Raw genomic sequence first — 110,791 nt, 5'->3', positions numbered from 1 at the left:
TCTTCTATCTGCTGCCGCCCGTGTATGCCGTCTTGGGCCGGTTGCATCTGCCGTCGCTGCCGGCCGGGGTGCGGTCCGACACGATCGTCCTGCAACTGCCTGCGCGGGTGGTGGATGGCATCGGTGGGGACGTGCTGACGGCGATGTTGGCGGGTGGGGCGTTTGCGGCCCTGTTGTCGACGGCGTCGGGGTTGGCGATGTCGGTGACGGGGGTGCTGCACCAGGAGTTCCTGAGGCCGCGACTGTCGCGGCTCACGGGTGGGGATGCGTTCGGCTTTGGTGGTTTCCGGGTGGCGGCGGTCGCGGCGGTGACGGTTCCGTTCATCGCGGCGCGGTTCGTCGAGCAGATCGGCATCGCGACGACTGTGGGATTCGCCTTCTCACTGGCGGCGGCAACGTTCGCGCCGCTGCTGATCCTCGGTGTCTGGTGGAAGGGGCTGAGTCGGGCCGGGGCGGTGGCCGGGCTGGTGGTCGGAGCACTGGCGGCGACGTCGGCTGCGGTGACGACCTATGCGGCTGGGCCTCTGGACGGTTGGGTCGGGGCGCTGCTGGCGAACCCCGCGGCCTGGTGCACCCCATTGGCCTTCGCGACAGCGATCCTCGTGTCGCTCGCCACGCCGTCCACGATCCCCCGCGACACAGCAAGGCTCATGGTCCGCCTCCACACCCCCGAGAAGGTCCACCTGGCCAGAAGCCGCCTCACCGACTAATACCCGTCGCTAGGGACGCGGACCTTGGCGAGTGGCACGTTGAAGGCCCTCGCCCGCGGGCCTTTGCTGTGCCGCACTCACCCGGCGACGATGACTCGGCCCGGCCGCCGGACGACCAACTTCTCGTCGAGGTTCCATTCGTCGGCACCACTCCGGCAAACGATGCTAACCCAGAAGGTCGGCAACGCGTGTGCTGAGCCCACGCTCAAGATGAAGCGGCCGCGATGCCCCAACGGGACAGCGCCCAGGTCGGCTGAGTCTGACCAGTCGGTGCCGACAAGGGCCACCGGGTACTTGATGCCGTCCTCCGTGACAGGGCGGTGGACGATAACAGAGTCAAGATCTTCAGGCGCCGTACACCTCAGAGAGAAGATCACCGCCGTTTCGCCGTTGCTGGCACGGCCTTCTCGCATGACGGTCAGTTGCGGCGTTCGAGCCCGGCGGTCCTCTGCTGCGCCGCAACTGCAGAGGTCTCCGAAGCTGCGGCCGATCGCGCGGAGACCTCTGCCGATTTGTCTGCGGCATCGGCTGAACGCTTGGCGTACCAAGCTGACAGACGACACCAGTAGGGCCAGGCTGGCGATGGCGGCGGCCATGACTTCAAGCATGCGGACACGCTATGGCCTGTCGACAACCATCGCTTCAGTTTCGACTACTCCGGGGTGGGCCATGATGACCTCCGACAGGTCCTGACCGATGCGATGAAAAACGAATCGATGGGCGCCCGCGATCTGCGACCTATTTAACGTAGCGACAGCTTCCCGGTTGGCCCTCGCGTATCCAGTCTTCGGTCCCATTGAAATCAATAGATCGGGTGCGAGGGGAAAGACAATGCTGTGTGCATCATCGATCGCCATTCGATCTCTTGCCGCGCGTCGGTCGTCCCCTGACCGTGCGAGCACGACGGGATTGTCAGTGATCACGAGGTCATTGCTGGGCGCCCGGATGATCTCGACACCCCAGGATTCAAATCTCTCCAGTGCCTGGTCGTAGAACTGCTCGATACGAATGCGGGCGTATGCGCCGCTCCCTGTGAGGACGTCAACGCCGGTTGCGGCAGCATGCTCAACCAATTCGAGCCGCTCCTCCCTCGACGGGGATCGACCCAGCCGTGGCCGTAGTTCGGCTGAGATGCGTGACGATTCCCGCTCGGCAAGTTGCTGGACGACACGGTCGCGAATGCGTGGCCAGGTCTGTTCCACGACGTTGCGCGTACTGATGGAGCGAGCGAAGTGCAGGGCTACAACTCGCCGGAGAACCTGGATCTGGTCGGGCTGAGTCAGGATCCTCTCGCTGCGGGCAGCTTCCAATGCGGAAGGAATCAGCGTTTCCGTGAGGCCCCAGATTTGCTCAGTCTTAAGGCTGTCGACACGAATGAAGTTCTTCTCAATCGCGGCGTCTGCAGTGCCAACCTTGCGCGCCGTCCCGGTCAGGAGGTCCACCATGGTGACCTGCGGAGCATGCGACTTTCCCGTTGTGAAGTTGCCGAGCACTGCCCGGCTTACGACGTGCTGCCGTTTTACCCGTGGCCCTGCGTTCTCATAGACAGCCTCAGCTCGCTCGAAAGTGTCTTCCGCGCTTCGGTGTGCCGGTCGGCTCTTAGGGGGGTTCAACTCTGTCAATGTAAGACCTCCAGCCTTCTCGCGTGAGCCTAGCGGCACCACGCCCGAGCCAACGCTGAGTTGCAAGTGCGCAGTCACCGCGACGCCGTGGTTCGGCTCAATACCTCTGCAAAGTCAGCCGGCCCGAAGCCACCTCAGCGACTCCGGCTGACTAGTTGCCGGACCAAGCTGGTTCGCGCTTCTCGATGAAGGCGCGGGCGCCTTCGGCTGCATCGCTCGAGGTGCGTATCGGGGCTACGTGGTCCTGCTGTCTTGCGAACTTCTCTTCCACGGTCCAGTCGACCGAGTTGACCATGACCTTCTTCGACACGGCCAACGCGAGCGGGGCGTTCTTGGCGATCGCCTCGGCGAGTTCCAGGGCCACTTCGAGCGTGCGACCCGCCGCTGCCACGCGGTTGACTAGGTGGAGCTCAGTAGCCTCAGCAGCCGGAAGCATTCGGCCGGTAAGCACCAGTTCCATGGTAAAGGAGTACAGGACGCGATTCTGCAGCCGCAACAAGCCGCCGCCGTTCGCGGTTAGCCCACGCTTGACCTCGGGTAGGCCGAACGTCGCATTCTCGGCCGCCACGATGAGGTCGCAGGCGAACGCGATCTCGAACCCGCCACCTAGGGCGAACCCCTCGACCGCAGCGATGACCGACTTGACCGGCGGGCGCGCCACGATCCCGGCGAAGCCCCAACCCGGAACGGTGGGGATCTTCCCACGAGCGAACCCCTTGAGGTCCATGCCGGCACAGAACGTACCGCCAGCGCCTCTGATGACGCAGACGCTCATCGACGGTGTGGCATCGAACCCGTCGAGGGCCCCAGCGAGCGCCTCCGCCAACTGCAGTATCATCGCGTTCTTCGACTGAGGACGGTTCAGAGTCAGCACAAGCACCCGGCCTCGCTCCTCAACGAGTAGGGGCGCTTCCTCCACATGCGTCATGACCCGAGTCGCAGGTTCTCGTAGATCGTCGCGTTCGCTATGCCGCTGCCCTCGCACATGGTGTGCAGGCCGTACCGGATCTCGTCGCGGACCATGCGATGAATCAGGGTGTCGCAAGGCGAGCACCCGACCCGCCGAGCGGGTGACCCAGGGCGATGGCGCCGCCATCGGGGTTCACGAGGGAACGGTCTGCGCCGGCTTCCTTTAGTCAGGCTGCGACGACACTGGCGAAGGCCTCCTTCATCTCGAAAGTGCCGATGTCCGCCAGCGACACCCCAGCCTGCTTCAGCGCCTTCGCGGTCGCCGGAGCAGGCGCCCCGAGCATCGCCACGGGGTCGTCTCCAACCACCGTCGCCGCATGGCCCCGAACCAGCGGAGTCAGCCCGGCTCAGCGCAGCCCGCTCACTCGTCGTCACAAAGACAGCGCTGGAGCCGTCAGAGATCTGCGACGCGTTGCCGGCCGTGACGACACCGTCCTCACGGAACACCGGGTCGAGGTCGCCGAGCTTCTCCATCGTGGACTCGTGACGGATGCCCTTATCCGAACCGAACACCCCAGCCGCAATGGCGATCGGCGCGATCTCGGCATCGAAGTGCCCTGCACCCTGCGCAGCCGCAGCCGCAGCACGAGCGTGCGACTCAAGAGACAACTCGTCCAACCACTGGCGCAACAACTCATAGCGCGACGCGAAGATCTCCGCACCCAACCCTTGGTTGAGCTCGACTCCCCCATAGCGCGACAGCAACTGCTCAGAGAACGGGTCGCCAGGACCGCTGCGACGAGCCGTTCCCAGCGGGATGCGCTTTATGTTCTCGACACCACCTGCGACGACGACGTCGCTCTGCCCGAAGATGACCGTGGCGGCGGCGAAGTGGATGGCCTTCTGGCTCGACCCGCACTGGTGCTCGATGGTCGTGCCGGGGCACGGACTCGGGCAAGCCTGCCGACAACACGGCGTTGCGGCCGATATTGCTGGCCTGCTCGGCGGCGGCGCCGAGACCAACGTTCCTCCTACGTACTAATCCCTCTTGGATACACTCGCGCGAAGTCGGTTAGCCTCAAGGATCCCGCGTGTCAATTCTGGCGTGGTTACCAACTTGCCGTGCACCATTCGATTCCGGAGGTCAACAATGGAGCGGAGCGTCTCGCGATCTTCGTCACCCAGGACATCCGATCGTCTGGCGACGAGCACTGGGTTTGTCGCGGCGGCCGCTGTTTCCCCGAGGTGGCGAGCGTTGAAGTCGCGCAGCGACAGTTCGAGGGCGACATACGAAGCGAGGAAGTGACTTTGAATATCGCGGGCCTCACCGCCGCTGCCTCCACCTCGAGATGATGATCGGCGACGACGGATCAGGTCTCCATAGAACCAACTCAGTGCAGCACCCAGCAAACCAGTGATGGCCGTAGCGACTCCGACGAGTTGCTGTGTTTGGAGGTTTTCCAAATTTGGGGCAAACCAAAGCGCGATCCCTATTAGAGCCGCCACGCCGAACACGACCGAGTAGATGCGCAGCAGGAGCCCGAGGCGGTCCCCTCCCTGCAGGTGTTGCCAGGCGTATTCAGGCATTTCAGCGGCGGACATTACATCTCGAACTGTGATTTCGCGTGCCAGACCACCTTGCGACTCCTCGGCTGACTGGCGGGCGCGCCTGAGCAGATCGGAGCGAACATCGGCTACCAACTCCTCCATCGCCTGAGCAGCAGCTGCGGTCAGAGGGACACGTTCGTCCAGGTGGCTCATGTTCGCTCACCTCCGACTAGATCCCAGATGGTTCCGCCCAAAGCAATGGCGACGGCGACAACGAACAGGATGATCCCCCACGTCTCCTTGAGGTTGTTTGTGGCGACGCCCACGAGGATCAGGGCGACCGCCACCACGATGCGCCAGATGATTTCACCGGGTTTCCGCTTTCGCTGGGTGCGGTAAGCACGCCGGAGCAGACGATCTGCATCGGTCACCATCGAACTGGTGTACTCGGCGTCATCTCCACCACCAGTTCGCTGCGCTGCCTCAAGCCTCTCTACTTCTTCAAGGAGATCGTTTGCGTACCGCTCCGCACACCTATGAAACTCGTCGGATGGGGGGCTTCCGGAATCAAGCCCGGGTATCTGCGTTCTATCGATCGCGACGCGGGGGGCTTTCGCCATGGTCCGCCACCTCCCGTGCTTCTTCGTGTGGGAGTCACTGTGCCATGGGAAACGCCTGCAATGTGAGCGAATCTGGGGGACAAGCACATGGGGTGAGCAGTGGCCTGACGGAGCCACGCGCCGACTCGCGCCTCGACACCACTGGCCTCGCCAGGCGACTTGACACACAATCGTGGCGGAACACAAGGACGCTGACCTAGCGACCCACGAGCAGAGGCGGACCAGCATGGCAGCACCGGACTCTTGGCCAACTCTGGAACAACTGCTTCAGGAGGAGTCAGAGATCGTCCTTCCGACCCTGTCGGAAAACTTTGCGTACAACCTTGGCAGACGGGCGACGGACGCCGCTTGGAACGAGGGGCTCACAGTGGTGGTCGGCATATGGAGAGGCGAGCACCAGCTGTTCCATGCTGCCCTCCCGGGCTCGACCCAAGACAACGACGAATGGTTGCGGCGAAAGGGCCGAGTCGTCCAGCGCTTCGAACACTCGTCTCTCTATATGGGTCAACTTTGTAGGGACTATGGCACCAATATGTCCGAAAAGTTCATGCTTCCGAGCTCGCAGTACGCGATGCACGGAGGTGCCATCCCGCTTCGTGTTCACGATGCTGGTGTCGTCGGCTGGATGGGCGTCTCCGGACTACCTCAACTAGACGACCATACGTTCGCGGTGCGCATCCTCCGGGCGGAGCTTGGCGAAACGATCACGGAATAGGTGCACAGCGAGGTTAGAACTCAACGAAGTAGGGGCATGGTCCCGATCACCTGAATTGCGCTTCAATGTAGCCAAGCGAGCATGGGCCATTCTCTGCCTACTCGGCTCGACCACTTAATGGCGCACTGGGCCGCCCTGTGCTATCCACCGGTGACGGGAAGGGCATTCGCGCGCAGGATCTGCATGTACGTACGGTCGCCATGCCGAGCTTCCCAGGCTCCCTGAATGTGAGCCGTAAGCACCGGAAGGTCAGTCATGACCGTGCTGGGCCACAGGTTCGGGTTGTAGGTCACAACACGAAGCAGGTGGTCGACGTCGAAGATGGGATTCGTCCCTATGGCCTTGACCAACACTGTGGGCTTCTGCTCAGCGATTCGGATGCCGAGCTCGAACAGAACGTTCGGGTTGTGTTCTGTGAGATCGACAAGCACGAGGTCCGCGTCAAGCAAATCATTGACAATGGTCGCTTGGATCACATCCGATCCCTGCCGTCGAGCCGTCGTGGCCCTGAGACCGGCCGCCTCGATTGCCGGTACGAAGAGTGAGGCGTAGACCTCGCTAAAGAACCCAGTCGCATAGTCATCGCTTTTCTCGCTGAAAGGCATTGCAACGAAGCAGGTAGGCCTTACATCTGCTCCGCTTTGACCACTCTCCTTTTCATGTGCAACTAGGGCACCGACTCCATTCATCGGGTCGCCTACAATCGCGGACACTCTGGGGCCGGGCCCGACAACACTCCGCCGCGCGACTTTCCCATCCCAGTTCGCACCGATTCCAACGTACCTGCAGTTCTTCTTGAAGAATTCAAGAAACTCTTCATGAACACGGGGATCCAGCGCGAACTGAGTTTGGAGCGTATTTTTAACGAATTCTTCCTCCGGGAGATTGCTGCCTCCGTAGTGCTCGGCCACTCCCTTGAACTTGTCCACACTGAGGAAGGCCTCGAGCTTCGCATCATCAGCATCCTGCGGTGTGTTGGGAAACACAGCCTTGCGCCCGAGGTCAGTCAACGAGATGAACTGAGCGTCACGCGTGCCTTCTGTAAGGCCGAAGTCGCGAGCAGCCTGAGTTAGGTAGAAGAACGAACTCCCTGTGCCCATGCCGAGAGCCTTGGCTACTTGATCGGGGGGCCATGGCTTCCCGTTGTTCCCTGTCTTGATCGCAACGGCGACCTTCATACCGTCCTCGAGTGTTCGTCGGGGGTACGGTCGGGTCACAGCAGGTGCTTTCCTCCGCCCCGATCCCGACGGCTGCACGTCCGTCGCGTCGGGTAGGTCGAGTGGGTCAGTGACCGCTTCGCCGTTCGGAAGTTCATCCATACCGCTCTCGGACTCAGGCAGATTAGCCATGTTCCCCCCTTGAACCAGATAGTAGGTAGGAAATACCGTACGCCGCGTTGTCGTGCCCCGTGTGGAATCGTATTATCCGCGAATTACCCCGAGACCTCGGCGACTTCTGAGCACGGCAAGGGCGCAGCCCATCCGGGGGTGGCCAGACCGAGCGCGTGCTATCTGTGGCTAGATGATCTTCTGTTCGTATGACCCTTGGTCAACCCAGTTTGAAGCGGTCCAACGCCGCTCGGGCGTCTTCACGAACGGTTGGGTCATCGCTGTCGGCGAGCTCCGTCAGGGCAGCGACGGCCGCCTCCATCGCGCCTGTTTCCAGGATCAGTTGACGCACTTGCTCAGCAGGCAGGTCATCCAAAACACGCTTGGCGTCCTCAAGGGCCTGCTCTTCCTCGGACATTTCGCCGTGATCGTCCATGCTTCAGCGTACTCAGAACACGTCCCAACGTGGCCACGAAGTGACTCGAAGGCCCACGCCAGCAGATTCGAGGGCCACCGATCTACGAAACTGGAACCGCCACGGCCGAATCGCCCCGCCTGAGGCGAATCAACTATTCATGATGCGCAGCCAAGGACTCTTCGCTGTGCATAACTGACTACGACATCCCAACAAAGACAACTCCGCCGTTCCGCACGCCACGGTCGAAGATCTGGTCAGCGCGTCGATCACGACATATCGAGATGAGCCCGGCGTCTTCCACCAGCTACACGCGGCGCCGTACCTCGCTTGCTGTTACGAACGCGTCGACGCAGCGACGCACGTCTTCCTCAGAGTGCGCAGCGCTGAGCTGCACCCGGATCCGCGCCTTGCCGCGCGGCACCACCGGGAACGAGAACGGGATGACATAGACCCCGTCAGCCAGCATCCGGTCAGCCACCTCAGCCGCCAGCCGCGCACCGTCCTCACCCGGGAACATCACCGGCGTGATCGGGTGCGACCCCGGTAGCAGCTCAAACCCAGCCGCCGTCATCAGCTCACGGAACAGCGTCGTGTTCGCCACCAACTGCTCCCGTGCCTCTGACGACGAGTCCACCAGTTCCAGCGCCTTCAACGACCCCGCGACAACACCAGGCGCCACCGAGTTCGAGAACAGGTACGGCCGCGAGCGCTGACGCAGCAGATCCACGATCTCTTGGTGCGCCGCGACATAGCCACCACTAGCCCCACCCAGTGCCTTGCCCAGCGTCCCCGTCACGATGTCGACGCGGTCCTGCACGCCGAACAGCTCAGGCGTACCCCGCCCGTTCGGCCCGACGAACCCCACTGCGTGCGAGTCATCAACGAGCACCATGGCCTCGAACTCATCCGCCAGATCGCAGATCTCATCGAGCGGCGCAAAGAACCCGTCCATCGAGAACACGCCATCCGTCACGATGACCTTGCGCCGAGCCCCAGCCGCGACCGCCGCCTCGAGCTGAATCCGCAGATCCGCCATGTTGGCGTTTTTGTAGCGATACCGAGCAGCCTTCGACAGCCGCACCCCATCGATGATCGACGCGTGGTTCAGCTCGTCACTGATGATCGCGTCCTCCGCGCCGAACAGCACCTCGAACACTCCCCCATTGGCGTCGAAGCACGACGAATACAGGATCGTCGCCTCCGTCCCGAGGAACGTGCTCAGCGCCCGCTCGAGCACCGAGTGCTGCGTCTGCGTGCCACAGATGAACCGCACCGACGCCATCCCGAAGCCCCACTCGTCGAGCGCCTTCTTCGACGCCTCGACGACCTCCGGGTGGTCCGCGAACCCCAGGTAGTTGTTCGCGCAGAAGTTCAGCGCCTGACCACCGCTCGTCCCCACGTGCGACGACTGCGGCGTGGTCAGCTCACGCTCGCTCTTCCACAACCCCGCGTCCTTGATCTCGACCAACGTCGCAGCCAGCTCGTCCCGCACAGATCCGTACACGGCATACCTCTCGCTTGTTCGTCGAAGACGGAAGCCAGCGTATGCCGTCCGCTCACCTGGCCGAAGGCAGCCTTGGCCTCGATTGGCGCTCGGCCGGGTTGGCACGATGCGGCGATTGCTGGTGGGATCCCCATCGCGCGACCCAAAGTGGTCCGAGACCGAGCAGTAGTCCTATGTGCCCAAATGGGGCATTCATTGGTAGCTCTTTACGGTCCTTGCCGCACTAGTGACCGGGCGAGATGATGCGCAGATCCAATAGGGGTATCTCACGATGAGGAGATTGCAATGGGCGCAATTCGGGAACTGTTCCTCAACGAAGGGCAAGAAGACAACACGGTGGTCACTGCGCCGGCATTCAGCATCACGAAGGTGATGGCGGTCGTCGCGCCACTCGTCACGGCCTTGGTCGCGTGGGCGACGTCCCAACTGAAAAGTGTGAACTTCACCAGCGGAAACGTCACTGCCCTCATCGCCGCACTCGTCGGCTTCCTCGCCCTGACGGGCGCCGCGGATGTCATCGCGCGTGGACTCGCGACGTCGGCAGAGAAGGCGGCCACCGGCAGAGGACGATGGGTGCAATTCAACAAGCCTCTGGCAGGCCGCCTGGAGTTGGCGGGTGCAGACGAATCCGTGTCGGTTGTCGCAGCCTCCGATGCCAAGCCACCAGAGTTCCTTTGTCTGCGTGAAGACAAGACACTGACGTGGGAGCCAGGATCCAAGATTTCGTTCACGTGACGCGGTTCGAGCCGACTGGGTAATCCACGCATGTATGCCGTCCGCTCACCTCCTCCGGTCGCGTGCGACGCCTCCGGTGGCTACCTTCGACGGATGCTGACTTTCCGAAAGCCCGCGACCCTTCTCATCGGTGCCGCCATGGCACTCGCCCTGACCGCCTGTGGCTCCGAGTCCTCCGACGGCGACGCGGGTTCGACGCCCTCGACGACCACCAGCCCCAGCGGTCCGGCGACCTCGACTGGCACGACGCCCGAGCCCGGCAACAGCGGCATCGTCCCCGACGCGACGTGGGCCGGCATCTTCAAGAGGGCCGTCCCGCCGCTCGCCAGCAAGAGCGACAAAGAGGTCGCGACGGCAGCCAGGAAGGTCTGCTCCGACTTCGAGGCCGCGCCCACCAAGGAGACAGCCAAGACGATCCTCCAAGGCGCTCAGTCAGGCCTCGGGCTCGACGCCACCCAGGCCCAGATCTTCGCCACGGGTGCCATCACGCACTTCTGCACGGGCCAGAGCGGCGCCTGGACCACAGCCGCCATTGGCTAGCCCTTTTGGGCCTCGGCGGTGCCCCTGGCCTCCGCCGAAGCCCACAAGGAGTAGGAGGGCCGTCAGTCGAAGATGGCCAAGGTGAGGGTGTGCCACGTGTTCGGGCCGACGATGCCGTCGGACGGCGGGGCGAACATCGTCTGGTAGTTGCGAACAGCCGCATCCGTCGCGGGTCCGAACGACCCGTCGACCGTCAGACCGCCGGGCACCAAGGTCTGGACCGCCTTGACCGCTTCACCCTTGTCGCCGAGCTTGACCGTCACGACCAGGGCCGGCCAGTCGAGCTGGCCCAGGGTCGAGCTGATGAAGGTCGCCCGCAAGGTCTGCTGGAAGGCATTCACCGCCGCGCCACTCGCGGGACCGAAGTTGCCGTCGGCCGCGATCGTCGCGCCCTTCGCGCGCAGCAGGTGCTGGGCCGCGAGCACCCGCCAGTTCGTGGCCTGGGTGGCGCCTTGCTTGACCAGAGGCCACGGGCGCGAGCCCGGCGCAAAGGTGCTGAGGAACGACCACGTCTCTTGGCCCGCATTGCCGTCCATCGTCAGTCCCCATGACCGCTGGACGCTCTTGACCCGGGCCGTCGTGGTCGGTCCGTAGGACCCGTCGACCACAAGCGGATCGTCGCCGGGTGAGGAGAGCAGCCCGAATTGCTGGACAGCACGCACCGCATCACCCGTGGACCCGCCGTGCGTCGGGACGACGAGCTTGGCCCAGGTCACCGGTCCGACGCTGCCGTCAGCAGTCAGACCCGCAGCCGTCTGGAAGGCGATCACCGCGGCCCGCGTCGCAGGCCCGAACGACCCGTCCGTGGCGACAGCATGTCCGCGTGCCTTGAGCAGGTACTGGATCCCCGACACCGCCTGCGACACCGCGCCCAAACTGGCTGTTCTCCACGGATTCACGTTCATGGCACGCTCCTGCCTCATGGACCCGCACAGGCGTGGGGCCTCTACCCACCAAGAGTCCCCAGTCTGCTCCCAGATACCTCGAGCGGTGGCGCGATCAGAAGCACTGCGTCATGCAGAACTCGTGTCACCACACTGCCCAACCCAACCGACTTCGTGCCCCGTACGGACACGATCCGTCGGCCGAAGGCCTCCTTCACGTGTCCGTACGGGGCACGAAGTCGCAAGTGTCACCAGGGGGTCAGGCGACGTCGCGGCGGCTGGTGACGAACGCTGCTGCGACCACCGCCACCACCACGTAGGCGAACACCGTCACCAGCCCACGACTGCCGTCGACGAGCGTGTTCACACCCGGTGCGCCCTCGCCGCCGTTGCTCGGCAGGATCGACCCGAGGAGCGAACCCGAGTTCACCCCGGGCAGCACGTCGCGCAGGCCAGCCAAGGACGTCAGCGTCGAACGCGACACCGCGGTGATGAGGTTCTCGATCGCGAGGATCCACACGACCCCGAGCCCGATCGGCATCGCGACGGCCCGCAGGAACGCACCGAGCGCAGCCCCGATGGCGCCCCACATCGCGACGATGACCCATCCTGCCCCGAGCCCGGAAGCCAGGTCACCGATCGACGGCCAGACGAGCGACTGCCCCTCGGCAAGCCCCACGACGACGGCCGAGGCCGCACCCGTGAGGGTCAACACGACGACACCAACTCCGACCGCCACGACAACCGCCAGCACCTGCCCGATCGCCACCGTGGCATGCCCCGGCCGCTGGGTCAGCAACGTCTTCAACGTCCCGCCCGTGTGCTCCGAACCCGTCACGAGAGCCCCGAGCACCAACGCCAGCGCGCCGACGAACACCGCGAAAGCGCCCACCGTGTTGGCGAGGAGTGCCGACGGCATCATCCCCGCGAGCAACTGCTCCGGCGTCGACCCACCGTCGGCGAAGTCACCGGTCGTGTCGCCCCGATACGCGAAGTAGGGGATGACGTAGGCAAAGATTTGGTTGAGCGTCACAGCGGTGCCGAGCAGTGCCCACGCCGCCGGACGGCGAGCCAGTTTGGACAGCTCCGCACGGGTCACGGCCCCGAGGCCGGCAAGTGTCGTGTTCATGACGTGCTCCTTGAGAGTTCCGGCTCACGGTGCTGGGCACCGGTGAGGTCGAAGAAGATGTCCTCGAGCTCGCGCTCCTTGCGTCGTAGCCCGGTGAGCGAGACGCCCGCGCCAACCAGCGCTGACGCAACCGCCGCTGTATGCCGTGTGGGCACGTCCACGAGCAGCCCACCTCCCGCGTCGCGCACCGACGCCACCTCTGGCAGCGACTCCAACGTGCGCCGGGCTACGTCCTTGGGGTGAGCGATCACCTCGAGGTCGGCCTGGCCCCGAAGCTCCTCGACTGATGCATCCGCCACGACACGTCCTCGGTCGATGACCGCAACGCGCGAGCAGATCGCCTGGACCTCACTCATGAGGTGGCTCGACAGGATGACCGTCCGCCCCTCACGTCCGAGCGACTGCACGAGCGCACGCATGTCGCGCATCCCCTGCGGGTCAAGGCCATTCGTCGGCTCGTCGAGGATCACGAGCTCCGGATCCTTGAGCAGGGCAGCGGCCACACCGAGGCGCTGCTTCATGCCGAGCGAGTACTTCGAGAACTTGTCGCCGGCCCGGTCGGTCAACCCGACCGTCTCGAGAGCCGGGGCGACCGCGGAACGGGAGACACCGGCATACCGGGCAATGATCTCGAGATTCGCGCGGCCGGTGAGATACGGATAGAGACCCGGGCCCTCGACGAGCGCGCCCACCCGAGCCAACGAGTCCGGGTGCCCAGGCGCTCGTCCGAGGACGAGCGCCCGACCGGACGTCGGCGAGACGAGACCGAGCAACATGCGCAGGGTCGTCGTCTTGCCGGCGCCGTTGGGACCAAGGAAGCCGAAGACTTCGCCGGCCCGGACCTCGAGACTCACGTCATCGACTGCGGCCAGGTCGCCGTAGCGCTTCGTGAGTCCGTGGACTTCGACGACGTTGGTCATGACTGCTGCCCGCGGCGGAGGACGGCGCGGCGAGCCTCGTACTCCTGCTCGTCGATCTCTCCAACTGCGAAGCGCTCGGCGAGCTTGGACTCACCGGCGCGCGAACCCTCGGCGGCCTGGAAGCGGCGCCAGCGACGCATGCCTCCGAAGCGGGCCGCCGTGATGAGTCCGGCGATGACGATGAACCAGAAGATCGGGAAGAGGATGAACCACGGACCGGGTCCGCCGTTCCACCGGTCGTCGTGGATGGGGAGGGCTGCAGCGGTGTTGATGAGGGTGTTCATGATCGCTCCTGGATCGAAGGGTTGAGCTGACACCTCGATCCTTCGCGGCGCGCGCCTCCACCGAATCCCCCAGCGGGCGACACCTCACGGCCTCCCGTGGGCGTACGGGTCAACCCTGAGACACACCGACTTCGTGCCCCGCACGGACATGGCGAGCACAGCGAGCGGTGTCCGTGCGCGGCACGAGGTCGGGTCAGTCAGGTCTCTGGCTCCAGCCGGGCTGGACGAGGCCGGACTCGTAGGCGAGCACCACGAGCTGGGCGCGGTCGCGGGCGTGGAGCTTGACCATCGCGCGGCTCACGTGGGTCTTCGCGGTCGCTGGTGACAGAACCAAGCGCGCCGCGATCTCGTCGTTGTTCAATCCTTCGCCGACGAGCCCGACGATCTCACGCTCACGCTCGGTGAGCAGCGCCAGCTCCCGGGACGCGGGCATCGACGTGTCGCGGCTCCGGCTCGCGAACTCGCCAATCAACCGCCGCGTCACCCGCGGACTCAGCAGCGCGTCTCCCCCGGCCACGGCCCTCACCCCGCGCAACAACTCGGTCGGCTCCGTGTCCTTGACGAGGAATCCACTCGCGCCGATCCGCACCGCCTCGAAGACGTACTCATCGAGGTCGAACGTGGTGAGGATGACGACCTTGGTCTCAGCAAGGCTCTCGTCAGCGGCAATTCGTCGCGTCGCCTCCAACCCGTCCGTCCCCGGCATCCGGATGTCCATGAGCACGACGTCGGGCCTGAGCGTGCGCACGAGCTCAACTGCCTCCGCCCCATCGCTCGCCTCGCCCACGACCTCGATGTCGTCCTCGGCGTCGAGCAGCGCCCGCAAACCGGCACGCAGCAGCAGCTGATCGTCGGCCAACACCACGCGGATCATGACGAAACACCCTCTCGCGCAGGCATGCTCGCGCTCACCCGCAGTCCACCGAGCGGCGAGCGATCAAGACGCACAGACCCGCCCAGCGCCCGCGCTCGCTCGGTCATGCCGGAGATCCCGTTGCCGACGACGAGCGTCTCCGGATTGGCGCCGTGCCCGTTGTCCTCGACGGTGACGGTGAGGTCGCTGTCATAGTCGAGCGTGATCGCCGCGCGCGTCGCATAGGCGTGCCGGACGACGTTGGTGATCGCCTCCTGGACGATCCGGTATGCCGCGAGGTCCACGGCCGCGGGCAGCTCACGTTGCGTGCCCGTCCGGGACACCCGCACGTCCAGCCCCGCCGCCTTGCTCCGCTCGACGAGGTCACCCAGAGCCGCCAGGCGCACCGTCGGGGCACGCGGCGCAGGAGCACGGTCCGAGCGCAGGACGTCCACGAGAGAACGCAGTTCGGCGAGCGCCTCACTGCTCGCATCACGGATGGCACGCAGCGCCGGCTCGACGTGTTCGGGCTTCTCGCGCTGCGACAGGTGCAGGGCAACCCCGGCCTGGACGTTGATGAGCGACATGTGGTGGGCGACGACGTCGTGCAGTTCCTGCGCGATGAGCAAACGCTCCTCGCCTTCGCGTCGCGCCACCGACTCACGGTGGGCCGTGCGGGCCGCCGCGAACCGGTCCCGCCGCGCCCGCACCAGCTCCGCCACAGCAAGCGCCACCAGCAACCACGCGACCATCCCACCCGTGCCGGTCCACGACCACTTCGCCTCTGGCGCAACCCATCCACGCGCGATCTGCCCAAGCACCGGTAGCGCAGCCGCACCCCACGCGGCCCAGCGCAAACCGCGAGCGACGCAGATGACGGTGAGGACGGCATACGCGAGAAAGACCGGACCGTAGGGGTAGCCGAGCGCGAGCCACCCGCCGACCGCCGCCCCAGCCGCGATGACGGCGGGCACCGGCCACCGGCGAGCGAGCGCCAGTGACACCGGGCCGACGAGCAACAGCGCGATCCCGAGAGCGTCGATGTCGTGCGTGCCGGCCTGACCGCGGGACGCGCCGAAACTGCCGCCGATCGAGATGATCGCGAGGAAGAGCGGCCCGATGACCCACGCGATCCGCGGCACACGACGCGGCGGACCCCACGTCTGCGCGTCGCGTTCCCAGGGCATGTCGCCAGCGTAGGCACCTCGGGCGCCGCAATGCGGCCTGCGAGAGGAGTGGTTCGAACTACTCCCTGCGGCGTATGCCGTGACTCACCTGCCCCCGTCCCTCCCGGCGCACTCTCGTTGGGTAGCGTCGGCGGCATGTTGACTACGGGGAAGTCCACCACCAAGACCATGTCCATCATCGCTGGCGCTGCGCTGGCTCTCACTCTCACCGCGTGCGGTTCCGACAACGCAGCAGACCCGGGGTCCGGCGACAAGGCATCGTCCACGGGTTCGGCGACCGGGGCGGCCAGCCCCACGACCGGGACCGACACTTCAGGGGACGAGGCGTGGGCCTCGAGGTTCAAGAAGGTCATCCCGCCGCTCGCGGACACCCCTGACGCCCAACTCGTCACGGCCGGCAAGAAGATGTGCGCCGACTTCACGGCCGCGCCCACACCGGTGACGGCCAAGGCGATCATCAAGGACGCCGAGACCACGCTGAAGCTCGACTCCGCACAGGCGAACATGTGGACCGGCGGCGCCGTCGCCCACTTCTGCAACGACCAGGGCACCGCGTTCCTCACCGCCTCGGTCGGCTGACCCCTTTTCGACTTCGTGCCCTTCCCGGACATGGCGAGCCCAGCGTGCCTCGTCCGGGAAGGGCACGAAGTCGGTTCGTCGGGGTTCAGGCCTCGCGCGCCAGCTTGGCGGCGAACCCGACGAGGAACGCCCCACTCACCGCATCGATGACCCGACGGGCCCGGCGGCGCAGCAGCGTCTCGCGCGCTCTGGACGCACCGAGCACGATGAGCGCGAGCCACGCGCAGCCGATGAGCGGGAGCATCATGGCGTGCCCGAGCCAGACCGCCACGGACGCGGTCGGCTCGACGAACTGCGGCAGCAGCGCGAGATAAAACACGAGCATCTTGGGGTTCGTCAGGTTGGTCAGTGCCCCGGTGCGGAAGCCTCGCCCCATCCCGGAGTCAGCGGTGTCGTCGATCTCCGCATAGCGACCCACCACCGCCGAGCGCACGGCACTCACGCCGAGCCACACGAGGTAGGCGACACCTGCCCACTTGATCGCCTGGAACAACGGCTGCACCCGCACGATGAGCGCCCCGACGCCGACCGAAGCCAGCACGCCCTGGACCGCCGAGCCGGCACCCACGCCCAGGACGGTGCCGAGCCCAGCCCGCCTCCCGGCCGCGAGAGTGTTGCGCAGGGTGACGAGCACGTCGACGCCAGGCGTGGCAACAACGGCCAGAACAACGATCAGGTATGCCGCGGTCATGCCTCCCAGCCTCCCACCCCTGACCTGTGCCCGCTTGTTGCGGTTCAGCTCCAGTCGAGGACGACCTTGCCGCACTGGCCCGAGCGCGCGACCTCGAAGGCCTTGGCCCACTCCTCCGCCGGGAAGCGGTGGGTGATGACCGACTGCACGGCCTCGCGCAGTTCGGCGCTCGTGGCGAGCATCGATCCCATGAGATACCAGGTCTCGAACATCTCGCGGCCATAGATCCCGCGGATGGTGATCATGTGGGTGATGACCCGGCCCCAGTCGATCGGGTAGGGGTCCTTGGGCAGGCCGAGCATCGCGACGCGGGCGCCGTGGTTGAGGTTGGCAAGCATGTCCTCGACCGCCTTGGGCGCGCCGGACATCTCGAGGCCGATGTCGAAACCTTCGAGCATCCCGAGCTGCTTCTGGGCCCAGGCGAGGTCCTCGCCGCGACCGACATTGACGCAGAGGTCGGCGCCGGCGCCCTTGGCGAGCGCGAGGCGCTCGTCGCTCATGTCGGTGACGGCGATGCGGCGGGCACCCGCATGCCGCGCGATCGCCACAGCCATGACGCCGATCGGCCCGGCGCCCGTGACGACGACGTCCTCACCGATGACCGGCCACTGCAGGGTCGTGTGGGTCGCGTTGCCGAGCGGGTCGAAGATCGCGCCGAGGTCGGGGTCGAGGTCGGCCGGCTGCACCCAGGCATTCATGGCGGGAATGACGACGTAGTCGGCGAAGGCACCATCCCGATTGACGCCCACCCCAACGGTTTTGATGCAGAGGTGTCGTCGGCCGGCGCGGCAGTTGCGGCAGTTTCCGCAGATGAGGTGACCCTCGCCCGAGACGCGGTCACCGACCTTGATGTGGTCCACGAGCGCGCCGACTTCGGCGACCTCGCCATAGAACTCGTGCCCGATCGTCATCGGCGCCTTCACCACGGAGGCCGCCCAGTCGTCCCACTGTTCGAGGTGGAGATCGGTGCCGCAGAGGCCCGCTCGCAACACGCGGATCTTGACGTCGGCGTCACCACAGGTGGGTTCGGGGACGTCGATGAGCTGGAGGCCTGGACCGGCTTCGGTCTTCACGAGTGCGCGCACGGCACACATCATGCCGCCCCTTGCGCGGCTAACGTTGTTAGCCATACTCTGGAGCTCTCATTGTGGGCTAACAGTGTTAGCCCCAGCAATCCAGGAGACACCCGTGCAGAAGTGGATCATCGCCCTCGCCGCCACCGCCGTCGCTCTCACCGTCGCCGCCTTCGACCTGCACCGTGAAGAGCGCGTCGAGCGGTCCGTCGACATCGCCGCCCCAGCGGACGCGGTGTGGGCAACGCTCACGGACTTCACGGCATACCCGCAATGGAATCCGTTCATGCAGGAACTGAAGGGAACCCCGGAAGTCGGCCAACAGCTGACGGTGCGGATCACCCCGGCCAAGGGAAGCGAGATGACCTTCACGCCGACCGTCCTCGCAGCGACGCCGGGCAGCGAACTGCGCTGGCTCGGCCGGGTCTTCATCCCCGAACTCCTCGACGGCGAGCACGCCTTCACCCTCACGCCCATCCCCGGCGGCGTCCGGCTCACCCAGAGCGAGACGTTCTCGGGCGTGCTCGTGCCGTTCTTCGGCGGCGCCATCGACGTCGGCGATGACTTCGACGCGATGAACCAAGCCCTCCGGGATCGAGTCGAGAGCACCGCTAGCATCGCCCGATGACCTGCCCCGAGGAGTTCGACCCGGCGCGCCTCCTCACGCCGCGAGCACGCGAGGTGCTCGACGCCGCCCGCACCGTGCTCGAGCGGCAGGGCTGGGACACCCTCACCATGCGGGCCCTCGCCGACGAGCTCGGCATCGCGGCGCCCTCGCTCTACAAGCACTTCGCGAGCAAGGACGCACTCAAGACCCAGCTCGTCGCGCTCGCCCTCAAGGAGAACGGCGAGGCCCTGCGCCCCGTCACGACGGTGGCCAGGTTGGTCCGGAGCTATCGCGATCTGGCGAGCGCCAACCCGCAGCTGTATCGCCTCTCGACGTCGGGACCTCTCGACCGAGCCGCCCTCCCACCGGGACTCGAGGAGTGGTCAGGCACACCGTTCTTCGACGCCGCCGGCGACCCTCACCGCGGGCAGGCACTGTGGGCCTCGGCCCACGGCATGGTGATCCTCGAGCTCGACGGACGCTTCCCCACCGGCACGGCTCCCGAGAGCACGTGGAAAGAGCTCGTCCGCCACTTCAGCTGAGTCCGTTGCGCCTCAGGACCGGCGCAGGTCCTTGCCGAAGCAGCGCACGAGCTCGGACTCGGCGTAGTGACCGAACGGCGTCACCCGCTCATAACCCTGCGACTCATAGAGGCCGATCGCATGGGGCTGCATCAGCCCGGTCTCGAGGACCAACCGCTCCACCCCATCGGCGTATGCCGTTGTCTCCAGGAACGCGAGTACCTCACGTGCGTATCCCCGTCCCCTCACCCGCGCTGGCACGAACATGCGCTTGACCTCGGCCACCCGGTCGCCGCCGAAGCGGGCGTCGAGGTCCGGCCGCCAACGCCAACCGCCCATCGCCACCGGCTCATCGGCGCCGTCCACCTCCTCGACTCCGAGGACGAATCGCCCCCGCGGGGAAGCAAACTCTCGCGGATCGACCGGCGACTCGTCGGGAGTGCCGTAGATGACGACATAGTGCGCCTGCACCTCGGCGACCAGCTCCTGGACGCGAGGATCGACGAAGGGCACCTCAACGAGGGTCAGCACCGCGCCATCCTGCCCCAACCGCCCAAGGTGCGGCCACGGCATACCCAAAGTGGTTCGCGAAACGCCTCATGCAGCGAGGTCAGTCCACGACCTCGATGGTGATGTTGGAGCCTTCGAGCCCACTGAGCTCGTCGGCGCTGGCAACGTAGGTCTGGCCCGACCGAAATCGGACAACGGTGTCCTCCACCGCGCCGACGCCATTGGTTTCGGCGGCGCCGGTCGACGAAGCGCTCGGAACAGGTTCCGCACCGGCGGGCGCCGGCTCCCTCGCACACGCGGTGAGGGTGAGCAAGGCGAGCAGGCCACCAGCAATCCCTAGCGCGGTGCGCTTCCCGGGTCGCTCCCACAGTCGTTTCATGGCGGCCTACGGTTTCATGGGGAAGGCCGTGCGACGCCCGACGACCGCGATCGCCAACGCCGCCACGGCGAGGGCGACCATGACGACTGGCAGCACCACCCCATCGAAGATGCTGAGCACGACGGCGCCGAGAATGCCTGCGCCAAAGATCGCGAGGTTGAACGCGACTCCGAGCATCGAGTTCGCGACGTCGGCGTTCGCGCCGCTGGCGATGCTGATGGCGGTCTGCAGCTGAGCCGCCGCGCCACCAAAGGCCAACCCCCACAGGACGATCGCCACGACCACCGTGACGAGCGATCCCTGTCCGACGACGAAGACGACACCAGCGACGATGAACAGGCCAATGCTGGCCAGCACCAACGGGCGTAGCGTGCGATCGATGACGGCGCCGGTGATGCCGATGCCGACCAGCGCCGCAACACCGAAGGTCACGAGTGCGACGTCGACGGAGAGCTGCAGGTCGCTCGAGCGCAGGTAGGCGGAGATGTAGGTGTAGACCGTGTTGTGCGCGAGCATCCAGGCCACGATCACCGCGAGGATCACTGCGACGCCGGGCAGGCGCAGCACGCGCAGCAGGGACATCTGAGAGGTCGCCGCCTGGCCCGGGGCATCGGGGATGAGTGCCAGGGCAAGGACGACCGTGATGAGCGTCAGGATCGTCAGCGCCCCGAAGGACCAGCGCCAGTTCAGCGTCGTCCCGAGCCAGGAGCCGAACGGCGTCCCGACCGCCAGCCCGATCGGGGTGCCGAGCGATGCGATCGCAAGTGCCCTACCGGCATACTCCGGAGCGGTGATGCGGCGGGCGTAGCCCGCGGTGATCCCCCAGATCAGGCCCGAGAAGGCGCCAGCCGCGAAGCGTGCCCCCAGCGACAGTGCGACGTTCCCCGAGAGTGCGGTGATGCCGGTGGCGGCGAGGAACCCCAGCACGGCCACGAGGAACACCGGCTTGCGCCGCATCCCCCGGGTCAGGGCGACAGCGGGAATCGCGGCGATGACCGTGCCCAGTGCGTAGGCGGTGACGAACTGGCCCGCCAGGCCTTCGCTGATGCTCATCCCCGCGGCGATCTGCGGCAGCAGGCCAGCGGGCATGGTTTCGGTGGCGATGAGCAGGAAGCCGACCAGGGCCATGACCAGCAGGGCGGCCCGCGGCAGTCGGGCAGGTTCGGCAACGCCGCCATCGCTGGACTCGATGCCAGGGGCGTGCTGCGCGGCTTGCGTGGACAAGGTGGGAATTCCCTTCGGTCGGTGTCGTCTTCATCCATGACACCGAACTTCCGAGGTCGCAGGAAGTCACCACGAAGAGGTGTACCGGCAGGGCATCCCTCACGCCTGCGCAACGCCTTACGGTGAAACACATGGACAACCGATCCGAGGTCCGCGAGTTCCTCACCACGCGACGCGCCAAGCTCACCCCGCGCGAGGTCGGCCTCCCGGATGTCGGCCAGCGTCGGGTGTCGGGCCTGCGTCGCGGTGAGGTGGCAAACCTCGCCGGCGTGAGCATCGAGTACTACTCCAAGCTCGAGCGCGGTGCCATCGCCGGCGCCAGTCCCTCTGTGCTGGAAGCGATTTCGCGTGCACTGCGGCTCGACGACGCTGAGCGCGAGCACCTCCTCCACCTCGCCCACACCGCGGCGGGGTCCGGCCCGCTGGTCAGCCCCCGACGCCGGGCCCGGGCCGTGTGGACGCCTCCCCCGTCCCTGCAATGGGTTCTCGACAGCATCACCGGCGGCCCAGCCATCGTGCGCAACGGTCGGATGGACCTGCTCGCGACCAACCAGCTCGGTCGGGCAATGCACGCCTCCCTCTACGAACGCGCGAACGGGCCGGTGCCCAACTTCGCCCGCTACACGTTCCTCGATGAGGACTCGCGCATCTTCTACACCGACTGGGAAACCGCCGCCGACACGTGCGTCTCGATCCTTCGCACCGAGGCCGGCCGGGACCCACGGGACAAGCAGATGCACGACCTCGTCGGCGAACTCTCCACCCGAAGCGAGGACTTCCGTCTGCGTTGGGGTCGGCACGACGTGCGCCTGCACGGAGCCGGCACCAAACCCTTCCACCACACCGCAGTTGGCGACCTCGACCTCGCCTACGAAAGCGTCGACATGCTCTCCGAGCCCGGGCTGACGCTCACCATCTACGCCGCCGAACCCGGCTCACGCACCGCCGAGGCTCTGGCCCTCCTGGCTTCGTTGACCGCACCCGCACCAGAGCGGAACGCCCCCAGCCCGCACTGACGCCCGGTCACCCGCGCCTGACCCGACCCACCCAAAAGGCGACTCCGGCGCCGACACAGGCGCCCAGAGAGTTGGCCCAGGTCTCGAAGCCCCACCCGGGGGCCGGTACCGGTGGGATCCGCGGGCACGGCGGGCACGACGGGCGGCAAAGGGCGCGAATCGCCGCTGTTCCACGCTCAGCAGACCTGGGCAGACCGTCGTTTGCCGCCGGCTGTGCTCGGTCGGCCTGGCCCACGAACCCCCATGGCGTATGCCGGCCCACGCGGAGCGTGGGACCCGCGCACAACCGCTCGTCGCACCTCACCTGCCGCTTGGCGCGACGCCCCGGGCCACCGAGCGAAGGTGCGCCCCCATTTGGCGCGAGGGGGTCACGAAGGGGAGCGGACGGCATACCCGAGGATCGACAGTGGGAGTGACCCGGACCCCAACCGGGACCGACCACTGGAGGTGCACCGTGAGCAACGAAGCTCGCACCCACAGCGACGAGGATCCCTACGTCGCGCTGCAAGCCACCGACGAATTCCAGGAACTGCGCCGCAAGTTCCGCGGCTTCGTCTTCCCCATGACGGCGTTCTTCCTCGTCTGGTACTTCGTCTACGTCCTCCTGTCGATCTTCGCGCCCGGCTTCATGGGCACCAAGGTCTTCGGCAACGTCAACATCGGGCTGCTGTTCGGCTTGGGCCAGTTCGTCACGACGTTTGCCATCACCTTCATGTATGCCCGGTGGGCCAACCGCGAACTCGATCCCTTGGCTGATGCGCTGGGTGCTCGACTCGACGGCGAAAAGGAGCACTGAGCCATGACCTCCGTCCTGGGCACCGTCCCCAAGCTCCCCGCCGAGACCGCGGCCGCCGTCGGCTCCCCCGCGCTCAACATCTCGATCTTCATCGGCTTCGTCCTCATCACCCTCGTCATCATCATCAAGCTGGCGTCGGGCAAGAAGTCAGCCGGTGAGTTCTACACCGCGAGCGGCGGCTTCTCCGGTCGTCAGAACGGTGTGGCCATCGCTGGCGACTACCTCTCTGCCGCAAGTTTCCTCGGCATCGCCGGCGCCATCGCCCTGCAGGGTTATGACGGCTTCCTCTACTCGATCGGCTTCCTCGTCGCGTGGCTCGTCGCGCTCCTGCTCGTCGCCGAGCTGATGCGCAACACCGGACGCCTGACGATGGCCGACGTGCTGTCCTACCGCCTCAAGCAGCGCCCGGTCCGCATCGCCACAGCCATCTCGGTGCTGTGTGTGTCGTTCTTCTACCTGCTCGCGCAGATGGCCGGAGCCGGTGGCCTCGTGTCGCTCCTGTTGGGCGTCTCCGGTGAGGCGGCGCAGAACCTCGTCATCGCCCTCGTCGGCTTCGTGATGATCACCTACGTCCTCATCGGCGGCATGCGTGGCACGACCTACGTCCAGATCATCAAGGCGGTGCTGCTCATCGCAGCCACCGCGGTCATGACCGTGTGGGTCCTCGGGAAGTACGGCTTCAACCTGTCGAGCCTGCTCCAGGCCGCGGTCGACAAGAACCCCAAGGTCGGCGAGAACCTCCTCGCTCCCGGCGTGAAGTACGGCGCCTCGACCACGACGAAGATCGACTTCATCTCGTTGTCGCTCGCGTTGGTGCTCGGCACCGCCGGCCTGCCGCACGTGCTGCAGCGCTTCTACACCGTTCCGACCTCGCGGGCGGCACGGAAGTCCGTCGAGTGGGCCATCTGGCTGATCGGTGGCTTCTACCTGTTGACGCTCGTCGTCGGCTACGGCGCTGGCGCCCTCGTCGGTTCCGCCGAGATCAACGCCGCGCCGGGCAAGGCCAACTCGGCCGCGCCCCTGCTCGCGTTCCACCTCGGTGGCTCGCCCCTGCTGGGCATCGTCTCGGGTATCGCGTTCGCCACGATCCTCGCGGTGGTCGCCGGTCTGACGATCACGGCTTCGGCCACCTACGCGCACGACATCTACAAGGAGGTCATCAAGCGCGGCAACTCGACGTCCGACGCGGAGGTCCGGGTCGCTCGCATCTCGGCCGTCGTCATCGGAATCGTCGCGATCCTCGGTGGGATGTTCGCCAAGAGCCAGAACATCGCGTTCCTGGTCGCCCTGGCGTTTGCCGTCGCGGCGTCGGCGAACCTGCCGACGATCCTCTACTCGCTGTTCTGGAAGCGGTTCAACACCCAGGGCGCACTGTGGTCGATCTACGGCGGACTCATCTCGACGATCGGCCTGATCATCTTCAGCCCGGTCGTGTCGGGCAAGGCGCCGCTGGTGCCCGGTGGACCGTCGCCGTCGATGATCACCAACCCGGACACCGACTTCTCGTGGTTCCCGCTCGACAACCCGGGCCTCATCACGATCCCGCTGGCGTTCTTCCTCGGCTGGCTCGGAACGGTCCTGAGCAAGGAGCACAACGCGCAGAAGTACGCCGAGATGGAGGTGCGCAGCCTCACCGGTCATGGCGTGGGCAAGGCCCTCGACCACTGACCCTGGCGCCTCCCGGAGCCCCAACTTTTGCTCCCCATGGTGGTTCCTGAAGGGTCCGGAGGGTTATTCGCCCTCCGGACCCTTCAGTTTTCCTCCGGTCGCCAATTGACGGCGTATGCCGCCCGCGCCCGACCCGCTCCCACCACGCCGGTATCTGCTTGGGCACTTGGGTCTCCTTTTGTGTCAACCGAGGGGGACGGCATACGCGTCTTCTCGGTGTAGGCACACCAACGCAGGAGGACACCATGAACCGCAAGACCATTCGCCGCAGTGCCGCAGCCCTCGCCATCGGCCTCGCTGCCGCCACCGCACCCGCCGCCATCGGCGCCACCACCGCATCAGCCGCTCCGTACTGCGGCATCACCTGGGGATCGCTCGCCAAGACGAACGCCACCATGAACGTCACGTCCGTCGCGGGGCTTCGCGCCGGGCGGCACGACTGCTTCGACCGGCTCGTCATCGACCAGAAGGGCAAGGCCACGGGCTACGACGTCCGCTACGTCTCGGTCGTCACCCAGGACGGCTCGGGCAACCCCGTCCCCGTCGCCGGTGGAGCTGCGCTGCAGGTCATCACCAGGGCCGCGCGCAACACGACCCCGCCGGCCATGCCGAACGTCTCGGGCTTCACGACGTTCCGCCAGGTCAAGTGGGCCGGCTCCTTCGAGGGCCAGTCCACGATCGCCCTCGGAGTGCGGGCTCGGCTGCCGTTCCGGGTCCTCAACTACAACGACACCGCGACCGGCACGAGCCGCCTCGTCATCGACGTCGCCCACAAGTGGTGAACCATTGAGGTGGATCCTGAGCCCCACGCACGAGTCGAGATAGCAAGAAACGCCGGGCGCAGTCAATGCGCCCGGCGTTTCCTCTATCTCGACTTCGCTCTCAGCGAGCGTCGGCCTCGGCACGCAGCTGGGCCGCGAGGTCGTCGTCGACCGCCTCGAAGAACGCACCCACGACGTCCTCGAGCTGGTCAATGCCCTCGGCGCAGAACAGCACCGGCTGATACGCCGTGATGTCGTAGTTGAGCGTGCCCATGTCGACCAGGTCCAGCGCCCGGTGCTCCATGTGCCCGAACTCGTCCATCTCGCCATAGCTCGACAGGATCCCGGCGCCATAGGCCTTGACCTCGCCGTGCTCACGCATGATCCCGAACTCCATCGAGAACCAGAACACGTCGGCGACGAACTTCATCGCGTCATCGGTCTCGAGTCGCAGCGACGCCTTGCCCGCTGCCTCGGTGATGCGCGCGAATCGCGGTGAGGCGAGCTGGTTTCCGTGCCCGATGACCTCGTGGATGATGTCCGGCTCGGGCGTGTAGAGCGGCTGCGATCCGTAGCGGAGGTACTGCGTCGAGTTGAACGTCTTCGCCCCGAGGTCGCCATAGAAGTCGCGCAACGGCACAAGCCCCGGCGCTGCCACGTAGGTCCATCCGGTCAGCGGCTCCAACCGCTCACTCACCTCGTGCAGCTGTGGCACGTGCTCGGTCGGCAGTCCCAAGGCGTGCTTGGCCGTGAGGTACTCACTGTGCGCGTACTTCTCGTGCTTCGGCGCGAGCTCGTGGCTGACGGTCCGCCAGATCTCGTGCTCGGCCTCGGTGTAGGCGATCTCCGGGATCGGCTCACCCCGCGTCCAGGACAGCGCGGCGCCGGCGATCTCACCGCGGCGTGCCATGTAGGCGGCGTCATTGCGCCCCGGGTGGTTGTCACTCAGGTGAACCTCGACAGTGCCGTCGTCGTGCATGGTCACGGGCGAGTACAGCTGGCCTTCTTCGAACATGGCCCACCTCCTTGTGGTCGTGTTGACCTCAGGGAACCATTCGACAGCGCAAAGCGACACCGTTGCCGGACACGCTGGGCACAGAGTGCACGTTCCGACCATCCTGAGGGACGGCATACCTCACATTTTGTCCAACAGCCCAACGACGGCGTATGCCGCCCGCTCGCCCCTGTGGACAACTCAAGTCGCGTGTTGCCCCTCTTTCTTTAGAATGGCCTGAGTCCTTGACACACGACGGGTGGGGAAATCCGTGAACAAGACCTGGGGTCGCACTGCGGCCATGTTGTCCATCACCGCGCTGGCCTTGGCCGGCTGCAGCGACAAGGACGAGCCGAGCACCACGCCAACGCCGACTGCGTCGAGTCCCTCGGCATCGCCGTCAGGTTCTGGTTCGCCGAGTTCGTCGCCGACCACGAGTCCATCTCCCTCGACGAACGCGAGCGTCCCGACAGCAGCCCGGGCCCGCACCGAAGCCGGCGCCGTGGCGTTCCTCAACTTCTTCGTCGCCGAAGTCAACCGCGGTCAGACGGCGCCCGGCACGGTGGACCTGTTCTCGATCAGCGACAAGGCCTGCATCGCCTGCAAGAAGTTGCAGACCAGCCTGCAGGACTACGTCGACAACGGCTGGCTGGTGAAGCAAGCGCCGGTTCAGATCCATGAGCCTGCCCTCGCCAACGCCGCCACGAGTGAGCGCGTGATCATCAACTTCACGTATGAGCAGTTGCCGGTTGACTACTACAAGGATGGCTCCTCGCAAGGCAAGCTCGACGCGGCCAAGACCAAGAATGCCGCCGCGATTCGGTGGATCAGTGGTGCTTGGCAGATGTACGGCATGGAGGAACTGTGAGGCGCGCGGGGTGGATCGCCACCCTCCTGCTGACGTTGTCCCTTTTTGCCTTCGCGCCATCGGCAAACGCAGACAAGAAACCTGGCACCGGAGGAACATTCACTGGTGACGGCACGAAGGTGACACTCACGCTTGAGGAGCTCAGGAAGGCGAGGGACGACGCCGCCCAGGCCGTGGGGAAGCCCGGGCCACGCTGGCAGTACAAGACCCGCATCAACTGCAACCAGGGCGACGCCAACGCGGGGTGCGGCACTGCGGCCGCTGCCTGCACCAACGGCCAGTTCCAGGCCGTGGTGCTGCGTCGTCTGGTGAACCCCGACGGGACGCCTGTCACCCAACCCGAAGGACAGTGGGCCGAGTGGGGCGTCACGTGTTTCCCGGACATGTTGCCCGGCAGCAACCTGCCGACGATGGCTCAGATCATGCAGGCCTTCCGCGACGTGAACTTCACCAAGGGCGACCTCAAGATCCAGCCCGTCGGCAACGTCACCCTCGTCAACCTGCCGACCTACTTCGAGGCCACGTGGCCCGAGGCTGGCGTCGGACCCGATGAGATCGACGCGACTCCGCTGCTCGGCTATCGACTTGAGATCCAGGCCGAGGCCCGCTCGCTCACCTACGTCTACGGCGACGGCAACTCCAGTGAGCCCACGACATCCCTCGGTGGCCCTCACCCGAACGGCGACATCCGCTGGACCTACACCAAGCCCGGTGTCATGCCGACTCGGCTCGACACGACCTATGGTGGCCGGTTCCGCCTCAACGGCGGCCAGTGGATCGCCATCCCCGGCACTGTCGACGTGCAGGGCACACCCGTGAATCTCACTGTTCGTGAGGCAAAGGCCCGCCTCTACAAGTGAGTCGACGAACCATGTTGCCGGGGCACCTGTCGCCGACTGCTCACAGGTAGAGCGCGCGCAACTCCTTGTCGAGGCCGCCGGGCGCGGCTTCAGCCATCTCGTTGAGGATCGACCGGAAGGTGTCACGCGCGTCTGCCCCGTGGCGCCGCGCCACCCCGACCTCGAAGCGTCGATGGAAGGCTCGGGCTGCGGCGATGGCACCACGCCCCCGCTCGCTCAGTTCAACCAGTCGGGCTCGGGCGTCTCCGGGGTCGGGGGTCCTCACGACGTACCCCCGGGACTCCATGTCGGCGATCACCTGCGCCGCCCCCTGCGGGCTGATCTCGAGCAGCATCGCGAGTTCGCTGACCTTGCGCGACCCCTGCGAGAGGACCCGCATCACCACACCATCCGAGCGGCCGAGGTCGTCGAAGCCGTGAGTGGCCATGTCGTCGTGCAGCTGCCGGACGAAGCCTTGGTAGCCGAGCAGCACGAGAATGCCGAGATCGGGAACTGGTTGCGCGGAATCAGTCACTCCTGCATGATAGCCAAGCCCACTTGCACAAGTGGACTTGTCTACTTCGGAGGAACACCATGCAGCTCAACACCGCCGCTGACGCACCGGTCTTCAACCTTCCCGGCGTGCAGTTCACCGCCCTCGCCTCACCCAGCCTGGGCTCACCCCAGACCTGCGTCTGGCAGCTCGACGTCGAGGCGGGGTTGGTCGGCGACCGCTCGCACACGCTGGACCACGACGAAGTGTTCGTCGTGCTCGACGGCCGGGTGCAGATCACCCCCGGAGGCGCCGAGGTCAGTGCCGGTGACACCGCCGTGATTCCGGCCGGTGAGGCCATCGCCCTCAGCAATCCGAGCGACGCACCGGCCCGTCTGATCGTCGCGATCCGCTCAGGGTTCGTCGCCACGATGGCCGACGGCACCTTGGTCGGCACCCCGCCCTGGGCGGCCTGACTCCTTCGACGTACCGACAATCCGGCCGAACGGCATACGGGTATCCAGCCCGCTCGGGTCAGGCGGTCAGCTCGCCTTGGTGCGTTGACGCTTGACGAGTGCGGCGGCCACAACAAAGGCAATCGCCAGCACGACCGCGAGCCAGATCCAGCCTGTATAGGCACGGGCCGACGCCTCGACAATGTCCGACCAGTTCTCGCGCAGGTACTTCACGAACTCGCTCCCGACCACCTTCGCCGCCTCGAGCGGGTCATCGCCGAGCACCCCTGGGCTCAGCTTGAACCAACCGGCGCGCAGCCCTATGGCGATGAGCACCGCACCGAGCCAGGTCACCACGACTCGCACCAGAGCGAGGATCGTGGGGGCCACTCGGTCCTTGCTTGCGATCCAGAACGGCAGCGCGACCGCCACGGCGAGGAGCGGACCTCTCCCCCACGTCGCCGGCGACAATCCAGCCACCATCGCGAGGAACGTCGCCACGGCCACGGGCCCACCGTGAGCGCGGGCTCCGACCCACAGGCCAAGAAGAAGTCCCAACCCGGCCAGTGCCGCGAGGGCCGTCCGCTCTCCCGGAAGTCCCGGGCCCACACCCGTCATCACCCAGCCGAGAGCGGTCAGCCCGAACGCGATGCCGAAGCGCGGCCAGGGGGCCGTCACGAGAGCGGACACGACCGCAGCACCGACGAGGGTGCCGAGGAAGAGGAACGAGCCCTCCTTTGCGCTGACGGGCAGGGTCATCCACTCGCCAGTGCCGGAGAACGCGACAGGCCACCACAGGATGGCGGCCAAGACCATGCCGGCGAACGGCCACATCCGCTTGATGAGCGCCATCCAGTCGCGAGGGACCGAGGTTGTCTCGGTCGCCGCGGCCTCGCTCGTCGCGGCCGGCACGGTGCTCGCGCCGGTCGAGGTGGTGACGGCGTCAGCTCTGACGTCGGCGTGAGTCTCTGCTTCGCCCATGGAAGGTGAGGTTACTGCGGGTCAGCGGTGGATGGTGCGAGCGTGTGCCGCTCGTCGCACCGTCCGTCGCAGGTCACCCGCCTCCGGGCGACGAGGACCGGACCCACTGTTGATGCGCGGGGCCGAACAGGGTTGGCTGAGCACCAAGCAGTGTTGTGCATCACGCATTCCCCAACGACGAGGAGCCCGAAGTGACCGACGAGAACCTCTCCAGCCACCTGGCCGAGCTCGACCTCTCCCCGAGCGACGAGCTCAAGGCGCAGGCCAACGGCACCGAGGCGCTCTATGCCGAGGCCGACGCCGACTACGAGGCCTTCTGGGCACGTCAGGCCCGCGAGCGCATCACGTGGAGCAAGGACTTCGACCAGACCCTCGACTGGGGCGGCGCTCCGTTCGCGAAGTGGTTCGTCGGTGGCGAGCTCAACGTCGCCTACAACTGCGTCGACCGCCACGTCGAGGCCGGCAACGGCGACCGCGTCGCCATCCACTTCGAGGGCGCCGGTGGCGACACCCGGACGATCACGTATGCCGACCTGCTGGCTGACGTGTCCCGCGCAGCGAACGCTCTCATCGAGTTGGGTGTGAAGACCGGCGACCGGGTCGTCATCTATCTCCCGATGATCCCTGAGGCCATCGCCACGATGCTCGCGTGCGCCCGTCTCGGTGCACCGCACTCCGTGATCTTTGGCGGCTTCTCGGCCGAGGCCCTGCGCACCCGCATCAACGATGCCGAGGCCAAGGTCGTCATCACGTCCGACGGTCAGTGGCGACGCGGCAAGCCGGCTCCCCTCAAGGCGGCCGTCGACGAGGCCCTCGCCGGTGGAGACACGCCCGTCGAGAAGGTCCTCGTCGTCAAGCGCACCGACTCCGAGGTCGAGTGGACCGAAGGCCGTGACGTGTGGTGGCACGACCTCGTCGACACGCAGAGCCCCGAGCACACGGCCGAGCCGATGGACGCCGAGCACCCGCTCTTCATCCTCTACACCTCCGGCACCACCGGGAAGCCCAAGGGCATCCTCCACACGACGGGCGGCTACCTGACCCAGACGGCATACACCAATGCCGTTGTTCACGACCTGCACCCGGAGTCGGATGTCTACTGGTGCACCGCCGACATCGGTTGGGTGACGGGTCACTCCTACATCGTCTACGGGCCGCTCGCCAACGGTGCGACACAGGTCCTCTACGAAGGCACGCCGGACACCCCGCACCAAGGCCGCTGGTGGGAGCTCATCGAGAAGTACAAGGTGTCGATCCTCTACACGGCGCCAACCGCGATCCGCACGTTCATGAAGTGGGGCGACGACATCCCCGCGAAGTTCGACCTGTCATCGGTGCGCGTCCTCGGCTCGGTCGGTGAGCCGATCAACCCCGAGGCGTGGCTCTGGTACCGCAAGAACATCGGCGGCGACAAGGCCCCGATCGTCGACACGTGGTGGCAGACCGAGACCGGCGCGATCATGATCAGCCCGCTCCCCGGTGTCACGACGCTCGAGCCCGGTTCGGCGCAGCGTCCGATCCCCGGCGTCAGCGCCGAGATCCTCGACGACGACGGCAAGCCGTTCACCGAAGCCGACAAGGTGGGCTACCTCGTTCTCACCAAGCCGTGGCCGTCGATGCTGCGCGGCATCTGGGGCGACCCGGAGCGCTACAAGGAGACCTACTGGAGCCGCTTCGGCGAGAAGTACTACTTCGCCGGTGACGGTGCGAAGTACGACGCCAAGGGCAACATCTGGCTCCTCGGTCGCGTCGACGACGTCATGAACGTCTCCGGTCACCGCCTCTCGACCGCCGAGATCGAGTCGGCGCTCGTGTCGCACCCGTCCGTGGCCGAGGCCGCCGTCGTCGGTGCATCGGACGAGACGACCGGTCAGGCCGTCGTCGCCTTCGTGATCCTGCGCGGCGGCTCGCAGGACCGCGGTGACGAGACGGTTCAGGAGCTGCGCAACCACGTGGCCAAGGAGATCGGGCCGATCGCCAAGCCGCGTTCGATCATGGTCGTCCCCGAGCTGCCCAAGACCCGCTCGGGCAAGATCATGCGCCGCCTGCTCAAGGACGTCGCCGAGAACCGCGACATCGGCGACGTCACGACCCTGGCCGACTCCTCGGTCATGAACCTCATCCAGCAGGGCCTGTCCAAGGACTCCTCCGACTGACCCGACACACCCTCGACTTTGTGCCCCAAACGGACACGCTGACGGAGCCCTTCGGGCGACGGTGCGTGTCCGTTTGGGGCACAAAGTCGGTCTGGGGTCTGGGTGCCAGGTCAGGCCCAACTGCGACTTCGTGCCCGATACGGACATGCGACGGCAGCGAGCCTGTCCGTATCGGGCACGAAGTCGGTGGTTCAGCGGGCGGTGAGGCCGGTGAGCTCGGGAAGGGCGGCGACGAGGTCGGCGAGTTCCGGCGTCGCCTCGGCCGCGTCCACCGCAGCGGCCAGCGCGCGGTCGTGCGTCGGCCGGGCCTTCCTGAGCAGGGCCCGACCCGGGGCCGTCAGCTCTGTGTAGATCCCACGCCGGTCGTCATCACAGAGGATGCGCGTCAGCAGCCCGCGGTCCTCGAGTCGGTTGACGAGGCGCGTCGACGCGCTCGGTGACAGGGCTGCGGCCCGGGCCAGCTGCGACATGCGCATGTGCCAGCCGTCCTGTCGCGACAGCGAGTCGAGGACGCTGAACTCGACGACCGACAGGGCGTGCTTCTCCTGCAGTGCGCGCTCGAGCTCGGACTCGATCATCTGGTGCAGAGCAGCCAGTCGGCGCCAGCCCTGGGACCGGATCTGCACGGCGTCGTCGGAGATACCCATGGCCCAATAGTAGCGCTTGCAATATCCAGCGCATGCAACTAACGTCACCTCAGTAGTTGCACACGCGCTATATTTCGTCTCGGAAGGAACTGCAGTGGCGTCCATGCTCACACTGCCTGAAGAAGCGACCACGACGCGGCGTATGCCGCTCGGCTTGCTTGCGCTCGCCGTGGGCGGCTTCGGCATCGGGCTCACCGAGTTCGTCATCGCCGGACTGCTCCCCGAGGTGGCCCGTGACTTCGACGTCACCGAGACCGCGGCCGGCTGGCTCATCTCCGGCTACGCCCTCAGCGTCGCCGTCGGCGGTGTCGGCCTCACCCTCGCCGCGGCCCGACTTCCCCGCAAACAGGTCCTCATCGGCCTCATGGTGCTGTTCATCATCGGCAACCTGCTCTCGGCCGTCGGCGCGAACTACACCGTGATGATGATCGGCCGGATCGTCGCCGCCCTCTGTCACGGCGCCTTCTTCGGCATCGGCTCCGTCGTCGCCGCCAGCCTCGTGACCAAGGAGCGCGCGGCCAGCGCCATCGCGCTGATGTTCGCCGGGCTCACCACGGCCAACGTCCTCGGCGTCCCGCTCGGCACCCTCCTCGGCCAGGCCTATGGCTGGCGCTCGACCTTCTGGGCCATCACCGTCATCGGCGCCCTGGCACTCGTCGCCATTGCCGCACTCGTGCCCGCATCGGTCAACAACCGCACAACCGAAGGCGCAGCCGGAGACGCAAGCCAGCCGACCGGCATACGCCATGAGTTGTCTGCCTTTGCGAACCGCCAGGTGTGGTTCTCGCTGCTCGTGACCGTCCTCGGGTTCGGCGGAATGTTCGGCGCGTTCACCTACATCGCTTTCACGCTCACCGAGGTCTCCGGCTTCTCGAGTGGCGCCGTGCCGTGGCTACTGGTCCTCTTTGGCGTCGGCACGACCATCGGCAACATCCTGGGCGGACGCGCGGCCAACCGATCCGTCCCGCGCACCCTCCTCACCGTACTCGCCGTCCTCACTGTCGTCATGATCGGCTTCGCTCTCACCGCCGAATCGCAGTTCGCCACAATGGTTTCGCTCGTCCTCATGGGGGCGTTCGGGTTCGCGACCGTGCCGGGTCTGCAATTGCGGGTCATGACGTATGCCGGTTCCGCGCCGACGCTTGCCAGTGGCGCCAACATCGCGGCGTTCAACGTGGGCAACGCCCTTGGCGCCTGGCTTGGTGGAGTGACGATCGCCGCCGGATTGGGCTACGTCTCGACGATCTGGGCCGGTGCGGCGATGGCTGCGGCCGCCCTCGTCACCCTGCTCGTCGCGGAGCGCGTTCGGTCGTGAACGTCGGGAATGATGGCATTGGCTCCCAGATCCCGCGGCGAATGTACTTCTCCCGCAACAGATCTGGGCGATCCGTGATGATGCCGTCGACGCCAGCGTCGAGGAGGCGGTCCATCAGGAGCGGTTCGTCGACGGTCCAGACAATGACGCGTATGCCGTGTGCGTGCGCCTTGTCGACGAGCCGGTCGACGAACACCGGTACCCGCCCCAGGGACACCGGCACGTGGGCGAACTCGGCGGTGCGCACCCACCGCGGAGCGCTCACGCCGGCCCGGGCGCAGGAGATGAGCGTGGTGAGGGAGCGCCAGCCGAGGGCCGTGTGGGCGTGGGGTGCCAACTCTCGAAGGCGCCGCAACCAGCCGTCCCAAGCGCCGGCGACACAGACACGCTCGCCGACAGATCGGCGCGCGAGCACCCGAGCCATCGGTGCGATCGCGTCGGCTTCCTTGAGGTCCACGGTGAATCTGGAGTGAGGGAAAGCCTCGAGCGCCTCGGACAGGGTGACGATCGGTTCGCCGCCCACGCCGAGCCGGCGCAACTCGGCCATCGAGCGGTGGCGCACGGGACCACGCGCAGTCGTCACTCGGTCGAGGGTCTCGTCGTGGAAGCACGCGAGCTGACCGTCACTCGTGAGGCGGACATCGGTCTCGAGATAGCGGATGCCGAGGGCCGTCGACCGCGCGAACGCGGCCAACGTGTTCTCGGGTGCGAGTCCTGCACCACCGCGGTGGGCGATGGCGAGTGGGCCGACCTGCGAGGGGTACGCCATGCCACCCATGGTCGCGAGGCGAGATGGACCACGGATGACGCGCACACGGCATACCGCCTACTGTTCACCTACAGTTCGGCGGACCGGCGGCGGCGACAGCGCCGGTAGAATGGACGCCAGGTGCGCCGGGAAGTCTGGTCGGCAACGTTGCCACCGACCCCGAAAGGGCCTCATGACCACCCGCAAGGACCAGGACCGTCTCTTCCGTCGACCGACGTGGATCGAGACGCAGGTCGTCACCAAGGCGTTGCGCACCGAGACCGTCGGCGGCGCGATCCTCCTCATCGCCGCCGTCGCCGCTCTCGTCTGGGCCAACTCGCCGTGGCGTGATGCGTATGCCGCGCTGCGCGACTTCCGAGTGGGATTCGAGCCCTGGCACCTGGAGCTGTCGCTCGGGCAATGGGCAGCCGACGGGTTGTTGGCGATCTTCTTCTTCGTGGCCGGGCTCGAGCTGAAGCGTGAGTTCCTCGTCGGCGACCTGCGTTCGCCCTCCAGGGCTGCGGTGCCGGTCATCGCGGCGGCGGCGGGGGTTGCGGTGCCGGCGATCGTCTTCACGGTCGTGGTGCTCGTGGGTGGCGGCGACTCGGAGTCGCTGCGCGGCTGGGCCGTCCCGACCGCGACGGACATCGCCTTCGCCCTCGCGGTGCTCGCCGTCATCGGGTCGCATTTGCCGTCGGGGCTGCGCTCGTTCCTGCTGACGCTTGCCGTGGTCGACGACCTCATCGCCATCACGATCATCGCGATCTTCTACACATCCGGGCTCGACGTGGCTGCCTTGTTGTTGGCGCTCGTGCCGCTGGCGGCGTTCGGGTTCCTCGTCCAACGGCGGATCGCCATCGTGTGGCTGCTCGTCCCCCTGGCGTTCGCAACGTGGGCCCTCGTCCACGCCTCGGGGATCCACGCGACCGTCGCCGGCGTGCTGCTCGGGCTCATCGTCCCGGTCAAGCCGCGGGCGAGTGTGCCGTCCGTGTCGACGTTGTCGGCGGAGACCGATGTGGCGCACCGGTTCGAGCACCGGCTCCGGCCCCTCTCAGCAGGTGTGGCCGTGCCTGTGTTTGCCTTCTTTGCGGCCGGTGTGACCGTCGTCGGTGGAGGCGTCGGCGAGGCCCTGCGTGACCCGGTGGCGATCGGGATCGTCCTCGCCCTCGTCCTGGGCAAGGTCATCGGCGTGCTGGGGAGCACCTTCGTCATGGCCCGCTTCACCCGCGCCGAACTCGACGACGACCTGTCTTGGAGTGATGTCGTCGGACTGTCCCTGCTCACCGGCATCGGCTTCACTGTGTCGTTGCTCGTCGGAGAGCTGGCCTTCGGCCCCGGGTCCGAGAACGACGAACACGCGAAGCTCGCCGTCATCGCCGGCTCCGTGCTCGCCGCCGTCCTCGCCTCCATCGTGCTGCGTCGGCGCAATGCGATCTATCGCCGGATCGAGCAGGAGGACAACGTCGATGACGACGGCGACGGCGTGCCCGATGCCTTCCAGGACCGGCCCGCGGTGGACCCGGAACCGCGATCGGATACCACTCGGTAAGGTCGGGACAGTCGCACCAGCCCGTCACAACCTGCAAAGGTGAGCGCATGACAACCGAAACCGGACCCGAGCGGACCATCGGCCAGCTCGTCGCAGATGCCACCCATGACGTGCAGGGCATCGTCCGCAGCGAGATCGCCCTGGCCAAGGCCGAGGTCTCCTCCGGCGCCAAGGTCATGAGCAAGGGTGTCGGCCTCCTCGCAGGGGCGGCCTTCCTCGGCCTGCTCGGCCTGATCTTCCTGTTCCACACCCTCGCTCGCGTCATCGCCGAGTGGCTGCCCGTGTGGGCCGGCTACGGCATCGTGACGCTGGTGCTCTTCATCGTCGCCGGCGTGCTCGGACTTCTCGGCAAGAACGCCCTGGCCAAGGCGAAGCCGGCGCCGAGCCGCGCCATCGCCGAGGCCCAGCAGACGATCGCCACCCTCAAGTCCTGACCCAAGGCTTGCGTCCGGCAGTGTGGCGGGTATGCCGCTGAGTTGCCGCGCGCTGTCGCCGCACCTTTCGACTTCGTGCCCCGCACGGACACGAGGAGCGCAGCGACGTCGTGTCCGTGCGGGGCACGAAGCCGGTCTGTGGTCAGTTGCGGTTGCGCATCCAGTCGGACAGCACGTGCTCGGGGATGGGGCGTTCGACTTCCGGGTCCCACGGCTGGGCCAGTCCCGCCAGGTCGAAGACCGCACCGAGGAGCAGCGCCGTGAAGCCCCACACGAACAAGCCGCCCGCCTCGAACCCCGGCCCGCGATAGCCGGACGGGTGCGCGACGGTGAATCGGCGAGCCGGGTCGACGAGGTCAGCGACCGAGACCCGCTCGACCCGCTCCACCTCGGCCGGATCGACCACGCGCACGTCGCCCGGCGTCGGCCACCAGCCGAGGACCGGCGTCACGGCGTTGCCGCTCGGGGTGAGGAACAGTGCAGGCATCTCCGCGACGACGTCGACCGTGGCGGGGTCGACCCCGACCTCTTCCTCGGTCTCGCGCAACGCCGCCTCGACCGGTCCGGCATCCGTCGCGTCCACCCGACCTCCGGGGAACGACACCTGCCCCGGGTGGGCGCGCAGGTCGCGGGATCGCGCCGTCAGCACGACGTCCGAGCCTCCATCCACCGAGGGCGCAAAGAGCATGAGCACCGCCGAGCGACGATCGGGGTCCTCCGGCGGCTTGAAGGTGGCGAAGGCCGCGGGCAGCTCGTCGCCCACCGAGGCGAGCACCCGGGCCATCCACTCGGGCCGGGGCGCACCCGCGAGAGGTGCACTCACGCCGTCTCCGCCGCTGCAGAATCCAGACGCAGCTCACCCGGCAAGGGGCCGGGCGGAGGGGTGGGCAGCTCCGCACCAGGCGCCAACTCGTACTTGAGCAGCTTGCGCGCCGTCGCCGGGTCGGTTTCACCCTCCCCGTAGGACGGGCACCACTGCGACACCGGGCACGCCCCACACGCCGGCCGACGCGCGTGACAGGTGCGCCGCCCGTGGAAGATCAGGACGTGGCTGAGCATCACCCAGTCCTTGCGCGGGAAGAGCGCCCCAATGGCGTGCTCGACCTTGACCGGGTCGGTCTCCTCGGTCCAGCCAAAGCGGCGCACCAGCCGCCCGAAGTGCGTGTCCACCGTGATGCCAGGCACCCCAAAGGCATTGCCCAGCACCACGTTGGCCGTCTTGCGCCCCACCCCGGGCAGGGTCACCAGATCCTTGAGCCGTGGCGGCACCTCGCCACCGAACCGGTCAACGAGCGCCTGGCTCAACGTGATGACCGAGTTGGTCTTGGCTCGGAAGAAGCCCGTCGGCTTGAGCACGGCCTCCATCTCCTCGCGGTCCGCGGCCGCGAGCGCCTCGGCAGTGGGCCACCGACGAAACAGCTCCGGCGTCACCTTGTTGACCGTGACGTCCGTCGTCTGGGCCGACAACACCGTCGCGAGCAGCAGCTGGAGCGGCGTCTCGAAGTCGAGCTCGGCATGCGCATACGGGTAGCGATCCACGAGCGCTCGGTAGATCTTGCGGGCCCGCCGCGTACGTGCGACAGGTGACTCAGCGGCATACGAAAGGGGGGTGGCAGGCACGCGCAACAGACTACGGCGAGGCACTGACCGCAACCGGACCTCACCAGACCCCGCGGCACACCCACGGCTCGTGGCACACTGGCGCCGTGAATCACGACGTCGTGCGCAAAGCCCCGCTCTTCGCGGCTCTCGATGACGAGACCGCCGACAGCCTCATCGCGTCCATGACGCCCCAGCACATGGAGCGCGGTGACATCCTCTTCCGCGAGGGCGACTCCGGTGACCGGCTCTATGTCATCGGCGAGGGCAAGATCAAGCTTGGCCGCTCCTCGCCCGATGGTCGCGAGAACCTCCTCGCCATCCTCGGCCCGGGTGAGATGTTCGGCGAGCTGAGCCTGTTCGACCCCGGTGCCCGCACGGCCACCGCGACCGCTGTGGCCGAGACCCAGATCGTCGGACTCACCAACGAGCAGCTCAAGACGTTCCTCGCGGAGCGTCCCGGTGTTGCCGCCACGCTGCTCGCCGCCCTGGCCCGCCGCCTGCGCCGCACCAACGAGTCGCTTGCCGACCTCGTCTTCACTGACGTCCCCGGCCGTGTCGCCAAGGCCCTGATCGACCTGGCCGAACGCTTCGGTCGCCCGGTCGACGGTGGCGTCATGGTGAGCCACGACCTCACCCAGGAGGAGCTCGCCCAGCTCGTCGGCGCCTCCCGCGAGACGGTCAACAAGGCGCTGGCCGACTTCGCAACCCGCGGTTGGCTCAAGCTCGAGGCCCGCGCCGTGCTCGTCCAGGACATGGAGCGTCTCCAGCGCCGCGCGCGCTGACTTTCAGCTCACCCCGAGGTAGTCCAGCTGCGCTCGGATGCTCATCCTCGCCGCCGGCCACACGTCACGCGGCACGTCCGCATAGACCCGCTTGAGCACGCCCTCGACCGGGTCCGGCTCCTGTGCCGCCCCACTTGTGAGGGCCTGGCGCACCTGCTCGAGCCGTTCCTGCCGGTGGGTCCGATAGAAGGCGACCATCGCTGCGGCGTCGGGGACCACGGGACCGTGGCCGGGAAGGATGCTGGTCACCTCGCCCTTGCCCGTCAGGTTCGCCAGTCTTTCCAAGGACTGCAGGTATGCCGTGAGCTCACCATCCGGGTGCGCCACCACTGTGGTGCCCCTCCCGAGGACGGTGTCGCCGGTGAGCAGCGCGTGGTCGGAGGCGAGCGCGAAGGACACGGAGTCGCTCGTGTGCCCCGGGGTGGCGACGACGCGGACCTCGAGAGCGCCGGCAGTGATGACGTCACCGTCAGCGAGGTCGTTGTGGCCGCGTCCGACGGCGCGGGTCGGTGCGCCGGTGAGCTCGGCGAAGCGCGGGGCTGCCTCGGCGTGGTCGTCATGCTTGTGGGTGAGCACTGTGAGGGTGACGCGGGCGCCAGCATCGGCGACCACGCGGCATACGCGCTGGAGGTGGCCCTCGTCGAGCGGGCCCGGGTCCACCACCACGGCTTCTGTGCCACCGGGCTCGAGGAGCACCCACGTGTTCGTGCCCTCCAGAGTCATGGGCCCTGGGTTGGGCGCGAGGACACAATGCGCCCGGGTCGTGATCTGCCCACCACTCCAGCTCGGTTCAGCCATGTCCCCACCCTGCCACCCACACCAGGACCGTGAGCCGATGGACATGCAGTGGTCCAGCCGGTCCCGGTCTTGAGGGATCCAGCCGCACGGTGCCGAAGTCCCGAGTGAAGCACTGCATGTCCGTTGGCTCACGCCGCGTCACGGAACCGGTTCGGGGGCGACGCAGGCACGCCCCCGCTGTGCATGGCCAACCATGACCGGAGCACCCAGCGCGACCAATCTTGCTCGAACATGACGTCTTCAAAGGAGAACCGCAGCGACGCCCAGCCCCAGATCGCGAAGAGCGAGTGCCGCTGACAGTCCCGACGCAGCCCCTTGCGGGTGCCGTGCGTCTCATACCCCTCCGCCTCCACGATGAGGCGCAGCTCCTCACTACCCAGATCGACCTTGGCAAACAGCCCGGGGTCGGCGACCTCCAACTGCGGGGTGAGCAGCAATCCCTCCTCGATGCAGAGAGCGCGCAGGACGGACTCCAACGGGTTGGCCGCCCGACCGTCCGCGTGTTCAGCAACCCGACGCGCGGCCCCGGCGCCCTTGCCCTGCAACCCGGCGGCCGTTGCTCGGAGCTCGACCACATCGACCTTTCCGGAGCGAAGCGCCGAGTCGGCGACCGCCAGGGCCTCGTCGAACGGCAGGGTGCGGGCGCAGTCGAGCACAGTGCGCAGCGGCGACGTGACTCCAGCCACCCGCTCTGCGCCATCGAGGTCAGCCCAGTGTGGGTCGATCCCCTCTCGCTGGCCAGACCGGAGGCGGCGCGTGCGGGGGAACGTCACCTGCGGCCGCTCGGGCACGTTCTTGACTTTCCAGCCGTGGTCCTGTGCTGCACTCAGGTGGGACAGGACCCCCGTGCGTGCGTGGGCGATGCGGCGATGCTCGGCGGTGGCGGGGAGGGCGTAGCGACCTCGCCCCACCTTGATGACCTCACCGTTGCGGAGCGCCTTGGCAAGGGCTCTGCCCGAGTGTCGGCGTCGCAACTCCTTGGCGCGAGCGCATCCACCCAAGCGTGTGAGCGTGAGCGCAACGGACATGACCACAAGCCTGCCCAACCTCAAGCTGACGCCCGCCGAGTTGTCCACAGGGGCAATGGACATGCAGTGATCCAGCAGTCGGAGGTCGAACCGGGGCCACTGAGCACGGCGCCCGAGAGGACCGCAGAGCACTACATGTCCATTGGTCCGCTCGTCAGGTCAGGGGAGGTGGGAGCGCATGACCAGGCGGTCGCCGAGGTCGACCAGCTCGGGCGCGACCACGGTGAGGGCCGGGGAGTCGGCCAGGAAGTCGGCCACGGACGCAAACGTGGCCAGTTGCTCGAGCATCACCACGGTCGGCGGCAGCATCACTGCCCTGCCTTCGGCGTATGCCGCAAGGAGACTTTGCGGCGTCACCCAGGCGTCGTGGTCGGTCTCTGTCGTGGCGCCGAGGGCCTCTTGGCCGTCAGGCATGGGGGCGGCGAAGAACCACGTGTCATAGCGCCGCTTCTCGAACGCCGGAGTCACCCAGTGGGCTCGCGGGACGAGGTCGGCCACGGACAGCTGAAGCCCACATTCCTCCTCGACCTCGCGGATTGCGGCTGCCACCAACGGTTTGGCGTCGGCGGCCGGCAACTGCATCCGCGCAGCCAAGGCCTCGACCTCTGCGGGTTCCAGGTCAGCGTCGGCGTCTGCAGCGTCGACGCCACCACCGGGGAAGACGTACATCGACGGCGCGAACTCCATCGTCGACACCCGTCGCTGGACGAACACCGACGGACCGTTCGGGGTGTCGCGCACGACGAGCACCGTGGCGGCGCCGCGGGGCACCAAGGGTTCACCCGGTGACGCGAGCCAGGCCCGAGCGTTCTCGACCCACGCACCGGAGCGCGGGGCAGGGAACTCGCGAAGCGGCATACGGGAGAGGCTTGTCAGTCGGCGACGTGGACGATGACCTCGACCTCGACAGGCGCGTCGAGGGGAAGCACCGTGACACCGACGGCGGAGCGCGCGTGGATGCCCCGGTCACCGAAGGCGTGGCCGAGCAGCTCGCTGGCGCCGTTGATGACGCCCGGCTGGCCGGTGAACGACGGGTCGGACGCGACGAAGCCGACGACCTTGACCACTCGCTCGACCTTGTCGAGGTCTCCGACGATGGACTTCACGGCAGCGATGGCGTTGAGGGCGCAGATCTGGGCGAGCTCCTTGGCGCGCTCGGGCGACACCAGGCCCTCACCCTCGCCCACCTTGCCGGTGTCCGCGAGCGCACCGGAGACCATGGGCAGCTGGCCGGACGTGAAGATGCGCGACCCGTCCTGCACGGCCGGCACGTAGACCGCGACGGGCGGCGCCACATCGGGCACAGTCAGTCCAAGTTCGGCGAGACGATCCTCAACGGCACTCATGGTCAGGCTCCCTTCGGGCGCTTGAAGTAGGCCACGAGACCGTTGCCGTCCGGGCCGGTCACGACCTGGACCAGCTCCCAGCCGTCCTCACCCCAGTTGTCGAGGATCTGCTTCGTCGCGTGGATCATCAGCGGCACCGTTGCGTACTCCCACTTCTGCATGTGGCCCACCCTAGTGCCGGTCGCCGTACGCTGAGCCCGTGCCCTCACCCACCCTCCCCGCCGAGATCACGGGCGCCCGACTGCACGTCGTCACGGGCAAGGGCGGGGTCGGCAAGACGACGGTCGCCGCAGCCCTGGCGCTTGCCCTCGCGAGCACCGGCAAGCGCGTCCTGATCGTCGAGGTGGAGGGGCGCCAGGGGCTCTCGCAGACCTTCGACGTGCCACCGCTGGGGACAGGCGAGGTCCGCCTCATCGCCCACAAGAGCGGCGGCGAGCTGTGGGGGCTGTCGGTCGACGCGAAGGCCGCCCTGCTCGAGTACCTCCAGCTGTTCTACAAGCTCGGTCGCGCGGGCTCGGCCCTCGAGAAGATCGGCGCCATCGACTTCGCGACGACCATCGCGCCGGGGGTGCGCGACGTCCTGCTCATCGGCAAGGTCTACGAAGCGGCCGGCCGCCCCAAGGGGGGCCGCGGCGGCGGCAGGTCCAGCGGACTGCACTACGACGCCGTCGTCCTCGATGCGCCGCCGACGGGGAGGGCCGTGCGCTTCCTCAACGTCAATGCCGGGGTCGCCGACGTCGCCAAGGTGGGCCCGATCAAGTCACAGGCTGACTCGATCACCCGGATGCTGCGCGACAGGCGGACCCTCATCCACATGGTGACGCTGCTCGAGGAGATGCCCGTCCAGGAGAGCCTCGACGCACTGCGCGACCTCGCCGACGTCGGTCTCCACATCGGCGCGCTGATCGTCAACCAGATCCGCGAGCCGCACCTCACTGCTGCGCACCTCAAGGCCCTCCAAGGGGCCGATGCGGGCCTCCACGACGTGCTCCGTGCCGAGCTCACGAGCGCAGGACTGCGGCCGACCAACCCCATGGTGCGCGGCCTCATCAGCGAGGGCCGCGACCACGCCCAGCGCCTCGCCCTCCAGGACGAGATGACGCGAGAGATCGCCGGCGCCGGACCCCCGGTCATCGAGCTGCCCTCCCTCGTCGGCGGCATCGAGGACGGCGGCATCGCGGTCCTGGCCGACGAGCTCCTCGAGCAAGGGATGCTGTGATGGCGGCCCGCACGAGCACCAGGACTCCCGACCACCCGCGGCTCGACGTCGATGCCCTGCTCGCCGACCCCGGCGTCGGCATCATCGTGTGCTGCGGCGCAGGCGGAGTCGGCAAGACCACGACCGCTGCCGCCCTGGGCATCCGTGCCGCCGAGTCCGGCCGCAAGGTCGTCGTCCTCACCATCGACCCGGCCCGCCGTCTCGCCCAGGCCCTCGGCCTCACCGAGCTCGACAACACGCCCCGACCGGTGGCTGGAGTCGACGTCTCGTCGGGCGGCTCCCTCGACGCGATGATGCTCGACATGAAGCGGACCTTCGACGAGGTCGTCGAGGCTCACGCCACGCCCGACAAGGCCGCGCAGATCCTCGAGAACCCCTTCTACCAAGCCGTGTCGAGCTCGTTCGCGGGCACGCAGGAATACATGGCGATGGAGAAGCTCGGCCAGCTCCGCGCGCAGGCCGAACGCGAGGGCACCTGGGACCTCATCGTCGTCGACACTCCCCCGTCCCGGTCGGCGCTCGACTTCCTCGACGCGCCCAAGCGGCTCGGGTCGTTCCTCGACGGCCGCTTCGTCCGGCTGCTCATGGCGCCGGCCAAGGTCGGCGGTCGCGCCTATCTCAAGGTGTTCAGCGTCGGTGTGGACCTGGCGCAGCGCACCCTCAGCCGGGTCCTCGGCGGCCAGATGCTCCAGGACGTGCAGACCTTCGTCGCCGCCCTCGACACGATGTTCGGCGGCTTCCGCGAGCGCGCCGACGTCACCTACGCCCTGCTCAAGGAGCACACGACGGCCTTCGTCGTGGTCGCCTCTCCCGATCGGGATGCGTTGCGCGAGGCAGCTTTCTTCGTGGACCGGTTGGGCGAGGAGCGTATGCCGCTCGCCGGAGTCGTCGTGAACCGTCTCCAGTCGCTCGGGGCGGCTGCGTTGTCCGCGTCCCGCGCGCAGGATGGTGCCGAACAGCTGGCCGACGACAGTGCCGACGACACCCTCACGGCCGGCCTGTTGGCGCTGCATGCCGATCTCGCCTCGACCGCAGCCCGCCAGAACGCCGTCGTCACCCGCTTCGCGGCGTCCCACCCCGACGTCGAGCTGTCGACCGTGGCCGCATCAGCGACGGACGTGCACGACCTCGACGGACTGCGCGAGGTCGGCCGCCTGCTCGCCGGCTGACCCGGCATACGCCGCTGGACCGGGCGAGGACAACGAAAACCGGGCCGACACCACGAAGGTGACGACCCGGCATACGCACATCGTGCGTCAGACCGGCGGGCGGCCCATGGTCTTGCTGAGGACCTCGCGCCAGGAGCGGACTGCGGGGTGGCGACGGAGCAGGGCCCGACGTTCACGCTCGGTCATGCCGCCCCAGACACCGAACTCGGTGCGGTTGTCGAGCGCGTCGGCGAGACATTCGAGGGCAACAGGGCACTCGCGGCACACGACCTTGGCGGTGCGCTGCTCCTTGCCCTGGACGAACAGTGCGTCCGGGTCTGTCCCGACACACGTGCCGCGAGTGGACCAGTCGGACGTGCTCTGGGTGAGTGGAGCTGTGGTGATTGTCATGCGTATCTGTCCCTTGGCTGGAGGCCAGTCCCTCCCGACTGGCGCTAACCAAAAACTAGGCAGTAGGTGAAAACGGCACCATGACGACTTTGGGACTAGTTATATGGTTAAAAGTAACTAGTTATTGGGCTAGATACTCCCACACACCCCGCTCGGCCGGACCTCGGAGCGGCTCGGCAGCCCTCACGGATTCGCCGGTTACCCTGATGGTATGGAAGGTCGCGCCCACAACTTGCCCCATGTCCTCCGTCTGCTGACTGGGCTCGTCGTCCTGAGCGCGCTCATGGGCCTGCTCCTGGCCGGGCTCGCGATCCCTGCGATCGGAGCCGGCGGCAGCGCGACCAAGAGCGGCGTCGAGGCCTTCAACGACCTGCCGAGCGAGTTCACCGTCTCACCCCTGGCTCAGCAGTCGAGGATCGTGGATGCGGACAACAAGCTCATCGCGAATCCCTACGACGAGAACCGCATCATCGTGACGCTCAAGAACATCTCTCCATGGATGCAGAAGGCGCAGATCGCCATCGAGGACTCGCGCTTCTATGAGCACGGCGGCCTCGACGTTCGCGGCTTCACTCGTGCGATGGTCTCCAACTTCTCGAGCGGCGACGTCCAGGGTGCTTCGACGATCACGCAGCAGTACGTCAAGATCACGGTGCAGGAGAACGCCCTGCGCCGAGATGACAAGGAAGCGGCCGAGGCGGCGGTCGAGAAGACCTACACCCGCAAGCTCCAAGAGCTGAAGTACGCCCTCGACGTCGAGCGCAACTACACCAAGGACCAGATCCTCACCGGCTACCTCAACCTCGTCTACTACGGCGATCAGGCCTACGGCGTCGAGGCTGCTGCCCAGAACTACTTCGGCATCAGCGCCAGCAAGCTCAACCTTGGCCAGGCAGCCCTCCTCGCCGGCATCGTCCAGCAGCCGACCAAGTTCAACCCGGTCATCAACCCCAAGGACTCGCAGGCCCGACGCAATGCCGTGCTCGACCGCATGCAGGTCGTCGGGTCGGCCACGGCCAAGGATGTCGCCGCAGCCAAGAAGGTCCCCGTCTCCGCGATGCTCGGCAACCGCACGCCTCCGAAGGGTGTCTGCCAGCGCTCGAGCGAGCCGTTCTTCTGCGCCTACATGATGGCGTACCTCGAGCGATCGCCGCAGATGGCCGTGCTCGGCAAGACGCCGGCAGAGCGCCTCAAGAACATCAACCAGGGTGGCCTGGTCATCAAGACGACACTGAACCCCACGCTCCAGAGGGCGACGCTGCGTGAGCTGACCAAGGCCGTGCCGATCGGCAACAGGAGCAACCTCGGCGCCGCCTCGACCGTCCTTGAGCCCGGCACCGGCAAGATCCTCGCGATGGCCCAGGCCACGGACTTCGCCAAGAGCCAGCTCAACCTCAACGTGGACAAGCAGTATGGCGGCAGCCAGTTCGGCTTCCAGTTCGGGTCGACGGCCAAGATGTACGCCCTGGTGACAGCGCTCGAGTCGGGGATGCCGCTCGACGGGACCGTGGATGCACCGGTGGCGTCCCCGGACGACCCGCACGCCTTCACCAGGTCCGAAATCCGCGGCCACTGCAACGTCCCTGAAAAGGACTGGTCGGTCGAGAACGACTACCGCAGCGGTGGGGTCATACCGCTGGCCAGGGCCACGGCCGAGTCGATCAACACAGCGTTCGGCCAGCTCGTCATCGACCTCGGGTGCAAGAAGGTCCACGACGTCATGGACCGCATGGGCGTGCACACGGGTGCCGGTAAGCCGATCGACCCCTCGATCGCCTCGATCACCCTCGGCGCCGGCACGATGACCCCGATGACGATCGCCAACTCCTACGCCACCCTTGCTGCACGCGGCAAGTTCTGCGAGCCGACCCCGATCGACTCGATCAAGACATCAACGGGCAAGGTCATCAAGGTGCCACCGACGCCGTGCAAGCAGGTCATCCAGCCGGACGTCGCCGACGGCGTCACCCAGTTGCTTGAGGGCCCGCTCAGGGATTCACGCGGCACGGCCAGGGGCTCCTGGACGAGTAGCCGCCCGGCCGCAGGCAAGACCGGAACGACCAACGCGCACAACCAGTCGTGGTTCGTCGGCTACACGCCGCAGCGCGCCGCGGCGGTGTGGGTCGGAAACCTCAACATCCAGAAGGCCAACGGCGACCTCACGACCCTCAACGGCAAGTGCTTCGGAAGCTACGGCTGCCCGGGAAGCGTCTTCGGTGGCACGATCGCCGGGCCGGTCTGGGGCAAGATCATGGCGGCTGCCACGAACGGGCTGCCGGTCGTGCAGTTCACGGCTCCGTCCCAGCGGGTCCTGAACGGCAACTACGTCGCGATCCCTGATGTCATCGGCAACAGTGTCGGCACGGCGACCAGCCAGCTCGAGGCCGCCGGCTTCAGGGTCAGCGTCGGGTCGCGTGTCGACAGCTCCCTCGAGGAGGGACGCGTCGCACGCACCAGCCCGAGCGCCAAGGCGGTGGCCGGCGCCACGATCACGCTGTTCACCTCACGAGGCTATGAGTCGACCACAACCCAGCCGACGCAGAACAGGACACGCACCAGCCAGCCCAGGCCGACCGAGATCGTCACCCCACCAACGGATCCCAGACCACGAAAGACCCCGAAGCCGCCGAAGACGCGGGGCTGATCCGAGGCGACACTGCGAAGGGCCGGAGTGACTCACTGAGTCGCTCCGGCCGTCGTTCGTTGTGCGGGTGACGGGTCAGCCCGCGATGACCCGCTTGACGATCGTGGCGACTCGGCCACCGTCGGCACGACCGGCGATCTCGCCCTGGGCGGCCTTCATGACCTGCCCCATCTGCGCCATGCCCGTCGCACCCGTCGTCTCGACGGCGGCGCGCACGATGCGCTCCAGCTCGGCGTCGTCGAGCTGCTTGGGGAGGTAGGCCTCGAGGATGACCAGCTCGGCCTCCTCGATGGCAGCCAGCTCGGGCCGATCTGCATCCGTGTATGCCGTGGACGACTCCTTGCGCTTCTTGGCCTCCTTGGCGATGACCTTGAGGACTTCGTCGTCGCTGAGCTCCTTGGCCTCGACCCCGGCCACCTCGGCGTTGGTGATGGCGGTGAGCGTCATGCGCAAGGTGCCGGCGCGGACCTTGTCCTTGGTGCGCATGGCGTCGTGCAGGTCGCTGCGCAGCGTGCCCTTGAGAGTCGTGTCGGTCATGGCTCCAGTCTCGCACTCAGGGTCAACCGGGATACTGGGCCGATGACGTCGACGACCCGGGCAGTCCTCCAGACCCTTGCCGGCGTCACGGCGGCCGGGGTGGCCGGCGTGGCCTACGCCGGGCTCGTTGAGCGCAACCTCTTCACGTTGCGCCGCTTCGAGGTGCCAGTGCTGCCAGCAGGTTCGGCGCCCGTCCGCATCCTGCAGGTGAGCGACCTGCACCTGACACCGGGCCAGCGCCGCAAGATCGAATGGGTTCGTGAACTTGCCTCTCTCACACCGGATTTCGTTGTCAACTCTGGCGACAACCTGGCTGCGATCGATGCTGTCCCCGGGTTGCTGCGGGCGATGGAACCGCTCATGGACTTCCCCGGGGCCTTCGTCCTGGGATCCAACGACCGCTACGGCCCCGTGCCCAAGAACCCCGCCCGCTACCTCACCCGCGACCACGCTCGGGCACCCAGCGCGACCCGGCCGGACCTCCCCGTCGACGACCTGACCGCCGGCCTGCGCGACGGCGGTTGGCTCGACCTCGACAACGCCCGAACCACCGTGACCGTCGGCCCCCACCGCGTCGAGCTCGTCGGAGTCGACGACCCACACATTGATCGAGACCGGTATGCCGCCGTGTCCGGTCCCGCTGCTCCTGACGTTGCGCTCACGCTGGGTCTCGTGCACGCGCCCTACCAGCGGGTCCTCGACGCAATGACGACCGACGGGGTCGGGTTGATCCTCGCCGGGCACACCCACGGCGGGCAGCTGGCCGTGCCGTTCTATGGCGCACTCGTCACCAACTGCGACCTCGACCGGGGCCGGGCCAAGGGTCTGTCGCGGTGGTGGCCCGGAGCGGGAGGCGACGTACCCACGCAACCGGAGCGGGCGGCATACCTGCACGTCTCTGCGGGTCTGGGAACCTCGCCCTACGCGCCAGTTCGGTTTGCGTGCCGCCCCGAGGCCACGCTGCTCACTTTGGTGTCGCGCTGACGGGCACCGCGTCGGGGAACCGCTGGCGATAGGCGGCCTCCCAGTCGGCTGAACCGGTGCCGCCGTCGACGAGGTCACCGTCTCCGCCCTGTTCGCCGCGCTCGGTGCGGTTGAGCTCGAGGTCCAGGCGCAGGCCGGGAGGCATCGCGGCGTGAATCGCGGTGACGATGGGCCAGACGAGGTCACCGTGTGTGGCTTCGGCGACGGGCCCCGCCACGGCCGGGAAGGTCACGGACACGCGGACCTGACGGCTCCCGTCCACGTCCTCGACCACGACGGCGCGTGCGATGGACGCGGCGCCGGTGTCACCGGCATACGTCGGCTCGATGGTCTTCCAGTCCTGCACCATCGCCGCGGTGAGCGGCCGGGCGGGTGCGAAGCGGACGTAGGGCGTGCCGGTGGTCTGGTACTCGGCGACGTCCCAGTCGAGATCGGTGAGCTGCGTGGTGAGGGCCCACGCGAGCGACTCACTGACGGGTTGATGCGTGGAGATCGACGCCCGCGGGGCACGAGGTGAAGGCCAGACCTGAACGCGGAGTCCGCCAGTCGGGGAGGTCGCGACGGCCTTGACCCACCGAGTGGCGAGGCCGGGCGGTGTGAGCTCGCGTCCGAACGCGAGGCTGGCTCCGACCGGCGCCGCCTCGGCGCCCTTGCCGGGCCGCACGGTGATGACGAACTCGTCGTAGCCGTCGGCGTTCTCGATTCCCTGCAGGACCTTGGGGAGCCTGCGGATGAGGTCCTCGAGCTGGGCGTCGGGTGGGCTGGCCACCTGGATCCTGAGCTCCTGATCCCCTGCACCGCCGAGACTCGTGCCCGTGAAGGACGCATCGACGGCCACCACCCCGGGCAGCTTGCCGACGGCCGCAGCCACCTGCTGCTCGTCGGGTTCAGGCTGTGCACAGGCCGTCGCGGTCGTCAGGACCAGACCTGCGGCGACGACCGCGAGACCGGGCCTGAGGTTCGAGCCGGTCCCCGCAGTCCGTGGCATGGACCCCAGCCTGCCCTGTTCCCGGAATGGATTTCGGGAGGGGGGTCGGCGTCGGCTATCCTCTGGTGTCGCTGCCTGCAAGGGCGGTGACAGCCACGGGGTGTGGCGCAGCTTGGTAGCGCGCTTCGTTCGGGACGAAGAGGTCGCAGGTTCAAATCCTGTCACCCCGACCACATGAATGGGCCTGCTGAATCGACGCGAGTCGGGCAGCGGGCCCATTCTTCTCTCAAACAGGCAGGGGCGTGCTCGGGCGGGACACCACACAGGCCGGCGCCGGCACCGGCACGTCGACTGCCACCCCGGGCGCTCCGTTCGGCGCCAGCGCATGGACCGACACCACGTCGCCCGACTGCCCACCGACCAGCAGCCATTCGTCCTGCAGCTCGAAGTGTCGCGGACCCGCCCCTGTCGCGACCTCGGAAAGCAGGCTCGGCGTGGCTGTCGAGATGTCGAAGGTGCTGACAGTGTCCGGGCCACGGTTGGACACGTGCAACAGACCCCGTCGCTCGTCGACGGCCAGATGCGCCACGTGATTGGTCCCGCCTCGACCCGAGGCCGCCCACTCACCGGTCACGCCGAACCGCCCAGGTGCGTGCTCACGCAGGTGCAGAATCGTCCCTGACAGCTCGCCCGCCAGCCACGCCGTGTCCGTGCCCGGCACACGGATCAACTGCCGCGGCCCGGTCCCCGGCGGCAGTGCACTCACGGCATGTTCGACAAGGCCCGCGCCGCCGAAACGAAAGCTGCGGATCTCGTCGGCGCCAAGGTCAACGACGCTGAACCCGTCGAACTCAGGACCCGGGACCACCATGTGCGGATGGCTGCTCCACTGGCGCTCCGGGACCGGTCCCGAGCCCTCGAGGGTCGTAGTCTCCCTGACCTCCCCCACGACTCCGTCCTGATCGACGTCCAGCACCGAAACCCGACCGTCGCGGTAGTTGGCCACCACGAGGCGCGAGGACTCACCCGAGGGGACGAAGGCAAAGTGGCACGGCCCCGAACCATCGGTGGAGGCGCTGCCCAGCTCCTCGAGGCCGACCTCGCCAGAACCCTCACCACTGACGGCGAACGTGAGAACCCGCCCCTCGTCGAGCTCGCTCCCCACGTAGAGGAGGTGCCCGTCAGGGGACCACTGGAGCCACGTCGGCATGTCCACGGCGGCCACCGCCAACGGCGCCTCTACCAACGCCCCCTCGGCCCAGCGATGCAAGCTCACTGTTCCCGACGCGTCCCGGCCAGGAGCCGACGCGACCACAACGACCTGTTCGCCTGCACGTGGGGAACCCGACGACATCGACACACCCGTCACGGTAGACGGCCCTGACGCCTCTGATGGCAAAGCCCACCGCAGGTCGCAGGTCGCTCTTGCCGCCCTATCATCGTTGTCGTGAACGGGGGTTGGGCTGTTGTTGCGGTGGGTGTGGGCCTCCTGGCCTGGGCCCTGTATGCCGACCTCGCTCACGACAGCGAAGACCGGCTGGCCAGGTGGCTCGTCCCCACCACGCTTCGCTGGGGACGAGGTTGTGGCGTGGCGGCGTTCGTCATCTCGCTCGTCTTCCTGGCCACGTATGGGGCGGCTGCGTGGGTGGGCGCCGTTCTGGCAGAGGCACTCGGAGATCCACGCTGGTCGCTTCTGGTCCTGGGCCCGGCCATGCTCGCCTACACGCCCCTGGTGTTCGCGATGGCGCCCGTCGAGCCGCAGGGATATCGCTACTGGCGCGAGTCGCTCCGGAAGGCTGGCGCACAGGCGGGCGCGGACCGTTGGATCGCGTGGCTCGGCGGAGTCCCTGCGTTCGTCGGGCTGCTCGCCCTGGTCATGACGCCCTTCCTCATCTTCCTCATCTGAGACCTCACCTTGGCCCCTTCCGCGTCGCCCGTCCGGCCGCCGTCAGGGCGTTGGAGCGGGTGCCGGCGAAGGTGACGGCGTGGCCGCTGCCTCCTCCGGCAGACCGTCGTTCCAGTAGTCGAAGGTCTGCGTGACCCAGTAGACGGCGAACGACACCAGGAGGACGACCTCCACCCAGAGCACCCACTCCGGCGGCGTCCCACCGCCCCCGACCTGGTCCACGATCGCGAGGATGGCCGCCACGACGAAGCTCACGGTCATCACGCCAGCGACAACGGCGTAGATCCCGCGGTACGCCTTCGCCTCACGACTCGGCTCCTGGCCGGGCGCACCGTCACGTCGCGCTGCGGCTTTGCGTGCGTTGACGAACGCGACGCCGGTGATCAGCCCGAACAGTGGGACAGCAGCTCCGAAGTGGGCCGTGTCGAGGAACGAGTCCCGACCGAGCTTGAACCACAGGACGAAGGCCAGCCACACGCCCGCCGCGAGAAGGAACCCGATGCGCGTCGCGCGTGAGGACTGTCGCCGGACGATCACGATGTAGCCGCCGACCCCCAGGCCGAGCAGCCCGAGCCCGATGAGCCCCCACACGTTGTTGACGACGGACGAGACGAACTCCGGCGGCACCGAGCACCGGCCCTCCGGGTCGCACGGCGCACCACCTGCGCCACGAGGAGTCGGCACCATCGCCACGACGGGCGCGAGCATCCCGGCGATGTTGAGGGCAGTGTCCTCGAACCCGCGCCGACCAACGACCGCGACGAGGCTGATCCCGATGGCGACGAGCGCTCCGACGAAGACGCTGCGCGCGGGCGTGTAGTAGTACGCACTGATCGACCCGAGGTGCTTGTTCGCCTCAAGGCCGCCGAGACGCTCGATCCAGACACAGAAGAGGAGGAGCAGCACGAGCCCGACGAGGCTGAGCCGCAGATACCGGTAGGTGCGAACGGAGGCGCTCGCGCGCACCCGAGGCGGAGTGATGGCCGGGGCTGCGGGCACGGCCGTCGTCACAGCAGCCGGGACGGCGACGCCGGGTGCCGGCACGCCCCCGACCTTGACACCAGCGGACTCACTCATGACGCCCTCCTTCTCGTGGATACGGATGTGACCACTGAGAGGAGTCAGCACCACGGCCACAGATACGTCCTCGCGACATGTATCTGGCGAGGGCCCCACTCCTCTTCTGAAGGAGTAGTCACTCATCGCCTCGACAGGTACGAGCAGCGGAAGTGATTCTCCGCAGGCGCGACCGGCACACACGGCATACCCGGCTGAAACAACGTCGGGTATGCCGTGTGCTCACGTTTGGTCGCTGTGAGTCACTGACGCGCGGCCAGCGCCCCCTGACCAGGCCGCGCACGTCGTCGGCCTGGGTTCGTGCCCAACCCTGAGAAACGTGGCTCACGCCCGAATACACCGGAACGCCGTTGTCCACGATGACGCATTCGTCGTAGTTGCAAAGACTCTTCACCGGGCAAAGGACGTCAGGTACGACGACGCTCGAGGACTCACTCGGAGCTGCGGTCGGGATCACGCCTGTTGCTGTCGGCGACGTGGTCGGCGTCGCCGTGACGCACAAGGTTCATGCGTCGCCGTCGCGGTCGGCGTCACTGACGTGGTTGCTGTCGGCGTGGGCGTCGAAGGAGCGCAGAACGGCCGCCAAAGACGTCATTGCCGCTAACCTGACACTGCATGGGGACACCACACGAGCGCATCGGCAGCGACGCGCTGGCGTGCGCCCGAGCGGGAGGGGGAGAGCATGATCGCCGTTGATCGCCTGGCCGAGGCCTTCGTGGAGGTGGCTGACACCCTCGTTGACGACTTCGACGTCATCGAGTTCCTGGAGTTGCTGACCCGACATTCCGCCGACGTCAGTGAGGTCGCTTCCGCCGGGCTGCTTCTGGCCGACCCGCACGGTCAGCTGCAGTACATGGCATCTACTGCCACCTCGGTGGAGATGTTGGAGCTCTTCCAGCTGCAGTACCAGGAGGGTCCGTGCCTGGACTGTTTCCGCACCGGCGAGCCCGTGGTCAACGCCGACCTTCACCAGGCAGGCCAGCGGTGGCCCTTGTTCGCCCCCCGCGCCGTCGAAGCCGGGTTCCAATCCGTGCACGCCTTCCCGCTGCGCCACCGTCAGAAGGTGATCGGGGCCCTGAACCTGTTCAGTACTCACCTCGGCCACCTCGATCGCACCGACGTTCGGATCATCCAATGCCTGGCCAACGTCGCCACCATCGGACTCCTGCAAGAACGCACCGCTCGCAGCGCCGAGATCCTCACCGAACAGCTGCAAATTACCCTGAACAACCGAGTCACCATCGAGCAGGCCAAGGACGTGCTGGCCAGGACCCACGGCATCGACGGCCACGCTGCCTACGACCTGATGCGCAAGTACGCCCGCAGCAACCACCACCGCCTCAGCGACATCGCCCACGCGGTGCTCACCGACCCAAGCCGCCACCCCGGGCTCACCACCGCAACCTGACCGCAGTCGATGCCCGCAAAGCGGTGGCCGGGACCCCATCGCCATGCGCCAGCCCATCTCCCTTCAGTACCGCTCGGGCGTGTCTCCTCACGCGTCGAGCCAGATGAGGACGGCGCGCAGGAGCCTTCCGGCTCGGTAGGTCGAAGCGAGCCTGTCGTAGTGAGTGGCATGGCGCGCCATTGCTTGAAACCGTTGATGCTGTGTTCTACAACGTGGGGTTCTTGTACCGCTCGGTGTCGAACGCGGGGGTCGGCCGCCCTTGGCGCCGCAGCGTTGGCGATTGGCTTCTGGTCGTCGGGTTCGGCGATGCCCGGCGGCCCAGGCAGCACCCGGCTCGGTCACCCACGAATCTGGGTGAGTGAGGCCCCGGCCCGCAACCGCCCAGCCAACCCCGGGCAGTCACTCCATACCGTCTAGGCCGAGCCGACCACCGCCCGCAACTGGGGTCGGATCGTCCATGAGGTGGGGTCGGATCGTCCATGTACTTGTCCGATGGAGTTGACAGACTTCGATTGCGCGTCAGTGCATTCGCGGCACCCCGTGGCGCGCTGTGCGGATGAGTCCCCTACCGGCTATTTCGGTCAGTAGACGTTGCGCGAGTCGATGGAGTTCCCAATGATCAAGAAGTCGCTACGGCGAGCCGTGGGCAGCGGGCTCCTCCTGCTCGGGGTGGTGCTCGTGCAGCCGCTGTCGGCCGCGTCTGCCGTTCCAAGCCAGATCCCGCTGGGAACCGCCGGGGCCTTCTCCGTGCTGGCCGGCTCTGCAGTCACCAACACCGGCGCGACGGTCATCAGTGCCGACGCCGGCCAGGGAGGCAATCTGGGCCTCAGCCCGGGCACGGCGGTCACCGGGTTCCCCCCGGGTATCGTGACGCCGCCCGGGACGCAGCACGTCACGGACGCAGAGGCTGCTCAGGCGCAGGCAGACCTGACGACCGCGTACAACACCGCCGCCGGCCTCCCGTGTGACGTGGACCTGACGGGCCAGGACCTGGGCGGCTTGACCCTCACGACGGGCGTGTACTGCTTCAGCTCCTCGGCTCAGCTGACCGGCACCCTCACCCTTGACGCCCAGGGCAACCCCGACGCCGTGTTCATCTTCCAGATCGGGTCCACGCTCACCACGGCATCCAACAGCTCGGTGGTCCTGGTCAACGGTGCGCAAGCGTGTCACGTCTTCTGGCAGGTGGGCAGCTCCGCCACGTTGGGGTCGAACACCGCGTTCTCAGGCACCGTCATGGCCCTGGCCTCGATCACCCTGGTCACCGGCGCAGACGTCGAGGGACGGCTCCTGGCCCGAAACGGGGCAGTCACCCTGGACACCAACCAGATCCACACCCCTGCTTGCGCACCGACGTCAGGTGTCCCCGCGGCACCCCTGTTCGGTGGGGCCGGCCAAGGGGTCGCTGTCGGCATGTTCGTGGTCGGCGCTGGTCTGGTCCTGTTCCTTCGCCGCCGCACGCTTCTCGCCGCAACCGCTCGCTAGACCCAGCCGAAAGAGGAACAGACATGTACGGGAAGACTTCAGTCGTGGGCGTCACGCTCGGCAGCGGCGGCCTGGCCGCCACGGGGTTCGGCGTCGCGTGGTACGTCGTGACGGCCACGGCGCTCCTTGTCGTCGGCGTGCTGCTGATGCGATGGACGCACCGCCGTGCCGCCCTCCGGTAGCCAGCAGGTCAGGTCCAACGGGGCTCGTTGGTCGCGGCGCCTGGCAGCGGGAGTCCTCGGGTCGCTGGGTCTGGCGGTGATCATGTGGTCAAGCACCTGGCGTGGGCTCGAGGCGACGGTGTCCGCGCACGCGATCCAGCTCGTGACCGGCCAGAGCACCCTGGCCGTCCCTTCACGCCACATGTTGATCCTCTACAAGGACACCTCGGTCGAGTCCATCTTCGTGCTGACCAGCGAGTGCACCGTGGCGTACCTGGCGGGAGCACTGCTCATCGGCGCCGCGCCGCTCATGCTGCTCAGGCCCCTCTCGCCCTGGCGCACCGCATCCGCGGTGGCTCTTGGAGGAGCGATCCTCATCCTCGGGAACGTGGCCCGGCTGGCCGCCATCGGCGCGACCGTGTCCACCTTTGGCCGCGACCCCGGCCTTGTCATAGCCCACACCTACCTCGGGTCCTTGCTGACGGTGGTCGGGACCTGCGCGGCCGGCGTCGTCTTCGTCGCTGTGCTTCTCGGACGGCGCATCCCTCGTCACGCCGCACCCTAAGGAATCGCATGCAGCACTTCTTCGGATGGATGTCCCAGGTCGTCCTGGCGCTGGCCCTGCCCTACTTCGCGATCTCCGTCGCAATGGGCATCCGGGTGGCCACCCGCAACGGCCTGAAGCTCGGCAGCCAAGAACAGGACGAGACCCCGGATGCCGGCGGGCCGCACGACGGTCTGTACTTCATCGTTCCTTGCCTGAACGAGGAAGTGGTCATCGGCGAGACGGTGCGCAGGCTCCTGGACCAGCCCGGCTGCACGGTGGTGGTTGTGGACGACGGCTGCACGGACCAAACAGCTGCCCGAGCGCAGCTCGCGGCCGCCGAACGCGGCGAGCCCGACCGGCTCGTGATCCTCACGCGACGCGGCACGCAGTCCAAGCAGGGCAAGGGCGCAGCGCTCAACGCTGCGTACCCCATCGTCGTGCGCCACGCGGCGGCCCGCGGCCTGCCGACCGAGGCGGTCATCGTCGCCGTGATGGATGCTGACGGCCGACTCAGTCCCGGTGGCGTCGGGTCGGCGCTCGCGCTCTTCAGTGACCACCGGGTCGGCGGCGTGCAGCTCGTCGTCCGCATCCGCGACCGTCGCAAGCTCATCGGTCAGTTCCAGGACATCGAGTTCTGGATGATCTCGGCGCTGTCCCAGTTCGCGCGCTCCATCAGCGGGACCGTGAGCCTCGGCGGCAACGGGCAGTTCACCCGCCTCAGTGCCTTGGCGGCCCTCGACGGCGAGCCATGGAGCCGCTCCTTGACCGAAGACCTCGATCTGGGACTGCGGCTGATTGCCGCCGGCTGGCGCATCACGACCCCCACCAGCGGATATGTGGACCAGCAGCCGGTCGACACGCTGCCGCGGCTCCTGCGCCAGCGCACCCGCTGGTACCAGGGCCACATGGAGTCGATTCGCAGGCTCCCTGAGCTGTGGCAGTCGGCGCGGGTCAACGAGGTGGCGGTCCTGGAGGTCACCTCCTACCTCCTGGTCCCCTGGCTCATCGTGCTGCCCTGGTCGATCCTGCAGCAGTGGATCTTTTACCAGATCTTCGCCAGCTCGGGGCAGGGTGTGTTCGCCACCGACCTGGGCGGCCTGCCCTGGCAGGTCACCTACGCGCTCCTGTGGTACCTGCTCTCGTTCGCGCCGAACCTGTTCATCGGCTTCATCTACGCCAGACGCACGCGAGCGGTGACCCTGCGGCGCGCCCTGGTTCTGGGTCACCTGATGATCGTCTGGAACTACATCGGCTACATCGCGGCTTGGCGGGCCCTCGTCCGCATCGGCATGCGACGAGACGACTGGACCAAGACCTCGCGAAGCCTGGAGGTCCACGACGGCGCCTCTCCGCAGACCCCCGCGCCCCAGCACCTGCTGTCGCTGAAGGTCCCCGGCGACGGGGAGCTCACCTGAGACGGGCGCCCTTCGCGACGGCTCAACCCCACGCCGCGTCATGCTCCTGTACGGGACACGTCCGGAAGCCATCAAGGTCCCACCCCTCATCGCGGCGCTGCGCACCCACCCTGCGCTCGAGCCGGTCGTTGCCGTCACGGGCCAGCATCGCGAGATGCTGCACCAGGTGCACGCCGCCTTCGGGATATCGCCCCATCATGACCTCGAGCTCATGACCCCCGGAGCGAGCCTCGCGCAGATCGCCGCGACCGTGCACGTTGCCACGAGCGAGCTCCTGAGCACCGATCGTCCGGATCTCGTCGTGGTCCAGGGCGACACCAGCAGTGCGTTCGCCGCGGCACTCGCAGCGTTCTACGAGCGCATTCCGCTCGTCCACCTCGAAGCCGGCCTGCGCACGGGTGACAACTACTCCCCGTTCCCCGAGGAGGCGAACCGACGCCTCACGGCACCCCTCGCATCACTGCACCTGGCCCCGACCGAGACGTCCAGGAGGAACCTGGAGTCAGAGGGCATCGACCGGGCAACGATCGCCGTGACGGGAAACACCGTGATCGACGCGCTGCATGCAACGCTCGCCACGCCGGCTGTCTTCGCCGACCCTGCTGTCGCCCGGGTCGTCACTGGCCCCCGCCGGCTCCTGCCTCGTCACCACCCATCGCCGCGAGTCGTGGGGTCACCGAATGGCCGCAGCCATGGACGCGGTGCGGGTCATCGCGCAGCAGCGCCCCGACATCCACGTCGTCCTGCCCATGCACCTGAACCCCGTGGTACGGCGCCTGATCGAGCCGAGGCTGGCGGGCCTGAACAACGTCCTGCTCACCGAGCCCTTGCGCTACGACGAGTTCGCCCACGTGCTCAAGGCCTCCCATGTGGTCCTGACGGACTCCGGCGGGGTGCAGGAAGAGGCTCCCAGTCTGGGCAAGCCCGTGCTGGTCATGCGCGACACGACCGAACGCCCTGAAGGCGTCCACGCGGGGACCGTGCGGCTGGTCGGAACCGACCCGCACATCATCACCGAGCAGACCCTGAGCTTGTTCGAGGACGAAGGCGCGTATGCCGCGATGGCCGGCGCGGTCAACCCGTACGGCGACGGGATGGCGGCCCCACGCTGCGTCGGTGCCATCGCCGAGCTGCTCGGGGTCGGGGTTCGGCTGCCCGACTTCGTGGCTCACGGCACGCACGCAGGTCGCCTGCAACTACCGCTGACCTAGCCGACCTGGCCGCCACGTTCGTGCGAGTCGGTGCAGCATGAGCCGGTCTGGCGACGATCACGAAATTCGAAGGACCCTGTCGTCGTCGACGAACGCTGTCCGTTGTGCGCCTGCGGCCGACGGGGCGGCTCTGAAGAGTTCCAACAGCCCCTCCTGCGACGCCACCCCGAGCTTTCTGAATACGGAGGCGAGGTGATTGCGCACGGTGCTCTGGCTGAGGAACAGGGCGCGGGCGATGCTGGGGGGCCGGTGACCTTCAAGCAGCCGGGAGACAATCTGTTGCTCTCGGGTCGTGAGCCGACCTATCCCCGGAACCTCGGCATCGAGGACGCCCAACAGTCCACCGGGAGCGGGCAGGGCGGGCTGGGGCCCCCGCCCCGCGCGGTCGGGGAGGACGGTCATCGGCTCGGCCCCGAGGAGGTCCAGCGCCGCTGGCCGGGCTGGCCGCACAACGAACGCATAGTCGGACGAAGGGGGGAGAGGCGTGATGAGCAATTCGCACAGAAGTGGCTCCGAGCTCCGCCCGCCTGTGATGCCGGAGAAGCTGAGGTTGACCTTGACACCCCGCTGCGATGCGGCAGCCTCGGCGTAGGCGGCCAGATAGCTGGGCACGTCCTCCCAGATCACGAGTGCGAGCAAGGACTCCCCGATCAGGACGTCGACGGGGAGGTCGAACAGGATCCGAGCTTCGCTGCTGATCCGCTCGATGCGCAGGCCCGAGTCCAAGGTCCCGACCACTTCGGGAACGCCCTTGGAAACGGCGGTGGCCATCCCAGTTTGGCGGGGAAGAAGTTTATCCATAAACTGCCTCGTTCCGTATGGTATTTGTCGAGAACTCCATTATCCGGCAATAGACAGAGACACTGGTCACAAGGGTGGCCAGGGCCGCCAACCAGACAGTGGTCACCACGGATCGAGAAAGTGGCCGACGTATGGAATGGCGCGCCGAATATCCAAGAATTGACATTTGAAGTCCCCCGCCCGCCGAGGCGGATTCTGGGCAGGCCCCTGATGACGTTGCCGTCTGCTTGATTTCAGTATCTACTCATTGTCAGAGGTGTCAATAGTCACTCACTAGTCCACGCATATTCCAACTCTCAAAGACTTGGGTCCAGTGGTCACGCCTCTCGAACCGCCTCGTCGACGTTCCCCCGCGAGCGAACCTTCAGACCGATGGAACCACCAAACCAACCCTGCGACGGGATACCAGCCACTGGGCCTGCACCCTCAAAACCGCAGGTCACGACGTCCGCGCGCGGTTGTCGCCCGCCGACACCCCGGACGGTTCGAGATGACGTCCTGCGCCAACCGCCCACCGGCCACTGCGCACCCAGCTGCTCGCACACGTCATGGCACGCACGGCGGCGGTCACTCAGACCTCAATGTCGCGGCCATTTGTTCACCCGCTTCGACATGAGCGACCCGGCAGAACAAGCACCTCAAAACACAGCAAAGGATCTATGGGAAGAACAAGCTTCCACAACATTCCATGGAAGTCCAAAATGCAGCTTCGTCACGAGGCGAACGGCTACGTCGCCGCCCTCTCTGCCCCACATGGACCTCACAACTTCGCCATCGACACGGGGCGCCTCAGCACTTCATCTACCGTCTCTGGGGCCCAACCGGCTCATCACGTGCCCCGCACTCGAGGCAGGGAGGCCGACTCGCCGACGGCCAGCGGCCCCGTCGGCGCCACAAACGATTTCCGGGTACCTGGGCAAGGTCTGTTGAGCGATCTCGTGGAGGGCGCGGCCGGACGGGATGAGCTGTGAGTCCCCGCCGTGCAGGCCGACCTCATCGAGGGCGCGCCTGACAGCATGCGAACGTTGGTGCAACGATGCGTCCCACCGCGTGATGAGCCCACGTAGAGCGCTCGCAGTTGGGGCGCGCGCGCTGAATTCATCAGCTGCCGTCGCGGGGCAGCCGGACGAAGTTTCGACCCCGTCGTGCTTGCCAGACCGTGGCCGACGCGGAACATGTCCACGTCTGTCTGGCGCTGAAACCCGCAGGCCCGCGGTCAAGCCTTCAAGTCGTCGCCGCGCGCCGGCCCGGGGAGTGGCGCGCCAGCTCGACCCTGGTGGTGGGGCCGAAGCGTGCTCGCCTCGGCGATCTGCGCCAGGCGTGCTGCCCGGGCCCGCTCCGCGGGGGTGAACGGCGAGTCGGGGCGGGCGAGGGCGATCAACCCTGTTGACGCTGAGGGCAGCCGCAGCGCCGTGTCGTTCCCGGCCCCTTCGCTGTCGTCGGACCGCTTGCCCTGCAGGATCGTGTCCGTCACGACGTGCGCGCCGAGCAGCTCCGCCACGACAGCCGGCAACGTGTCCGGGCGTTGGGAGACCTTCGCCGCCAAGTCGAGCGCGCGCGTCTGGCCGTCGACCAGGGACATCACGGTCGTCGACCACACGCGCACCTCGCTCCCGCCCCCATGACGAACCGCGGTCACCAGCTCAGCGTGGCCGACGTGAGCCCCGGCGCCGACCACGAACTCGTCCACGACCGCGTCCTCCAGCGGGTGGACGTGCAACGTCAGGATGGACACGCCAAGGTCCGCGAGCTCGCGGGTCACGCGCTCGAGTGCTCCGGGCTCGTCGCGCAGGGTGACGCGAACCCGCCACAGTGACTCTGCTGCGTGCAGGGAGGTCCGATCCCGCAGCGCAGGCGCGTGTAACCACTTGGTCAGGAGATGCATCGCCGAGGGCTCCACCACCCAGATGACCAGAACCGTGGTCGAGAGCGCCACCGTCAGGACGGAGACGATGAACGGTGGGTGCGCGGCGAGAACTGCCCCGTGCAGGGCCACTTCCAGGGGGAAGACGGCCAGCAGCTTGGCCAGCGCCAAGCGCACACGGCGCGGGTGCGGCAGCTGGCCACATTCGACGCACACCAGGCTGTCCTTGACGGCCGAACGGGGGGAGTCCATGCGTTGACTGTGCCCGGCCCGTGTTGCTGTTCAGTTTCGAGCGTGTGATCCCTGTCGGCACATCGCGGCCGAGGCCTTCTCGTGAGGTCAGGACGTGGCCAACACCGGGAGCCGTCCGAGGCGGGCGAACCGCTCGAGTCGGGCCTCGCGTCGGACTGCGGGACTGGTCCCCAACAGGGTCGCTAGCTCGTGCTGGAGGACGGCACCGAGCCGAAGGCAGAACTCCTCGGGCTCGGCAGCGGCGTCGGGCAGCTCCGCTACGTGGATTCACGCCTCGGTCGCCACCTCCCGAGTCCATGCTGCGCCGCCTCATCGACCTGGCGGGCGTCGCCGCTGCCCTGCCGCGGAGGTGGTGTCCGACATTGCAGGCTCCTGTCGTGACGGTCTCAGCCAGACGGAGCCTTCACGATCCGCACAGATGCACGCCGGGTATGCCGCCCGCTCACCTTGCGCTCAGCCGTGGCCGATCGAGGTGCGCAGCTTGGTGAACCAGACCGCGGTGGCGTCGAACTTCTTGCCTCCGGCGACTCGTGGGAACTCGATGGCACGCAGCTCGTTGCCGCGCTCCTCGTCCTCACCCACGAGACCGGACTCGCCCCGCAGAGCTGCGTCAACGGCATACTCCGTGCATTGTTTGATCAGGGCAAGGTCCTGGTCGCCGGCAGCGGCCGAGCGCGAGAAGTAGCCGGACTTCTGGACCATGACCTTCTCGGCGCCGAGGAGCTGCGCGAACTGCTTGCCGAACCACGCGCCGGGGTTGACCTTGTCGAGCTGGACGTGGCCGAACGGGTCGACCGGGACCTCGAGGCCTGCGGCTTCGAGCTCGGCGACGACCTCGGCCACGCCGGCGCCTTCGGACAGGAAGATGTTGACGCAGCCGACCTCGTCCATGATCGCCTTGAGCCGTGCACTCTCGACTCCGAGGTCGATGTGCTGCTCGGGCACGAACACCGCGTGCACGTCCCAGCGACGGGAGTCGAGCCCGACGGCGGGCAGCCACTCCTGCTCGGCCACCCACGCGTGGTGGCGACGGGCGGTCTCGGCCGTGAGCCAACCGCAGTGGCGCCCCATGACCTCGTGGATGATCAGCATCCGCGGGTTGGAGGAGTGCTCGGCGAGGATGTTGCGGGCGAAGATCGCGCCCTGCTCGGCGGCGGTCCAGGCGCCGAGCGACTGCCGGATCGGGATGATGTCGTTGTCGATGGTCTTGGGCAGGCCGACGACCGTGAGCGGGTAGTCGTGCTCGGCGAGGTAGGCCGCGAGATCCGCCGCTGTGGTGTTGGTGTCGTCGCCGCCGATGGTGTGGAGGACGTCGACGCCATCGGCCGTGAGCTGCTGCGCCGCGACCTGCAGCGGGTCCTGTCCCTCCTGGACGAGCCCTCGCTTCACGCAGTCGGCGACGTTGGTGAGCTTGACCCGGCTGTTGCCGATCGGCGACCCACCGAACTTGTGGAGCAACGCCGCACCAGCGCGCACCTCGGGCGTGACCTCGACCGAGCGGCCGGTGAGCAGACCGGCATACCCGTTCTGATAACTGATGATCCGCACGTCCGGCGCCAGCTCGGTGTAGCGCTCGATGAGCCCGCCCACCGCGGAGGAGAGGCAGGGCGCGAGGCCACCAGCGGTGAGCAGGGCGACGGTCTGGACGGGCATGGGCTGCTCTCCTGAGATCACGGGGACGGACTGGGCGTCAGTCTCTCAGTGTGACCGGCGACACAGGCAGCACTCGACCGCCAGGTGGACGCTGGCTGTCCCGGCTGTCACTTGCAGGGGCGCGAGACGGTGGGGGGCGGGTCCTTGCGGACGGCCTGCTTCGGGGGCATCTCGGCCGCAGGGATGACGCCTGCGTAGAGGTTGCCGAGGATGACGTCGATCGTCAGGTTGTCGCGCGGAACCTCCTTGAGGACGGCGCCCTTGATGTGGCGCTGCACCTGAGCGGCCGCGAGGTCTGCGTCCGGCCCGTGGAGGATGACGGCGACATCGTTGGGCAGGAACGACTTGTCCGGGTCGTTGCCCTGCTTGCCCGGCGAGAAGCCGCGGGCGGTGAGTTCGGTGAGCGTCGCCCTGGCCAGGCCGGGGCGCCACGTCGCGTTGTAGACGTTGACCCTGTAGGACTTCTGACTCGGCGGCTTGGGCGGCGGAGCAGGGAGCATCTTGGTGAAGTCGGCTCCAATGACGAGGGCGACACCGGTGCCGGGGCGTCCGTCGTTCTCGAGCTCGGCCCCGTCGATGGTCTGGGCCACGAGGAGGGCCTGGTCGAGGCCGGCCTTGCCGTGGTAGATCCGGGCGGGCGCCTTGACGTAGAGGTTCCGCGGCGCGCTCGACACGTCGCCGACGACGAAGCCACGGCGGCTGAGGTCGCGACCCACGACATGGCCCGCGCCGTTCTGGCCGGAGGCGTTGAGGACCGTGACCTTGAAGGACCCCATGGCGGGAGCCGGGACCACGAGCGGCTGGCAGACCACCTTGGGCTGCTCGCTGCGCATGAGCCCGGTGCCGTAGGCCGCCGCAATGCTGGCCGTCCCGAGGAGCAGGGCCGGGATGGTGATGAAGGCCGCGAGGTGGCGGAACTGGTAGCGGCGCCAGATCTGGTCATCGCTCAGCGCCTCCTGGGACTTGGCGCGCTCGAGAAGTTCCTTGTGCACGGTGTCGCGGGTCATGTCGACGCCACGACGAGCGAGCTCACCAGCAGCAGAGACGGCGCGCACGGGCAGCGGGGAGCGCTCGGGCTCTGGTGCCTTCTTCCTGAACACGACGCCTCCTCACGACTCGACCTTTCGCTGCGGTCCCACAACCGCTGAACGCATTGCACCATGAGTCACACCCGTCACACTAGTAACACGCCGAATACCGTCACCTGATCGATATCCCCATTGACTCGACTGCCCCTGCCCCGCTGTTTTGCACCGTGACAGACGCACATGGACAGGGCCTGTCCACGAGGTCACGTCGGTGTCACGCGGGGCGTGTCGCCCGGCGCGCCGCACGTCAATGGGGGTATGCCGCCCGCTCAAGTCGGCAGGCGGTGGTTCAGAGGGTGGCGGCGACGAGCTCGGCGGTCTGCAGCATGTTGAGGGCCGCACCCTTGCGCAGGTTGTCGCCACAGACGAAGAGGTCGAGGGTGCGCGGGAAGTCGGTGGGCTGACGCAGCCGACCGACGAAGCGCGGGTCCGCGCCGACGATGTCGGCAGGCGTGGGGAACTCGCCCTGGTCCGGGTCGTCGAGGACGACGACGGCCGGGGCCTCGACGAGCGCCTGGCGAGCCTTGGCCACGGTGATCGACTTCGCGAACGTTGCGTGCACCGACACGGAGTGGGTCGAGACGACGGGCACCCGCACGCAGGTCGCGGACACCTTGAGGCCGGGCATGCCCAGGATCTTGCGGGTCTCCTGGCGGATCTTGGACTCCTCCGAGCTCCACCCGTCACCCACGTGCGACCCGGCAAACGGCAGGACGTTGAGCGCCAGCGGCCCACCGAAGACGCTCGGACCCAGCTCGTGGTCGATCGCGCGACGCACGTCACCCGGGCGCATCCCGAGCTCGCGGTCACCGGCGACGACAGCGATCTCGTCATGGAGCCGGGTCATGCCTGCACGGCCGAGACCCGAGGCGGCCTGAAAGCTCGTGACGACGAGCTCGGTGAGTTCCCAGTGCGCGTGCAGCACAGCGAGCACGTCGATCATCGTCATGACCGTGGCGCCCGGGTTGGCGATGACGCCCTTGGGTCGGTCGTTGACGGCCTCCGGGTTGATCTCGGGCACGACGAGGGGCACGTCGGGGTCGCGACGGAACGTCGGGCTGTTGTCGATGACGACGGCCCCGCGCTCAGCGGCGATCACTGCCCACTTGGCGGAGATCTCCGGCGGCACGTCCACGACGGCGACGTCGACGCCGTCGAAGAACTCGGGGGTCAGGGCCTCGACGATGAGATCCTCGTCGGCCACGCGGCACACCTTGCCGACGTCCTCGGCCCCAGCGGCAAGGCGCACCTGTCCCCAGATGTGTCGGCGCATCGGCAACACCGCAAGGACGACGGTGCCCACCGCACCGGTCGCGCCGACGATGGCCAGGGTCGGCGCGGCTGTAGTCACAGCGGTCATCCGATCATCGCCACCTGTACGCCACCTGTCAGCGCCCAGTGCCGGCGTAGACGACGGCTTCACCGTCCTCGGAGTCGAGCCCGAAGGCGGTGTGCACCGCCCGGACGGCTTCTTCGAGGAGTTCGCTGCGGGTGATGACCGAGATCCGGATCTCCGACGTCGAGATCATCTCGATGTTGACGTCGGCGTCGGCCAGCGCGCGGAAGAAGGTCGCTGAGACGCCCGGGTTGGAGCGCATGCCGGCTCCGACGAGGGAGAGCTTGCCGACCTGGTCGTCGTACTGCAGACCCGTGAACCCGACCTGCTCCTGGATCGCGGTGAGCGCCTCCATCGCCGTCTGCCCGTCGGTCTTGGGCAACGTGAACGAGATGTCGGTGAGGCCCGTGTCCGTGGCCGAGACGTTCTGCACGATCATGTCGAGGTTGATCTCGGCATCGGCGACGGCGTGGAAGATCTGGGCGGCCTTGCCGGTGGTGTCGGGGACGCCGACCACGGTGATCTTGGCTTCGCTGAGGTCGTGCGCGACACCGGCGATGATCGGGGCTTCCACGGCTTCTCCTTCTGTGCTTTCGGCGCCCACGGCGCGCAGCTGGTCACTGACGATGGTGCCTTCCTTCGGGGTGAAGGAGGACCGGACGTGGATGGGGATCTCATAGCGGCGGGCGTACTCGACGCTGCGCAGGTGCAGGACCTTGGACCCGCTGGCCGCGAGCTCGAGCATCTCCTCTGCGGAGATTCGGGCGATCTTGCGGGCCTTGGGAACGATGCGCGGATCGGCGGTGAAGACCCCATCGACATCGGTGTAGATCTCGCACACGTCGGCCCCGAGCGCGGCCGCGAGCGCAACGGCGGTGGTGTCGGTGCCACCGCGGCCAAGGGTGGTGATCTCCTTGGTCGTCTGACTGACGCCCTGGAACCCGGCAACGATGACGACGTGCCCCTTGGCCAGGGCCTCGGTGATGCGGCCCGGCGTGACGTCGATGATCTTGGCCTTGCCGTGCGCCTCGTCGGTGATGACGCCGGCCTGGCTGCCGGTGAACGAGCGGGCGCTGATGCCGAGGTCGTGGATGGCCATCGCGACGAGCGCCATGCTGATCCGCTCACCGGCGGTCATGAGCATGTCCAGCTCACGCGGCGCCGGGACCGGGCTGACGTCTTGGGCGAGGTCGACGAGCTCGTCGGTCGAGTCACCCATCGCGGACACGGCGACGACGACGTCGTTGCCGGCCTTCCTGGTCTCGGCGATGCGACGCGCCACGCGCTTGATGCTCTCGGCATCGGCGAGCGAGGAGCCGCCGTACTTCTGGACGACGATGGGCACGTCTGAACTCCCATGCGGTGGTTCGCGGGGTCGGTTAAGTGGTCGCCAGCGAGTCTAACGACGGGGTCGGGTCCTTGAACTGACGCCCGTATGCCGGTCGCTCGCGTTTGGTTGCGCCGTGCGGTTCGCTACTGCATGTCCGTCGGCGCGCCCAGTTCCGCGAGGCGCGCCATGCCGGCGGGCGTGTGGGTCGCGAGGCGCTCGCGGGCGTCGTCCAGGGCGTGTGATGCCGGGTATCCCGGGGGGATGCGAGTCGGGTTGAGCGAGATGCCGTCGGCCCACGCCTTGATGTCGGGCTCAGCGGAGAACGCCATGGTGGCTCGGGCGCCGCGGAAGAACATGCGCGCCCAGTCGGCCCTGGAGTTCCCGTAGTTCGACGGTGGACAGAGGCTGTTCTTCTCGTCGTCAGCAGTTCGGGTCGCCTCGATGTACCCGGCGATGGCCGCTCCGAAAGTAGGGAAGCCCGCCCTGACCGGTTGCAGCGTGATGACGTCAGGACGCCAGACCGGGACGAGGGGTGGGTACTTCAGCCCGTCCGCGGCGCAGTGCACGACGAGGGCATCGTCAGCAACACGGACCGACGCGTCGGCGAACTCGAGCCGGCCACGGTCGACGGCCTTGATGTGCCCACGTCGCACGACGTTCTGCAGGGTTCGCAGCTGGTCGAGCTCCCACTTCGCCAGGGTGGGCGCCTTGGCCATCGTCGGAGTGACGGAGCGGTCGATCCGCATCATCACGTCGGCGTCCTCCATGCGGAGGAACAGGTCGTGGTGCGAGCTCGCGGACGCAGCCGACTGCATGATGTCGGCGGCGAGGCCGAGGAAGATCGCCGGGTCAGGCTGGACGCGGGCCCGGTTGAGCATCCACGGCTCGCGGGGGCGCACCCAGCAGATGGCGTCCGGGTCGACGCCTCGCGCCAGCAGCCAGATGCATGTGTCGGTGGCCGTCTTGCCGGAGCCGACGACGACGTACTCGCTCGGCGCCTCGCCCAGGCGGACGAGGTCGTTGACCGGCAGCACCCGGGCGCCCTCGCCCACGTCGAACGGGGCAGGCACCTCGGCCGGGATGCTGGGCGCGAGGTAGTGGGCATTCACGATCCGGCACGCCTGCGGAACCTGGAAGCGGTCGCCAGAGATACGCGACACCACGGTGCGGTCGCCGACGTGGTCGCTGTTGGGGAAGAACTCCAGCCGACCCGACGCCACCAACGTGTCTAGCACCCCTGCGTAGTAGGCCAGGATCTCGGGCTGGGTCGCGCGCTCCTGGAGCCCTGCCTCGGGTCCGCTCTCCTGCAGCCTGCCGCCGCCGAGCATCGTTGACGCGACGCCATAGAACGCCGACGACTGGTGGAGTCGGACGAAGGGGTACGCCTCGAGCCAGTGACCACCCACGCCGTGCCTGCGGTCGACCATCACCACGCGTGCGTCGGAGTGGGTGATGACCGCGTCGGAGAACGCCATTCCCATGGCACCCCCGCCGACCACCAGATAGTCGGCTTCGAGGGTCCTGGTCATGAGTCAACGGTGGCACCCCAGAGGCCGAGCGTCCACATCCATGTGGGTGGCCCAATGACCGCCTGCGGCGCCGACGACGAGTGTGGGCTACGGGTGGAGGGCGTCGAACTCGGCTTCGGCGACCGCGTCTGCGTCGGCATCGAGGCGGATGTGCGCCAGCAGCGCCTGGAGCACGCGCAGCGCGCTGGCCGCTCGCTCGCCCCAGTCGGAGAGGTAGCTGAACTGCCACCACCACAGGGCCTCGAGGATGCGGCCCTCCTCGTGGTGACGCAGGCCGTGGGCGAGCGCCGAGGCGACCACGGTGAGGTCGTTGGAGAGCGAGCCGGTCGTGAGCACGGGCTCCGTGACGGGGTCGACGACGTCGGCGTAGTCGTCGAGGCCTTCGAGAAGGTTGGTGAGGTTCTCGCGCAGCGGGTCGAGCTCGACGTCCGGGCCCGGGTCCACCTCGAAGCGGTCCTCCGGGACGATGTCCTCGATCGCGCCGAGGCGGGCGCCCATGACGAGCACCTGCGAGAGGGCGAGCAGTCCGAGCGGGAGGGCTGCTGCAGGATTGGCACCCGACGCGATGTCACTGACCGTGGCGAGATAGATGCGGGCTTCCGCGGCGGAGTCCGCAGCAAGGGCGCGCAGGTCCGAGAGCTGGTCGTCGGTCGGCGCGGCGGGGGTGCTGGGTGCGGTCTGGTCAGGCATCGAGCAGTCTCCGTCCTTCGAAGGCGCGACCGAGGGTGACCTCGTCGGCGTACTCGAGGTCGCCACCGACGGGCAGTCCGGATGCGAGGCGGGTGACCCGGATGTCCATGCCCTTGAGGAAGCGCGCGAGATAGCTCGCCGTCGCCTCACCCTCGAGGTTGGGGTCGGTCGCGATGATGATCTCCTTGACATCAGCACTGGCGAGGCGCGTCATGAGCTCACGGAAGGTCAGGTCGTCGGGGCCGATGCCGTCGATGGGGCTGATCGCCCCGCCGAGCACGTGGTAGCGACCGCGGAACTCTCGGGTCCGCTCGATGGCGACGACGTCCTTGGGCTCCTCGACGACACAGATGCTCGTGAGGTCGCGGCGAGGGTCGGCGCAGATGCGGCACTGCTCGGACTCGGCGATGTTGAAGCAGGTCACGCAGAAGCGCACCTTGACCTTGACCTGGGTCAGTGCGTCGACGAGTCGCTGCACATCGACCGCGTCCTGCGTGAGCAGGTGGAAGGCGATGCGTTGCGCGCTCTTGGGACCGACGCCCGGGAGTCGTCCGAGTTCGTCGATGAGGTCCTGCACTGCGCCTTCGTACACACCATGAGACTAGGCCACCCACCTGTCACTGGCTCACGACTGGCTGCGCGAGTCGGGAGGCACCACCCACCCGCAGCCTCCGATCCGCCTTGTTGAATCGCGGGGGAGCGCGTCCCTTGTCTGCGATCGCCCAGGTCGACATCATGAGTCAGGCCCGACAGGAGGTGCGCGGATGGTGCGGGAACGAGGGGGCGTTCGCCTCCTGATCGCAGTGATCGCCAGCTATCTCGTGCTGGCACTCCTGGGGGTGATCTTTCTGTTCCTCCTGCCCAGCGGCGTGGACGACACCGATCCCAGCCCGGTACACGACGAGAACGCGCCCCTGCTGCTGGCCCTCGGGGACAGCTTCATGTCCGGGGAGGGCGCAGATCGGTACCTTCCACAGACCGACATCCCCGCCAACCGCTGCCATCGCGCGGCGACGGCACATCCGTACCTCGTGGCGGAGCGACTCGGGATGCGACTCGTGTCCTCCGCCTGTTCCGGCGCCACGACAGAAGACTTCTACGGGCCACAGCACGCAGGCTCGCCCCTCTCCACGTACGGCGGCATCCGGCAACTCGATGTCCTTGACACGCCGCGCATGGCACCGGATGCCGGGCCAGAGCCGGGCCGCCCCGCTGTCGTTCTCATCGGGATCGGTGGCAACGACGCGGAGTTCGGAGACATCGTCCGCTCGTGTCTGGACGTCGACTGCCGTGTGGGGATGCGCGGGCGCACCGCGCGCCTAGAGACCGATGTCCAGCAGAGCCTGGCCACGCTCTACGCCGATGTCCGACGTCGAGTCCCTGACGACACACGTGTCCTCGTCATGACCTATCCGCAGCCCATCCTCGACGCAGACTGCGTGCCTGGGCTGAGCCGGGCCGAGATCCGGGAGCTGACCACACAGTTCCTGCCTCGGCTCAATGACATCATCCGGTTTCAGGCCTCGCGCCCGTCCGTGGGATTCGAGGTCGTGGAGGCCGAGGACGCCTTCGCCGGGGTCCGTTTGTGCGAGTCCTCCGATCCGGCGATGAACGGTCTGGAAGTCCGCCGGGGCAGCGGCGCCAGCGCACCCGCGGGCAGCATGCACCCCAACGAGAAGGGCCACGCCCTGCTGGCAAGAGCGGTGCTGACCCAGCTGGCCCAGCCGCCTGCGCCCGCCACTTCGGCATCCACGCCCAGCACGCCGCCCGACGCTCCTCCTCCCCCCGCGCCCGGCAGCCCACCAGGACCGCCAGGTCCTCCAGGCCCGCCGGGATCCGAAGGTCCACCGCCCGATGGCCCCACGGGAGCGCCGCCGAACCCCGACAGCCCGCCACCGGGCACCACCGTTGAAGTGCCCGGGTCTTCCCCCTGCTCCGCTGCGGGAGCCTTCATGAGCCTCGACAACGTGCGGCCCTTGGAAGCCGACGAAAGAAGCGTGACCTATGAGGCCGACGCGGGGTCCTTGGCGTGCATCTCAGTAGGTTCGGAAGACTGGGAGACGTTGACGTCCACGTCCGCTGGCCAGCTCGTCGTTGACGTCGGCCGGCTCGCTGAGGCCAGGGTGTCGACGATTCACGTCATCCGGTCCGTGAGCGGTGCTTTGCGATCCCAGGTGCTCACGCCCCCGCCTGACCGTCTCCCGGACCCCACCCCCTGGGTCAACCGAAACTCAGTGCGACTCCTCGCGGTCCTGCTCGCTCCCCTGCCTGTTGCCTTCGCGCTGTGGTGGTTCGGTCGCAGACGAAGGTCCTGACGCGCCCCGCTCGCTCAGTCGTCGGGGTCGGTGGCGGGGCGTTCGTTGTAGCCGTCCGCCCGCTCCTGGCCGGTCAGGGCGGCGATCGAGTCCATGACGTCGTCGGTCAACTGGCGACGTGCGCGCCCGGCGGGCAGGCCGGCATACGCCGAAGGCAGGATCGGCGTCCCGAACGCGATGGTGACGTCAGCGAGTCGCAACCCGCGCTGGTCGGCGGGCTGGACCTTGTCGGTTCCGATGAGGCCCACCGGGACCACGGGCACGCCCGCCGTGAGCGACAGGAACGCGACGCCGGTCTTGCCGCGGTAGAGCCGCCCGTCACGCGAGCGGGTGCCCTCGGGATAGATGCCGAATGCCTTGCCGTCGCGCAACACCTTGAGCGCGAGGTCCAGTGAGTCCTTGGCTCCGCCGGCGTCGTCGCGGTCGACCGGAATCGCGTCGCCAGCCTCCATGAAGCCGCGGACGAACCGACCGCGCAGGCCGGTGCCGGTGAAGTAGTCGTGCTTGGCGAGGAATGACACCTTGCGCGGTGCGGCGACCGGGATCGCGAAGCTGTCGATGAAGGAGAGGTGGTTGCTCGCGAGGAGCACGCCGCCCTCCTTGGGAACGTTGTCCTTGCCGAGGATCTTCGGCCGCCAGATCGCGTGCGAGAGCGACATCATTGCTGTCCGGCCGACCCAGTAGTACGTGCTCATGCGTCCTCTTCGTGAATGACTTTGCCGCCGAGGACTCGCTCGATCACGGGGACACCAACCTCCCCGAGGCCTTCCATGTCTTCGTCATCGTCGCTGCGTGCCGAGTCGTCGGCCACCTGCGGCTCGTCGGGGTCGGGCTCGGCCGCAACCGTCTCCTTGGCGCGGGCGAAGGGACTCACCGCGTCGTCCCCGGCGCCACCGCTGGCCCAGGCAGGGGCGGTCGCACCGTCGGCTGTTCCGCTCCCCCACTCGGCTTGCGTCGTGGGCGGCTGACTTGGCACGTATGCCGCCTGCTCACCTTCGCGTTCCGCCTGACCTTGCGCTGCCACGCCGTTGGCTTCGGCGCGGGCCTGCGCCGACTGCTGGTTCTGGGTCGGGCGAGCCTGTTCGGATCGGGGGGCGGCCACGGGTTCGGGGCGGTTGGGGTCGATGGTCGCGACCCCTGGAACGCCACCCGCGGGCGCAGAACCGTCGGCGGGCACACCCTCGACGCGGGTGTCGATGCCGAGGACGTCGATGAGGGCCTGCTGGACGTAGGTCGCGTGCGGGCCGCGGCGGAACGTGTTGGCCAGACCGGTCGTCGAGATGCCGAGGAGCAGGCGCTCGCCGTCGTAGTCGAGGACCTGGGCGTGCTCGGACACGAACGTCCACGTCGTGCGGCGCAGTTCGAAGACCTTGGCGAGGACATCGGGCCACGATCGCCTGATGGCCGCTGTGTCGAGTCCGGCCGGGCGGGCGGGGGCCGACTGCTGCGGCTGCGAGTCAACCGGCGCCTGAGCCGCAGGGGCTGCGACGGGCTCCGGGGACTGCTGAGTGGGCCGCTGCTGCGGCGGGGCCTGTGACTGCTGCTGGGGCGCCCGGAACTCGGGGGCCTGAGGAGCGGACTGTTGTTGCGGCTCCGGCGCTCGCTGGGACTCTCGGGACTGTTGGTGCTGGTCCTCGGGCTCGATGAACTCGGGCTCGTCCAGCTCAGGCGGCTCGTCAATGGGTCGCTCGGGAACGACGGATGCAGGTGCGGGAACGGGGCTGCTCGGTTGCGGCGGCTTAAGGTCCGGCTGGGTCTTCGGCTGGACTGCAGGGGCGACGGGCTGCACCTGTGCCTGCACGGGCTGCGCCTGGGCCGGCGCGGCCTGGGCCGGCGCGGGCTGGGCCTGCTGCACCGGCGGGCTCGGCTGGCGCACCGGCGCCGAAGGCGGAGCGGCGGCCGCGCCGGTGGGAACTCCGCCGACGTCAAGGCGACGTTCGAGACGATCCAGGCGAGCGGCATACCCGGCTTCTCCGGCAGCGCCGGGCAACAGCAGGCGAGCGGCGATGAGTTCGAGCTGGAGGCGCGGCGCGGTGGCACCGGTCATCTCGGAGAGGCCGGCGTTGACGATGTCGGCCGCGCGCGAGAGGGCGCCGGGACCAAAGGCCGCTGCCTGCTGGCGCATCCGCTCGAGCTGGTCCGGGGGCAGGGCACGCAACACGGCAGAAGCACCATCGGGCACGGCCGCGACGACGATGAGGTCGCGCAGACGCTCGAGCAGGTCCTCGATGTAGCGGCGCGGGTCGAGCCCGGTCTCGATGACCCGCTCGATCGACGAGAACGCACCCGCACCGTCGGCGGCGGCAAAGGCGTCGATCGCGGCGTCGAGGAGTTCGCTGTCGGTGAAGCCGAGCAGGGACGCGGCCGACTCGTAGGTGAGTCCCTCGGGTCCGGACCCCGCGATGAGCTGGTCGAGCACGGAGAGCGAGTCACGCACGGACCCGCCGCCGGCGCGCACAACGAACGACAGGACACCCGGGGCCACTGCGACCTTCTCGGAGACGCAGAGCTTCTCCATGTATTCGGTGAGCTGACCGGGTGGCACCAACCGGAAGGGGTAGTGGTGGGTCCGGGAGCGAATCGTGCCGATGACCTTCTCGGGCTCGGTCGTCGCGAAGATGAACTTCACGTGCTCGGGTGGCTCCTCGACGATCTTGAGCAGCGCGTTGAAGCCCTGCGGCGTCACCATGTGCGCCTCGTCGATGATGTAGATCTTGTAGCGACTCTGCGCCGGGCCATAACTGGCGCGTTCGCGCAGGTCACGGGCGTCGTCGACACCACCGTGGCTGGCGGCGTCGATCTCGATGACGTCGACCGTGCCGGCGCCTCCACGGGCCAGGGCCACGCAAGAGTCGCACTCGCCGCACGGGGTCGGCGTCGGGCCCTGCTCGCAGTTGAGGCACCGCGCGAGGATGCGGGCACTCGTGGTCTTGCCACAGCCGCGCGGTCCGCTGAAGAGATAGGCGTGGTTGACGCGCCCCGTCCGCAGCGCCTGCATGAGCGGCTCGGTCACGTGCTCCTGCCCGATGACGTCGACGAACGTCTCGGGGCGATAGCGGCGGTACAGGGCGGTGCTCACGGCCCCCAACCTAGTCGCCGTGAACGACAGCCCGTATGCCGCGTTCACCTGCCTGTGGATGGGCTCGCGGCAGCGGGTCGCTAGCGTGGCGCCATGGATGTCCGAGCCGAAGACGTGTCAAAGGTGATCGGCCCGGCGACCCTGCTCGCACCCGTCACGGTCACCGCGCCGAGTGGGTCGTGCCTGGTGTTGCGCGGCCCCAATGGCTCTGGCAAGACGACGCTGTTGCGCATCCTCATCGGGATGATGCCGGCGACGACGGGCCAGTCCTTCATCGGCGAGACGAAGGCGGACGAGCGCGACCCTGCTGTGCGGGCGGCCGTGGCTGCTCTCGTGGGTGCGCCCGCGACCTATCGCGACCTCACCCTGCGCGACCACCTCGTCCTCCTCGACGCGACCTGGGCCGGTGATGCCGACACCACCGACGAGCGGGTGGCGGCGGCGCTGTCGGACCTGGGCATCGGGGCGCTCGGGGGGCGGTTCCCCCACGAGCTGTCGTCGGGGCAGACGCAGCTCTTCCGGTTGGCGCTGACACTGTTCCGCCCGAGTTCGGTGTTGGTCCTCGACGAACCCGAGCAGCGGCTCGACACGTCCAAGCGGACTCTCGTCGCCGACCTCATCGCCGCCCGGCGTGACGCGGGCACGACCGTGGTTCTCGCGTGCCACGACCCGATCATCACCGAGCGGGTGACCGGCGGCGCCGCCGATCAGGTCGTCGACCTCGTCGCCGCCGAAGGCTGACGCGTATGAGCGCCACACACGTGACGGACGCCGAACGGCTCGCCGACACCGTCCACGTCCTCCACGGACCAGGCGGGAATCCCGCCCGCAAGGAAGTGGCGTATGCCGCGTACGTCGCCGTCATCGTCGTGGGGCTCTACGGCTTCCCGCTGCTGCGCGCTCTCGTCATCGCGGCCGACCGAGAGGCCATGGCGTCGGCGCTCCGCTCGCCCTGGTCGGCGCTGGCCCTGGTTGTGGTCGTAGCGGCGGTGACTCTGGCGGCGCGGGAGGCCGGGCGGGTGCGCGGGCCGATCGTCGCTCCGGTGCCGTGGATCGACCATGTCGTCGCATCGTCGATCGACCGATGGGCGAGTCTGCGGTCATGGTTCGGATACTCCCTGTTTGCAACGCTTTTCGCGGGTGGTCTGGCCGGGTTGGCAGTTGGTGGCGGATTCGCCGGCGCGCGTGCCGCGGGCTGGTGGATCCTGCCGGTCGGGCTCGTCATGGGATTGCTCGTCGGGCTGCTCGCTGGCGTTGCTTGGCTCGTCGGCCAGAGTCGCCTCTCCCCTCCCCCTCCGCCTGGAGACGGCCCCTGGTGGGTGCGCGAGGTGCGCCGGCTCGGGGTGCACGACCTGCGCACGCAGTCGTCGCGGTCCAACCGCATCGTCGGCGGTGTGCAGGCCGGAGACCTGCGCGCTGTCCGCCTCGAGGCCGCCCGACCGGTCACTCGCGGTCGTGATCTGCGGCTGCGCCACCGTGGCCCGATCATGACGTTGGTCGCGAGGGACGTTCTGGGACTACGGCGCTCGCCTGGCGCCGGCCTCGTGGGTTTGCTCCTGTGCGCCGCTGCTGGTGCCGGCATGGGGGCGACCTTGGGCAGCACCGCCGTCCCGCCGCTCGTCGGTTTCGTCGCGGGCCTCGTCAGCCACCTCGGCTTCGGCGCGCTTTCCGAGGGGCTGCGCCTCGAGGCCGACACCATGGGGACACCTCCGCTCTTCGGTGCGCCGCCGGTGCGTGCTGCGGCCGCACATCTGTTCGTGCCCGGCGCGATCCACCTCGTCACAACGGTTCTCGTGGGCAGCGTCACGGGAGTGGCAGTCGGCGCCGACCTCGGCGCCGTCTTTCCCTGGCTCGTCATGACCACGGTGTTCCTCGCCGGCGGGAGTCTTCTCGCGGCCTACCGCGGACGGCCGCCGTCGAGCCAGTTCAACCCGGTCCCGAGCCCGCAGACCGTGGCCATCTGGTACGCGTTCCCCCTCCTCCTTGGCACCCTGCTCATCGGCGGAATGGTCTGGGGCGCAACGCAGTTCCCCACCAACGGCTACTTCGTCATCGCCACGTGGGTCGCCGGTGCCTGGCTCGTCTACGCCGGTCTCAACCGGGTCCAGCGAGAGAACCTCGCCCACCGCGACGTCTAGGGCGTGTTCTGCGAATCGCGGCTGGCTCCAAGAACTCTCTCGGCGATGCCGGGCAGTGCCTGGGTCAAGACCGCGGGCTGCGGCGGCCGGGTGACCAGAGAGATAGCGACCTGACCCGGCACAGGGGAGGGTAAGAGCCGGTCGCCGGGATGGGCCCACCAGCGTGCTGCCAGGAGCGGCACGAGAGCCGGGGTCTGGCGATGGCGGGCGATGCGGAGGGTGGCCTCAATGGTGGGGCCGAGCTGTGGTGCGGCCCCGAGGGCGGAGAGCTTCCCTCGGACAGTCTCACCGGCCAGGTCGATCGTGGAGTACAGCACCGTCTGACCTGCGAACGGCCGCCTTCCTCCCCGCGGGGGTCCTGCTCCCTCGGGCAGGACCAGGACCAGGGGCGAGACTCCGAGGAGGGTGCGCTGCAGACCCCGGGGCAGGCTGGCCTGCTCGGCGATCGAGATGATCGCGGCGTCCAGCAGTCCGTCGTGGATCCGCTGAACGAGCACTGGCCCGTGGTCGACCTCGGGATGGACCGTGAGGCCCGGCAGCTCCATGTCCAAGGCGGTGAAAACGAGCGGAGCAAGGGCTTGGATCGTGCCGATGACAAGAGAGGGCGCGCCGGTGGTGGCTGCCAGGACCTGGTCGGGTAGCGCATCGATCTCGGCCAGCAGGCGGGCAGCCTGACGGGCGAGTTCCCTCCCGACCGGAGTAGGCCGAGCCCCAGTCGTGTCACGCTCGAACAACCGGCTCCCCAGCCGGCGCTCCAGGGCAGCCAATCGACGGGACGCTGACGGCTGCGTGGTCAGCAACTCCCTCGCGGCCGCACCGACCGAGCCGTGACGGGCGACCGACTCGGCCAGCGTCAGGTCCTCGATGCTCAGGCGGGAGGTCATGCCCGCAGTGTATGAGCAGGAGTCGCCGGGTGCTCTCTACCCGAGCTGACGTTGCCCGCGCAGGATCGAGGACGTGAGAAGAGCTCTGCTGGTGCTGACCGCGATCACGTTCGTGACCTGGATCGGGACCCGGATGACCGCGGTTGCCCTGCCCCTGGTCGCACTGGTTGAGACCGGCGAGGTCTGGGCCACCGGGCTGGTCGGCGGGATGGCCGGGCTCCCCCTGCTGACGGTGGGGTGGTGGGGCCGGGGACTGCGTGACCGGCTGGTCTCCGGACGGGCACTGGCAGCGGTGATGGCGGTGAGCGCTGTCGGTCTGGCCGTCGTGCCGATGGCAGCACTGGCCGGAAGGGTGGACGTGTTCGCGTTGTGCGCCTCCGGGTTGTTGACCGGCGCGGCGGGCGCGCTGCTGGGGCCGGCACAGCGGGCCTTGGTCGCCGACCTTGCCGATGTGCATGTGGCCGAGGGCGGCAAGGCGGGTTCGGCTCGGTGGTTGGCCTGGCAGGACCTGGCCCACCGGCTCTCGATGATTCTCGCCCCGCCCGCCGGAGCCTGGCTCGTCGTCGCGTGGGGTACCCAGCCTCTGCTCTGGTGCGAGGCCCTCGTCGTGGCACTGGCCGCGGTGGTGATGTTCGCCGTACCCGCAGCCCGACCGCACGAGCAGACCCCGGAGGACGAGACGACCGAGAGTGTTTCTGCGCTGAACGTGATGCGCTCCCACCCTCAGGTCGCCGCGGGCATCCTCATGGCCGGGGTCGGCGGGATCTGCTGGTTCGGGTACAGCTTGGGCTTGGCCGTTCTCGGCGTCGAGCACGGCCAACCCGGCGCGCTGATCGCTGCCGGGATGAGCGGGTACGGCACCGCCTCCGTGATCACCTCACTCCTTGTCCCACTGGTCATCGACCGGCTCCCACGGGTACCGCTGATGGCGGTCTCCTGGGTCGTGCTGGGCACCACGTTCGTCCTACTGCCCACAGCGGCGCCGAGCCTGGCCGGGATCGCCGCCCTTGCAGCGGTGGGTGGGGCGGCCATGCCCTGGGGGATCGCGGCCCTGAACGCTCTCATCAGTGAGCAGACCACCGGGGCCGAGCGCAGGGCGGCGTTCACCGTGCAGACCGTCCTGCACTCGGGTGGGTCCTCCCTGGGTCTGCTCGTCGGCGGCGGACTCATCGGCTGGGCCGGGACCGGCCCCGTCCTGGTCGCTACCGGCGTCGCACAGATGCTGGCCGCAGCAGGCGCGGCACTGTGGGCCGGCAAGGCCCGTGGCACTGCCAACACCGGGGCAGGGGTGATACCTCACCGAGCACCAGCGGCACCGGCTCGGCTCCCACCCCTTCCTCCAGCAAGGAGGCCCTAGGGGGACCCGCCCGGGACGGCGGGGCGACGTCGCTCGGGCAACCCAGCGGCATACAGGGCAGCGCCGATGAGCACGGGCTGGAAGAAGAGACGCGCGAGCCGCTTGGTGTCGGTGTCGAGGCCGAACGCGTTGACGCCGTCGACGTACTGCGCGATGTTGCCCGGGAAGATCGCGACGTAGAACGCGGCGAGCGCGACTCCCGTGAGGCGTCGGTGCGTGGGCAGTGTGAGCAGCGCCAGGCCGAGGCCCATCTCGGCCACACCGGACCCGAGCACGACGAGGTCGGCGTCGATGGGAACCCAACTGGGCACCTGCGCGCGAAACTCGTCGCGAGCCACGGTGAGGTGCGTCAGCCCGGCGCCGGTCATGAAGGCGCCGAGCGCGAGACGAGTGAGGTTCTGCCAGAGCGTGGCCGGAACCTTGCGCGTGAGGAAGCCCATGCCTTCACCGTAGGCCTGCTCAGCCAGCGCTGACGACTCCGTGTTCATAGGCGAACACCACGGCCTGCGCTCGATCACGCAGGCCCAGCTTGGCGAGCACCCGCGACACGTGCGTCTTGACCGTCTGCTCGGCGACGAACAGTCGCGTGGCGATCTCGATGTTCGACAGTCCGCGGGCGATGAGTTCCAGCACCTCGAGCTCGCGCGGTGTCAGGTCGCGCAGCCGCGGTGAGTCCTTGGGCACGCCGGACCGTCTCTTGGTCACCTCGGCAATGAGCCTTTTCGTCACCGACGGTGCAAGGAGCGAATCCCCGGCTGCCACAACGCGTACGGCTCGCGCGAGCTCCTCCGACGGCGCGTCCTTGAGCATGAACCCGCTCGCCCCGATCCGCAGCGCCTCATAGACGTAGTCGTCCACGTCGAACGTCGTCAGCATCAACACGTGCGGTCGGTCGGGACTCGGCGACGCAAGGATCGTGGCGGCCGCGTCGAGACCGTTGACCTCCGGCATACGCACATCCATCAGCACGACGTCGGGCCTGAGCCGCGCGACCTCGCGCACCGCTTCTGCTCCGTCGGCGGCCTCACCGACGACCTGGAGGTCGGGTTGGGCATTGAGCAGCGCGCCGAGCCCCTGCCGCACCATCGCCTGGTCGTCGACGATGACCACTGTGATCATGCGGTTCAACCTAGCCCGGCGACCTGCGGGCGGCCCGTCAGCGGCACGGTCGCGATGACGACGAACCCCGCACCCACCGGCTCCGCCTCGAACGTTCCGCCGACGGCGCGCACGCGCTCGAACATTCCGCGTATGCCGTTCCCGCCCGTTTCGTCGTCTCCGTCTTGTCCGCGCGGTTGGTCGGACTCCCCGCCATTGGCGCGGACGTTGTCGGCAGCGGGAGGGGCCGAGTTGCGAACCATGAGCCGGGCCCAGCCGGAGTCCTCCTCGAGCGTGAGCTCCACCGCTGCACCGGGAGAGTGACGTGCGGCGTTCGCCAGTGACTCCTGCGCCACCCGATAGAGCACCAGCGCCGTGCCCGGGGGCACCTGGGCCGGGTCGAGACGCAAACGGGAGGTGAGCGGCATACCCGCCGCCTTGGACGCCTTGACCAGCGACGGAAGCTGCGCGAGATCGGGTTGGGGCGCGGTCTCGACCGGTCCGTTCTCGTCGCGCAGCACCCCCAGCACCGAACGCACCTCGTTGAGAGCCTGCCGCGCCGAACCCTCGATCGCGGCAAACTCCCCGACGACGTCGGCGTCCGAGAGTCCGTGCCGAATCGGCGCGCTCTGGGCCTGCACGACGATCATCGACATGTGGTGCGCGACGACATCGTGCAGCTCGCGAGCGATGCGGCTGCGCTCCTCGACCACGGCTCGGCGGGCCCGCTCGGTCTCGACCTCCTCCTTCTGCACCGCGATCTGGCGACGGGAGAGCACGAGCCAGCGCACGAGCAGGGCCACGCCCATGACGAGGGCCTGCCCCAGGGCCCAAGGCTTGAGGTCGTCGGGCAGAGCGGCCACACAGAGCACACCGGTAGCGGCAATGGCGACTGGGATCTCGCGCCAGCGACCCCAGAGGCCAACGGCCACGATCGTCGCGAGCAACACGAGGAACTGCACGACCGGCCACGGCATCGGCGAGCTGAAGTATGCCGGCACGAGGGCCCACCACACCACGGACACGGCCACGGCAACGGCCCAGCCGACGAAGGGTGCCCGCCGCAGGAACAGCAGCGGCACTGCCTCGGCCAACGCGAGCACGGGCATGAGGGAGGCCGGCACGTCATGGCTGATCTGGATCGTGGACCAGCCGATGACGAACATCACCAGGGCGCCAAGGCCGAGGACGACGTCGTTGTGACCGGCGACCCAGCGCTGCCCGCGCCACAGGGGCCACCACAACGGACGCGCCAGCCGACTCACGGCCCGCCCGCTCGCTGCAACCACTCTGCCTCCGACCATGCCCCCAACACTAGGCAGCGAGCGCCGCCGGGTCGTCATACGACGGGGTGAATCCGGTGTCACTCCTGGGTATCACCCGACCTCGCCCATCGCCCTCGGGTGCCGCCACTGAACGGCTCCGGAGGGCGACGACCGCGAGTGCTCCCCGCTCCGAGTCTTGCCGCATGTTCACGAGACACCACGCACTTCGAGTCGTCGTCGTCACCGGCCTCGCCACGGCAGCCGGCCTCCTGCTCGCCCCGACCGCGTCGTCCCTGCCGGCGCCGGACCGCTCGGCCGAGCATGCCCTCACCGCGCTGACCTCGCACTCTGCCTCCACCGCGAATGCTGCTCTGCCGCAGGACTTCCGGGCCCGCTTCGGCTACCAGCCGACCGTCACCCACGGACTCCTCGGGGATCCGTCAGGCGAATGCTCGTCGCCCGTCCCGTTGCCAGCCGAGTTCACCGCCGCGTGCCGGCAGCACGACCTGGGATACGACCTTTTGAGGTATGCCGGCCGGTCCGGTCGCGACCTTCCTCCCGACGCTCGCCGGGCCGTTGACACCCAGCTCGGCATCGAGTTCGAGGAGTCGTGCTCCACGCGTGAGGAGCCGCTGAGCCGGGCCAGCTGCCTCGCGTGGGCCGACATCGCCGAAGGGTTCGTGCGGGTCAACAGCGCGCGCCAGGGCTACGCCGTGCCCGAGTCGGAGACGGCCATGTCGATCGCCCCCGGCATCAGCCTGGGCGTTGCTGGCGTGGCCGCTCTCGGCCTGGCCGTGGGCACCCGCCGCTCACACCGACTTCGTGCCCGAAACGGACGAGCGAGCGCAGCGAGTTGGTCCATTTCGGGCACGAAGTCGATCCGCGGGAGCGCAGCGAGTGAGGACGGATTGCGCAACACGTCGCGGGCGGGGCGCACGCTGACGCTCCGCCTGCCCCGCGCGTCGACCGCGCTCGCCATCCCTGTTGCCCTGGGAGTCGCGACCTTCCCGTCGTTCCTCCCCCAGCAGTCGATCGCCCTCGGCGTCCTGAGCGCCCTGTCGTTCCTCGTCGTGCTCGCCGTGACCCGCCGAGTGGCGGGCGGGCGTCAACACCTCACCGGACCGACCCACCGACTGGTGGTCGGGCTGGGAGGCGCACTCACGGCATACGTCGCCTCTCTCGCCGTCGCGACGCAGAACGGGATGCGGACCCGGATCGGCATGGATGCGTTGTCGCTCACCGATGTTGGCGTCGCAGCGGCGACCGCGCTGGCCGTCGTCGGCTTCGTCCGCGGGGTGCGGTGGGCCTGGCGTCGTCGGGCCTGGGTGTCGCGTCGCGCCGTCGCGGTGGTGGCCGGGTTGTCCTTGCTGAGCGTGGCGCCGAGCGCCCAGGCTGACGCCGGCGCCGGGACTCCCGTGTCCGACCAGGTCCTCCTCACGCCGTCGCCGGTTGGTGCGGTTCGGGCGTATGCCGGAGTGGCCGATTCCCCCGACAACGCGACCCGTGCGCGCGTCGCCGTGGACCGGCTCGTCGCTACCGGCGGCCTGACTCGAGAGCACCTGCTCGTGGCCATCCCCACTGGGTCCGGGTGGGTCAACCCCGAGTTCGTCGGGGGGATGGAGCGCCGGTTCGGCGCAGACGTGGCGACGGTGTCCATGCAGTACGACACCCGCCCGAGCTGGGTGGCCTTCCTCGTCAACCGTGACGGCGCCGTCGACGGGGCCAGCGCCCTGCTCAGGGCTGTCGCCGCGGAGGTGTCGGCACTGCCGGAGTCGAAGCGGCCCCAGGTCCACGTCGTCGGCGAGAGCCTCGGCGCGACGGCGGGGCTGGCGGCCCTGCGGGACCCGGCTGCGGGCGAGGTGCGCGACGTCGTCTGCTCGACGTTCTGGCTCGGGATCCCGGGAGGCGACGGTCGGACCGGACTGCCCCGCGAGACCATCGCTGCGAACGCTGATGATCCGGTCGTCCACGCCAGCCCGTCGATGCTGTTCACGCCGGCGGGCGAGGGTCGCCCGTGGCTGCCGGTCGTGTCGTTCGTGCACGCCGGGGCTGACTTCGTCGAGTCGCTGGCCGTGCCGGCCGGTTCCGGGCACCGGTATGGCGCCGACCAGCCGGACCGCCTCCAGACCTGCGATTGACCTGCGATTGACCTGCTGATTGAAGGCTGCGGACTGGGTCGACCTATCGTTGATGCATGCGCATCGATGTCTGGTCCGACCTGGTCTGCCCCTTCTGCCACATCGGCCGCCGTCGGCTGGAGCTGGCGCTGGAACAGTTCGAGCACGCCGACGAGGTCGAGGTGACCTGGCACAGCTACCAGCTCGACCGCTCGGCACCGGCCGTCCTCGAGGGCTCGAACGTTGACCGCATCGCCGCGAAGTACGGCAAGTCCCGCGAGGAGATGGTGGCCCAGCACGAGGCCATGGCAGCCCAGGCGGCCGAGGTCGGGCTCGACTTCCAGTGGGAGAAGGTCGTCAGCGGCAACAGCTTCGACGCCCACCGGGTCATCCACCTCGCCCGCGCCCGTGGCCTCGAGACGCCGGTGACGGAGCGGATCATGCGCGGCTGGTACTCCGAGGGCGCCGCGATCGGCGACACCGACACCTTGGTCGGCCTCGCGGTCGAGGGTGGTCTCGGCGAGAAGGATGTGCGAGAGATGCTCGGGTCCGACGCCCATGGCTATGACGTGCGCGCCGACGAGGCGACCGCCAACCAGATCGGCGTCACGGCCGTGCCGACGTTCGTCCTCGACCAGAAGTTCGCCGTGACCGGCGCCCAGCCCGTTGACGGGCTGCTGCGCGCCCTCGAGCTGACGTGGGAGGACCGCGCCAACCGCCCCGAGGCCGCCGCGGGCGGTTGCGGTGGGTGCGAGGGCGGCTGCGCCTGCGGCGCCTGATCGCGCCTCACCCTCGACTTCGTGCCCTTGACGGACACGGCGAGGGCAGCGAGACGTGTCCGTCAAGGGCACGAAGTCGCACCGGGACATGAAGACACCCCGCGTACCTGGAAGAGCTCACCTGCCCTTGCTGCATTCCTGCCCTGGGGGAGTTCGGCGAGGTACCACCACGCGGGGTGCCGAGTCCAAGTCTAACCCGGTCGCCAGGACCGACTCCAACTCGGTGAGGCGCGTCAGGACAGATGCACGTATGCCGGGTGCCTGGGGATCGCGCCCGTCTCACCGAGCAGCGTGGCCAGGAGCAGAGCGCCCTCGAGGGCGCCACCCGCGGCCGGGGTCAACGCCCCTCCAGCAGCAACAACCGCAGACTCGAGCGCCGCACGCACCGGCGCCGCGTTGAGCAGCCCACCCGTGGCCACCAACGTGGGCGTCGAGATCCCCACGGCGGCGGCCAACAGCGACTGAGCCAACGACTCCCCCGCCTCCCGGCAGATCTGCACCGCCATCGAGTCACCGGCGATGGCTGCCTCGACGACCTGCGGCGCAAACGACGCCAGCAACTCGGGGGCGTTGCTCCCGGTCATCACGCGACGGGGCCAGCGCGACGTGGCACCGAACGCCGATTCCCCCGCGACGAGCAGCCGGCCAGAACCATCGGGCAACCCGTCGTGGTGTCGCAACCCGGCCCGCAGCCCGTGGAGCCCGACCCACGCGGCCGAGCCGCGGTCGCCGAGCACGTGTCCCCACCCGTCGACGAGGCGCCACACCGAGGTGTCCTTCGACCCGAAGTCCGTCCCGAACGCCACGGCCCCCGTCCCCGCCGCGACCACGGCCCCGGGCCGCACCGACCCCAGCGCGCCCACGAGCGAGGCCACGGCGTCGCTGACGACAGCGGTCCGCCCAGCACCCAGTCCGGACGCCACCGTCGAGACGACCTCCGCCGGATCCGACAGGAAGAGCAGCCCCCGCTGCGACCAGCACACGGCGTCCACGGGCACATCGGTGCCCACCCCCACGCCACCCTCGGACAGCAGTCGGGCCGCGTCGGCAGTCAGCGCCGCCACGTCGACGCCACGCTCCCCGATCCGAGCGCCAGGTGCGGTGTGGACGGAACTCGGCTGGCCGGCATACGCCCATTGCAGTCGCAGTCCGGAACCGCCCACGTCGACTCCGACGACGGCGCCCATCAGGTCGCCAAGGAGGAGAGTGCAACCGCGACCGAGTCGCCATGGGCGCTGAGTGCGGCGGCGGCATCGGCAACTGTCACGCCGGCGAGGAGCGACAGCAGGGCCGGTTTGAGCTGCCCTCCGGAGGCCTCGAGAGCGGCGCGGGCGTCGGTCTCGCTGGCGCCGCTGGCCTCCTGGAGGATCCGGACGACGCGCCCGCGCAGCTTGGCGTTGGTGGCGACGACGTCGACCATGAGGTTGGACCAGGTGCGCCCCAGACGAATCATCACGGCCGTCGAGAACGCGTTGAGGACGAGCTTCTGAGCCGTTCCTGCCTTGAGCCGGGTCGAACCGGTGAGGATCTCCGCACCGGTCTCGGGAGCCAAAAGATGATCGGCGTATGCCGCCAGCTCTGCTCCCGGGTTCGCCGTCACGAGCGCTGTGCGCGCGCCCCGCTCGCGGGCACCGATGAGCGCACCCTGGACGAACGGAGTGCGGCCGGAGGCCGTGAAGCCGATGGCGATGTCGTGGGACGTGAGCGTCGAGGCCTCGGCGAGACCGAGTTCGACGTCGTCCTCGACGTTCTCGACCGCGCTCACGAGAGCCGCAGGCCCGCCGGCGTGGTGCGCGACGAACAGCCCGGGCGGGACGTTGAAGGTCGGCAGCAGCTCGGCGGCGTCGAGGACGGCGAGGCGCCCGGACGTCCCGGCGCCGAAGTAGTGGACGTGACCCCCAGCTCGGATCGCCTCGACGGCGTGGTCGACGAGCAGCGCCAGTTCGGGCAGGACCTCTGCGACCGCGTCGGGCACGGTGCGGTCGGCGTCGTTCATCAACGTGAGGATCTCGAGGGTCGACGCCGTGTCGATGCCGGTCGTGCCCGGATGCCGCTCTTCGGTGGGTGCGCTCACCCGGACGTCGCTGGCCATTTTCGTAGGTTAGTTTCTCACGCCGTCAGCGTCAATCATGTGAATTCATTACGCGAGGTGATGGCCGGACACTGCCTTGCGGCTCTCGACCACGGCCTTGCGGGCTCGGGGCAGGTCGCGCTGGGCCACGGCGATGAAAAGGCAGTCGACAACCGTGAGGGCGGCGATGCGGCTGGCCGTGGCACCCGACCGCAGCGACGTCTCGCGGGCAGCGGTCGTGAGCACGATGTCCGCCCCCTTCGCCAGCGGTGAGAGGGGGAAGTTCGTGATCGCGACCGTCGTGGCACCGCGCTTACGCGCAGCCGCGAGCGACTCGATCGTCTCGCTCGTCGCCCCCGAGTGGGAGATGCCGATGGCGACGTCCTTCTTGGTGAGCAACGTGGCGCTCGTGAGGGCGATGTGCGGGTCGTTCCAGGCGAAGGAGATCACCCCGATGCGGTGCAACTTCTGCTGCAGGTCACTGCCCACGATCGCGCTCGCCCCGATGCCGTAGATGTCGACCCTGGTCGCACCGGCCAGCGCATCGGCCGCCTTCTTGAGTGCCTGGCGGTCGAGCTGCTGGGCGGTCTCCTCGACCGCGCTCGAGTCCAGGGAGGCGACCTTGGCGATGATGTCGTCGATCGTGTCGGTCGCGCTGATGTCGCTGCCCGACATGCGTTGCTCGCGCGGAAGCGCTGACTCGGCCGCGAGGCCCAGCCGCAGCTGCGGATAGCCCTTGAGCCCGAGTCGCTTGCAGAACCGCAGCACCGTCGTCTCCGACGTCTGCGCCGCGTGCGCGAGCTCCGTGATCGTCAGGTCGGAGGCGCGTCGAGCATCCGCGAGAACCTCCGCGGCAACCCGATCCTCGGCAGGCGTGAGCGTGGGACGGATGCCACGCAGGCGAACGAGGAGTGGCGCGTCAGCCACGTCGGCCAGCGGAATCGGTGATGACATGCCCCAAAACTACGACCTCGACCGCTTCGTCCAGCCCGAAGCCGAGAATGTGTCGGACGAAGCATCGCTGTCGACGACGACTCCGCCCTGCCCGACGACGCGAATCCTGCTGACCGCGACGCCTCGCCCGAGGGTGTTGCCGTCCGTCGTGTAGCGCCATCTCAGGGTCTGCTGGCCGCCAGCGAGCTCGGCACGAACCTGGGTCCAGCGCCGTTCGCCGGGAGTCCCGCTCACGGATCCATCCTCTTCGCCGGTGCGCGTGTCGCCCGGGTGGCGGATCTCCATCGGGACGAGCGTCCACGTCGTGCCGTCGGTAGAGCTCTCGAGGCGCAGGATGTCGGTCTCGTCGGTCTCGGCGATGAGGTCGAAGCCGAGGCGTGCGCCAGCCGTCGGAACCGCCAGCGGGACCGACAGAACAGCGTTGGTCGCATGCAGCGCCTGTGTCTCCCACCCGACGTGGCTGCCACGCGGCGTGATCGGCAGGGCCCTGCCCAGTCCGCCGGCCCATTCCCGGCGGGCGACGTTGATGCTCCCCCACGCCCGCGAGGGGTGGACGCGGTTGGTGAGCAGGATGGCGAAGGACCTTGACGTGAAGTCGATGACGATCGACGTGCCCGTGTAGCCCGTGTGGCCGGCAGTGCGCGGTCCGCTCAGGGCATCCATGTACCAGGTCTGGTTGAGCTCGAACCCCAGTCCGTGGTCGTCACCGGGGAAGGCCTGGTTGAAGTTGGTGATGAGGAGCGAGACGCTCTTGCGGTCGAGGATGCGTGCACCGCGATAGGTGCCCCCGTTGAGCAGCGCCTGGGCGAGAACGGCCATGTCGTCCGCAGTCGAGAACACTCCGGCATGACCGGCGACCCCGTCCAGGGACCAGGCGTTCTCGTCATGCACCTCCCCCCAGACCATGCCGCGAGCGGGAAACGCTTGGTACTCGGTCGCTGCCGTGCGCTCCTTGACCGCGGGGTTGTAGCCCGTGTCCTTCATGCCCAGCGGTCCCGTGAGGCGCGCACCGACGACCTCGTCGAGCGACTGACCCCGCAGCCGCTCGACGAGAACGCCGAGGGTGATGAGGTTGAGGTCGCTGTAGAGATAGACCGTGCCCACGGGGTTGGTGAGCGGCTGGTTCATCACGGCAGCGATGCGCGAGGCCTTGTCGGGGTACTTGCTGTAGAGCGGGAGCCACGACGTGAAGCCACTCGTGTGGGTGAGCAGGTTGCGGATGGTCACCGACCCCTTGCCGGCCGCGCCGAACTCCGGGAGGTACTCCGCGACCGCCGTCTCCAGCCCAACCCGCCCCTCCTCGATGAGCTGGACGACGGCGATCGAGGTGAACAGCTTGGACACCGAAGCCATGTCAAAGATCGTGTCGCGCCGCATCGGGAGCCACTCGGCCTGCGGCAGCTCCTGGGTCGCATTGCGGTAGCGGAGCGCAAATCCGTCGACCTGGGTGGCGACGACGACCCCGGCGTGCGCCATGAGGCCCACGTGGCCGGGATAGAGCGGGTGCCCACCGGGGGGCGCCACCTGGTGGCTGCGCACCTGCTCCTTGGCCAGTTGGATGGGGGCGGGGTCGAGGCCGACGGACTCGGGCGTGCCCTCACGCAGCACCGTCGAGGGCGGCGCAAAGCCGGTGAAGGGCTTGTCGAAGTCATCGGCCCGAGCCACACCCATCCCGACTCCCGGGGCGAAGAACGCTGTGCCAGCGGCCAATCCGCCGCCGAGGACGACGCGTCGCGACAGGTTCATCGGGTCGGACCTCCATAGATGAGGAAGGGCTGTCGAGCTGCATCAAAGGCCGCCAGCTCGTCCTTCCACGCGCCGATGACGGTGGCAACGTCGGCGCCGGCCGTGATCTGGTCGCGCAGTCGCGTCGAGCCGGTGAGCTTGTCGATCCAGTACGGCCGCGCCGGGTCGTAGGTGTCGTAGCGCCACTGGAAATCGGCATAGATGGACTTGGCGGCCACGAGCATCTCGACGCCCACCCGCAACGGGTCGATGGCGGAGGGATCGACGATGTGGACCTGCACACCACCGCAGACCTTGCCGACGTGCTTGTTGAACGTCGGCGTGAAGTAGGCCTCACGGAAGGCCACTCCGGGGACGTTGCGGCCGGCGAGCCGATCGGCCCACTTGTGGTCGACGTAGGGCGCGCCGATGAGCTCGAACGGCCGCGTGGTGCCACGCCCCTCCGACAGGTTCGTGCCCTCGAACATGCCCGTGCCCGGATAGACGAGTGCGGTGTCCGGAGTCGGCATGTTGGGACTGGGCATGACCCACGGAAGGCCCGTTCCGGCATACGTGACATCGCGTCGCCAGCCCTTGACCTCGACGACGGTGATCTCGGAGACGTGACCACCGTTCGTGTCGGTCGGCAGGATCACGGCATCGAGGAACTTGGCGAGCTCGCCGACGGTCATGCCGTGCGCCTGGACGATGTTCTCGGCGCCCACACCAGAGGTCCACGGGTCGGTCATCATCGGGCCGAAGGCCTTGCCGCCGATGGGGTTCGGGCGGTCGAGGACGACGAGCGAGGCACCGGTCTCGACGCACGCCTTCATCGCCGTGTACATCGTCCAGATGTAGGTGTAGAACCGGCAGCCCACGTCCTGGATGTCGAAGACCACGGTGTCGACGCCAGCAGCGCGGATCATCGACGCGAACTTCGCGGTGTTGGCGCCATAGGCGTCATAGACGGTGATGCCGGTGCGCTCGTCGACGTAGGTGTCCTCCGCCTGGCCCGCCTGGGCCGTGCCGCGGAAACCGTGCTCGGGCCCGAAGACGCCGCGGATGTCGACCGTGCCCGCGTCGTGCATCTCGTCGACGATGGTGCGCAGGTTGAGCAGGATGCCGGTCGGGTTGGTGATGATGCCGACCTTTCGGCCCGCGAGGACGGACCAGTTGGCGGCAGCCGCGACGTCCGCACCCGGCGTCACCTTGCGTCGCGGATCGTTGACGACTGAGGGGTATGCCGCTGGGCTGGCGAACGCTGGCGACGCACCGAGGGTGAGGGCGGCGGCGCCGGCGAGCCCGGCTCCGCCCGTGAGCAGCTGGCGGCGGTTGGGACTGGTCATGATTCTCTCCAATCATCGCGCCTCGTGTGTCCGAGCGGTCCCAGATCAGGTCCGCTCAGGCACACAAGGCCAGGGGTTTCAGTAGGCGAGGCTGTGGCCGAACGGGTAGAGCACGGTGTTGGGGTCGTCCTTGGTGGGGATGTCGACGGGGAGCTTGCCGGTCGGGGCGACCGCGCCGGTGATGACCTTGGCGGCCGACTCCATGGAGACGGCGTTGTAGGAGTACGTCGCGAGGTAGGTGCGCGTCCCCGGCAGGTAGGCGATGTCATAGGGGTCGCGCGTGGCGACGACGATGACGGGAACTCCGGTGTCCTGCAACGCCTTCACGAGTCGTTGCTGGCCGGCCTTCTTGTCGGTGACTGTGGTGTCCCAGGCCTTCATCGTGGTGATGACGACGTAGTCCTTGCCGGCCGCAGCCGCGACGGAGGCCGCGATCTGGGCGTCGGTCGGAGCGGCGCCGGTGGTCACCCTGGTGCTCGTCGTGCCGGCCTTGTCGAGGGCTGCGGCGAGGGTCGTGGTGGCCACCTCGCCGTAGCCGGTGACGAGGACCTTCTTGCCCGCTGCGGCGATGGGCAGGACGGCGTCGTCGTTGCGGACGAGGGTGCCGGTGCGGTTGGCGATGTCGTCGGCGGTCGCGAGGTGCGCGGGCGTTCCGACGACGGTGCTGATGGTGGCCGGGTCGACCATGTGGTCGTTGACAATCCCGCGGCGCACCTTCTGCTCGAGCACGCGACGCACCTTCGCGTCAAGGTCGGACTGGCTGATCCGACCGGACTTCACTGCCTCGACGACTGCGGGGAACGCCTTGGTCATCACCGGGGTCATGAGGAGCTGGTCGGCGCCGGCCTCGAGAGCACGCACGGCCACCGCGGCGTCGCCGTATCGGTCCCGCACGCCCTGCATCTCGAGGGAGTCGGTGATGATGACGCCCTTGTAGCCGAGCTCGTTGCGGAGCAGGTCGGTGAGGATCGGCTTGCTCAGCGTCGCGGGGTCACCGGAGTCGTCGAGGGCCGGGAAGTTGAGGTGGGCCGTCATGATCATGTCGATGCCCTGATCGATGGCCGCCTTGAACGGCGGGGCGTCGATGCTCTCCCACTGCTCGCGGGTGTGGGTGATGATCGGGAAGGCGACGTGGCTGTCGGTCGCGGTGTCGCCGTGCCCGGGGAAGTGCTTGGCGCTCGAGGAGACGTTGCCATCCTCCTGGTAGCCGGCGACCTGCGCCGCCACCAGCTCAGCAGTGAGCGCGGGGTTGCCCGAGAAGGACCGGGTGCCGATGACCGGGTTGAGCGCGTTGACGTTGACGTCGGCGACCGGCGCGAAGTTCGTGTTGATGCCGAGGGCTCGCAGCTCCTGGCCGGTGATCGCGGCGGCCGTGCGTGCGTCAGTGGCGGAGCGGCCAGCACCGAGCGCCATGTTGCCGGGGAACTGGGTGGCTGGCGGACCGACGCGGGTGACGACACCCATCTCCTGGTCGGTCGAGATGCCGAGGGGGATCTTGACCTTGGAGTCGCGGGAGAGCGAGGCATGCTGGAGCCCGTTGGAGAGTCCGGCGATCTGCTGCGGGTTCTGCACGCTGCCGGTCCAGGCGAAATAGATGACACCACCGAGGTGGTACTTCTGCACGGCCTCGGCAGGAGTGGCCACCCCGAAGATGGGGATGTTGCGGCTGTCGGCGGTGGTGGCGTCCTTGCCATAGGCGTACTGGACGAAGAGCTGACCGACCTTCTCCTCCAGCGTCATGCGCGCGAGAGTTGACTGAACCCAACCGTTGGGACCTGCGGGGACTGCAGCGTCTGCCGACATGGCCGGGAAGGCCCCGGCGGCGAGGGTCGCAGCGACCGCCGAGGCGATTGCAGTGCGGCGGGTGACGGACGGACGGGACATGTCTGGCTCTCCGATGTGTCGGCGTGCTCACAGCAGTGTGAACAATTAACGCACTAGGTCTTCCTAGTGGAACTTAGCCACAGAGAGTGCCCTGCGCAACAGGTACCGAGGGGTCATTTCGGAAGGTGAGCACACGGCATACGCCGTCTCCGGCTCAGGACAGGAGCCCCAGCAGGCCCGGCAGCGGCAGGCCACCATGTTCTCGACAGCGACGAAGCCCGCGACGAGGAGCGCGAGGACGAGATGACCATCTGTTGGCGAGTCGACCACGTAGAGCTGTTCGGCTCGCCAAGAAGTGGTCGCGCCGAGGATGCGAAAGGGCCCCGACACATGGTCGGGGCCCTTCATCTGCGGAGGATAGGGGATTCGAACCCCTGCGGGTGTTACCCCAACGCGCTTTCCAAGCGCGCGCACTAGGCCACTATGCGAATCCTCCAACGGAGGAGATTACCCGAGCGCTGATGCCCCACGAAATCCGCTCATTTCTGGCTCCGATAGCGGCTCGGGGGCACACCCACCAGGGCGGTGAAATCGCGGGTGAAGTGGGCCTGGTCGTACCAGCCGTGACGCAGCGCGAGGTCGGTCAGCGACCCGTCATATCCATCGTCAAGGGCCGCCACGACGTCGTGCATCCGGTAGCGCCCGAGCACCCACTTCGGCCCGGCGCCGACGTAGTGCAGGAAGTCGCGTTGAAGCGTGCGACCAGACACGCCGTGTCGCTGTTCGATCTCGCTCACCGCGACGATCGACCGGTCCCCGAGCATGTCCGTGACGATGCGCAGCACCCGGTCATAGCGCCCGTCCGGCCCGTCCGGATCCGGGAAGCCTGCCTCGACAATCCCCATCGCGCCCTCGACATCCCCGTCCAGATCAAGGGCCGCGAGCCCCTCGACGATCCCGCGGGGCACGACCTCTGTGGCGGCGACGGTTCGATCGGTCCACGTCCTCGCGGACTGGCCGGACAGCGCTGCCAGCCCTCCGGGGCGGAATCGCATTCCCGCAACGCGCCCCCTCCCCCGAACCTCCACATCGAACCGGCGCGTCACCACCCCGGTGACGACGACCTCTTCACCCCCGAGCGCAGGACGTGGGTGGTCGCCGCGCTCGACCGTGAGGGAGCACGTGGGGTGTGGCAGCACCTCGCTCGCGAAGGACGCCCCGTCCGGCAGGTCCCACGCCAGGGACCAGTGGTTCTCGACCCAGCGCGACACGCGCTCGCCGGCGGGCCAACGCCGCACCTGCACGAACTCCGCGAGCTGGTCGGGTCGCAGGATCCCGGCGAAGGTCGCCGTCGGTGGCGGGTTTGTCCTATCCAGCACCAGCCCAGCCTAGGGAGACTGACCGACACCGAATCTCTTACTGACATCCCCCGACGAAGGAGTCACACCCTCATGGCCATCGCCACCCTCAAGATGCTCAGCCTCGACAGCTCCGACGCGAGCCGCGACGCGAAGTTCTGGTCTGCCGTCCTCGGCTGGGACGTGTCCGCCGAAGGAGAGGGCTACGCCATGCTCACCGGCCCCGACCACGCCCTCGGTTTCGGAACCCTGCCCGACCACGAGGAACCCGGCTGGCCCAACGAGCACGGCACCAAGCAGTTCCACCTCGACCTCGCCGTCGACGACCTGGATGCCGCCGCCGCCCAGTGCGTCGAACTCGGCGCGACCCTGCCCGACGAGCAGCCCGGCGAGACCTGGCGCGTCCTGCTCGACCCGAGCGGGCACCCGTTCTGCCTCACCAAGGCCGAGAACTGGGGCTGAGCCCCGCCGACCCATTCGCCGCACCTCCGCCGCCGCTCGGCCAGCCCGTTCACCGAACCGCTGGCCGAGCGATCCGCAACGGGCCACGATGGCGAGATGACCCACGACGGCTACACGGCGGCATACCGGCAGTCCCTCGACGACCCGGATGCGTTCTGGCGCACGGCAGCGGAGCGGATCGAGTGGATCACTCCCCCGACGACGATCCTCGACGCCAGCAACCCGCCGCTCTATCGCTGGTTCACCGGCGCCACCCTCAACACGTGTTTCAACGCACTCGATCGGCACGTGCGCGACGGCCGCGGCGAGCAGCCCGCGCTCATTCACGACAGCCCCGTGACCGGGACCACACAGACGATCACGTATGCCGGCCTGCTGGCTCGCGTGGCGACGTTCGCCGGTGCGTTGGCGAGCCTGGGCGTGGAGAAGGGCGACCGGGTCGTCATCTACATGCCGATGGTCCCGGAGGCGGTCATAGCGATGCTCGCGTGTGCCCGGTTGGGGGCGATCCACTCGGTGGTCTTCGGCGGGTTCGCCCCGGCGGAGCTGGCCGCGCGGATCGAGGACGCCCTGCCCAAGGTGGTCGTCGCCGCGAGCTGCGGCATCGAGCCCAGCCGGGTCGTCGAGTACAAGCCGATGCTCGACGCGGCCCTCGACCGCAGCACCCACAAGCCCGAGTCGGTCATTGTCTTCCAGCGCGAGCAGGCCCGGGCCGCGGTCGGCGAGCGCGACACCGACTGGGAGGAGATGGACTGGGACGAGCTCGTCTCCGACGCCGAGCCCGCTGACTGCGTCGAGGTCGCGGCGACCGATCCGCTCTATGTCCTCTACACGTCGGGCACGACCGGTCGACCCAAGGGGGTCGTCCGCGACAACGGCGGCCACGCCGTCGCGCTGCGCTGGTCGATGGACAACATCTACGGCATCAACCCGGGCGACGTGTGGTTCACCGCGAGCGACGTCGGCTGGGTTGTCGGCCACTCCTACATCGTCTACGCGCCACTGCTCACGGGCGCGACCACCGTTCTCTACGAGGGCAAACCGGTCGGCACCCCGGACGCCGGGGCCTTCTGGAGACTCATCGCCGAGCACAAGGTGCGGGCCATGTTCACTGCACCCACGGCATACCGGGCCATCAAACGCGACGACCCGCACGGTGAGCTGATGCGAGAGCACGACCTCTCGTCCCTCGACACGGTCTTCCTCGCCGGTGAGCGGCTCGACCCCGACACCTACGAGTGGGCCACCTCGATGCTGGGGGTCCCCGTAGTCGACAACTGGTGGCAGACCGAAACCGGCTGGCCCATCGCGGCCAGTCCCCGCGGGCTGCAGCCGATGCCGATCAAGCCCGGCTCTCCGAGCGTGCCGATGCCGGGGTATGCCGTGGCGATCCTTGACGAGGCCGGCGCACCGCTGCCGGCCGGCCAGGAGGGCGCGATCTGCCTCAAGCTGCCGATGCCGCCGGGGACGCTGCCAACACTGTGGGGCGATGACCAGCGCTATGTCGACGGCTACCTGTCGACGTTCCCGGGCTACTACGTCTCGGGTGACGGTGGGCTCGTCGATGAGGACGGCTACCTCTATGTCATGGGGCGCACGGACGACATCCTCAACGTCGCAGGGCACCGACTGTCGACGGGTTCGATCGAGGCGGCCCTGGCCGGTCACGCCGACGTCGCCGAGTGCGCGGTCATCGGTGTCGCCGACGAGCTCAAGGGTCAGGTGCCGCGCGGGCTCGTCGTCCTCAAGGGCGGCGTCGACGGGACGGGCGCCGAGGGCGAACGGATCTGTGCCGAGCTCGTGCAGCGGGTTCGTGACGAGGTCGGGGCCGTGGCGGCGCTGCGGCAGGTCGACATCGTGGCCGCTCTGCCCAAGACCCGTTCGGGGAAGATCCTGCGCAAGACGATGCGCGAACTCGCCGACGGCCGAACTCCGGTGGTGCCGGGGACGATCGAGGACGCCTCCGTCCTGGACACGCTCGCGCCAGTGCTCCGTCGACCGAACTAGACCACGATCGTTCGAGCAGGGTCTGGCGCGAGCGCGCGAGCCGAAAGTCCGTGCGCCACACCGGTGGCGAGCATCGCCGAGGCGGCGACGAGCCAGAACATCCGCGTGCCCAGGTCCAGCATCACCCCCATCAGGGGAGGGCCGACGGTCAGCGCGATGCCCCAGGTGATGCCGTAGGCCGCGAAGTAGGCAGCCTTCGCCCCGGTCGGGGCGAGTCGTGCCACGAGCGTGTAGGCGTGGCCCAGGAGCAGAGCATCTCCCAGCGCGATGACGACGGTCGCCACGGTGTAGCCGACGATCGTTGGGAGGAGCCCGGCGATCGCCAGTCCGACAGCGAGCAGCGCGTAGCCGCCGACCATTCGCCGGTGCGGGTCGTCGTGCCGCCGCAGAAGTGGCTGGGCTCCGAGGATGACGAGCGCGGCCAGCGTCGCGAGCAGGCCCGCGTCCGAGGGCGGGCGACCCACGGCGGCGAGGGAGATGGGCAGGGCCATCGGGATCGCCAGATAGACGGTCGCGAAGCTCGTGCCGGTCGCCATGAGCACGAGAAGCCTGCGATCGGACCAGGGCTGTGCGGTGGCGGCCTCCAGTCGAGACGGTGGTGGCGTCGGGGCCAGGGCTGCGGCCACCAACACGGCGCAGGCCAGCGCAGTGAGTGCGTCGATGGCAAAGAGCCACGCGAGCCCGAGACGCCCGACGGTTGCGGCGATGACGCCCGCCACGAGCCCGGCCGCCGACAGAGTCACGCCCAGCAGCCCATAGGCCGACGGGAGGAGGTGGTCGGGAGTGACGTCGGCGATGAGGCCCTGGCTTGCGGGCTCATGAATCTCGAAGCACAGCCCGAGCAGGATCGCCCCGGCGAGGGCGACACCCAGGCTGGGAGCGGCTGCGATGACGAGCTGCGCGGCCGCCGTGCCGCAGAGGCCCATGGTCACGGCGGCCTTCGATCCGACCTCGGCAACGAGGCGCCCACCGAGGAGACGCGAAGGGATGGTCGCGGCACCGAACGCCCCGACGACGAGCCCCGCGACTGTCACGGACGCTCCGTGATCCTGCACGAGGAGCACGGCGAGGAAGGGCATCGAGAAGGCTCCGAGCCGGTTCACGAACCGCGCCACCAGCAGCACCGTGACCGATCGGGGCAAGCGGCTCCCGAGCGAGACGACGCGACTGGGGACGGGCTGTTTGTCAGTCATGGCTCAGACGTTAGGACCGGGGCGTAACCTGTTCAAATGCGTTTTGACAGTCACGTCGTGGACCTCCTCCGAGTGGCAACAGGTCTGGTGAACACCCAGACGTGCTCCTGTGCCGGGGGTCGCCCGGCGGAGAGGCTGGTCGGCCCAGCGTTGCGCCAGGAGCTGGGCACCGTCCTCGTCCGGGAGGGCCGGAAGCCACGAGTGGAGGAGCGCGATGCGAGGGTCCTGGGCCGGTTCGCCCGCGACGCGCGACGGATCTTCGAGGCCGCCGCTGACGAAGATTTCGAGCGGGCCGCCGCCGCGACCAACGAGCTTCTGGCCTGGTCCCGCCCAGCCCCCCGGCTCGACCAGCACGGCACGGTGTGGGACCTGCACTTCCACGGACCCACCGACCGGCTCGGCGACGGGTGGGCAGCGGGGTGCGCGGCAGCCCTGGCCCTCGCGATCGGCAGCGAGCGCGCCGGACGGCTCGGCGTCTGCTCGGCACCGGAGTGCGACCGCGTCCATGTCGACCTCTCCAAGAACGGCAGCCGCAGCTTCTGTTCCGTCACCTGCCAGAACCGCGTCAAGAACACCCGCCACCGGCTCAGCCGGACACCCGGCCGCTGAACCGGGCGCACCCACGACGAGACGGCCACCCCGCCCTCAGAGGTCCACATCTAGCCTGACTGGGTGCAGGGAGTCTTCACGGGGTTCGCGACGATCGCCGTCGTCATCGGCGTCGGCGCCCTCCTCGCCCACCTGCGCATCCTCGACCTGACCGCTCAGCGGATCCTGTCGCAGGTCTCGTTCTTCGTCGGTTCACCGGCGCTCATGGTCGTGACTCTGAGTCGGGCCGACGTCCACGAGGTCCTGTCGGCCAACCTTGCCGCCACCGCGGTGGCGGTGGTCGTGCCGCTGGGCATCTATGCCGGGCTGGCGCGCTTTGTCTGGCACCGACGCCTGGGTGAGGGGACCATCGGAGCCCTCTCGGCGGCATACGTGAATGCGGGAAACCTGGGTATCCCGGTGGCGAGCTATGTCCTCGGGGACGCGTCCTACGTCGCGCCGACCCTGCTCCTCCAGCTCCTGGTCCTGCAGCCGATTGCGTTGGCGCTGCTGGATGCTGACGCCTTGGGTCGGTCGCCATCGTTCGCGCAGCTCGTCACGCGGCCGTTCAGGAATCCGCTCACCGTCGGCTCGCTCATCGGGCTGCTGCTGTCGGTGACGGGGTGGACGCTGCCGGACTTCGTCGGCAACCCACTCGAGCTTCTCGGCAACCTCGCGGTGCCGTCGATGCTCATCGCCTACGGCATCGCGCTGCGGCTCGGACCCGGCCTCGGTGCCGCCGGATCGGTGAGCGAGCTCGCGACGACGTCGGCGCTCAAGCTCGTGGTCCAACCCGTGGTCGCGTATGCCGTCGCGCACTTCGCGCTCGGAGTCGACGGTCACGCTCTGCTCGCCATCGTGGTCTGCTCGGGCCTGCCGACGGCGCAGAACATCTTCGTCCACGCGACCCGCTACGACCGGGCGACGGTGCTCGCCCGCGACACGATCCTCATCACGACGATGGGCTCGGTGCCCGTGATTCTCGCGATCGCCGCTCTGCTGGGGTGAGCGACCTATCCTGAGCGTGTGGGCGAGGGGAACTATCAGGATCAACTGCGGCAGGACCTCAGTCCCCTGCCCCGTGCTGACGACGGCCGCCTCTACGCCGCAGCGCTCCACCTCATTGCGGCGTTCACCATCGTCATGCCCTTGGTTGCCCTGGTGGCCCATGTGTCGCGCAGGGATCATCGGCCACTGGTGCAACTGACCGCTGCTGCCATCCTCCGGTTCCACGCGCAGCAGCTCTTTCTGCTCGTCGGCGGCGTCGGCCTGGCCCTGGTGACCCACCACGACACGACGGGTGGTGTTCTCGCGCTGGTGTGGTTGGCGGCCTCGGTCCTGCTTCCCCTGCTCGCGGCTGGGCTCACGTGGCGGAGTGGCCGCGTCTTTCGCTACCCCGTCTGGGACCTGCTGCGTCGGTGATTCCCGTGATCGCCGCATTGGTGGGCTGAGCGACCTATCCTGAGCGGATGTGGGGATCTGCGCTCTTGGGGGAGCACACAACAGATGTCGGGATCGGCGTCGAACGTCTGTGGACGGGCGCGACCGTCATCACGGCCGTGCGCACGATCGCGTCGGCGGTGGTGGCTGCGTGGGCGGTGCATGACCGCAGCCTCACCCTGCTCGTCGTCGCGCTCGCGATCTACTGGGTCGGCGACATGGCTGACGGGGCGTGGGCACGACTGCGCTCGTGCGAGACGCGGATCGGTGCTGTGCTCGACATCTTCTCGGACCGGTTCAACGCCGGGGCCTTCTACTTCGGGTTGGTGTGGCTGCAGCCCGAGCTCGCGCCAGCGGTCTTCGTCTACCTCGCGGAGTTCATGGTCGTCGACAGCTTCCTGTCGATCGCGTTCCTCGCGTGGCCGATCCGCAGCCCCAACTACTTCAACGTCGTCGACCGTCAGATCTGGCTCTGGAACTGGTCCAAGCCGGCGAAGGCCGTCAACAGTGCCCTCTTCGCGGTTCTGCTGCTCGTGACCGGCTGGATGTGGGTCGGACTCGGCATCGCGCTCGCCCTGCTCGCCCTGAAGTCCTGGTCTCTCGCGCGGCTGCTCCGGATCGGCCTGCCCGTGCCGGCGGACGCGGACGCGCAGACCGAGGCGGATCGGCCCCCGGGCGCGCCCCATGTGGCTTGAGGCCCTCACGACTCTCGGCCTCGGTGTGGCCTCGGCGATCGTGCCGGTCATCAACATCGAGGCGCTCCTCGTGGTCGCCGCGACCCAGGACCGTGCACCCACGTGGCTTCTCGTGGCCGCAGCGACGATCGGGCAGATGGCGGGCAAGCTGCTCTGGTACTACGGCGGCTGGGAGCTCGAACGCTTCCCCTTCGTCGCGCGGCGCATGCGCAAACCCAAGGCTGCTGCGGCGATGGAGAAGTGGCGCACCCGCACCGACGGACGTCCGTGGTTCATGGCCGGGCTGCTCCTCGTGTCCGCCGCGGCGGGCCTCCCCCCGTATGCCGTGCTCGCCGTCGTCGCGGGTGCGTTGCGGGTGCGCCTGTCGGTCTTCCTCATCACTGGACTGGTCGGCCGAGCGCTGCGGTTCTGGGCCGTCATCTCGGGGACGGCGGCAGTCATCTCCTGGTGGTGACGCCACGCGGAGTCGGGTCATGATGGGGAGATGATCAGTCTCGACCTCGCCCGCAGCCTCGCCCACGACGCCGGAGTCCTGTGGGAGCCCGCAGCCGGCGATCGGTTCGTCATCGACAACGCAGCGCTGGCCGACGAGGTCTTCTGGATCAGCAACCTGACGATCGAACCGCAGCACTTCGCCGACCAGACCGTCCTCGGCTTCAACGGCACGACCGAGTGGGCGCTGGACTCCGTCAGCCTGGACCAGTCGCTGTGGCTGCCCCGCGAGGACCAGTTGCGGGCACTGCTCGGAGACCGGCTCGAGTCCCTCCGCCGAGTCGGGGACGGCTGGGAGGTGACGTATGCTGCGGTCGACAGCACACGGCATACGCTCAGCGATCCGGACGTCGAATGCGCCTACGCGAGAGCCCTGCTCACCCTCTGACGCGGTGGTGTGCGGCTGGCGCCAGCGGCGCTCAACGTGACCAGCGGCGCCCCGATGGGGACGCCGCTGTTCAGGGTCTGCGCCGCTCGCGCGACCGGCGCAGAATAACGTTCGTCGGTCAGCGCTTGCGCGTGCCGAAGATCGAGCGGGTGATCTCGCGGCCGAGGACCGTGCCGGCCGATCGCAGCGCCGACTTGAAGGCGCTCGACTTGATGACCTGCGAGACCGGCGCTCAACGTGACCAGCGGCGCCCCGATGGGGACGCCGCTGTTCAGGGTCTGCGCCGCTCGCGCGACCGGCGCAGAATAACGTTCGTCGGTCAGCGCTTGCGCGTGCCGAAGATCGAGCGGGTGATCTCGCGGCCGAGGACCGTGCCGGCCGATCGCAGCGCCGACTTGAAGGCGCTCGACTTGATGACCTGCGAGACCAGACCCGGGTCCTCCTTGGGGGCAGCAGTCTTCCTGGCGGCGGTGGGAGCCCGTGACGGCTGCGGGGCCTCCGCGACGGGCGGTGCCACGACGCGAGCCGCGAGCTTCTCGTAGGCCGACTCGCGGTCCGCGACGGCGGCGTACTTCGACGCGATCGGTGACGCGGCGATCGCGGCATCGAGCACGGCGTCGGTGGACGGCGCCATGAGCGACAGCGGTGCGCGCATGCGAGTCCACGCAACGGGGGTCGGCGCGCCCTTCTCGGACAGGACCGTGACGACGGCCTCACCGGTGCCGAGTGACGTGAGCAGCTCCTCGAGGTCATAGTCGCTGTGGGGGTAGGTCCCCACTGCGGCCTTGAGCGCCTTGGCGTCGTCGGGAGTGAAGGCGCGCAGGGCGTGCTGCACCCGGTTGCCGAGCTGACCGAGCACACCGGAGGGCACGTCCTTGGGCGACTGCGTCACGAAGAAGACGCCGACACCCTTGGAGCGGATGAGGCGGACGGTCTGCTCGATCGCCTCCTGGAAGGACTTGCTCGCGTCCGCAAACAGGAGGTGCGCCTCGTCGAAGAAGAAGACGAGCTTGGGCTTGTCGATGTCGCCGACCTCGGGCAGGTCGTGGAAGAGGTCCGCGAGCATCCACATGAGGAAGGTCGAGAAGAGCGCCGGACGGTCCTGCACGCCGGGCAGCTCGAGGCAGGTGACGAGACCCTTGCCGTCGCCGGCCGTGCGCAGCAGGTCACTGGTCTCGAACGCCGGCTCACCGAAGAACGCGTCCGCGCCCTGGTCCTCGAAGGCGATGAGCTCGCGCAGGATCACGCCGGCCGTCGCGGACGAGAGGCCGCCGAGCGCCTTGAGCTCGGGCTTGCCCTCGTCACTCACGAGGTGGGCGATGACAGCGCGCAGGTCCTTGAGGTCGAGGAGCGCGAGGCCGTTCTTGTCTGCGTAGTGGAAGACGAGTCCGAGGCTGGACTCCTGGGTGTCGTTGAGGCCGAGGACCTTGGACAACAGCGTCGGGCCGAAGTCGGTGATGGTGGCGCGGATGGCGATGCCCTTGCCCTGGCCACCGAGGGACAGGAACTCGGTCGGGTATGCCGTGGGCTGCCAGTCCTGTCCGACGTCTGTGGCCCGCGCTGTGGTCCGGTCGCTGGGCGCTCCCGGGCTGGCCATGCCGGACAGGTCACCCTTGATGTCGGCGAGGAACACCGGGACGCCCTGACCGCTGAGCTGCTCGGCCATGAGCTGCAGGGTCTTCGTCTTGCCCGTACCCGTGGCCCCGGCGACGAGGCCGTGGCGGTTGAGGACGGCGAGCGGGATGCGCACCGGGGTGTCCGGGTGGGCGACGTCGTCGATGACTGCTGCACCGAAGTCGAGCGCGGGCCCCGCGAAGGCGTAGCCGGCACGGATCTCGTCGAGGTGGGGACTGCTCGCGGGAGCGGGTGCGGGAGCTGCGGGGGCGTCGGTGGCGGGCTGCTCGGGAGTCGCGTTCTCGGTCACCCTCGGCACTCTAGTGCGAGCGCCAGGCGAGCCGACGGCATACGCCGTCGTGGCCTCACCGGATCCCGTAGAGGTGGTCGAGGGCGAGCTGGTCGAGGTGCTCGAAGCCCATTCCGCGGGCGGCGGCCGCCTCCGGGTCGAAGCTCTCCGCGCGGAGCGCATCGAGGCCCTCGCCCGGCGTCAGCGTGGGGGTGGCGAGCTCGTCGAGCCGCGAGGCCTTGAGCGCCGCCTGGACCTCAGGGTCGGCCCGGAACGCGAGCGACTTCTCACGCAGGACGAGGTAGTTGCGCATGCAGCCGGCGGCCGACGCCCACACTCCGTCCATGTCCTCGGTGCGTGGGGGCTTGAAGTCGAAGTGGCGCGGACCGTCGTAGCCGCCCTGCTCGACCGTGTCAACGGTCCAGAACGCGCCGCGGGCATTGCCCGCACCGAACCGCAGGTCCTGGTCGAAGCGCGGCCCGTGCTGGCCATTGAGGTCGAGGTGGAAGAGCTTGCCGTGCCAGAGCGCCTGGGCGATGCCGTGGGCGTAGTTGAGCCCGGCCATCTCCTCGTGCCCCACCTCGGGGTTGAGGCCGACCAGCTCCGGGTGCTCGAGCTCGTTGATGAAGGCGAGAGCGTGGCCGATGGTGGGGAGCAGGATGTCGCCGCGCGGCTCGTTGGGCTTGGGCTCGAGGGCGAACTTGAGGTCGTAGCCCTGCTCGAGGACGTAGGCGCCGAGGACGTCGAACGCCTCCTTGTAGCGGTCGAGGGCCGCCCGGACGTCCTTGGCGGCACCCGACTCCGCACCCTCGCGACCGCCCCACGCCACGAACGTCGTCGCGCCGAGCTCGACGGCGAGGTCGATGTTGTCGGCCACCTTGCTGATCGCGAAACGGCGCACGTCACGATCGTTGTTGGTAAAGCCGCCGTCGCGAAAAACGGGGTGGGAGAACAGGTTTGTCGTCACCATCGGCACGACCAGTCCGGTCTCGGCGAGCGCCTTGCGGAAGGGCGTGAGGTGGTCGAGCCGCTCCTGGGTGCTCGCGCCGAACGGGATGACGTCGTCGTCGTGGAAGGTGATGCCCCACGCGCCGAGGTCCGAGAGCCGGTGGACCGCCTCGGCCGGGTCGAGCGGAGGACGCACTGCGCCACCGAAGACGTCGACGCCCTGCCAGCCGACGGTCCACAGGCCGAACGAGAACTTGTCCTCGCGGGTGGGCGTGAAGTCGCTCATGCGTCCTTCCCCGAGCTGAATGCTGCGTCGAACGCAGCGGCCGGAGGCTCGAGGGCGATGCGGCGCACGAAGCCAACAGCCTCAGCGGCACCGACGAGTCTGTCCATGCCCGCGTCCTCCCACTCGACCGAGATCGGGCCCGAGTAGCCGATGGCGCCGAGGGTCCGGAAGCAGTCCTCCCACGGGACGTCACCGTGGCCGGTCGAGACGAAGTCCCAGCCGCGCCGGGGGTCGTTCCACGGCAGGTGCGACGACAGCCTCCCGTTGCGGCCGTTGCGCACCCGCATGCGCACGTCCTTGCAGTCGACGTGGTAGATCCGGTCCTGGAAGTCCCAGATGAAGGCCGCCGGGTCGAGGTCCTGCCACACCATGTGCGAGGGGTCCCAGTTGAGGCCGAACGCCGGGCGGTGGCCGATGGCCTCGAGGGTGCGCACCGTCGTCCAGTGGTCGTAGGCGATCTCGCTGGGGTGCACCTCGTGGGCGAAGCGCACGCCGACCTCGTCGAAGACGTCGAGGATCGGGTTCCACCGGTCGGCGAAGTCCTGGTAGCCGGCCTCGATCGTCTGCGCCGACACCGGCGGGAACATCGCGACGTACTTCCAGATGGCCGACCCGGTGAAGCCGATGACGACCTCGACGCCCAACAGCGCAGCGGCGCGCGCGGTGTCGGCCATGCGTTGCGCCGCCCGCTGCCGCACCCCCTCGGGGTCACCGTCGCCCCAGATGTCCGGCGGCAGGATGTCCTGGTGCCGCTGGTCGATCGGGTCGTCGCAGACCGCCTGTCCCACAAGGTGATTCGAGATGGCCCAGACGCCCAGGCCGTGACGCTCCAGGATCTCGCGACGCCCGGCCACGTAGTCGTCCTCGGCCAGCGCGCGGTCGACCTCGAAGTGGTCGCCCCAGCAGGCGATCTCGAGGCCGTCATACCCCCAGGAGGCGGCCAGACGGCATACCTCCTCGAAAGGCAGGTCGGCCCACTGGCCGGTGAAGAGAGTGATCGGACGCGTCATCGCGGTGCTCCTTGCGGTCGGGGTGGTGGAGGTGGAAGTGGTTGCAGCGCAGGGCTCGTCGATCCGTCAGTGGGTGAGGGCGACCTCGACGCCCGCGGCCCGCAGCACGACGTCACGCACCTCGGTCGCTGCCACCGTCTCACGCAGTCGACCCGGTGTGGAGGTGATCAGCACAGGTCCGTCGGCCGCGTCCTCCGGGAGCCGTCCGTGGCTCCCCTTCACCCAGCGGGCGTCGAGCGGCACGACCTTCATCGAGTAGCGCAGTCCGACCTTCTTGCGCACCAGAGAGAGCCCGGCGCGGGCCTTGGCGGTCTTGTCGGCCGGGTCGAAGAACAGCTCTGCGGGGTCGTAGCCCGGCTTGCGGTGGATCTCGACGCCGCGGGCGAAGTCGGGTGCCCTCGCGTCCTCCAGCCAGTAGTAGTAGGTGAACCAGGCACGGGCCTCGGCGACGACGACGAGGTCCCCGCTGCGCGCGTGATCAAGGCCCTGCGCCGCCTGGGCCTCGCGGTCGAGTACCTGCTCCACCCCGGGAGTGGCCTCGAGCAGCGTGCGAACCTCTTCGAGCCGCCCGACGTCCTTGACGTAGACGTGCGCCACCTGGTGGTCGGCCACGGCGAACGCCGGCGAGGCCCACGGGTCGAGGTACTCCATGCCCTCCTGCGTGTGGACCTCGAGCAGCCCGGCCCGGCGCAGCACCCGGTTCAGGTGCACGGGCCGGTCGACCTCGGTGATGCCGTACTCGCTGAGCACGACCACCTCGACGCCGAACCGGGCCGCGTCGTCGAGCAGGGGCGCCAGCACCGCGTCCAGCTCTGCCGCGGCGGCGGACGCCTGCGGTGACCGCGGACCGAAGCGCTGGAGGTCGTAGTCGAGGTGCGGGACGTAGGCCATCGTGAGGTCGTGGTGGGGCATGATCCGCCGGGTGGCCTCGACGATCCACCGCGAGGACGCGATGGCCGCCGTGGGCCCCCAGTACTGGAACAACGGGAACTCGCCGAGGGCCTCGGTCAGCTCGTCACGCAGCCGGGTGGGGCGGGTGTAGCAGTCAGGACTCTTGCGTCCGTCGGCGTGGTAGACGGGGCGAGGAGTCACGACCGTGTCGACATCCATACCCATCGCATACCACCAGCACACGTTCGCGACCTTGGCGTCGGGGTATGCGCTGCGCAGTGTGTCCCAGAGCTTCTCGCCCTCGACGAGGCTGTTCGGCTGACGCCAGAACATGATCTCGCCGAGGTCCCGGAAGAACCAGCCGTTGCCGACGACGCCGTGCTCGCTCGGCAGGGTTGCGGTGAGGATGGTCGACTGCACCGAGCAGGTGACGGCCGGAAGGACCGTGCCCAGAGTGGCGCTGCTGCCCTTCTCGGCGAGCTCGCGGAGGCGGGGCATGTCCTTGAGTGCGCGGGGCGTGAGACCGACGACGTCGAGCAGCAGCACTGGTTTCGGCGCCACACCGCCCACGGGGGCGGAGGCAACCTGGGGGCGTGCAGTGGTGGTCACGGGGTCTCCTTGAGGCCGAGGTCGATCAGCTGGTCACGCACCCAGGCGATCTCGCCAGCGATCCGCCGGGAGAGGTCGTCGTCGGTGCGAGGGCGGGCCGCATCGGGCAGCACACCCCAGGTGTAGGTCTCCACCTCGAGGTGGTCGGTCGCGGCGTGCTCGCCTCCGACCAGGGCGTCGAGCGAGGCCACGGTGTGGTCCCGGGTCGCGCGAAGTGGCGGCTCGGGATCGAGGTCGAGCGGCACGTGGAAGTGCACCCGCCACGGCACGGCCGAGCCGTCGTCGGCGCGCTCCTCCAGCGGGTCGCTTCCTCCGAGCGCGTCCGGGAGGTCGTCACGCGCTGAGATGGACCCGTCGGTATGCCGTCCGCGCACCTGGTGCAGGAACCGCACCTCGTCGAACTGCGCCAGGGCCCGCCGGGTGGCGGGGTCGGCCGGGTCGTCGGCGTGCACGGCCGCAGAGACCTGGGCCTTGGTGACCGGGAGCCCAGCCCCTGCGATGCGATCCCGTGCCTGCACCGCGTCCTCGAAGCCGACGGCGAGGTGGCAGAGGTCGAGGCTGACGCCGATGCGCTCGGTGTTGACGCCGGCAAGCCGCTCCACCGCCTCGGTCGTCGTCTCCACCACACATCCGGGCTCGGGTTCCAGACCCACCCGCACCACCCGGCCGGTGCGGGCCTCGATGCCCTCGAGAGCGTCGGAGAGACGACCCAGGTTGTCCAGCGCGACCTGGTGCTGTCCACGGTCCCAGGGGGTGCGCCACGCGAACGGCAGGGTCGACACGCTCCCCCGGGCGGCGTCGTCAGGCAGCAGCCGGGCCAGCACCGCGGCGCAGTCGACCGTGTAGTCCAGTCGTTCCTGCTCCGACCAGTCCGGGTGGTAGACGCGCTGCTTGACCACCGGCTCCTGGAAGCCGCGGTAGGGAAAACCGTTGAGCGTCACCGTCTCCAGGCCCCGGCGGGTGAGAGCCTGCCGCAGCCCATCGGTGGCTGTGGCGTCCTGTGCCAGCTCATGGGCGGCCGGGGCTGCGAGCCACAGCCCGACCCCGAGGAGGTCGGACCCCAAGTGCTTGCGCACCGGAAGCACGAAGCGGTCGAGGTGGGCGAGGACGTCGTCGAGACTGTCGCCGGCATGAACGTTGGTGCAGTAGGCAAGGTGCACGACGGTGCCGTCAGCATGGTGGAGGCGCACCCTCAACCCACCTTGGCGCCACGAAGCACCGAGTTGCCCTCGAAGGTCGCCCCGACGTCCGGGTCGACGTCCTCGAGCTCGAGGCGACCGCTCTGTCCGTAGAACTCCACCGGGTTGCGCCACAGGACCTTGTCGACGTCGTCGTCGGAGAAGCCCGCAGCGAGCATGGCCTGCGCCGTGCGCAGGGTGAGCAGCGGGTCGCTGCGTCCCCAGTCGGCAGCCGAGTTGACGACCATCCGCTCGGTGCCGTGCTCCTGCAGGATGGCGACCATGCGGTGCGGGTCCATCTTGGTGTCGGGATAGATCGAGAAGCCCATCCAGCTGCCGCTTCCGGCGACGACCCCGACCGTCACCTCGTTGAGGTGGTCGACAAGCACCCGATCAACCGGAAGTCCGGACTCGCGGACGACATCGAGTGTGCGCCGCGTGCCCGCGAGCTTGTCACGATGAGGCGTGTGCACGAGGGCCGGCAGTCCGTGCTCACGTGCCAGACCCAGCTGGTGGGCGAAGACCTTGTCCTCCTCGGGAGTCATCGAGTCGTAGCCGAGCTCGCCCACCGCCACCACACGGTCCTTGACGAGATAGCGGGGCAGCTCGTCAAGCACCGCCCGGCAGCGTTCGTCGTTGGCCTCCTTGGGGTTGAGGCCGATGGTCGCGAAGTGCTGGATCCCGAACTGCTGCGCCCGGAAGGGCTCCCACCCGAGCAGCGCGTCGAAGTAGTCGCAGAACGACTCGACACTGGTGCGCGGCTGGCCGAGCCAGAACGACGGCTCGACGACCGCCCGCACCCCGGCGGCGTGCATGCGCTCGTAGTCGTCGGTCGTGCGCGAGGTCATGTGGATGTGCGGGTCGAAGATCCTCATCTGCTGCTCCCGGGGGTTGAGGTGGACTGGTCGGTGTGGACGATCCGCCGTGCGTCGGCTGGGACGTCGCGCCCAGCCGCCCGGCGCTCGTCGATGAAGTCGCGCACCATCCGGCGCAGCTCGTCGTCGGTGCGTTGCTCGAGGTCGGGGACGGTGTCGAGCGAGATCCCCATGAAGATCGACTTGACGACACCCTGACGCCACGCGGGGTCGTCGAGGTGCGTGGCGGCATACGCCCCAAGGGCACGCTCGACGAGTCGAGTGTCGTTGGTGCGCAACGCATCCCGCACGATGGGGAGGAGCGCGTCGCCGACGGCTGGTCGAGTTCCGGTGGCCCGGTCGAGGCCGGGCAGCGCCGCGAGCACTGCCTGCTTCTCGGCGCTGTCGCCTCTCCGGTAGAGGAGCGTGGCGATCCGCACGATGTCCTCGAGCTCGCCGCCAACGGCCTCGAGCAGTCCGACCCGCACCGCCTCGCCGTCGTCCCCCTCCGCCCGGGCGTGCCGGGCCGCAGCCGGGAACAGGCTGAGGAGCGCATCCGCGTCGGCCGCCACCGCTTGCCCGGCGTCGTCCTTCCATCCCATGTCAGGTCCTCCTCTCGAGCTGGTGGGCGTCGGCCTCGGCGAGGCGCAGGGCGCGCAGGCTCGTCTCGGCGAGGACCGGTGCGGCGTGCGAGTGCCGGGGCAGCTCGACGTGCACGAGGCCGCCGTAGTCGATGTCGCCCAGGGCCGCGAGCACGCCTGGCAGGTCGACCTCACCGTCGCCGAACGGCAGGTGCTCGTGCACCCCGCTGCGCATGTCGTCGATCTGGACGTTGGCGACGAGGTGCCCAGCCCCGCGAATCACCGACCCCGGGGACTCGTCCTCGGTGCAGGTGAGGTGACCGACATCGATGGTCAACCCGAGTGCCGCGGGGCGGTCCAACCGCTCGACGAGCCCGACGACGTCGCCGACCCGCTCGAGGAACATTCCCGGCTCCGGCTCCAGGGCCAGCGTCACGCCGGCGGCTTGGGCGACGGGCAGCAGGCTGGTCACCGCGTGGTCGACCCGAGCCCATCCCTCCTTGGCGCTGGCCGACTCCGGCAACGTGCCGCTCCAGCACGAGACGACGCGAGCACCCAGATCGGGC

General features: G+C 68.3%; 111 protein-coding genes, 2 tRNA genes, 1 other RNA gene and 3 pseudogenes (2 of these 117 cut by a window edge). 46 read left to right on the top strand and 71 right to left on the bottom strand.

The features are described from left to right. On the top strand, positions 1-710 hold the 3' end of the coding sequence (locus ACFQRE_RS10885; protein WP_380122110.1) for a sodium/solute symporter. It extends 823 nt beyond the left edge of the window; only the last 710 of its 1,533 coding nucleotides appear in the window; the start codon falls outside the window, past its left edge; its stop codon occupies positions 708-710. A gap of 77 nt (positions 711-787) precedes the next feature. Here the strand turns inward: ACFQRE_RS10885 and ACFQRE_RS10880 are convergent, their stop codons facing one another. The 7 genes and pseudogenes from ACFQRE_RS10880 to ACFQRE_RS10850 all read right to left on the bottom strand — a co-directional run bounded on the left by ACFQRE_RS10880 (position 788) and on the right by ACFQRE_RS10850 (position 5,409). Then, positions 788-1,318 carry a hypothetical protein gene (locus ACFQRE_RS10880; RefSeq protein ID WP_380122108.1) on the bottom strand — a complete coding sequence of 177 codons (531 nt, stop codon included), beginning with the start codon at positions 1,316-1,318 and terminating at the stop codon, positions 788-790. A 9-nt stretch (positions 1,319-1,327) separates the two neighbouring features. Next, positions 1,328-2,371 (bottom strand): DUF4238 domain-containing protein, encoded by a 1,044-nt coding sequence (locus tag ACFQRE_RS10875; RefSeq protein WP_380124240.1) that lies wholly within the window; start codon positions 2,369-2,371, stop codon positions 1,328-1,330. Between the two features lie 112 nt (positions 2,372-2,483). After that, positions 2,484-3,260, bottom strand: a complete 777-nt coding sequence (locus tag ACFQRE_RS10870) for a crotonase/enoyl-CoA hydratase family protein (RefSeq protein WP_380122106.1) — start codon at positions 3,258-3,260, stop codon at positions 2,484-2,486. Positions 3,261-3,363: 103 nt separating this feature from the next. Further along, positions 3,364-3,633 (bottom strand): annotated as a pseudogene (locus tag ACFQRE_RS10865) (hypothetical protein). A 46-nt stretch (positions 3,634-3,679) separates the two neighbouring features. Then, positions 3,680-4,264 (bottom strand): annotated as a pseudogene (locus ACFQRE_RS10860) (thiolase family protein); the annotation flags it as partial. Between the two features lie 15 nt (positions 4,265-4,279). Then, complete coding sequence (locus ACFQRE_RS10855) at positions 4,280-5,002, bottom strand: hypothetical protein (protein WP_380122104.1); 723 nt, start codon at positions 5,000-5,002, stop codon at positions 4,280-4,282. Beyond that, positions 4,999-5,409: a hypothetical protein gene (locus ACFQRE_RS10850; protein ID WP_380122102.1), complete on the bottom strand. Its 411-nt coding sequence runs from the start codon at positions 5,407-5,409 to the stop codon at positions 4,999-5,001. Before ACFQRE_RS10850 ends, ACFQRE_RS10855 begins: the two co-directional genes overlap by 4 nt. A gap of 226 nt (positions 5,410-5,635) precedes the next feature. On the opposite strand from ACFQRE_RS10850, the gene ACFQRE_RS10845 reads away from it, so the two are divergent. After that, complete coding sequence (locus ACFQRE_RS10845; protein ID WP_380122100.1) at positions 5,636-6,124, top strand: heme-degrading domain-containing protein; 489 nt, start codon at positions 5,636-5,638, stop codon at positions 6,122-6,124. A 140-nt stretch (positions 6,125-6,264) separates the two neighbouring features. Here the strand turns inward: ACFQRE_RS10845 and ACFQRE_RS10840 are convergent, their stop codons facing one another. The 3 genes from ACFQRE_RS10840 to ACFQRE_RS10830 all read right to left on the bottom strand — a co-directional run bounded on the left by ACFQRE_RS10840 (position 6,265) and on the right by ACFQRE_RS10830 (position 9,374). Continuing rightward, positions 6,265-7,473, bottom strand: a complete 1,209-nt coding sequence (locus ACFQRE_RS10840; RefSeq protein WP_380122099.1) for a hypothetical protein — start codon at positions 7,471-7,473, stop codon at positions 6,265-6,267. A gap of 199 nt (positions 7,474-7,672) precedes the next feature. Then, positions 7,673-7,888 carry a hypothetical protein gene (locus tag ACFQRE_RS10835; protein WP_380122098.1) on the bottom strand — a complete coding sequence of 72 codons (216 nt, stop codon included), beginning with the start codon at positions 7,886-7,888 and terminating at the stop codon, positions 7,673-7,675. Between the two features lie 286 nt (positions 7,889-8,174). Then, positions 8,175-9,374, bottom strand: coding sequence for a glycine C-acetyltransferase (locus tag ACFQRE_RS10830; protein ID WP_380122096.1), 1,200 nt, complete (start codon positions 9,372-9,374; stop codon positions 8,175-8,177). A gap of 285 nt (positions 9,375-9,659) precedes the next feature. Between ACFQRE_RS10830 and ACFQRE_RS10825 the strand changes: the two genes are divergently transcribed. Both ACFQRE_RS10825 and ACFQRE_RS10820 read left to right on the top strand, forming a co-directional pair. Then, the gene (locus ACFQRE_RS10825) at positions 9,660-10,109 is read left to right on the top strand and encodes a hypothetical protein (protein WP_380122094.1); all 450 of its coding nucleotides are present in this window, start codon (positions 9,660-9,662) and stop codon (positions 10,107-10,109) included. Positions 10,110-10,202: 93 nt separating this feature from the next. Continuing rightward, entirely contained in the window at positions 10,203-10,649 is a 447-nt protein-coding gene (locus ACFQRE_RS10820) for a DUF732 domain-containing protein (protein ID WP_380122092.1), read from the top strand. 62 nt (positions 10,650-10,711) lie between these two features. On the opposite strand, the gene ACFQRE_RS10815 is transcribed toward ACFQRE_RS10820, so the two are convergent. The 6 genes from ACFQRE_RS10815 to ACFQRE_RS10790 form a co-directional block, all read right to left on the bottom strand. Further along, positions 10,712-11,554 carry a peptidoglycan-binding domain-containing protein gene (locus ACFQRE_RS10815; RefSeq protein ID WP_380122090.1) on the bottom strand — a complete coding sequence of 281 codons (843 nt, stop codon included), beginning with the start codon at positions 11,552-11,554 and terminating at the stop codon, positions 10,712-10,714. Positions 11,555-11,792: 238 nt separating this feature from the next. Beyond that, positions 11,793-12,662 carry an ABC transporter permease subunit gene (locus tag ACFQRE_RS10810; protein ID WP_380122088.1) on the bottom strand — a complete coding sequence of 290 codons (870 nt, stop codon included), beginning with the start codon at positions 12,660-12,662 and terminating at the stop codon, positions 11,793-11,795. After that, complete coding sequence (locus tag ACFQRE_RS10805) at positions 12,659-13,582, bottom strand: ABC transporter ATP-binding protein (RefSeq protein WP_380122086.1); 924 nt, start codon at positions 13,580-13,582, stop codon at positions 12,659-12,661. The genes ACFQRE_RS10810 and ACFQRE_RS10805 overlap by 4 nt, the downstream gene beginning before the upstream one ends. Further along, positions 13,579-13,866, bottom strand: a complete 288-nt coding sequence (locus ACFQRE_RS10800; RefSeq protein ID WP_380122083.1) for an SHOCT domain-containing protein — start codon at positions 13,864-13,866, stop codon at positions 13,579-13,581. The genes ACFQRE_RS10805 and ACFQRE_RS10800 overlap by 4 nt, the downstream gene beginning before the upstream one ends. Before the next feature lie 193 nt (positions 13,867-14,059). Continuing rightward, the gene (locus ACFQRE_RS10795) at positions 14,060-14,740 is read right to left on the bottom strand and encodes a response regulator (RefSeq protein ID WP_380122081.1); all 681 of its coding nucleotides are present in this window, start codon (positions 14,738-14,740) and stop codon (positions 14,060-14,062) included. Then, positions 14,737-15,906 (bottom strand): sensor histidine kinase, encoded by a 1,170-nt coding sequence (locus tag ACFQRE_RS10790; RefSeq protein ID WP_380122079.1) that lies wholly within the window; start codon positions 15,904-15,906, stop codon positions 14,737-14,739. Before ACFQRE_RS10790 ends, ACFQRE_RS10795 begins: the two co-directional genes overlap by 4 nt. A 135-nt stretch (positions 15,907-16,041) precedes the next feature. Between ACFQRE_RS10790 and ACFQRE_RS10785 the strand changes: the two genes are divergently transcribed. After that, entirely contained in the window at positions 16,042-16,485 is a 444-nt protein-coding gene (locus ACFQRE_RS10785; protein WP_380122077.1) for a DUF732 domain-containing protein, read from the top strand. Positions 16,486-16,570: 85 nt separating this feature from the next. Here ACFQRE_RS10785 and ACFQRE_RS10780 read toward each other — a convergent pair whose 3' ends face one another. Together ACFQRE_RS10780 and tdh are read right to left on the bottom strand one after the other, a co-directional pair. Further along, the gene (locus ACFQRE_RS10780; protein WP_380122074.1) at positions 16,571-17,176 is read right to left on the bottom strand and encodes a LysE family translocator; all 606 of its coding nucleotides are present in this window, start codon (positions 17,174-17,176) and stop codon (positions 16,571-16,573) included. A 44-nt stretch (positions 17,177-17,220) separates the two neighbouring features. After that, positions 17,221-18,261, bottom strand: a complete 1,041-nt coding sequence (gene tdh / locus ACFQRE_RS10775) for an L-threonine 3-dehydrogenase (protein ID WP_380122072.1) — start codon at positions 18,259-18,261, stop codon at positions 17,221-17,223. 103 nt (positions 18,262-18,364) lie between these two features. Here tdh and ACFQRE_RS10770 point away from each other — a divergent pair, with 103 nt between their 5' ends. Beyond that, positions 18,365-18,877 (top strand): SRPBCC family protein, encoded by a 513-nt coding sequence (locus tag ACFQRE_RS10770; RefSeq protein ID WP_380122070.1) that lies wholly within the window; start codon positions 18,365-18,367, stop codon positions 18,875-18,877. Further along, positions 18,874-19,398: a TetR/AcrR family transcriptional regulator gene (locus tag ACFQRE_RS10765; RefSeq protein WP_380122068.1), complete on the top strand. Its 525-nt coding sequence runs from the start codon at positions 18,874-18,876 to the stop codon at positions 19,396-19,398. Before ACFQRE_RS10770 ends, ACFQRE_RS10765 begins: the two co-directional genes overlap by 4 nt. Positions 19,399-19,410: 12 nt before the next feature. Here ACFQRE_RS10765 and ACFQRE_RS10760 read toward each other — a convergent pair whose 3' ends face one another. The 3 genes from ACFQRE_RS10760 to ACFQRE_RS10750 form a co-directional block, all read right to left on the bottom strand. Further along, a complete protein-coding gene (locus tag ACFQRE_RS10760; protein ID WP_380122066.1) occupies positions 19,411-19,908 on the bottom strand; it encodes a GNAT family N-acetyltransferase in 498 nt (165 codons plus the stop codon). Positions 19,909-19,987: 79 nt separating this feature from the next. Continuing rightward, positions 19,988-20,266, bottom strand: a complete 279-nt coding sequence (locus tag ACFQRE_RS10755; RefSeq protein WP_380122063.1) for a hypothetical protein — start codon at positions 20,264-20,266, stop codon at positions 19,988-19,990. Between the two features lie 6 nt (positions 20,267-20,272). Beyond that, a complete protein-coding gene (locus tag ACFQRE_RS10750; protein WP_380122061.1) occupies positions 20,273-21,490 on the bottom strand; it encodes an MFS transporter in 1,218 nt (405 codons plus the stop codon). A 131-nt stretch (positions 21,491-21,621) separates the two neighbouring features. Here ACFQRE_RS10750 and ACFQRE_RS10745 point away from each other — a divergent pair, with 131 nt between their 5' ends. The 4 genes from ACFQRE_RS10745 to ACFQRE_RS10730 all read left to right on the top strand — a co-directional run bounded on the left by ACFQRE_RS10745 (position 21,622) and on the right by ACFQRE_RS10730 (position 25,752). Then, positions 21,622-22,506 (top strand): helix-turn-helix transcriptional regulator, encoded by an 885-nt coding sequence (locus ACFQRE_RS10745; RefSeq protein ID WP_380122059.1) that lies wholly within the window; start codon positions 21,622-21,624, stop codon positions 22,504-22,506. 454 nt (positions 22,507-22,960) lie between these two features. Continuing rightward, positions 22,961-23,302 (top strand): DUF485 domain-containing protein, encoded by a 342-nt coding sequence (locus ACFQRE_RS10740; RefSeq protein ID WP_380122057.1) that lies wholly within the window; start codon positions 22,961-22,963, stop codon positions 23,300-23,302. Positions 23,303-23,305: 3 nt separating this feature from the next. Next, positions 23,306-24,970: a solute symporter family protein gene (locus tag ACFQRE_RS10735; protein ID WP_380122055.1), complete on the top strand. Its 1,665-nt coding sequence runs from the start codon at positions 23,306-23,308 to the stop codon at positions 24,968-24,970. A 245-nt stretch (positions 24,971-25,215) separates the two neighbouring features. Beyond that, positions 25,216-25,752, top strand: coding sequence for an AMIN-like domain-containing (lipo)protein (locus tag ACFQRE_RS10730; protein WP_380122053.1), 537 nt, complete (start codon positions 25,216-25,218; stop codon positions 25,750-25,752). A 100-nt stretch (positions 25,753-25,852) separates the two neighbouring features. Here the strand turns inward: ACFQRE_RS10730 and ACFQRE_RS10725 are convergent, their stop codons facing one another. After that, positions 25,853-26,746: a phenylalanine 4-monooxygenase gene (locus ACFQRE_RS10725; protein ID WP_380122051.1), complete on the bottom strand. Its 894-nt coding sequence runs from the start codon at positions 26,744-26,746 to the stop codon at positions 25,853-25,855. 250 nt (positions 26,747-26,996) lie between these two features. On the opposite strand from ACFQRE_RS10725, the gene ACFQRE_RS10720 reads away from it, so the two are divergent. Next, a complete protein-coding gene (locus ACFQRE_RS10720) occupies positions 26,997-27,593 on the top strand; it encodes a DUF6318 family protein (RefSeq protein WP_380122049.1) in 597 nt (198 codons plus the stop codon). Between the two features lie 119 nt (positions 27,594-27,712). Then, on the top strand, positions 27,713-28,453 hold the full coding sequence (locus ACFQRE_RS10715) for a hypothetical protein (protein ID WP_380122047.1): 741 nt from the start codon (positions 27,713-27,715) through the stop codon (positions 28,451-28,453). 40 nt (positions 28,454-28,493) lie between these two features. On the opposite strand, the gene ACFQRE_RS10710 is transcribed toward ACFQRE_RS10715, so the two are convergent. Then, positions 28,494-28,967, bottom strand: coding sequence for a MarR family winged helix-turn-helix transcriptional regulator (locus tag ACFQRE_RS10710; protein WP_380122045.1), 474 nt, complete (start codon positions 28,965-28,967; stop codon positions 28,494-28,496). 59 nt (positions 28,968-29,026) lie between these two features. On the opposite strand from ACFQRE_RS10710, the gene ACFQRE_RS10705 reads away from it, so the two are divergent. Next, the gene (locus ACFQRE_RS10705; protein WP_380122043.1) at positions 29,027-29,401 is read left to right on the top strand and encodes a cupin domain-containing protein; all 375 of its coding nucleotides are present in this window, start codon (positions 29,027-29,029) and stop codon (positions 29,399-29,401) included. Positions 29,402-29,467: 66 nt separating this feature from the next. Here ACFQRE_RS10705 and ACFQRE_RS10700 read toward each other — a convergent pair whose 3' ends face one another. Then, positions 29,468-30,361 carry a hypothetical protein gene (locus ACFQRE_RS10700; RefSeq protein WP_380122041.1) on the bottom strand — a complete coding sequence of 298 codons (894 nt, stop codon included), beginning with the start codon at positions 30,359-30,361 and terminating at the stop codon, positions 29,468-29,470. Positions 30,362-30,552: 191 nt separating this feature from the next. On the opposite strand from ACFQRE_RS10700, the gene acs reads away from it, so the two are divergent. Further along, entirely contained in the window at positions 30,553-32,517 is a 1,965-nt protein-coding gene (gene acs / locus ACFQRE_RS10695; RefSeq protein ID WP_380122039.1) for an acetate--CoA ligase, read from the top strand. 191 nt (positions 32,518-32,708) lie between these two features. Here acs and ACFQRE_RS10690 read toward each other — a convergent pair whose 3' ends face one another. Next, on the bottom strand, positions 32,709-33,164 hold the full coding sequence (locus ACFQRE_RS10690) for a MarR family winged helix-turn-helix transcriptional regulator (protein ID WP_380122037.1): 456 nt from the start codon (positions 33,162-33,164) through the stop codon (positions 32,709-32,711). Positions 33,165-33,306: 142 nt separating this feature from the next. Between ACFQRE_RS10690 and ACFQRE_RS10685 the strand changes: the two genes are divergently transcribed. Continuing rightward, on the top strand, positions 33,307-34,479 hold the full coding sequence (locus ACFQRE_RS10685) for an MFS transporter (protein ID WP_380124238.1): 1,173 nt from the start codon (positions 33,307-33,309) through the stop codon (positions 34,477-34,479). On the opposite strand, the gene ACFQRE_RS10680 is transcribed toward ACFQRE_RS10685, so the two are convergent. Then, a complete protein-coding gene (locus ACFQRE_RS10680; protein ID WP_380122034.1) occupies positions 34,445-35,248 on the bottom strand; it encodes a glycerophosphodiester phosphodiesterase family protein in 804 nt (267 codons plus the stop codon). The two genes, ACFQRE_RS10685 and ACFQRE_RS10680, sit on opposite strands and share 35 nt — an antisense overlap. A 172-nt stretch (positions 35,249-35,420) precedes the next feature. Here ACFQRE_RS10680 and nhaA point away from each other — a divergent pair, with 172 nt between their 5' ends. Together nhaA and ACFQRE_RS10670 are read left to right on the top strand one after the other, a co-directional pair. Continuing rightward, positions 35,421-36,776, top strand: a complete 1,356-nt coding sequence (gene nhaA / locus ACFQRE_RS10675) for a Na+/H+ antiporter NhaA (protein ID WP_380122032.1) — start codon at positions 35,421-35,423, stop codon at positions 36,774-36,776. Positions 36,777-36,823: 47 nt separating this feature from the next. Continuing rightward, the gene (locus ACFQRE_RS10670; RefSeq protein ID WP_380122030.1) at positions 36,824-37,210 is read left to right on the top strand and encodes a phage holin family protein; all 387 of its coding nucleotides are present in this window, start codon (positions 36,824-36,826) and stop codon (positions 37,208-37,210) included. Positions 37,211-37,352: 142 nt separating this feature from the next. On the opposite strand, the gene ACFQRE_RS10665 is transcribed toward ACFQRE_RS10670, so the two are convergent. Continuing rightward, the gene (locus ACFQRE_RS10665; protein WP_380122028.1) at positions 37,353-38,033 is read right to left on the bottom strand and encodes an NUDIX hydrolase; all 681 of its coding nucleotides are present in this window, start codon (positions 38,031-38,033) and stop codon (positions 37,353-37,355) included. Then, positions 38,030-38,836: an endonuclease III gene (gene nth / locus ACFQRE_RS10660; protein WP_380124234.1), complete on the bottom strand. Its 807-nt coding sequence runs from the start codon at positions 38,834-38,836 to the stop codon at positions 38,030-38,032. The genes ACFQRE_RS10665 and nth overlap by 4 nt, the downstream gene beginning before the upstream one ends. A gap of 80 nt (positions 38,837-38,916) precedes the next feature. Here nth and ACFQRE_RS10655 point away from each other — a divergent pair, with 80 nt between their 5' ends. Then, the gene (locus ACFQRE_RS10655) at positions 38,917-39,594 is read left to right on the top strand and encodes a Crp/Fnr family transcriptional regulator (RefSeq protein WP_353952425.1); all 678 of its coding nucleotides are present in this window, start codon (positions 38,917-38,919) and stop codon (positions 39,592-39,594) included. A 3-nt stretch (positions 39,595-39,597) separates the two neighbouring features. Here ACFQRE_RS10655 and ACFQRE_RS10650 read toward each other — a convergent pair whose 3' ends face one another. The 5 genes from ACFQRE_RS10650 to ACFQRE_RS10630 form a co-directional block, all read right to left on the bottom strand. Continuing rightward, positions 39,598-40,392, bottom strand: a complete 795-nt coding sequence (locus tag ACFQRE_RS10650; protein ID WP_380122025.1) for an MBL fold metallo-hydrolase — start codon at positions 40,390-40,392, stop codon at positions 39,598-39,600. 128 nt (positions 40,393-40,520) lie between these two features. Beyond that, the gene (locus tag ACFQRE_RS10645; protein ID WP_380122023.1) at positions 40,521-41,420 is read right to left on the bottom strand and encodes a DUF559 domain-containing protein; all 900 of its coding nucleotides are present in this window, start codon (positions 41,418-41,420) and stop codon (positions 40,521-40,523) included. A 159-nt stretch (positions 41,421-41,579) separates the two neighbouring features. Then, on the bottom strand, positions 41,580-42,278 hold the full coding sequence (locus ACFQRE_RS10640; protein ID WP_380122021.1) for an NUDIX hydrolase: 699 nt from the start codon (positions 42,276-42,278) through the stop codon (positions 41,580-41,582). 14 nt (positions 42,279-42,292) lie between these two features. Further along, a complete protein-coding gene (locus ACFQRE_RS10635; RefSeq protein WP_380122019.1) occupies positions 42,293-42,766 on the bottom strand; it encodes a RidA family protein in 474 nt (157 codons plus the stop codon). A gap of 2 nt (positions 42,767-42,768) precedes the next feature. After that, positions 42,769-42,927, bottom strand: coding sequence for a DUF4177 domain-containing protein (locus tag ACFQRE_RS10630; protein ID WP_009776320.1), 159 nt, complete (start codon positions 42,925-42,927; stop codon positions 42,769-42,771). Between the two features lie 38 nt (positions 42,928-42,965). Here ACFQRE_RS10630 and ACFQRE_RS10625 point away from each other — a divergent pair, with 38 nt between their 5' ends. Then, positions 42,966-43,985 carry an ArsA-related P-loop ATPase gene (locus ACFQRE_RS10625; protein ID WP_380122016.1) on the top strand — a complete coding sequence of 340 codons (1,020 nt, stop codon included), beginning with the start codon at positions 42,966-42,968 and terminating at the stop codon, positions 43,983-43,985. Continuing rightward, complete coding sequence (locus ACFQRE_RS10620; RefSeq protein ID WP_380122014.1) at positions 43,985-45,154, top strand: ArsA family ATPase; 1,170 nt, start codon at positions 43,985-43,987, stop codon at positions 45,152-45,154. The genes ACFQRE_RS10625 and ACFQRE_RS10620 overlap by 1 nt, the downstream gene beginning before the upstream one ends. Positions 45,155-45,241: 87 nt before the next feature. On the opposite strand, the gene ACFQRE_RS10615 is transcribed toward ACFQRE_RS10620, so the two are convergent. After that, complete coding sequence (locus tag ACFQRE_RS10615) at positions 45,242-45,544, bottom strand: WhiB family transcriptional regulator (RefSeq protein ID WP_380122012.1); 303 nt, start codon at positions 45,542-45,544, stop codon at positions 45,242-45,244. Between the two features lie 211 nt (positions 45,545-45,755). Here ACFQRE_RS10615 and ACFQRE_RS10610 point away from each other — a divergent pair, with 211 nt between their 5' ends. Continuing rightward, positions 45,756-48,188 (top strand): transglycosylase domain-containing protein, encoded by a 2,433-nt coding sequence (locus tag ACFQRE_RS10610; RefSeq protein ID WP_380122009.1) that lies wholly within the window; start codon positions 45,756-45,758, stop codon positions 48,186-48,188. Positions 48,189-48,263: 75 nt separating this feature from the next. On the opposite strand, the gene ACFQRE_RS10605 is transcribed toward ACFQRE_RS10610, so the two are convergent. Next, a complete protein-coding gene (locus ACFQRE_RS10605; protein ID WP_380122007.1) occupies positions 48,264-48,725 on the bottom strand; it encodes a GatB/YqeY domain-containing protein in 462 nt (153 codons plus the stop codon). 42 nt (positions 48,726-48,767) lie between these two features. On the opposite strand from ACFQRE_RS10605, the gene ACFQRE_RS10600 reads away from it, so the two are divergent. Then, on the top strand, positions 48,768-49,709 hold the full coding sequence (locus ACFQRE_RS10600; protein ID WP_380122005.1) for a metallophosphoesterase: 942 nt from the start codon (positions 48,768-48,770) through the stop codon (positions 49,707-49,709). On the opposite strand, the gene ACFQRE_RS10595 is transcribed toward ACFQRE_RS10600, so the two are convergent. Beyond that, positions 49,690-50,697, bottom strand: a complete 1,008-nt coding sequence (locus ACFQRE_RS10595; protein WP_380122003.1) for a hypothetical protein — start codon at positions 50,695-50,697, stop codon at positions 49,690-49,692. The two genes, ACFQRE_RS10600 and ACFQRE_RS10595, sit on opposite strands and share 20 nt — an antisense overlap. Before the next feature lie 96 nt (positions 50,698-50,793). Between ACFQRE_RS10595 and ACFQRE_RS10590 the strand changes: the two genes are divergently transcribed. After that, positions 50,794-50,870 (top strand) — tRNA-Pro (locus ACFQRE_RS10590). A 53-nt stretch (positions 50,871-50,923) separates the two neighbouring features. On the opposite strand, the gene ACFQRE_RS10585 is transcribed toward ACFQRE_RS10590, so the two are convergent. Beyond that, positions 50,924-51,991 (bottom strand): lactonase family protein, encoded by a 1,068-nt coding sequence (locus ACFQRE_RS10585; RefSeq protein ID WP_380124232.1) that lies wholly within the window; start codon positions 51,989-51,991, stop codon positions 50,924-50,926. 93 nt (positions 51,992-52,084) lie between these two features. Here ACFQRE_RS10585 and ACFQRE_RS10580 point away from each other — a divergent pair, with 93 nt between their 5' ends. After that, the gene (locus ACFQRE_RS10580) at positions 52,085-52,543 is read left to right on the top strand and encodes a hypothetical protein (protein WP_380122001.1); all 459 of its coding nucleotides are present in this window, start codon (positions 52,085-52,087) and stop codon (positions 52,541-52,543) included. A 42-nt stretch (positions 52,544-52,585) separates the two neighbouring features. Here ACFQRE_RS10580 and ACFQRE_RS10575 read toward each other — a convergent pair whose 3' ends face one another. Beyond that, a complete protein-coding gene (locus ACFQRE_RS10575) occupies positions 52,586-53,620 on the bottom strand; it encodes a hypothetical protein (protein WP_380121999.1) in 1,035 nt (344 codons plus the stop codon). Between the two features lie 682 nt (positions 53,621-54,302). Between ACFQRE_RS10575 and ACFQRE_RS10570 the strand changes: the two genes are divergently transcribed. The 7 genes and pseudogenes from ACFQRE_RS10570 to ACFQRE_RS10540 all read left to right on the top strand — a co-directional run bounded on the left by ACFQRE_RS10570 (position 54,303) and on the right by ACFQRE_RS10540 (position 59,847). Then, positions 54,303-55,028 (top strand): GAF domain-containing protein, encoded by a 726-nt coding sequence (locus ACFQRE_RS10570; protein WP_380121997.1) that lies wholly within the window; start codon positions 54,303-54,305, stop codon positions 55,026-55,028. 615 nt (positions 55,029-55,643) lie between these two features. After that, positions 55,644-56,513, top strand: coding sequence for an ice-binding family protein (locus ACFQRE_RS10565; protein WP_380121995.1), 870 nt, complete (start codon positions 55,644-55,646; stop codon positions 56,511-56,513). Positions 56,514-56,536: 23 nt separating this feature from the next. Continuing rightward, positions 56,537-56,695: a hypothetical protein gene (locus tag ACFQRE_RS10560; protein ID WP_380121993.1), complete on the top strand. Its 159-nt coding sequence runs from the start codon at positions 56,537-56,539 to the stop codon at positions 56,693-56,695. Between the two features lie 82 nt (positions 56,696-56,777). After that, positions 56,778-57,239, top strand: coding sequence for an exosortase/archaeosortase family protein (locus ACFQRE_RS10555; protein ID WP_380121991.1), 462 nt, complete (start codon positions 56,778-56,780; stop codon positions 57,237-57,239). 8 nt (positions 57,240-57,247) lie between these two features. Then, positions 57,248-58,636, top strand: a complete 1,389-nt coding sequence (locus ACFQRE_RS10550; protein WP_380121989.1) for a glycosyltransferase — start codon at positions 57,248-57,250, stop codon at positions 58,634-58,636. 40 nt (positions 58,637-58,676) lie between these two features. Next, positions 58,677-59,156: pseudogene (locus ACFQRE_RS10545) on the top strand (UDP-N-acetylglucosamine 2-epimerase); the annotation flags it as partial. 160 nt (positions 59,157-59,316) lie between these two features. Beyond that, complete coding sequence (locus tag ACFQRE_RS10540; protein ID WP_380121986.1) at positions 59,317-59,847, top strand: UDP-N-acetylglucosamine 2-epimerase; 531 nt, start codon at positions 59,317-59,319, stop codon at positions 59,845-59,847. Positions 59,848-59,904: 57 nt separating this feature from the next. Here the strand turns inward: ACFQRE_RS10540 and ACFQRE_RS10535 are convergent, their stop codons facing one another. From ACFQRE_RS10535 to recR, 9 genes are all read right to left on the bottom strand, one after another. Beyond that, positions 59,905-60,618: a helix-turn-helix domain-containing protein gene (locus tag ACFQRE_RS10535; RefSeq protein WP_380121984.1), complete on the bottom strand. Its 714-nt coding sequence runs from the start codon at positions 60,616-60,618 to the stop codon at positions 59,905-59,907. Positions 60,619-61,864: 1,246 nt separating this feature from the next. Next, entirely contained in the window at positions 61,865-62,764 is a 900-nt protein-coding gene (locus ACFQRE_RS10530; RefSeq protein WP_380121981.1) for an ACT domain-containing protein, read from the bottom strand. 453 nt (positions 62,765-63,217) lie between these two features. Beyond that, positions 63,218-64,417 carry a pyrophosphate--fructose-6-phosphate 1-phosphotransferase gene (locus ACFQRE_RS10525; RefSeq protein ID WP_380121979.1) on the bottom strand — a complete coding sequence of 400 codons (1,200 nt, stop codon included), beginning with the start codon at positions 64,415-64,417 and terminating at the stop codon, positions 63,218-63,220. A gap of 107 nt (positions 64,418-64,524) precedes the next feature. Beyond that, complete coding sequence (locus tag ACFQRE_RS10520) at positions 64,525-65,517, bottom strand: LytR C-terminal domain-containing protein (RefSeq protein ID WP_380121977.1); 993 nt, start codon at positions 65,515-65,517, stop codon at positions 64,525-64,527. A gap of 277 nt (positions 65,518-65,794) precedes the next feature. After that, a complete protein-coding gene (locus ACFQRE_RS10515) occupies positions 65,795-66,865 on the bottom strand; it encodes an aspartate-semialdehyde dehydrogenase (RefSeq protein ID WP_380121975.1) in 1,071 nt (356 codons plus the stop codon). A gap of 28 nt (positions 66,866-66,893) precedes the next feature. Further along, entirely contained in the window at positions 66,894-68,186 is a 1,293-nt protein-coding gene (locus ACFQRE_RS10510) for an aspartate kinase (protein ID WP_380121972.1), read from the bottom strand. Between the two features lie 128 nt (positions 68,187-68,314). Then, positions 68,315-69,700, bottom strand: a complete 1,386-nt coding sequence (locus ACFQRE_RS10505) for a pyridine nucleotide-disulfide oxidoreductase (protein WP_380121970.1) — start codon at positions 69,698-69,700, stop codon at positions 68,315-68,317. A gap of 87 nt (positions 69,701-69,787) precedes the next feature. Beyond that, positions 69,788-70,390 carry a DUF5063 domain-containing protein gene (locus tag ACFQRE_RS10500; RefSeq protein ID WP_380121968.1) on the bottom strand — a complete coding sequence of 201 codons (603 nt, stop codon included), beginning with the start codon at positions 70,388-70,390 and terminating at the stop codon, positions 69,788-69,790. Beyond that, on the bottom strand, positions 70,383-70,982 hold the full coding sequence (recR, locus tag ACFQRE_RS10495; protein WP_380121966.1) for a recombination mediator RecR: 600 nt from the start codon (positions 70,980-70,982) through the stop codon (positions 70,383-70,385). The genes ACFQRE_RS10500 and recR overlap by 8 nt, the downstream gene beginning before the upstream one ends. 172 nt (positions 70,983-71,154) lie before the next feature. Here recR and ACFQRE_RS10490 point away from each other — a divergent pair, with 172 nt between their 5' ends. Beyond that, complete coding sequence (locus ACFQRE_RS10490; protein ID WP_380121964.1) at positions 71,155-72,705, top strand: SGNH/GDSL hydrolase family protein; 1,551 nt, start codon at positions 71,155-71,157, stop codon at positions 72,703-72,705. A gap of 14 nt (positions 72,706-72,719) precedes the next feature. Here the strand turns inward: ACFQRE_RS10490 and ACFQRE_RS10485 are convergent, their stop codons facing one another. After that, positions 72,720-73,400 carry a lysophospholipid acyltransferase family protein gene (locus ACFQRE_RS10485; RefSeq protein WP_380121962.1) on the bottom strand — a complete coding sequence of 227 codons (681 nt, stop codon included), beginning with the start codon at positions 73,398-73,400 and terminating at the stop codon, positions 72,720-72,722. Then, positions 73,397-75,784, bottom strand: a complete 2,388-nt coding sequence (locus ACFQRE_RS10480; protein WP_380121960.1) for a DNA polymerase III subunit gamma and tau — start codon at positions 75,782-75,784, stop codon at positions 73,397-73,399. The genes ACFQRE_RS10485 and ACFQRE_RS10480 overlap by 4 nt, the downstream gene beginning before the upstream one ends. A 93-nt stretch (positions 75,785-75,877) precedes the next feature. Here ACFQRE_RS10480 and ACFQRE_RS10475 point away from each other — a divergent pair, with 93 nt between their 5' ends. Together ACFQRE_RS10475 and ACFQRE_RS10470 are read left to right on the top strand one after the other, a co-directional pair. Next, positions 75,878-76,525, top strand: a complete 648-nt coding sequence (locus tag ACFQRE_RS10475; protein ID WP_380121958.1) for an ABC transporter ATP-binding protein — start codon at positions 75,878-75,880, stop codon at positions 76,523-76,525. A 5-nt stretch (positions 76,526-76,530) separates the two neighbouring features. Continuing rightward, complete coding sequence (locus tag ACFQRE_RS10470; RefSeq protein WP_380121956.1) at positions 76,531-77,922, top strand: hypothetical protein; 1,392 nt, start codon at positions 76,531-76,533, stop codon at positions 77,920-77,922. On the opposite strand, the gene ACFQRE_RS10465 is transcribed toward ACFQRE_RS10470, so the two are convergent. Beyond that, a complete protein-coding gene (locus tag ACFQRE_RS10465; RefSeq protein ID WP_380121954.1) occupies positions 77,919-78,806 on the bottom strand; it encodes a LysR family transcriptional regulator in 888 nt (295 codons plus the stop codon). The genes ACFQRE_RS10470 and ACFQRE_RS10465 overlap by 4 nt on opposite strands. Before the next feature lie 73 nt (positions 78,807-78,879). On the opposite strand from ACFQRE_RS10465, the gene ACFQRE_RS10460 reads away from it, so the two are divergent. Beyond that, complete coding sequence (locus ACFQRE_RS10460; protein WP_380121952.1) at positions 78,880-80,163, top strand: MFS transporter; 1,284 nt, start codon at positions 78,880-78,882, stop codon at positions 80,161-80,163. On the opposite strand, the gene ACFQRE_RS10455 is transcribed toward ACFQRE_RS10460, so the two are convergent. The 3 genes from ACFQRE_RS10455 to ACFQRE_RS10445 are packed head-to-tail and all read right to left on the bottom strand — an operon-like array spanning position 80,160 to position 82,565. Continuing rightward, positions 80,160-80,603, bottom strand: coding sequence for a DoxX family protein (locus tag ACFQRE_RS10455; protein WP_380121950.1), 444 nt, complete (start codon positions 80,601-80,603; stop codon positions 80,160-80,162). The two genes, ACFQRE_RS10460 and ACFQRE_RS10455, sit on opposite strands and share 4 nt — an antisense overlap. A gap of 19 nt (positions 80,604-80,622) precedes the next feature. Then, positions 80,623-81,282, bottom strand: a complete 660-nt coding sequence (locus ACFQRE_RS10450) for a response regulator (protein ID WP_380121947.1) — start codon at positions 81,280-81,282, stop codon at positions 80,623-80,625. Positions 81,283-81,287: 5 nt separating this feature from the next. After that, positions 81,288-82,565 carry a sensor histidine kinase gene (locus tag ACFQRE_RS10445; protein ID WP_380121945.1) on the bottom strand — a complete coding sequence of 426 codons (1,278 nt, stop codon included), beginning with the start codon at positions 82,563-82,565 and terminating at the stop codon, positions 81,288-81,290. A 164-nt stretch (positions 82,566-82,729) separates the two neighbouring features. On the opposite strand from ACFQRE_RS10445, the gene ACFQRE_RS10440 reads away from it, so the two are divergent. Together ACFQRE_RS10440 and ACFQRE_RS10435 are read left to right on the top strand one after the other, a co-directional pair. Then, positions 82,730-84,664 carry an alpha/beta-hydrolase family protein gene (locus ACFQRE_RS10440; RefSeq protein WP_380121943.1) on the top strand — a complete coding sequence of 645 codons (1,935 nt, stop codon included), beginning with the start codon at positions 82,730-82,732 and terminating at the stop codon, positions 84,662-84,664. A 56-nt stretch (positions 84,665-84,720) separates the two neighbouring features. Beyond that, entirely contained in the window at positions 84,721-85,422 is a 702-nt protein-coding gene (locus ACFQRE_RS10435) for a DsbA family oxidoreductase (protein ID WP_380121941.1), read from the top strand. A gap of 87 nt (positions 85,423-85,509) precedes the next feature. Here ACFQRE_RS10435 and ffs read toward each other — a convergent pair. The 9 genes from ffs to ACFQRE_RS10390 form a co-directional block, all read right to left on the bottom strand. Beyond that, an RNA gene (ffs, locus tag ACFQRE_RS10430) (signal recognition particle sRNA small type) lies at positions 85,510-85,606 on the bottom strand. 49 nt (positions 85,607-85,655) lie between these two features. Next, positions 85,656-86,609 carry a BadF/BadG/BcrA/BcrD ATPase family protein gene (locus ACFQRE_RS10425; RefSeq protein WP_380121939.1) on the bottom strand — a complete coding sequence of 318 codons (954 nt, stop codon included), beginning with the start codon at positions 86,607-86,609 and terminating at the stop codon, positions 85,656-85,658. After that, a complete protein-coding gene (locus ACFQRE_RS10420) occupies positions 86,609-87,514 on the bottom strand; it encodes an N-acetylmuramic acid 6-phosphate etherase (protein WP_380121937.1) in 906 nt (301 codons plus the stop codon). Before ACFQRE_RS10420 ends, ACFQRE_RS10425 begins: the two co-directional genes overlap by 1 nt. 48 nt (positions 87,515-87,562) lie before the next feature. Then, positions 87,563-88,447: a MurR/RpiR family transcriptional regulator gene (locus ACFQRE_RS10415; RefSeq protein ID WP_380121934.1), complete on the bottom strand. Its 885-nt coding sequence runs from the start codon at positions 88,445-88,447 to the stop codon at positions 87,563-87,565. A 9-nt stretch (positions 88,448-88,456) separates the two neighbouring features. Next, on the bottom strand, positions 88,457-90,193 hold the full coding sequence (locus ACFQRE_RS10410; protein WP_380121932.1) for a serine hydrolase: 1,737 nt from the start codon (positions 90,191-90,193) through the stop codon (positions 88,457-88,459). Further along, positions 90,190-91,518: an exo-beta-N-acetylmuramidase NamZ family protein gene (locus tag ACFQRE_RS10405; RefSeq protein ID WP_380121930.1), complete on the bottom strand. Its 1,329-nt coding sequence runs from the start codon at positions 91,516-91,518 to the stop codon at positions 90,190-90,192. Before ACFQRE_RS10405 ends, ACFQRE_RS10410 begins: the two co-directional genes overlap by 4 nt. A 78-nt stretch (positions 91,519-91,596) precedes the next feature. Beyond that, positions 91,597-93,402, bottom strand: coding sequence for a glycoside hydrolase family 3 protein (locus tag ACFQRE_RS10400; RefSeq protein WP_380121928.1), 1,806 nt, complete (start codon positions 93,400-93,402; stop codon positions 91,597-91,599). 351 nt (positions 93,403-93,753) lie between these two features. Then, a tRNA-Ser gene (locus tag ACFQRE_RS10395) sits at positions 93,754-93,838 on the bottom strand. A gap of 43 nt (positions 93,839-93,881) precedes the next feature. Further along, positions 93,882-94,721 carry a DUF6597 domain-containing transcriptional factor gene (locus ACFQRE_RS10390; protein WP_380121926.1) on the bottom strand — a complete coding sequence of 280 codons (840 nt, stop codon included), beginning with the start codon at positions 94,719-94,721 and terminating at the stop codon, positions 93,882-93,884. A gap of 72 nt (positions 94,722-94,793) precedes the next feature. On the opposite strand from ACFQRE_RS10390, the gene ACFQRE_RS10385 reads away from it, so the two are divergent. Next, a complete protein-coding gene (locus ACFQRE_RS10385; RefSeq protein WP_380121924.1) occupies positions 94,794-95,162 on the top strand; it encodes a VOC family protein in 369 nt (122 codons plus the stop codon). Positions 95,163-95,258: 96 nt separating this feature from the next. Further along, positions 95,259-97,169, top strand: coding sequence for a propionyl-CoA synthetase (locus ACFQRE_RS10380; RefSeq protein WP_380121922.1), 1,911 nt, complete (start codon positions 95,259-95,261; stop codon positions 97,167-97,169). Here the strand turns inward: ACFQRE_RS10380 and ACFQRE_RS10375 are convergent. Then, entirely contained in the window at positions 97,166-98,362 is a 1,197-nt protein-coding gene (locus ACFQRE_RS10375) for an MFS transporter (protein WP_380121920.1), read from the bottom strand. The genes ACFQRE_RS10380 and ACFQRE_RS10375 overlap by 4 nt on opposite strands. Before the next feature lie 36 nt (positions 98,363-98,398). On the opposite strand from ACFQRE_RS10375, the gene ACFQRE_RS10370 reads away from it, so the two are divergent. The 6 genes from ACFQRE_RS10370 (at position 98,399) to ACFQRE_RS10345 (ending at position 101,965) form a co-directional block, all read left to right on the top strand. After that, a complete protein-coding gene (locus ACFQRE_RS10370; protein ID WP_380121917.1) occupies positions 98,399-98,971 on the top strand; it encodes a CGNR zinc finger domain-containing protein in 573 nt (190 codons plus the stop codon). A gap of 63 nt (positions 98,972-99,034) precedes the next feature. Continuing rightward, positions 99,035-99,958, top strand: a complete 924-nt coding sequence (locus ACFQRE_RS10365) for an AEC family transporter (RefSeq protein WP_380121915.1) — start codon at positions 99,035-99,037, stop codon at positions 99,956-99,958. A gap of 18 nt (positions 99,959-99,976) precedes the next feature. After that, positions 99,977-100,372 (top strand): DUF4870 domain-containing protein, encoded by a 396-nt coding sequence (locus ACFQRE_RS10360; protein WP_380121912.1) that lies wholly within the window; start codon positions 99,977-99,979, stop codon positions 100,370-100,372. A gap of 47 nt (positions 100,373-100,419) precedes the next feature. Beyond that, positions 100,420-101,085 (top strand): CDP-alcohol phosphatidyltransferase family protein, encoded by a 666-nt coding sequence (locus tag ACFQRE_RS10355; RefSeq protein WP_380121910.1) that lies wholly within the window; start codon positions 100,420-100,422, stop codon positions 101,083-101,085. Further along, on the top strand, positions 101,075-101,539 hold the full coding sequence (locus ACFQRE_RS10350; protein ID WP_380121908.1) for a VTT domain-containing protein: 465 nt from the start codon (positions 101,075-101,077) through the stop codon (positions 101,537-101,539). The genes ACFQRE_RS10355 and ACFQRE_RS10350 overlap by 11 nt, the downstream gene beginning before the upstream one ends. Before the next feature lie 30 nt (positions 101,540-101,569). After that, positions 101,570-101,965 (top strand): hypothetical protein, encoded by a 396-nt coding sequence (locus ACFQRE_RS10345; RefSeq protein ID WP_380121906.1) that lies wholly within the window; start codon positions 101,570-101,572, stop codon positions 101,963-101,965. Positions 101,966-102,284: 319 nt separating this feature from the next. Here ACFQRE_RS10345 and ACFQRE_RS10340 read toward each other — a convergent pair whose 3' ends face one another. The 8 genes from ACFQRE_RS10340 to ACFQRE_RS10305 all read right to left on the bottom strand — a co-directional run. Next, the gene (locus tag ACFQRE_RS10340) at positions 102,285-103,889 is read right to left on the bottom strand and encodes a helicase HerA-like domain-containing protein (protein ID WP_380121903.1); all 1,605 of its coding nucleotides are present in this window, start codon (positions 103,887-103,889) and stop codon (positions 102,285-102,287) included. Between the two features lie 55 nt (positions 103,890-103,944). After that, on the bottom strand, positions 103,945-105,102 hold the full coding sequence (gene xylA / locus ACFQRE_RS10335; RefSeq protein WP_380121901.1) for a xylose isomerase: 1,158 nt from the start codon (positions 105,100-105,102) through the stop codon (positions 103,945-103,947). After that, positions 105,099-106,112 carry a sugar phosphate isomerase/epimerase family protein gene (locus tag ACFQRE_RS10330; protein WP_380121898.1) on the bottom strand — a complete coding sequence of 338 codons (1,014 nt, stop codon included), beginning with the start codon at positions 106,110-106,112 and terminating at the stop codon, positions 105,099-105,101. Before ACFQRE_RS10330 ends, xylA begins: the two co-directional genes overlap by 4 nt. A gap of 66 nt (positions 106,113-106,178) precedes the next feature. Continuing rightward, positions 106,179-107,612: an alkaline phosphatase family protein gene (locus ACFQRE_RS10325; RefSeq protein WP_380121896.1), complete on the bottom strand. Its 1,434-nt coding sequence runs from the start codon at positions 107,610-107,612 to the stop codon at positions 106,179-106,181. Further along, positions 107,609-108,802, bottom strand: coding sequence for a metabolite traffic protein EboE (gene eboE, locus ACFQRE_RS10320; protein WP_380121894.1), 1,194 nt, complete (start codon positions 108,800-108,802; stop codon positions 107,609-107,611). Before eboE ends, ACFQRE_RS10325 begins: the two co-directional genes overlap by 4 nt. A 2-nt stretch (positions 108,803-108,804) precedes the next feature. Beyond that, entirely contained in the window at positions 108,805-109,665 is an 861-nt protein-coding gene (locus tag ACFQRE_RS10315; protein WP_380121892.1) for a TatD family hydrolase, read from the bottom strand. Further along, complete coding sequence (locus tag ACFQRE_RS10310; RefSeq protein WP_380121889.1) at positions 109,662-110,246, bottom strand: EboA domain-containing protein; 585 nt, start codon at positions 110,244-110,246, stop codon at positions 109,662-109,664. Before ACFQRE_RS10310 ends, ACFQRE_RS10315 begins: the two co-directional genes overlap by 4 nt. A gap of 1 nt (position 110,247) precedes the next feature. Then, positions 110,248-110,791, bottom strand: the 3' portion of a protein-coding gene (locus ACFQRE_RS10305; protein ID WP_380121887.1) for a sugar phosphate isomerase/epimerase family protein. It continues 320 nt past the right edge of the window; 544 of the gene's 864 nt are visible here — the last part of the coding sequence; its start codon lies beyond the right edge, outside the window — the gene reads right to left on this strand; the stop codon is at positions 110,248-110,250.

Source organism: Knoellia pratensis (assembly GCF_042666395.1).
Taxonomy (GTDB): domain Bacteria; phylum Actinomycetota; class Actinomycetes; order Actinomycetales; family Dermatophilaceae; genus Knoellia; species Knoellia pratensis.
The sequence above is the reverse complement of the archived record's forward strand: the minus strand, read 5'-3'. Positions and strand labels throughout refer to the sequence as shown.

Excerpts from the sequence above, each read along its gene's own strand:
- ACFQRE_RS10690 (WP_380122037.1), bottom strand. The coding sequence starts at position 33,164 with ATGGGTATCTCCGACGACGCCGTGCAGATCCGGTCCCAGGGCTGGCGC.
- ACFQRE_RS10470 (WP_380121956.1), top strand. The coding sequence starts at position 76,531 with ATGAGCGCCACACACGTGACGGACGCCGAACGGCTCGCCGACACCGTC.
- ACFQRE_RS10490 (WP_380121964.1), top strand. The coding sequence starts at position 71,155 with ATGGTGCGGGAACGAGGGGGCGTTCGCCTCCTGATCGCAGTGATCGCC.
- ACFQRE_RS10795 (WP_380122081.1), bottom strand. The coding sequence starts at position 14,740 with ATGATCCGCGTGGTGTTGGCCGACGATCAGCTGCTGCTGCGTGCCGGT.
- ACFQRE_RS10315 (WP_380121892.1), bottom strand. The coding sequence starts at position 109,665 with ATGAGGATCTTCGACCCGCACATCCACATGACCTCGCGCACGACCGAC.
- ACFQRE_RS10485 (WP_380121962.1), bottom strand. The coding sequence starts at position 73,400 with ATGAGCACGTACTACTGGGTCGGCCGGACAGCAATGATGTCGCTCTCG.
- ACFQRE_RS10515 (WP_380121975.1), bottom strand. The coding sequence starts at position 66,865 with ATGACCGCTGTGACTACAGCCGCGCCGACCCTGGCCATCGTCGGCGCG.
- ACFQRE_RS10785 (WP_380122077.1), top strand. The coding sequence starts at position 16,042 with ATGTTGACTACGGGGAAGTCCACCACCAAGACCATGTCCATCATCGCT.
- ACFQRE_RS10680 (WP_380122034.1), bottom strand. The coding sequence starts at position 35,248 with ATGGCGTACCCCTCGCAGGTCGGCCCACTCGCCATCGCCCACCGCGGT.
- ACFQRE_RS10850 (WP_380122102.1), bottom strand. The coding sequence starts at position 5,409 with ATGGCGAAAGCCCCCCGCGTCGCGATCGATAGAACGCAGATACCCGGG.
- ACFQRE_RS10800 (WP_380122083.1), bottom strand. The coding sequence starts at position 13,866 with ATGAACACCCTCATCAACACCGCTGCAGCCCTCCCCATCCACGACGAC.
- ACFQRE_RS10415 (WP_380121934.1), bottom strand. The coding sequence starts at position 88,447 with ATGTCATCACCGATTCCGCTGGCCGACGTGGCTGACGCGCCACTCCTC.
- ACFQRE_RS10595 (WP_380122003.1), bottom strand. The coding sequence starts at position 50,697 with ATGCCACGGACTGCGGGGACCGGCTCGAACCTCAGGCCCGGTCTCGCG.
- ACFQRE_RS10575 (WP_380121999.1), bottom strand. The coding sequence starts at position 53,620 with ATGAGTGAGTCCGCTGGTGTCAAGGTCGGGGGCGTGCCGGCACCCGGC.
- ACFQRE_RS10400 (WP_380121928.1), bottom strand. The coding sequence starts at position 93,402 with ATGTCCCGTCCGTCCGTCACCCGCCGCACTGCAATCGCCTCGGCGGTC.
- ACFQRE_RS10825 (WP_380122094.1), top strand. The coding sequence starts at position 9,660 with ATGGGCGCAATTCGGGAACTGTTCCTCAACGAAGGGCAAGAAGACAAC.
- ACFQRE_RS10540 (WP_380121986.1), top strand. The coding sequence starts at position 59,317 with ATGGCCGCAGCCATGGACGCGGTGCGGGTCATCGCGCAGCAGCGCCCC.
- ACFQRE_RS10380 (WP_380121922.1), top strand. The coding sequence starts at position 95,259 with ATGACCCACGACGGCTACACGGCGGCATACCGGCAGTCCCTCGACGAC.
- ACFQRE_RS10385 (WP_380121924.1), top strand. The coding sequence starts at position 94,794 with ATGGCCATCGCCACCCTCAAGATGCTCAGCCTCGACAGCTCCGACGCG.
- ACFQRE_RS10570 (WP_380121997.1), top strand. The coding sequence starts at position 54,303 with ATGATCGCCGTTGATCGCCTGGCCGAGGCCTTCGTGGAGGTGGCTGAC.
- ACFQRE_RS10500 (WP_380121968.1), bottom strand. The coding sequence starts at position 70,390 with ATGCCTGACCAGACCGCACCCAGCACCCCCGCCGCGCCGACCGACGAC.
- ACFQRE_RS10855 (WP_380122104.1), bottom strand. The coding sequence starts at position 5,002 with ATGAGCCACCTGGACGAACGTGTCCCTCTGACCGCAGCTGCTGCTCAG.
- ACFQRE_RS10565 (WP_380121995.1), top strand. The coding sequence starts at position 55,644 with ATGATCAAGAAGTCGCTACGGCGAGCCGTGGGCAGCGGGCTCCTCCTG.
- ACFQRE_RS10615 (WP_380122012.1), bottom strand. The coding sequence starts at position 45,544 with ATGACAATCACCACAGCTCCACTCACCCAGAGCACGTCCGACTGGTCC.
- ACFQRE_RS10870 (WP_380122106.1), bottom strand. The coding sequence starts at position 3,260 with ATGACGCATGTGGAGGAAGCGCCCCTACTCGTTGAGGAGCGAGGCCGG.
- ACFQRE_RS10815 (WP_380122090.1), bottom strand. The coding sequence starts at position 11,554 with ATGAACGTGAATCCGTGGAGAACAGCCAGTTTGGGCGCGGTGTCGCAG.
- ACFQRE_RS10530 (WP_380121981.1), bottom strand. The coding sequence starts at position 62,764 with ATGGACTCCCCCCGTTCGGCCGTCAAGGACAGCCTGGTGTGCGTCGAA.
- ACFQRE_RS10605 (WP_380122007.1), bottom strand. The coding sequence starts at position 48,725 with ATGACCGACACGACTCTCAAGGGCACGCTGCGCAGCGACCTGCACGAC.
- ACFQRE_RS10560 (WP_380121993.1), top strand. The coding sequence starts at position 56,537 with ATGTACGGGAAGACTTCAGTCGTGGGCGTCACGCTCGGCAGCGGCGGC.
- ACFQRE_RS10700 (WP_380122041.1), bottom strand. The coding sequence starts at position 30,361 with ATGGGCGAAGCAGAGACTCACGCCGACGTCAGAGCTGACGCCGTCACC.
- ACFQRE_RS10455 (WP_380121950.1), bottom strand. The coding sequence starts at position 80,603 with ATGGGCTTCCTCACGCGCAAGGTTCCGGCCACGCTCTGGCAGAACCTC.
- ACFQRE_RS10840 (WP_380122099.1), bottom strand. The coding sequence starts at position 7,473 with ATGGCTAATCTGCCTGAGTCCGAGAGCGGTATGGATGAACTTCCGAAC.
- ACFQRE_RS10525 (WP_380121979.1), bottom strand. The coding sequence starts at position 64,417 with ATGCCCGTCCAGACCGTCGCCCTGCTCACCGCTGGTGGCCTCGCGCCC.
- ACFQRE_RS10640 (WP_380122021.1), bottom strand. The coding sequence starts at position 42,278 with ATGCCGCTTCGCGAGTTCCCTGCCCCGCGCTCCGGTGCGTGGGTCGAG.
- ACFQRE_RS10670 (WP_380122030.1), top strand. The coding sequence starts at position 36,824 with ATGACAACCGAAACCGGACCCGAGCGGACCATCGGCCAGCTCGTCGCA.
- ACFQRE_RS10450 (WP_380121947.1), bottom strand. The coding sequence starts at position 81,282 with ATGATCACAGTGGTCATCGTCGACGACCAGGCGATGGTGCGGCAGGGG.
- ACFQRE_RS10645 (WP_380122023.1), bottom strand. The coding sequence starts at position 41,420 with ATGTCCGTTGCGCTCACGCTCACACGCTTGGGTGGATGCGCTCGCGCC.
- ACFQRE_RS10805 (WP_380122086.1), bottom strand. The coding sequence starts at position 13,582 with ATGACCAACGTCGTCGAAGTCCACGGACTCACGAAGCGCTACGGCGAC.
- ACFQRE_RS10555 (WP_380121991.1), top strand. The coding sequence starts at position 56,778 with ATGTGGTCAAGCACCTGGCGTGGGCTCGAGGCGACGGTGTCCGCGCAC.
- nhaA (WP_380122032.1), top strand. The coding sequence starts at position 35,421 with ATGACCACCCGCAAGGACCAGGACCGTCTCTTCCGTCGACCGACGTGG.
- ACFQRE_RS10355 (WP_380121910.1), top strand. The coding sequence starts at position 100,420 with ATGTGGGGATCTGCGCTCTTGGGGGAGCACACAACAGATGTCGGGATC.
- ACFQRE_RS10505 (WP_380121970.1), bottom strand. The coding sequence starts at position 69,700 with ATGACCAGGACCCTCGAAGCCGACTATCTGGTGGTCGGCGGGGGTGCC.
- ACFQRE_RS10880 (WP_380122108.1), bottom strand. The coding sequence starts at position 1,318 with ATGCTTGAAGTCATGGCCGCCGCCATCGCCAGCCTGGCCCTACTGGTG.
- ACFQRE_RS10370 (WP_380121917.1), top strand. The coding sequence starts at position 98,399 with ATGCGTTTTGACAGTCACGTCGTGGACCTCCTCCGAGTGGCAACAGGT.
- xylA (WP_380121901.1), bottom strand. The coding sequence starts at position 105,102 with ATGAGCGACTTCACGCCCACCCGCGAGGACAAGTTCTCGTTCGGCCTG.
- ACFQRE_RS10755 (WP_380122063.1), bottom strand. The coding sequence starts at position 20,266 with ATGAAACGACTGTGGGAGCGACCCGGGAAGCGCACCGCGCTAGGGATT.
- ACFQRE_RS10610 (WP_380122009.1), top strand. The coding sequence starts at position 45,756 with ATGGAAGGTCGCGCCCACAACTTGCCCCATGTCCTCCGTCTGCTGACT.
- ACFQRE_RS10810 (WP_380122088.1), bottom strand. The coding sequence starts at position 12,662 with ATGAACACGACACTTGCCGGCCTCGGGGCCGTGACCCGTGCGGAGCTG.
- ACFQRE_RS10620 (WP_380122014.1), top strand. The coding sequence starts at position 43,985 with ATGGCGGCCCGCACGAGCACCAGGACTCCCGACCACCCGCGGCTCGAC.
- ACFQRE_RS10410 (WP_380121932.1), bottom strand. The coding sequence starts at position 90,193 with ATGAACCTGTCGCGACGCGTCGTCCTCGGCGGCGGATTGGCCGCTGGC.
- ACFQRE_RS10650 (WP_380122025.1), bottom strand. The coding sequence starts at position 40,392 with ATGGCTGAACCGAGCTGGAGTGGTGGGCAGATCACGACCCGGGCGCAT.
- ACFQRE_RS10820 (WP_380122092.1), top strand. The coding sequence starts at position 10,203 with ATGCTGACTTTCCGAAAGCCCGCGACCCTTCTCATCGGTGCCGCCATG.
- ACFQRE_RS10445 (WP_380121945.1), bottom strand. The coding sequence starts at position 82,565 with ATGGTCGGAGGCAGAGTGGTTGCAGCGAGCGGGCGGGCCGTGAGTCGG.
- ACFQRE_RS10835 (WP_380122098.1), bottom strand. The coding sequence starts at position 7,888 with ATGGACGATCACGGCGAAATGTCCGAGGAAGAGCAGGCCCTTGAGGAC.
- ACFQRE_RS10310 (WP_380121889.1), bottom strand. The coding sequence starts at position 110,246 with ATGGGATGGAAGGACGACGCCGGGCAAGCGGTGGCGGCCGACGCGGAT.
- ACFQRE_RS10330 (WP_380121898.1), bottom strand. The coding sequence starts at position 106,112 with ATGACGCGTCCGATCACTCTCTTCACCGGCCAGTGGGCCGACCTGCCT.
- ACFQRE_RS10350 (WP_380121908.1), top strand. The coding sequence starts at position 101,075 with ATGTGGCTTGAGGCCCTCACGACTCTCGGCCTCGGTGTGGCCTCGGCG.
- ACFQRE_RS10440 (WP_380121943.1), top strand. The coding sequence starts at position 82,730 with ATGTTCACGAGACACCACGCACTTCGAGTCGTCGTCGTCACCGGCCTC.
- ACFQRE_RS10345 (WP_380121906.1), top strand. The coding sequence starts at position 101,570 with ATGATCAGTCTCGACCTCGCCCGCAGCCTCGCCCACGACGCCGGAGTC.
- ACFQRE_RS10550 (WP_380121989.1), top strand. The coding sequence starts at position 57,248 with ATGCAGCACTTCTTCGGATGGATGTCCCAGGTCGTCCTGGCGCTGGCC.
- ACFQRE_RS10635 (WP_380122019.1), bottom strand. The coding sequence starts at position 42,766 with ATGAGTGCCGTTGAGGATCGTCTCGCCGAACTTGGACTGACTGTGCCC.
- ACFQRE_RS10725 (WP_380122051.1), bottom strand. The coding sequence starts at position 26,746 with ATGTTCGAAGAAGGCCAGCTGTACTCGCCCGTGACCATGCACGACGAC.
- ACFQRE_RS10535 (WP_380121984.1), bottom strand. The coding sequence starts at position 60,618 with ATGGCCACCGCCGTTTCCAAGGGCGTTCCCGAAGTGGTCGGGACCTTG.
- ACFQRE_RS10420 (WP_380121937.1), bottom strand. The coding sequence starts at position 87,514 with ATGGCCAGCGACGTCCGGGTGAGCGCACCCACCGAAGAGCGGCATCCG.
- ACFQRE_RS10630 (WP_009776320.1), bottom strand. The coding sequence starts at position 42,927 with ATGCAGAAGTGGGAGTACGCAACGGTGCCGCTGATGATCCACGCGACG.
- ACFQRE_RS10845 (WP_380122100.1), top strand. The coding sequence starts at position 5,636 with ATGGCAGCACCGGACTCTTGGCCAACTCTGGAACAACTGCTTCAGGAG.
- ACFQRE_RS10780 (WP_380122074.1), bottom strand. The coding sequence starts at position 17,176 with ATGACCGCGGCATACCTGATCGTTGTTCTGGCCGTTGTTGCCACGCCT.
- ACFQRE_RS10435 (WP_380121941.1), top strand. The coding sequence starts at position 84,721 with ATGCGCATCGATGTCTGGTCCGACCTGGTCTGCCCCTTCTGCCACATC.
- ACFQRE_RS10375 (WP_380121920.1), bottom strand. The coding sequence starts at position 98,362 with ATGACTGACAAACAGCCCGTCCCCAGTCGCGTCGTCTCGCTCGGGAGC.
- ACFQRE_RS10735 (WP_380122055.1), top strand. The coding sequence starts at position 23,306 with ATGACCTCCGTCCTGGGCACCGTCCCCAAGCTCCCCGCCGAGACCGCG.
- ACFQRE_RS10705 (WP_380122043.1), top strand. The coding sequence starts at position 29,027 with ATGCAGCTCAACACCGCCGCTGACGCACCGGTCTTCAACCTTCCCGGC.
- ACFQRE_RS10745 (WP_380122059.1), top strand. The coding sequence starts at position 21,622 with ATGGACAACCGATCCGAGGTCCGCGAGTTCCTCACCACGCGACGCGCC.
- ACFQRE_RS10465 (WP_380121954.1), bottom strand. The coding sequence starts at position 78,806 with ATGACCTCCCGCCTGAGCATCGAGGACCTGACGCTGGCCGAGTCGGTC.
- ACFQRE_RS10475 (WP_380121958.1), top strand. The coding sequence starts at position 75,878 with ATGGATGTCCGAGCCGAAGACGTGTCAAAGGTGATCGGCCCGGCGACC.
- ACFQRE_RS10790 (WP_380122079.1), bottom strand. The coding sequence starts at position 15,906 with ATGCCCTGGGAACGCGACGCGCAGACGTGGGGTCCGCCGCGTCGTGTG.
- ACFQRE_RS10585 (WP_380124232.1), bottom strand. The coding sequence starts at position 51,991 with ATGTCGTCGGGTTCCCCACGTGCAGGCGAACAGGTCGTTGTGGTCGCG.
- ACFQRE_RS10405 (WP_380121930.1), bottom strand. The coding sequence starts at position 91,518 with ATGACCAGTCCCAACCGCCGCCAGCTGCTCACGGGCGGAGCCGGGCTC.
- ACFQRE_RS10600 (WP_380122005.1), top strand. The coding sequence starts at position 48,768 with ATGACGTCGACGACCCGGGCAGTCCTCCAGACCCTTGCCGGCGTCACG.
- ACFQRE_RS10730 (WP_380122053.1), top strand. The coding sequence starts at position 25,216 with ATGAACCGCAAGACCATTCGCCGCAGTGCCGCAGCCCTCGCCATCGGC.
- ACFQRE_RS10765 (WP_380122068.1), top strand. The coding sequence starts at position 18,874 with ATGACCTGCCCCGAGGAGTTCGACCCGGCGCGCCTCCTCACGCCGCGA.
- ACFQRE_RS10685 (WP_380124238.1), top strand. The coding sequence starts at position 33,307 with ATGCCGCTCGGCTTGCTTGCGCTCGCCGTGGGCGGCTTCGGCATCGGG.
- ACFQRE_RS10425 (WP_380121939.1), bottom strand. The coding sequence starts at position 86,609 with ATGGGCGCCGTCGTCGGAGTCGACGTGGGCGGTTCCGGACTGCGACTG.